General features: G+C 42.2%; 103 protein-coding genes and 1 riboswitch (1 of these 104 cut by a window edge). Of the genes, 40 read left to right on the top strand and 63 right to left on the bottom strand.

Annotation, left to right across the window (positions count from 1 at the left end; all coding sequences use genetic code 11):
* Positions 1-37: 37 nt before the first annotated feature.
* Entirely contained in the window at positions 38-637 is a 600-nt protein-coding gene (locus PSV17_RS04155) for a hypothetical protein (protein ID WP_300479956.1), read from the bottom strand.
* A 149-nt stretch (positions 638-786) separates the two neighbouring features.
* Between PSV17_RS04155 and PSV17_RS04150 the strand changes: the two genes are divergently transcribed.
* Both PSV17_RS04150 and hslO read left to right on the top strand, forming a co-directional pair.
* Positions 787-1,089: a DUF3301 domain-containing protein gene (locus PSV17_RS04150; protein ID WP_300479955.1), complete on the top strand. Its 303-nt coding sequence runs from the start codon at positions 787-789 to the stop codon at positions 1,087-1,089.
* A 28-nt stretch (positions 1,090-1,117) separates the two neighbouring features.
* Positions 1,118-2,023 carry an Hsp33 family molecular chaperone HslO gene (hslO, locus tag PSV17_RS04145; protein ID WP_300479953.1) on the top strand — a complete coding sequence of 302 codons (906 nt, stop codon included), beginning with the start codon at positions 1,118-1,120 and terminating at the stop codon, positions 2,021-2,023.
* Between the two features lie 27 nt (positions 2,024-2,050).
* On the opposite strand, the gene PSV17_RS04140 is transcribed toward hslO, so the two are convergent.
* Positions 2,051-2,539, bottom strand: a complete 489-nt coding sequence (locus PSV17_RS04140) for a pilin (RefSeq protein ID WP_300479952.1) — start codon at positions 2,537-2,539, stop codon at positions 2,051-2,053.
* Positions 2,536-3,321 (bottom strand): RNA methyltransferase, encoded by a 786-nt coding sequence (locus PSV17_RS04135; RefSeq protein WP_300479951.1) that lies wholly within the window; start codon positions 3,319-3,321, stop codon positions 2,536-2,538. Before PSV17_RS04135 ends, PSV17_RS04140 begins: the two co-directional genes overlap by 4 nt.
* A gap of 158 nt (positions 3,322-3,479) precedes the next feature.
* Between PSV17_RS04135 and PSV17_RS04130 the strand changes: the two genes are divergently transcribed.
* A complete protein-coding gene (locus PSV17_RS04130) occupies positions 3,480-4,217 on the top strand; it encodes a 16S rRNA pseudouridine(516) synthase (RefSeq protein WP_300479949.1) in 738 nt (245 codons plus the stop codon).
* 45 nt (positions 4,218-4,262) lie between these two features.
* Entirely contained in the window at positions 4,263-4,835 is a 573-nt protein-coding gene (locus tag PSV17_RS04125; protein WP_300479946.1) for a lipocalin family protein, read from the top strand.
* Between the two features lie 52 nt (positions 4,836-4,887).
* Here the strand turns inward: PSV17_RS04125 and PSV17_RS04120 are convergent, their stop codons facing one another.
* Positions 4,888-7,005 (bottom strand): bifunctional diguanylate cyclase/phosphodiesterase, encoded by a 2,118-nt coding sequence (locus tag PSV17_RS04120; RefSeq protein ID WP_300479945.1) that lies wholly within the window; start codon positions 7,003-7,005, stop codon positions 4,888-4,890.
* A gap of 360 nt (positions 7,006-7,365) precedes the next feature.
* Between PSV17_RS04120 and PSV17_RS04115 the strand changes: the two genes are divergently transcribed.
* The 4 genes from PSV17_RS04115 to PSV17_RS04100 all read left to right on the top strand — a co-directional run bounded on the left by PSV17_RS04115 (position 7,366) and on the right by PSV17_RS04100 (position 12,780).
* Positions 7,366-9,918: a chemotaxis protein CheW gene (locus tag PSV17_RS04115; protein WP_300479943.1), complete on the top strand. Its 2,553-nt coding sequence runs from the start codon at positions 7,366-7,368 to the stop codon at positions 9,916-9,918.
* A gap of 161 nt (positions 9,919-10,079) precedes the next feature.
* On the top strand, positions 10,080-10,817 hold the full coding sequence (locus PSV17_RS04110; RefSeq protein WP_300479941.1) for a hypothetical protein: 738 nt from the start codon (positions 10,080-10,082) through the stop codon (positions 10,815-10,817).
* 122 nt (positions 10,818-10,939) lie between these two features.
* Complete coding sequence (locus tag PSV17_RS04105; protein WP_300479939.1) at positions 10,940-12,418, top strand: ammonium transporter; 1,479 nt, start codon at positions 10,940-10,942, stop codon at positions 12,416-12,418.
* The gene (locus PSV17_RS04100) at positions 12,418-12,780 is read left to right on the top strand and encodes a hypothetical protein (RefSeq protein WP_300479937.1); all 363 of its coding nucleotides are present in this window, start codon (positions 12,418-12,420) and stop codon (positions 12,778-12,780) included. The genes PSV17_RS04105 and PSV17_RS04100 overlap by 1 nt, the downstream gene beginning before the upstream one ends.
* Before the next feature lie 195 nt (positions 12,781-12,975).
* On the opposite strand, the gene PSV17_RS04095 is transcribed toward PSV17_RS04100, so the two are convergent.
* The 6 genes from PSV17_RS04095 to PSV17_RS04070 all read right to left on the bottom strand — a co-directional run bounded on the left by PSV17_RS04095 (position 12,976) and on the right by PSV17_RS04070 (position 19,806).
* Positions 12,976-13,857 (bottom strand): TraB/GumN family protein, encoded by an 882-nt coding sequence (locus PSV17_RS04095; protein ID WP_300479936.1) that lies wholly within the window; start codon positions 13,855-13,857, stop codon positions 12,976-12,978.
* An 82-nt stretch (positions 13,858-13,939) separates the two neighbouring features.
* The gene (locus tag PSV17_RS04090; protein ID WP_300479982.1) at positions 13,940-16,078 is read right to left on the bottom strand and encodes a YgiQ family radical SAM protein; all 2,139 of its coding nucleotides are present in this window, start codon (positions 16,076-16,078) and stop codon (positions 13,940-13,942) included.
* Between the two features lie 114 nt (positions 16,079-16,192).
* Positions 16,193-16,543 (bottom strand): DUF3147 family protein, encoded by a 351-nt coding sequence (locus PSV17_RS04085; RefSeq protein ID WP_300479935.1) that lies wholly within the window; start codon positions 16,541-16,543, stop codon positions 16,193-16,195.
* Between the two features lie 12 nt (positions 16,544-16,555).
* The gene (locus tag PSV17_RS04080) at positions 16,556-17,956 is read right to left on the bottom strand and encodes a copper oxidase (protein ID WP_300479934.1); all 1,401 of its coding nucleotides are present in this window, start codon (positions 17,954-17,956) and stop codon (positions 16,556-16,558) included.
* A gap of 2 nt (positions 17,957-17,958) precedes the next feature.
* Positions 17,959-19,332, bottom strand: a complete 1,374-nt coding sequence (locus tag PSV17_RS04075) for a TolC family protein (protein ID WP_300479933.1) — start codon at positions 19,330-19,332, stop codon at positions 17,959-17,961.
* Positions 19,333-19,449: 117 nt separating this feature from the next.
* The gene (locus PSV17_RS04070) at positions 19,450-19,806 is read right to left on the bottom strand and encodes a hypothetical protein (protein WP_300479932.1); all 357 of its coding nucleotides are present in this window, start codon (positions 19,804-19,806) and stop codon (positions 19,450-19,452) included.
* 84 nt (positions 19,807-19,890) lie between these two features.
* On the opposite strand from PSV17_RS04070, the gene aat reads away from it, so the two are divergent.
* From aat to PSV17_RS04020, 10 genes are all read left to right on the top strand, one after another.
* Positions 19,891-20,592, top strand: a complete 702-nt coding sequence (aat, locus tag PSV17_RS04065) for a leucyl/phenylalanyl-tRNA--protein transferase (RefSeq protein WP_300479931.1) — start codon at positions 19,891-19,893, stop codon at positions 20,590-20,592.
* Between the two features lie 17 nt (positions 20,593-20,609).
* The gene (locus PSV17_RS04060) at positions 20,610-21,359 is read left to right on the top strand and encodes an arginyltransferase (RefSeq protein WP_300479929.1); all 750 of its coding nucleotides are present in this window, start codon (positions 20,610-20,612) and stop codon (positions 21,357-21,359) included.
* Positions 21,360-21,492: 133 nt separating this feature from the next.
* Positions 21,493-22,365 (top strand): prephenate dehydrogenase/arogenate dehydrogenase family protein, encoded by an 873-nt coding sequence (locus PSV17_RS04055; protein WP_300479927.1) that lies wholly within the window; start codon positions 21,493-21,495, stop codon positions 22,363-22,365.
* A 12-nt stretch (positions 22,366-22,377) separates the two neighbouring features.
* On the top strand, positions 22,378-23,700 hold the full coding sequence (gene aroA, locus PSV17_RS04050; RefSeq protein WP_300479925.1) for a 3-phosphoshikimate 1-carboxyvinyltransferase: 1,323 nt from the start codon (positions 22,378-22,380) through the stop codon (positions 23,698-23,700).
* Positions 23,687-24,361: a (d)CMP kinase gene (gene cmk, locus PSV17_RS04045; protein ID WP_300479924.1), complete on the top strand. Its 675-nt coding sequence runs from the start codon at positions 23,687-23,689 to the stop codon at positions 24,359-24,361. Before aroA ends, cmk begins: the two co-directional genes overlap by 14 nt.
* Before the next feature lie 188 nt (positions 24,362-24,549).
* Positions 24,550-26,061 (top strand): 30S ribosomal protein S1, encoded by a 1,512-nt coding sequence (gene rpsA, locus PSV17_RS04040; RefSeq protein ID WP_300479922.1) that lies wholly within the window; start codon positions 24,550-24,552, stop codon positions 26,059-26,061.
* Between the two features lie 31 nt (positions 26,062-26,092).
* Entirely contained in the window at positions 26,093-26,374 is a 282-nt protein-coding gene (locus PSV17_RS04035) for an integration host factor subunit beta (RefSeq protein WP_013148307.1), read from the top strand.
* A gap of 264 nt (positions 26,375-26,638) precedes the next feature.
* Complete coding sequence (gene lapB, locus PSV17_RS04030) at positions 26,639-27,820, top strand: lipopolysaccharide assembly protein LapB (RefSeq protein ID WP_300479921.1); 1,182 nt, start codon at positions 26,639-26,641, stop codon at positions 27,818-27,820.
* Between the two features lie 14 nt (positions 27,821-27,834).
* Positions 27,835-28,539, top strand: coding sequence for an orotidine-5'-phosphate decarboxylase (gene pyrF, locus PSV17_RS04025; protein ID WP_300479919.1), 705 nt, complete (start codon positions 27,835-27,837; stop codon positions 28,537-28,539).
* A 165-nt stretch (positions 28,540-28,704) separates the two neighbouring features.
* Positions 28,705-29,094 carry a helix-hairpin-helix domain-containing protein gene (locus PSV17_RS04020; protein WP_300479917.1) on the top strand — a complete coding sequence of 130 codons (390 nt, stop codon included), beginning with the start codon at positions 28,705-28,707 and terminating at the stop codon, positions 29,092-29,094.
* Positions 29,095-29,235: 141 nt separating this feature from the next.
* On the opposite strand, the gene PSV17_RS04015 is transcribed toward PSV17_RS04020, so the two are convergent.
* Entirely contained in the window at positions 29,236-29,718 is a 483-nt protein-coding gene (locus PSV17_RS04015; RefSeq protein WP_300479915.1) for a dihydrofolate reductase, read from the bottom strand.
* 48 nt (positions 29,719-29,766) lie between these two features.
* On the opposite strand from PSV17_RS04015, the gene PSV17_RS04010 reads away from it, so the two are divergent.
* Genes PSV17_RS04010 through PSV17_RS04000 form a run of 3 tightly spaced genes read left to right on the top strand, consistent with a single transcriptional unit; the run spans position 29,767 to position 33,202 of the window.
* Positions 29,767-31,200, top strand: a complete 1,434-nt coding sequence (locus tag PSV17_RS04010) for a HAMP domain-containing sensor histidine kinase (RefSeq protein ID WP_300479913.1) — start codon at positions 29,767-29,769, stop codon at positions 31,198-31,200.
* Entirely contained in the window at positions 31,197-31,817 is a 621-nt protein-coding gene (locus PSV17_RS04005; protein ID WP_300479911.1) for a hypothetical protein, read from the top strand. The genes PSV17_RS04010 and PSV17_RS04005 overlap by 4 nt, the downstream gene beginning before the upstream one ends.
* Positions 31,818-31,831: 14 nt before the next feature.
* Positions 31,832-33,202, top strand: a complete 1,371-nt coding sequence (locus PSV17_RS04000) for a sigma 54-interacting transcriptional regulator (protein WP_300479909.1) — start codon at positions 31,832-31,834, stop codon at positions 33,200-33,202.
* Positions 33,203-33,326: 124 nt separating this feature from the next.
* Here PSV17_RS04000 and arsA read toward each other — a convergent pair whose 3' ends face one another.
* From arsA to PSV17_RS03980, 4 genes are read right to left on the bottom strand one after another with little or no spacing between them, the layout of a single operon-like run.
* Positions 33,327-35,087 (bottom strand): arsenical pump-driving ATPase, encoded by a 1,761-nt coding sequence (arsA, locus tag PSV17_RS03995; RefSeq protein WP_300479896.1) that lies wholly within the window; start codon positions 35,085-35,087, stop codon positions 33,327-33,329.
* A 48-nt stretch (positions 35,088-35,135) separates the two neighbouring features.
* A complete protein-coding gene (gene arsD / locus PSV17_RS03990; RefSeq protein WP_300479894.1) occupies positions 35,136-35,492 on the bottom strand; it encodes an arsenite efflux transporter metallochaperone ArsD in 357 nt (118 codons plus the stop codon).
* A 16-nt stretch (positions 35,493-35,508) separates the two neighbouring features.
* The gene (locus tag PSV17_RS03985) at positions 35,509-36,009 is read right to left on the bottom strand and encodes an arsenate reductase ArsC (RefSeq protein ID WP_300479893.1); all 501 of its coding nucleotides are present in this window, start codon (positions 36,007-36,009) and stop codon (positions 35,509-35,511) included.
* Positions 36,002-36,346, bottom strand: coding sequence for a helix-turn-helix domain-containing protein (locus PSV17_RS03980; RefSeq protein WP_300479891.1), 345 nt, complete (start codon positions 36,344-36,346; stop codon positions 36,002-36,004). Before PSV17_RS03980 ends, PSV17_RS03985 begins: the two co-directional genes overlap by 8 nt.
* Positions 36,347-36,808: 462 nt before the next feature.
* Here PSV17_RS03980 and PSV17_RS03975 point away from each other — a divergent pair, with 462 nt between their 5' ends.
* A complete protein-coding gene (locus tag PSV17_RS03975; protein WP_300479890.1) occupies positions 36,809-37,207 on the top strand; it encodes an EF-hand domain-containing protein in 399 nt (132 codons plus the stop codon).
* Between the two features lie 193 nt (positions 37,208-37,400).
* Here the strand turns inward: PSV17_RS03975 and PSV17_RS03970 are convergent, their stop codons facing one another.
* Genes PSV17_RS03970 through PSV17_RS03955 form a run of 4 tightly spaced genes read right to left on the bottom strand, consistent with a single transcriptional unit; the run spans position 37,401 to position 42,342 of the window.
* Positions 37,401-38,195: a thymidylate synthase gene (locus PSV17_RS03970; protein WP_300479888.1), complete on the bottom strand. Its 795-nt coding sequence runs from the start codon at positions 38,193-38,195 to the stop codon at positions 37,401-37,403.
* Positions 38,196-38,246: 51 nt separating this feature from the next.
* Positions 38,247-39,674 (bottom strand): threonine synthase, encoded by a 1,428-nt coding sequence (thrC, locus tag PSV17_RS03965; RefSeq protein WP_300479886.1) that lies wholly within the window; start codon positions 39,672-39,674, stop codon positions 38,247-38,249.
* Between the two features lie 59 nt (positions 39,675-39,733).
* Positions 39,734-41,047 carry a homoserine dehydrogenase gene (locus PSV17_RS03960; RefSeq protein ID WP_300479885.1) on the bottom strand — a complete coding sequence of 438 codons (1,314 nt, stop codon included), beginning with the start codon at positions 41,045-41,047 and terminating at the stop codon, positions 39,734-39,736.
* A complete protein-coding gene (locus PSV17_RS03955) occupies positions 41,044-42,342 on the bottom strand; it encodes a pyridoxal phosphate-dependent aminotransferase (RefSeq protein ID WP_300479883.1) in 1,299 nt (432 codons plus the stop codon). The genes PSV17_RS03960 and PSV17_RS03955 overlap by 4 nt, the downstream gene beginning before the upstream one ends.
* A gap of 101 nt (positions 42,343-42,443) precedes the next feature.
* On the opposite strand from PSV17_RS03955, the gene PSV17_RS03950 reads away from it, so the two are divergent.
* Positions 42,444-42,812: an Mth938-like domain-containing protein gene (locus tag PSV17_RS03950; RefSeq protein WP_300479882.1), complete on the top strand. Its 369-nt coding sequence runs from the start codon at positions 42,444-42,446 to the stop codon at positions 42,810-42,812.
* Between the two features lie 17 nt (positions 42,813-42,829).
* Here the strand turns inward: PSV17_RS03950 and PSV17_RS03945 are convergent, their stop codons facing one another.
* Genes PSV17_RS03945 through fabA form a run of 3 tightly spaced genes read right to left on the bottom strand, consistent with a single transcriptional unit; the run spans position 42,830 to position 45,218 of the window.
* Positions 42,830-43,381: a DUF1439 domain-containing protein gene (locus PSV17_RS03945; RefSeq protein WP_300479880.1), complete on the bottom strand. Its 552-nt coding sequence runs from the start codon at positions 43,379-43,381 to the stop codon at positions 42,830-42,832.
* Positions 43,382-43,424: 43 nt separating this feature from the next.
* Positions 43,425-44,660, bottom strand: coding sequence for a beta-ketoacyl-ACP synthase I (fabB, locus tag PSV17_RS03940; RefSeq protein WP_300479878.1), 1,236 nt, complete (start codon positions 44,658-44,660; stop codon positions 43,425-43,427).
* 42 nt (positions 44,661-44,702) lie between these two features.
* Complete coding sequence (fabA, locus tag PSV17_RS03935) at positions 44,703-45,218, bottom strand: 3-hydroxyacyl-[acyl-carrier-protein] dehydratase FabA (protein WP_300479876.1); 516 nt, start codon at positions 45,216-45,218, stop codon at positions 44,703-44,705.
* 463 nt (positions 45,219-45,681) lie between these two features.
* Between fabA and PSV17_RS03930 the strand changes: the two genes are divergently transcribed.
* Genes PSV17_RS03930 through PSV17_RS03905 form a run of 6 tightly spaced genes read left to right on the top strand, consistent with a single transcriptional unit; the run spans position 45,682 to position 51,170 of the window.
* A complete protein-coding gene (locus tag PSV17_RS03930) occupies positions 45,682-46,698 on the top strand; it encodes a MoxR family ATPase (protein ID WP_300479875.1) in 1,017 nt (338 codons plus the stop codon).
* Positions 46,699-46,706: 8 nt separating this feature from the next.
* Entirely contained in the window at positions 46,707-47,588 is an 882-nt protein-coding gene (locus PSV17_RS03925) for a DUF58 domain-containing protein (protein WP_300479874.1), read from the top strand.
* A gap of 15 nt (positions 47,589-47,603) precedes the next feature.
* On the top strand, positions 47,604-48,587 hold the full coding sequence (locus tag PSV17_RS03920) for a hypothetical protein (RefSeq protein WP_300479873.1): 984 nt from the start codon (positions 47,604-47,606) through the stop codon (positions 48,585-48,587).
* On the top strand, positions 48,587-49,573 hold the full coding sequence (locus tag PSV17_RS03915; protein ID WP_300479981.1) for a vWA domain-containing protein: 987 nt from the start codon (positions 48,587-48,589) through the stop codon (positions 49,571-49,573). The genes PSV17_RS03920 and PSV17_RS03915 overlap by 1 nt, the downstream gene beginning before the upstream one ends.
* The gene (locus tag PSV17_RS03910; protein WP_300479871.1) at positions 49,555-50,124 is read left to right on the top strand and encodes a hypothetical protein; all 570 of its coding nucleotides are present in this window, start codon (positions 49,555-49,557) and stop codon (positions 50,122-50,124) included. The genes PSV17_RS03915 and PSV17_RS03910 overlap by 19 nt, the downstream gene beginning before the upstream one ends.
* Positions 50,125-50,135: 11 nt before the next feature.
* Positions 50,136-51,170, top strand: coding sequence for a VWA domain-containing protein (locus PSV17_RS03905; RefSeq protein WP_300479870.1), 1,035 nt, complete (start codon positions 50,136-50,138; stop codon positions 51,168-51,170).
* A gap of 17 nt (positions 51,171-51,187) precedes the next feature.
* Here the strand turns inward: PSV17_RS03905 and PSV17_RS13910 are convergent, their stop codons facing one another.
* Positions 51,188-51,655, bottom strand: coding sequence for a protein YgfX (locus PSV17_RS13910; RefSeq protein WP_366910330.1), 468 nt, complete (start codon positions 51,653-51,655; stop codon positions 51,188-51,190).
* A 53-nt stretch (positions 51,656-51,708) separates the two neighbouring features.
* On the opposite strand from PSV17_RS13910, the gene PSV17_RS03895 reads away from it, so the two are divergent.
* Entirely contained in the window at positions 51,709-52,746 is a 1,038-nt protein-coding gene (locus tag PSV17_RS03895; RefSeq protein WP_300479868.1) for a folate-binding protein, read from the top strand.
* Between the two features lie 90 nt (positions 52,747-52,836).
* Here the strand turns inward: PSV17_RS03895 and ftsB are convergent, their stop codons facing one another.
* The 10 genes from ftsB to glyA all read right to left on the bottom strand — a co-directional run bounded on the left by ftsB (position 52,837) and on the right by glyA (position 62,852).
* Positions 52,837-53,226, bottom strand: coding sequence for a cell division protein FtsB (gene ftsB, locus PSV17_RS03890; RefSeq protein WP_300479980.1), 390 nt, complete (start codon positions 53,224-53,226; stop codon positions 52,837-52,839).
* Between the two features lie 115 nt (positions 53,227-53,341).
* On the bottom strand, positions 53,342-54,628 hold the full coding sequence (gene eno, locus PSV17_RS03885) for a phosphopyruvate hydratase (RefSeq protein WP_300479866.1): 1,287 nt from the start codon (positions 54,626-54,628) through the stop codon (positions 53,342-53,344).
* A 115-nt stretch (positions 54,629-54,743) separates the two neighbouring features.
* The gene (locus tag PSV17_RS03880) at positions 54,744-56,375 is read right to left on the bottom strand and encodes a CTP synthase (protein ID WP_300479865.1); all 1,632 of its coding nucleotides are present in this window, start codon (positions 56,373-56,375) and stop codon (positions 54,744-54,746) included.
* 390 nt (positions 56,376-56,765) lie between these two features.
* The gene (locus PSV17_RS03875; RefSeq protein WP_300479864.1) at positions 56,766-57,434 is read right to left on the bottom strand and encodes a class II aldolase/adducin family protein; all 669 of its coding nucleotides are present in this window, start codon (positions 57,432-57,434) and stop codon (positions 56,766-56,768) included.
* A 22-nt stretch (positions 57,435-57,456) separates the two neighbouring features.
* Positions 57,457-58,554, bottom strand: coding sequence for an S-methyl-5-thioribose-1-phosphate isomerase (mtnA, locus tag PSV17_RS03870; protein ID WP_300479863.1), 1,098 nt, complete (start codon positions 58,552-58,554; stop codon positions 57,457-57,459).
* 220 nt (positions 58,555-58,774) lie between these two features.
* A complete protein-coding gene (locus PSV17_RS03865) occupies positions 58,775-59,572 on the bottom strand; it encodes a TatD family hydrolase (protein WP_300479861.1) in 798 nt (265 codons plus the stop codon).
* The gene (ribD, locus tag PSV17_RS03860) at positions 59,544-60,695 is read right to left on the bottom strand and encodes a bifunctional diaminohydroxyphosphoribosylaminopyrimidine deaminase/5-amino-6-(5-phosphoribosylamino)uracil reductase RibD (RefSeq protein ID WP_300479859.1); all 1,152 of its coding nucleotides are present in this window, start codon (positions 60,693-60,695) and stop codon (positions 59,544-59,546) included. Before ribD ends, PSV17_RS03865 begins: the two co-directional genes overlap by 29 nt.
* 19 nt (positions 60,696-60,714) lie before the next feature.
* Positions 60,715-61,092, bottom strand: coding sequence for a hypothetical protein (locus PSV17_RS03855; RefSeq protein WP_300479857.1), 378 nt, complete (start codon positions 61,090-61,092; stop codon positions 60,715-60,717).
* Between the two features lie 42 nt (positions 61,093-61,134).
* Positions 61,135-61,578: a transcriptional regulator NrdR gene (nrdR, locus tag PSV17_RS03850; RefSeq protein ID WP_300387610.1), complete on the bottom strand. Its 444-nt coding sequence runs from the start codon at positions 61,576-61,578 to the stop codon at positions 61,135-61,137.
* Positions 61,579-61,592: 14 nt separating this feature from the next.
* Positions 61,593-62,852 (bottom strand): serine hydroxymethyltransferase, encoded by a 1,260-nt coding sequence (gene glyA / locus PSV17_RS03845; protein ID WP_300479856.1) that lies wholly within the window; start codon positions 62,850-62,852, stop codon positions 61,593-61,595.
* Between the two features lie 155 nt (positions 62,853-63,007).
* Between glyA and iscX the strand changes: the two genes are divergently transcribed.
* Together iscX and PSV17_RS03835 are read left to right on the top strand one after the other, a co-directional pair.
* The gene (iscX, locus tag PSV17_RS03840; RefSeq protein ID WP_300479854.1) at positions 63,008-63,202 is read left to right on the top strand and encodes a Fe-S cluster assembly protein IscX; all 195 of its coding nucleotides are present in this window, start codon (positions 63,008-63,010) and stop codon (positions 63,200-63,202) included.
* A 73-nt stretch (positions 63,203-63,275) separates the two neighbouring features.
* Positions 63,276-63,752 (top strand): retropepsin-like aspartic protease, encoded by a 477-nt coding sequence (locus PSV17_RS03835; RefSeq protein WP_300479852.1) that lies wholly within the window; start codon positions 63,276-63,278, stop codon positions 63,750-63,752.
* Positions 63,753-63,877: 125 nt separating this feature from the next.
* Here the strand turns inward: PSV17_RS03835 and PSV17_RS03830 are convergent, their stop codons facing one another.
* The 11 genes from PSV17_RS03830 to PSV17_RS03780 all read right to left on the bottom strand — a co-directional run bounded on the left by PSV17_RS03830 (position 63,878) and on the right by PSV17_RS03780 (position 78,196).
* Positions 63,878-65,518 carry an alpha-D-glucose phosphate-specific phosphoglucomutase gene (locus PSV17_RS03830; protein WP_300479850.1) on the bottom strand — a complete coding sequence of 547 codons (1,641 nt, stop codon included), beginning with the start codon at positions 65,516-65,518 and terminating at the stop codon, positions 63,878-63,880.
* 106 nt (positions 65,519-65,624) lie between these two features.
* Positions 65,625-66,908, bottom strand: a complete 1,284-nt coding sequence (gene gabT / locus PSV17_RS03825; protein WP_300479849.1) for a 4-aminobutyrate--2-oxoglutarate transaminase — start codon at positions 66,906-66,908, stop codon at positions 65,625-65,627.
* Between the two features lie 41 nt (positions 66,909-66,949).
* A complete protein-coding gene (locus PSV17_RS03820) occupies positions 66,950-68,443 on the bottom strand; it encodes an aldehyde dehydrogenase (RefSeq protein ID WP_300479848.1) in 1,494 nt (497 codons plus the stop codon).
* 1 nt (position 68,444) lies between these two features.
* Entirely contained in the window at positions 68,445-69,905 is a 1,461-nt protein-coding gene (locus tag PSV17_RS03815) for an NAD-dependent succinate-semialdehyde dehydrogenase (protein ID WP_300479846.1), read from the bottom strand.
* A 115-nt stretch (positions 69,906-70,020) separates the two neighbouring features.
* Positions 70,021-70,866 carry an ABC transporter permease subunit gene (locus tag PSV17_RS03810; protein ID WP_300479844.1) on the bottom strand — a complete coding sequence of 282 codons (846 nt, stop codon included), beginning with the start codon at positions 70,864-70,866 and terminating at the stop codon, positions 70,021-70,023.
* Positions 70,866-71,768, bottom strand: a complete 903-nt coding sequence (locus PSV17_RS03805) for an ABC transporter permease subunit (protein WP_300479843.1) — start codon at positions 71,766-71,768, stop codon at positions 70,866-70,868. Before PSV17_RS03805 ends, PSV17_RS03810 begins: the two co-directional genes overlap by 1 nt.
* Before the next feature lie 59 nt (positions 71,769-71,827).
* The gene (potA, locus tag PSV17_RS03800; protein WP_300479842.1) at positions 71,828-72,949 is read right to left on the bottom strand and encodes a polyamine ABC transporter ATP-binding protein; all 1,122 of its coding nucleotides are present in this window, start codon (positions 72,947-72,949) and stop codon (positions 71,828-71,830) included.
* A 278-nt stretch (positions 72,950-73,227) separates the two neighbouring features.
* Complete coding sequence (locus PSV17_RS03795; protein WP_300479840.1) at positions 73,228-74,391, bottom strand: polyamine ABC transporter substrate-binding protein; 1,164 nt, start codon at positions 74,389-74,391, stop codon at positions 73,228-73,230.
* Between the two features lie 165 nt (positions 74,392-74,556).
* Positions 74,557-75,933 carry an aspartate aminotransferase family protein gene (locus PSV17_RS03790; RefSeq protein WP_300479839.1) on the bottom strand — a complete coding sequence of 459 codons (1,377 nt, stop codon included), beginning with the start codon at positions 75,931-75,933 and terminating at the stop codon, positions 74,557-74,559.
* Positions 75,934-75,975: 42 nt separating this feature from the next.
* A complete protein-coding gene (locus tag PSV17_RS03785) occupies positions 75,976-77,346 on the bottom strand; it encodes a glutamine synthetase family protein (RefSeq protein ID WP_300479838.1) in 1,371 nt (456 codons plus the stop codon).
* 79 nt (positions 77,347-77,425) lie between these two features.
* The gene (locus tag PSV17_RS03780) at positions 77,426-78,196 is read right to left on the bottom strand and encodes a gamma-glutamyl-gamma-aminobutyrate hydrolase family protein (RefSeq protein ID WP_300479836.1); all 771 of its coding nucleotides are present in this window, start codon (positions 78,194-78,196) and stop codon (positions 77,426-77,428) included.
* Between the two features lie 175 nt (positions 78,197-78,371).
* On the opposite strand from PSV17_RS03780, the gene PSV17_RS03775 reads away from it, so the two are divergent.
* Positions 78,372-79,925, top strand: a complete 1,554-nt coding sequence (locus tag PSV17_RS03775) for a PLP-dependent aminotransferase family protein (RefSeq protein ID WP_300479835.1) — start codon at positions 78,372-78,374, stop codon at positions 79,923-79,925.
* 216 nt (positions 79,926-80,141) lie between these two features.
* Positions 80,142-80,633, top strand: a complete 492-nt coding sequence (locus PSV17_RS03770) for a LapA family protein (protein WP_300479833.1) — start codon at positions 80,142-80,144, stop codon at positions 80,631-80,633.
* A 71-nt stretch (positions 80,634-80,704) separates the two neighbouring features.
* Here PSV17_RS03770 and PSV17_RS03765 read toward each other — a convergent pair whose 3' ends face one another.
* The 4 genes from PSV17_RS03765 to PSV17_RS03750 are packed head-to-tail and all read right to left on the bottom strand — an operon-like array spanning position 80,705 to position 85,545.
* Complete coding sequence (locus PSV17_RS03765; protein WP_300479831.1) at positions 80,705-81,922, bottom strand: ABC transporter permease; 1,218 nt, start codon at positions 81,920-81,922, stop codon at positions 80,705-80,707.
* A complete protein-coding gene (locus PSV17_RS03760; protein ID WP_300479829.1) occupies positions 81,922-82,689 on the bottom strand; it encodes an ABC transporter ATP-binding protein in 768 nt (255 codons plus the stop codon). The genes PSV17_RS03765 and PSV17_RS03760 overlap by 1 nt, the downstream gene beginning before the upstream one ends.
* Positions 82,686-84,023 carry an efflux RND transporter periplasmic adaptor subunit gene (locus PSV17_RS03755; protein ID WP_300479827.1) on the bottom strand — a complete coding sequence of 446 codons (1,338 nt, stop codon included), beginning with the start codon at positions 84,021-84,023 and terminating at the stop codon, positions 82,686-82,688. The genes PSV17_RS03760 and PSV17_RS03755 overlap by 4 nt, the downstream gene beginning before the upstream one ends.
* 10 nt (positions 84,024-84,033) lie before the next feature.
* The gene (locus PSV17_RS03750; RefSeq protein WP_300479825.1) at positions 84,034-85,545 is read right to left on the bottom strand and encodes an efflux transporter outer membrane subunit; all 1,512 of its coding nucleotides are present in this window, start codon (positions 85,543-85,545) and stop codon (positions 84,034-84,036) included.
* 455 nt (positions 85,546-86,000) lie between these two features.
* Here PSV17_RS03750 and PSV17_RS03745 point away from each other — a divergent pair, with 455 nt between their 5' ends.
* From PSV17_RS03745 to PSV17_RS03735, 3 genes are all read left to right on the top strand, one after another.
* Entirely contained in the window at positions 86,001-87,944 is a 1,944-nt protein-coding gene (locus tag PSV17_RS03745; RefSeq protein ID WP_300479823.1) for a diguanylate cyclase, read from the top strand.
* Between the two features lie 305 nt (positions 87,945-88,249).
* Positions 88,250-88,494: riboswitch (cobalamin riboswitch) on the top strand.
* 209 nt (positions 88,495-88,703) lie between these two features.
* A complete protein-coding gene (locus PSV17_RS03740; RefSeq protein ID WP_300479979.1) occupies positions 88,704-91,502 on the top strand; it encodes a ribonucleoside-diphosphate reductase subunit alpha in 2,799 nt (932 codons plus the stop codon).
* A gap of 115 nt (positions 91,503-91,617) precedes the next feature.
* Positions 91,618-92,766: a ribonucleotide-diphosphate reductase subunit beta gene (locus PSV17_RS03735; RefSeq protein WP_300479821.1), complete on the top strand. Its 1,149-nt coding sequence runs from the start codon at positions 91,618-91,620 to the stop codon at positions 92,764-92,766.
* A gap of 263 nt (positions 92,767-93,029) precedes the next feature.
* Here PSV17_RS03735 and PSV17_RS03730 read toward each other — a convergent pair whose 3' ends face one another.
* The 4 genes from PSV17_RS03730 to PSV17_RS03715 form a co-directional block, all read right to left on the bottom strand.
* Entirely contained in the window at positions 93,030-93,611 is a 582-nt protein-coding gene (locus tag PSV17_RS03730) for a TMEM175 family protein (RefSeq protein ID WP_300479819.1), read from the bottom strand.
* A 10-nt stretch (positions 93,612-93,621) separates the two neighbouring features.
* On the bottom strand, positions 93,622-93,996 hold the full coding sequence (locus tag PSV17_RS03725; protein WP_300479817.1) for a RidA family protein: 375 nt from the start codon (positions 93,994-93,996) through the stop codon (positions 93,622-93,624).
* Between the two features lie 88 nt (positions 93,997-94,084).
* Complete coding sequence (gene alr / locus PSV17_RS03720; protein ID WP_300479816.1) at positions 94,085-95,179, bottom strand: alanine racemase; 1,095 nt, start codon at positions 95,177-95,179, stop codon at positions 94,085-94,087.
* 106 nt (positions 95,180-95,285) lie between these two features.
* The gene (locus tag PSV17_RS03715) at positions 95,286-96,608 is read right to left on the bottom strand and encodes a D-amino acid dehydrogenase (RefSeq protein ID WP_300479977.1); all 1,323 of its coding nucleotides are present in this window, start codon (positions 96,606-96,608) and stop codon (positions 95,286-95,288) included.
* Between the two features lie 195 nt (positions 96,609-96,803).
* On the opposite strand from PSV17_RS03715, the gene PSV17_RS03710 reads away from it, so the two are divergent.
* The gene (locus tag PSV17_RS03710) at positions 96,804-97,301 is read left to right on the top strand and encodes an Lrp/AsnC ligand binding domain-containing protein (RefSeq protein ID WP_300479814.1); all 498 of its coding nucleotides are present in this window, start codon (positions 96,804-96,806) and stop codon (positions 97,299-97,301) included.
* 80 nt (positions 97,302-97,381) lie between these two features.
* Here the strand turns inward: PSV17_RS03710 and tpiA are convergent, their stop codons facing one another.
* The gene (gene tpiA, locus PSV17_RS03705) at positions 97,382-98,149 is read right to left on the bottom strand and encodes a triose-phosphate isomerase (protein ID WP_300479812.1); all 768 of its coding nucleotides are present in this window, start codon (positions 98,147-98,149) and stop codon (positions 97,382-97,384) included.
* A gap of 290 nt (positions 98,150-98,439) precedes the next feature.
* On the opposite strand from tpiA, the gene PSV17_RS03700 reads away from it, so the two are divergent.
* On the top strand, positions 98,440-98,718 hold the full coding sequence (locus PSV17_RS03700; protein ID WP_366910327.1) for an aldehyde dehydrogenase family protein: 279 nt from the start codon (positions 98,440-98,442) through the stop codon (positions 98,716-98,718).
* A gap of 172 nt (positions 98,719-98,890) precedes the next feature.
* Here PSV17_RS03700 and rlmF read toward each other — a convergent pair whose 3' ends face one another.
* Positions 98,891-99,850 carry a 23S rRNA (adenine(1618)-N(6))-methyltransferase RlmF gene (rlmF, locus tag PSV17_RS03695; RefSeq protein ID WP_300479810.1) on the bottom strand — a complete coding sequence of 320 codons (960 nt, stop codon included), beginning with the start codon at positions 99,848-99,850 and terminating at the stop codon, positions 98,891-98,893.
* Positions 99,851-100,072: 222 nt separating this feature from the next.
* On the opposite strand from rlmF, the gene PSV17_RS03690 reads away from it, so the two are divergent.
* The gene (locus PSV17_RS03690) at positions 100,073-101,287 is read left to right on the top strand and encodes an EAL domain-containing protein (RefSeq protein ID WP_300479809.1); all 1,215 of its coding nucleotides are present in this window, start codon (positions 100,073-100,075) and stop codon (positions 101,285-101,287) included.
* 164 nt (positions 101,288-101,451) lie between these two features.
* Here the strand turns inward: PSV17_RS03690 and PSV17_RS03685 are convergent, their stop codons facing one another.
* From PSV17_RS03685 to PSV17_RS03645, 9 genes are all read right to left on the bottom strand, one after another.
* Complete coding sequence (locus PSV17_RS03685; RefSeq protein WP_300479808.1) at positions 101,452-102,204, bottom strand: flagellar brake protein; 753 nt, start codon at positions 102,202-102,204, stop codon at positions 101,452-101,454.
* 84 nt (positions 102,205-102,288) lie between these two features.
* Positions 102,289-103,086 carry a flagellar biosynthetic protein FliR gene (gene fliR, locus PSV17_RS03680; RefSeq protein ID WP_300479806.1) on the bottom strand — a complete coding sequence of 266 codons (798 nt, stop codon included), beginning with the start codon at positions 103,084-103,086 and terminating at the stop codon, positions 102,289-102,291.
* A gap of 60 nt (positions 103,087-103,146) precedes the next feature.
* Positions 103,147-103,416 (bottom strand): flagellar biosynthesis protein FliQ, encoded by a 270-nt coding sequence (fliQ, locus tag PSV17_RS03675; protein WP_300479805.1) that lies wholly within the window; start codon positions 103,414-103,416, stop codon positions 103,147-103,149.
* A 45-nt stretch (positions 103,417-103,461) separates the two neighbouring features.
* Positions 103,462-104,169 carry a flagellar type III secretion system pore protein FliP gene (gene fliP / locus PSV17_RS03670; RefSeq protein WP_300479975.1) on the bottom strand — a complete coding sequence of 236 codons (708 nt, stop codon included), beginning with the start codon at positions 104,167-104,169 and terminating at the stop codon, positions 103,462-103,464.
* 76 nt (positions 104,170-104,245) lie between these two features.
* On the bottom strand, positions 104,246-104,743 hold the full coding sequence (gene fliO / locus PSV17_RS03665) for a flagellar biosynthetic protein FliO (RefSeq protein WP_300479804.1): 498 nt from the start codon (positions 104,741-104,743) through the stop codon (positions 104,246-104,248).
* A 12-nt stretch (positions 104,744-104,755) separates the two neighbouring features.
* Complete coding sequence (gene fliN, locus PSV17_RS03660; RefSeq protein ID WP_300479803.1) at positions 104,756-105,229, bottom strand: flagellar motor switch protein FliN; 474 nt, start codon at positions 105,227-105,229, stop codon at positions 104,756-104,758.
* A complete protein-coding gene (gene fliM / locus PSV17_RS03655; protein ID WP_300479801.1) occupies positions 105,219-106,223 on the bottom strand; it encodes a flagellar motor switch protein FliM in 1,005 nt (334 codons plus the stop codon). The genes fliN and fliM overlap by 11 nt, the downstream gene beginning before the upstream one ends.
* An 18-nt stretch (positions 106,224-106,241) precedes the next feature.
* The gene (gene fliL, locus PSV17_RS03650) at positions 106,242-106,742 is read right to left on the bottom strand and encodes a flagellar basal body-associated protein FliL (RefSeq protein ID WP_300479799.1); all 501 of its coding nucleotides are present in this window, start codon (positions 106,740-106,742) and stop codon (positions 106,242-106,244) included.
* 225 nt (positions 106,743-106,967) lie between these two features.
* On the bottom strand, positions 106,968-107,158 hold the 3' portion of the coding sequence (locus PSV17_RS03645) for a flagellar hook-length control protein FliK (protein ID WP_300479797.1). It continues 1,096 nt past the right edge of the window; 191 of the gene's 1,287 nt are visible here — the last part of the coding sequence; the start codon falls outside the window, past its right edge; the stop codon is at positions 106,968-106,970.

Genomic DNA, 107,158 nt, shown 5'->3' with positions numbered 1-107,158 from the left:
AATGACTTAGCTTCATTTATTTAGCATAACATTTATGCTAATCTACTACAGCCCCATTTTTAATGTTAAATAGTGGTAGCGTTAGGTCAACCGCTGTTCGATAAGATTTATGATTTTTCACTGGTGCATTTTTTAAACGTACCACTATGATTTTTGCCAACTTAACGCGCGTATCGACCAAAGATTGCTCTGAACCCTCTTGGCGAAGCGCTTGGGCATAGGCTTTTAATGGCCAATTTTCTGATGCCTCAAATTTCTCCGTGGTTAAGCTTTCCATTAACAACTTTAATGTCATTGGTAATGGCTTCCATTGTGTGGGGGTGATGTCAAAACCTGGATTGATATTTAATGCAGCAATCGCTTTAAAATCCTCTTTCCAAAATGGGAAGAACTCACGTGCGGCAGTCAAACAATCGTGCCAATCATCGGTTGGCATGGTTTCCATCAGCGGTTCCAACGCCTCGCGATATTCATTGCCATCTAACTCTTTTCCTGCAAGGCTCACAATCAGCTTCTCTAAAAACTGGGAACGCCTAAGTAACGCTGAGTTAACCGCACCCTTGGTCTGCAGTAGCTTTAAATAAGCCCTAACGGCTTCATCTTCACGCGTTTGATCCATTAGATTGCAATTCTTCATAATGACTTCATAAAACTATATCTGATATGCGGTAGCTTTAGCTTACAATTCGACATAATAATAGACTTTTTTTCAGTATAAATAATTTAAATCGCCAATGACGTCATAAAAGTTACTCATAAAAAATAAAACCTAGGAAAGAACACAGCATGGAAATTGCATTATTAGCCATACTCATTGGTATGGGTTGGTATTGGCTAGATAGTATGGACAAACGAGAACGCGCAATTTTATTAGGTCACGAGCTCGCCTCACGTTTTAATCTGCAACTACTTGATGAAACTGTAGCATGTAACAAATTATGGCTTGGGCGTAATAGTCGTGGGCATGTGCGGTTTTTACGCACTTATGAATTTGATGTTAGCGCCAATGGCGCGGATCGATTGCATTGCCATTTGATACTGCTTGGAAATGAGTTACTGAGCTGGGACATTCCACCTTATCAGCAATAACTTAACCGCCCTATGTTAAAATGGCGGCATGAAAACATATCAAGACACTCTGCAACGCTTCGTATTTGAAAACACGCCAGTACGTGGCAACCTAGTCAACTTAACGCAAACATTACAGCAAGCTCTGAATAAACAACATCTGCCTACAGGCTTACGAAAAGCGCTTGGCGAGTTAATGGCTGCCAGCGCCCTCCTCGCAGCTACACTTAAAATGAATGGCTCTTTGGTGATGCAAATTCAAAGCAAAGGTGCGTTAAAGCTTTTAGTGGTCGAATGTAATTCAGATATTGGCACCACAATAAAAATGCGCGCCACGGCTAAATGGAGTGGTGAAGTAGCCGATGATCAAAACTTGTTTGAGCTAATCGAACAAGGTCAATTCATGATTACGCTAGACCCAAAGGACGGGCAAGCCTATCAAGGAATCGTGCCAATAGAGGGAGATAGCATTAGCGCAGTGTTAGAAAACTACATGATGCGCTCAGAGCAAATTGACACCAAAATTTGGTTAAGTTGCGATGGTGACTCTGCTGCAGGCATGCTGATACAGAAATTACCAGAAACCATGAACCAAGAAACGCAAATACATGATGAAGATATTTGGAACCGTGTTGGTTATTTAGCTGGCACCGTGACGGATGATGAACTACTTAACTTGCCGACTGAAACACTGATTACCCGTTTATTTCACGAAGAAGATGTACGTCTATTTGAACCTAGCATCACGCAATTCTTTTGTAGTTGCACTCGTGAAAGCGTATCCAATATGTTACGCATGCTGGGGGATGAAGAAATCAATAGCATCATTGAAGAACAAGGCAAAATTGAGGTTAACTGCGACTTTTGTAATGCGCATTATGCTTTTGATAAGGTTGATGCCGCGCAATTAGTGGCGACTGAAGTAGCGCTGACCACTAGCCCTAAAATTCACTAAACAATTAGCAAATTATCCACATAGATTTTACCTACACATCATCGGTAAAAACTCAGGGGCAACATTCGTTCTGTTTTCGCCTTTTAGCGCCATTTTATCGGGTGCTTTAGCGTCACCACACACCCACGTCACTGGTACGATTTGAGACTCTTCAATGACCGCAGGTCGCAACGACAATACTTTACCTTTAAGTTTTGAATGTGCTTTATTGCCAAATGTCATGTGAATAGCGCCATTTTTCACTTCAACTGAACTTATAAAATTACTCACAATTTTATCTGCATCAGGCAGGCCTGCTTCTTTATTATCAGCAGGCAAGGTTTTGGTTAGCTTCCATGCAGCAGCTATAGGTTCTTTAACGATATCCGCCAATGGCAATGCTGCATTGACGTGCTCTTTAACTATGCGTCCCATGCTAGAAGGAATGGCAATCATCGCCAAGATTGCAATAATCGCAACGACCACCATCATTTCGATAGCAGAAAAACCTGTTTGTTTTAGTTTTACAGTAATCATAGTATTTGTCGTTTACGCTCAAATAAACAAATAGCCGCAGCTGCCCCTGCATTAAGTGACTCTACCGAACCGAATTGGCTTTCTGTCATTGGGATAGTAATACTTTTATCCGCAGCGGCTATGGTTTGCTTTCTCAACCCCGCGCCTTCATTACCAATCACAAACGCAGTTGCTTGCGTTAAATCTTGCGCATAGAGCGACTCGCCGTGCATAGCGGTTGCATAACTGTTGCCGTTAAAATTATCTAACTCTGCAATTAAATTAGCACGCTCAACAATAGGCAATACAAATTGGGCGCCCTGTCCGCCGCGTAAGGCTTTTGGCGACCATGCATCAGTACAACTTGTGCTCAGATAAACTGCTTCTACACCCGCCGCCGCCGCTGTGCGCAACATGCTGCCTAAATTACCAGGGTCTTGAATATCTTCTAACATCAATGCAAATTTCAGTTGCTCTGGCGCAGTTAATTGTGGAATCTTAACCAGCGCCAAAATACCAGTTGCACTTGCTACTGGCGTTAGTTCAGCAAACATCAATGTTGGCAGCATAATGGTTGAAATTTCCGTCAAGTTCTGAATCAAGCCAGTCGCTTCAACACTACTTTTACCTTCTGGAATTATAATCAGCACAGGCTCACCAAAAGTAGCCATATAAGCTTCTATTAAATGTACACCATCTAATAAAGTTTGCCCTTCACTACGGCGCTCACGCGAATTATCCGCTAATTTTTTAAGCTGTTTAAAAACTGGGTTGTCGCGTGAAATGATGTGTTTAAATGACATTGAACAATTATCTAACTATTAAAAATGACAGTTTAACCGAAACTCACCTTTGAACGTATTAGGATTTAAGTAAATCATCTAGATGTTAACAATCAAAATCAAGCACTTTAAAACTCACAATACGCTGGCTTTTTAATGGCTAACGTTATAATGAGCGTATGGCTAAAAAACTAAAATCAAAACTTCCGCTTGAACGCATTATTTGCAATCAAGGCTTTGGCGCACGTAAGTTGTGCCGCATTCTAATTCTCAATCAAGAGGTCACCGTCAATGGTGAAATTTGTGATGACCCTGACGCAGAGTTTGAAACTGAAAATCTGCAATACACGGTAAAAGGTGAAGCGTGGGATTACCGCGAAAAATCTTACTTAATGTTGCATAAACCGAGCAATTACGAATGCTCACACAAAACCCAGCACCACCCTACCATCTACAGTTTACTGCCTCACCCATTGGTGGTGCGTGATGTGCAATGTATTGGCAGGTTAGATGAGGACACCACGGGGTTAATTCTAATTTCAGATGATGGGCAATTTATACATCGCATGAGTTCGCCAAAACATAAGGTGCCAAAAGTCTATGAAGTGACTTGTAAACACCCAATGAACGATGAACAAATTGCTCACATTTTAAAAGGCGTGCAATTAATCGATGAAGATGCGCCGATTGCCGCACTCGCCTGTACACGCATCACTGAAAACATTATCCACATGACGCTAGCTGAAGGTAAATATCACCAAGTTAAGCGCATGGTGGCCGCCATTAGCAATCGTGTAGAAAGATTAAAGCGCATCCAAATTGGCGAAGTGAAGCTGCCTGATGACTTAGGCGTTGGCGAATGGCGTTGGTTAACAGAAGCGGAACTGACCTCCTTGAACAACGCTGAAAAAGCTTAAGCGATCACATAGTTAGCTTTAAAGAAAAAAATAGAGGTCTATTAAATGAAAAATATTTTTCCTTGGATTGCAGCTCTAGTACTCACGGCATGTATGGGAACACCTGAAAATGTGAAGGTGGTTGATAGCGTAGATGCAAGCCAATACCTGGGAACTTGGTACGAAATTGCTAGGCTAGACCATTCATTTGAACGTGATTTAGAAAAAGTAACGGCCACTTACAGCTTGCGTGAAGATGGCGGCATTAAAGTCATTAATCGCGGTTTTAATGCTAAAACTAATGAATGGAAAGAAGCCGAAGGCAAAGCTTATTTTGTCGACCCGCCCAATGCCGATAAAACCAATACGGGTAAGCTTAAAGTATCATTCTTTGGGCCATTCTACGGCGCTTATAACATAATGGTGTTAGACAAACCATACTATAACTATGTCATGATTTGTGGTCCGAATAAATCCTATTTATGGATTCTTTCCAGAACGCCACAACTCACCTACCCGATTAAACAACATTTGATTGCGCAAGCTAAAGAGCTCGGATTCGATACTGAGAAATTAATTCATGTGTCACAAAGCACTGAAATCATCAATTACAATGCTGGGCCACATGTGAATAAATAATGTGGAACGGCAGAGTATCTAAAATTATCTTGCTATGAATCTAATGAAGAATCTACTTTTGAAGTAATGCCTCAAAGTCAATCGCAAGTATTGGCTTACTGAAGTAATAGCCTTGCAGTTCATCACAACCTATCGACTGTAAATAATCGTGCTGGTAAAGAGTTTCAACGCCCTCAGCAATCACTTTCATGCCCAAGCTTTGCCCCAACACGATAATGGCTTTAAGTATGGCGGCATTCGCAGGGTCATTCTCAAGTTTGCAGACAAAGGCTTTATCTATTTTTAAACGATCTATCGGAAAATCCTTTAGATAAGCCAAGCTTGAATAACCTGTACCAAAGTCATCAATGGCTAACTTAACTCCTATCTTTTTTAGGGCATGAAGTGTTTTTATAAATTTCGGGGCATCATCAATTAATGTGCTCTCAGTGATTTCCAGCTCTAAACATTCTGGATCAAGATTAGAAAGTGCTAGAGCGTTCTCGATTATCTGCACAAGATTTGGCTGTTTAAATTGCCGTGGAGAAACATTGACTGCGATGGGGATGGATCGCCCCATTTTTTCTTTTAATTCTTTAGCCTTTTTACAAGCTTCAATAAGCACCCATTCGCCAATACTCTCAATCAGCCCAGTTTCTTCCGCAATATGAATGAACTTCATAGGCGGAATCAGTTCACCTTCTGGGGTTTGCCAACGAATTAAAGCCTCAGCGCCACTAATTTGACCTGTCGCAAAATTTACTTTAGGTTGGTAATGTAACAGGAACTCGCCGTTCTCTATCGCTAGCCTTAAGCGATACTCCATCATCACGCGTTCGGTTAATGCTTCGTTCAACTCCTGAGTGTAAATTTGATAGTTATTACGACCCGCTTTTTTTGCTTTATACATCGCTGTGTCAGCATTTTTAAGCAGTGTATTCGGCTCAATACCATCATCTGGATAGATACTTATGCCTATGCTAGAAGTGACAACGTAATCTAGCTCATTAATCACGCAAGGCGCAGCAATAGCGACCAATACACGCTGCATGCTAATTAAAACATCATTCACACTTTCGATATTGGTCAACAGTATGACAAACTCATCACCACCTAATCTCACCACAGTATCTACTTCACGAATACTGCTAGACAGTCGTTTAGCCATAATCAATAACAACTCATCACCTACCTCATGCCCCATGCTATCGTTGATGAGCTTGAACTGATCAAGATCGACGAAAGCCACGGCCATTTTATTTTGGTGACGGTCTGCAAAATTAATAGATTGTTGCAGTCTATCATTGAGCATATAGCGGTTAGGTAAGCCTGTCAGGCTGTCATGCTTGGCTTGGTGCTCAAGTGTATGGTCGTAGTTTTTACGTGCTGTTATATCCTCAACTGTACCTTCGTAATAGAGGAGATTTCCAGCTTTGTCATGCACCATGCGAGCATTTTCAGAAATCCAGATAGTGCTGTTATCTTTTTTATAAACTAATGATTCAAAGTTATGTACGCTTTGATTGGCTAACATGGCTTCCACAAACTCTTCACGGCGACCAGGCATGACATAAAGCTGTTGTTGAATATTATTAAGTACGCTTATTAACTCTTCTGGCGAGCTGTACCCATATATCTTGGCTAATGCAGGATTAACGATTAAATATTGTCCATTTGTCGATGTTTGAAAAATTCCTTCAATTGCATTCTCAAAAATAGATCTATAACGAAGTTCTGCATTATGTAATGACTGCTCAGCAATTTTCCGATTTGTAATGTTCTGAATAAAACCTTCTATCGCATGAACTTGACCTTTTGCATTATAAATCGGGTTACCGCGTTCACACACCCAGACAATATCTGTGTTGGCATGTCGAATGCGATATTCAACTTCAAAGCGTTTACCAAGCTTAACTGCTTCGTCAATAACAGCTCGTACTAACGGCCTATCATCTTTAAAGATTACTTCTTCATACGAAAGTAAATTATTGAACATTAAATCATCAGGAAAGTAACCTGTTAAATCTTTACATCCATCACTCACATAAATCATGGTCCAGTGCTGGTCATAAAGATTGCAATAAACCAAGCCTTCCAAATTATCTACCAACGTATCGAGCATGCGCTGGCGGTCATGCACAAATGCATCAATAGCAATAAGTGATTTAAAAGTTGGTGTGGGCGAATTCATGTAGTTTTTTTGCTTAGTAATTTCAGCACTTCAAAGTAGTTTAATTACACTAAGCAGAATTTATGCCATGTCTGAAAGAAGAAAGCTTAAGTACTCAAAGTGATTGGTGCGCCGTGTTAGTAGATTATCAGCATGAGCTCCAAGGTCAGCATTAGGAGCTAAGTTCACTTTAAAGGTGCGAGTGCTTCCTACCATGCACCAAAGTTAAGCTATTTCAAACATTTAACTTCTTCAAATGAGAGAGATCATTATAGAGAGCCTACTACATCCTTGGATTTTCTGCGCTGGCTTGCATTTTGCTTAACAGTAATTAAAAGTTCTACTTAACAATTGCTAGAGCAATAATTTTACGAGGTCTACATGAGCCAAATTACTACGATTGAACTTGATAACTTTCTCCCGTACATGAGAGATGTCATACGTTGTGAACAATCGTTACATGAGTTAAACCTAATGTGGCGCATGATCGAGTCTTCAGCAAAAATGAATTGCCCAACTGAGGCAAAAAGTATTTTACCTACGATGGCGGCAACTCGTGCGGGCTTTAACCGCTTAGAAAAAGAACTGGTATTAAGCCTAGTGCAAGAAAAGGTGGCTACTGTACTCAATGAAAATGGCACCAAAGCGCATTATGTCATCGACATTTTGGTACGTAATCTTTATGAACGCACCGCCGATGTTGGTTTTTTAGCCACTGATAATGAATTATGTGAATTTGTTGCGGGCTTATCAGGTAATGATGAAATCATTCGCGACCGTTTACTCGCTTATAGAAAAAAATATACGGTTTATGATGAAATTATTTTACTGGATGTACACGGCAATGTTTTAGTCCAAATTAACGAAGAAACACGCATTGAAGGCAGCTTAGATCCTCTAATTAAAGAAACCTTAAATTCAGATCAATACATCGAAACGTATCGTGCTTCGGACCTACGCCCTAACAAAAATAAAGCGCTCATTTATTCCAAGCGAATGCGACATCCCCACACAGACGAAGTGATTGGCGTGTTATGTCTATGCTTCGATTTTGTAGAGGAAATGGCGAGTATTTTTAAATCTCATGGCGATCCTACTGGGCGATCGGTAATGTTGCTACTAGATAGTGATAATTCCGTCATAGAGTCGAGCGATAAGACATGGGTTCCAGTAGGTTCTGTTGTACCCGTCAATGATGAAATGCATTCAAATTTAAAAGTGTTTAGTGGCCGAAAATATTTAGTAAGCACCTTTACTTCTGATGGTTATCAAGGTTACTTAGGGCCAAAAGGTTGGCAAGGCCAAGTGATGACTCCCATTGACATTGCTTTTACCAGCAAGGAAACCAATGCTTTAACAACATTAGATCCTGTAGTAGCTGAAGGCCTGTTGTCACATGCACAATCCTTTTGCCCTCCATTATTTGAAGTCATGAATGCTGCATCAACCATACGCCGAGTGGTGTGGAATGGACAGGTGATGACGGCTGGTCAAAGCGGTGAGTTACTGAAATTAAAAACCGTGTTAGACCAAATTAGTGAAACAGGTACCCGCAGTAACGAACTATTTGCTCAGTCAATTAATGATTTATACGAAACCGTGTTGGCTTCCAGATTACAAGACTCCGAATTCGTATCCCATTTATTAGTCGACTTACTTGATCGCAATTTATATGAACGTTCAGATGACTGCCGTTGGTGGGCAGTGACACCAGAACTAAGAGCGGCACTGGCCTCCCCCACAATCGACCATAAAACAGTCATGCTGATTACCGACATACTCGAATATATCAACTCTCTATATACCGTTTATAGCCGAATATTTGTGTATGACAAGACTGGCAGCATTATTGCCAGCACAAACCCCATGGAAGCTAATGCTTCTATCATCGGCACAAAAGTAGACGAGACTACACTTGCGCAAGTATTGTCACTACGTACAGAACAACAATATTATGTTTCGCCTTTTGCACAAGACAGGCTCTATGGCAATGCACCAACATACATCTACCACGCAGCCATTATGTCACCAAATGGCAACTCAGTAGTCGGCGGCATTGGCATTGTGTTTGACTCATCTACCGAGTTTTCTGCCATGCTGCAAGGTGGCATAACAGATAAAAAATCCGTTACAGCTTTTTATATCGATAGGCAAGGTCAAATCATTTCAAGCACCGACCCAACCCGTCCTGTTGGCACAATGCTAGAAATGGATGCTGATTTACTTGCTTTGCCTAATGGTAAAAGTACATCTCGTATTGTGATACACGATGGACATTATTCAATACTGGGATGCAGCAGCAGCAATGGTTATAGAGAATTTAAAGTGAGTGATGGCTACAAGGAGGATGTTATCGCTGTGGTTTATGACTCCTTTGGAGAAGTCCGTAATAATTACAGCTCTGGTAACAATTCAGCATCGATTATTAATGTATCGATGACTCAATCAACGGATCCTGAATTTGCTACTTTCTTTATTGATGGCGGGCTATTTGCAGTAGAAGCTGAATACATACTGGAGGCGTTACCAGCCTCTGAAGTCTCCCGTGTTTCTATAGGAAGCGGTTCAGAACGTGTTGGCATACTAGCCATACAACATGAGAGCGAAGGTAAGACTTTTGCTTGGGTATATGATCTTGGATACTTACTCAGCGGAAAACTGACAGTCGTTGATACCCATAGCCAAGTCATCGTGATTGAATACCAACAACACAAGATTGGCTTGCTGGTGGGTGCCTTACATTCCGTGGCGCAGTTTAATCAAAGCCAAGTGACCCAAACTCCGCTTGCAGTCAATAAAGGCGGAGTATTAGTCAAACAAATCATTAAAGCTAATAGTGGAAATCTTCTCATTCAAGGGATTGATATTAAATACCTGCTCAATATGCTCAGTAACCCCTTTGAGTTAGTCGGCGAGGATAAAAAAGCTGCTTAAGAGCTACGTTAATGCAATCCATAGAAGTATTGACGACAAGTGCAAAGTCTCGTGCACAAGTATTAATCTTTCGTTGTGCCCAAGTAATAAAAGAGAATGGCATAACGAGATTTGCAGACTTTGCTTAATAAAACCATTATCAGAATCTTAAGCGCATCTCAATGAAGATCAATCAAAACTCAGAACCAAACATTACAAAAAATTCGAAACAAAACTCTATATATTTAAGTTTACAAACTGTATTAAGTGAAGAAGAAGCAAATGAGGTCATTGAAAAATGGTCGACTTATTTCCAAGACACAGGCTCTGTATTTAATGGACTTAATAGTTTTGCAAAAGAAGTCTGTCAAACTTATGGAATCGCGGACCAACAACGCGACTTACTAAGAGCACTTCACCGTGCTTTATTGCTTGGTGATAGTGATTCAGCTGCCAAGGTGGTTAAAGACAATACGGGTAACAATCTGTCGATTGATCCCGCAATTGAGTCAATCAATGAAATAGACAATAACCAATACCAAGCGCTATTTACCAGCCAAGTAATTAGCACCCCAGAGTTTTTAACATTCCAATGCCTACTTCTTAAAATTTTAGATTTACTAGGTAAATTTGAAAATGGATTTAACCAAAAGCTAAATCCATTCTTAATAGAACTTACTCAGAGTATGCCTTGGTCTGTAGGTCAGCAAAATCAACTTCTCTCGTTAATCAACACAGGTAAAACTGTTCAGTTGCGCACCTATAAGCCAGATCAACTTAAATCATTTTTGAAACATTTGCGCGCATGGCTAGAGGGTGAAATAGGTGGCACTATAGCTACGCAAGTGATGGACGAAGCGATAGAAGCCATGAACAATGAACCCGAAAACCTCAACTACAATGTTAAAAAGTTTCAATAACATACGTTAAGGCATATTTTTTGCTTACATTAATTTAGATAACGGTATCTAAAACAGATTTTATAGTTCAGATTGTTAATTTTAATCCGTCAAAAATATTAAATACTTAGGAATTAAAACTTATGTACTCTAAAAAAAGCAATCTATGGATATGGCTTTTTGTTGTAGCAATTAACTTGTTGGCAATGCCAGCATACTCAGAGACATCTACTATTGAAAGTCCAAACGCAGAGCCTGTGGCTGCAAGCATAGATTCACCGACATCAACAATTGAATCAACTTATACACAAGAGCAAGTTGCTCCTCCTGTTACTCCCAAAATGGCTACTGTCGATGTAACACCAACCGCAGAATCCGTTTATACAAAACCTTACTTAGTTGGTTTTGATAAAATCAACTCGGGTGACACGGCATGGATGCTGTCTTCCACAGCATTGGTTTTGTTAATGACCATACCTGGACTAGTCTTGTTTTACGCAGGGATGGTGCGCAAGAAAAATGTACTTTCAACTGCTTTGCAAAGCTTTGCAATCTGTTGCTTGGTGAGTGTTATTTGGATACTTATTGGTTACAGCCTTGCATTTACACCTGGAACGCCCTATCTGGGTAGCTTAGACCGTCTAATGTTATCCGGTATTAGTTACATTAAAGCTACTAGCCAACTTTCTGTGAGTCACTTAGCACCAACCATTCCAGAATCAGTATTTGTGATGTTTCAAATGACGTTTGCGATTATTACACCGGCTTTAATTGTTGGCGCGTTTGCCGAACGCATGCGTTTTACAGCAATGCTAGTGTTTATGGGGCTTTGGTCAATATTAGTTTACGCACCTGTAGCACACTGGGTTTGGGAGCCAACAGGTTTGTTCGCATCGATGGGTGTATTAGATTTTGCTGGAGGAACCGTAGTTCACATTAACGCAGGTGCTGCTGGCCTCGTTTGCGCTTACGTATTAGGCCCTAGAGTAGGTTATGGCAAAGTACCCTTTATTCCATTTAACCTAGTGTATACACTGGTTGGGGCCTCTCTGTTATGGGTTGGTTGGTTTGGCTTTAATGCAGGCTCCGCATTAGCAGCCGATGGTCGTGCAGGCATGGCGATGCTAGTGACCCAAATAGCGGCTGCTATGGCAGCATTAACTTGGATACTAATTGAATGGTTAGTTAAATCAAGAATCACCATGCTGGGGTTCGCCTCGGGAGCTGTGGCTGGGCTTGTTGCTATCACGCCTGCATCTGGATTTGTCAATGTTAACGGTGCATTAGCGATTGGTATTGCTAGTGGTGCACTTTGTTACGTGGGTGCAACGAGCCTCAAGCGCTTATTAGGTGCTGATGATGCATTAGACGTGTTTGGTATTCATGGTGTGGGCGGTTTAGTTGGTGCAGTATTAACTGGCGTTTTTGCAGATAAGGCGTTAAGTGGTTTAGACGCGAATGTGACATTACAAGCCGTGGCGGCCTTTACTACCTTGGCTTACAGCGCAATAGTCACGCTTGTTATTTTAAAAGTTGTGGACTTATTAATTGGTCTACGTGTGGATGCCGAAGATGAACACGATGGTCTTGACATCACTCAGCACGCAGAGAGGATATTGTAATGGCTGAAACTTTGCATAGCACTGAAAAAGTCTCAGTAGCTGCGCTTATTAGCGTAATACTGAGACGTAAGATAAGTAGAACCATTGATATTAAATGGTTTGTTGAAAATGAAGCTTATGCCACACATATTATTGCGCTATGTCGTGAACAAGGATTAACCGACCTGAATGAATATGTCGATCGTTTTGAAATAATGATGTTTGGAAAATTATCTACGCCGATACCAATTCCAGAAAAATTCAGTGCAACTAAGAATGATACCAAGGAATTTCGGAATACTTTAGCACCCTCATTTGAAGAAGAAGTAGAAGATTTAAAAGAGGTAATAGATCCACATAAGTATGTGGGTGGTATTAGATAAATACTTACGGATTCAGCTTAGGCAGTTAATCGAGCTATATAGTGGTGCAACGGTGATATGTTGGTGCAATTGCCAACTATAAAGTTCTTCACTTTTTGCTACAAATTAGCGACTAAGCTTTAATTTTGATACCTTAATTACAGGATATCCAGCTGAATGTATTGAATCTGATTGATCGAATCTGATTGAATGAGCTTAGCGGATTGGGCTTAATCTATAACCCGCTTGTCTTAACCGAGCAATTAAACCTCCCTTACCAGCTAAGTGCGAGGCGCCAACAGCCACGAATACGCTCTTGCTATCAGCCACTTCTACAATACGTTGCGCCATCACCACATTGCGCTCATCTAATAACTTAGAGCGCATTTTTGCCCTCAAGGCTGGAGGAAGCATACCGCCTGTGATTTTTTCGTCTAGGGCAGCGACTTTATTACTATCTCCTGCTAAATAAGCCGCCATTAATGATTCAAAGTCACGCTCTTTCTGTTCTGGGCTACGTTTTAACACCGCGCGCAACATGGTAAGCTGTTCATCGCGACTAAAGCTATCCATTACGCCAAAATGTTCTTTTGCATCTTCAATGCCAATCACTTCTTTGCCGAAATCTTCAGACTTAGTCATGAGTAGATTATCTTGCGCGAATGGTGTGAGCGGTTTGGGTGAATCAAACACCACAGCAAGCAACCAAGGCTTCATTTGGGTTGTAGCACCACGGTGCATCACGTGAAATTCAGCTAGCGTATAAACTTTATCTAGCTCTGCTTCACTCAGCATATTTTTTAAATCACCATCTGGCATTTTGAATACACTTGGGTCATTAGCTGAGATTGTTTCCATCATAAACGCATCTACAGACTGCAAGGCTTTATCAACCGCTGGGGAAAAATTAGTCACACGATTGTCATCAGTATGCATAGTGCCAAATAGATAACTGGCTTTACCCGCAGGCGACTCCACTTTCCAGAACAAACCCTTTTCGGCACAAGCATTGGTGGTAGCAAGCGCTAAAAAAACAAATGTGAGAATAGCGCTGAATAGCCGTTTGAATTGCAAAATCCATTTACATCGAAAAATCATGGAGCCGCCTTAAAGTAGTAGAAATGTTAGCAATACAAACACACCTAATACTTTAGCTGGAACTTTTAGCTAGCAAGAGCGCTTAGGAATATTTGCGTTTGACTTCTGACACACGTCTAGGTCTAACAGTTCGTTCAAGTTTCTCACCACGCACCGTAGTAATTGGCTTGTTTGAAAGTGGCTGCCAGGCTGGTATCAAGTGCTGTTTGCCGTTACCAATTAAATCTGCACGACCCATTTTTGTTAATGCCTCACGGAGCATAGGCCAGTTGTTAGGGTCATGGTAGCGAATAAAGGCTTTATGCAGTTTACGCACATTACCCGCTTTGGGAATTGGCACATCATCAGAATCTGCCGTGACTTTACGGAGCGGGTTTTTGCCCGAATGGTACATCGCCGTTGCCATTGCCATTGGTGTTGGCGTAAATGTTTGTACTTGGTCTAACTTAAAGTCGTACTTTTTAAGCCAAAGCGCTAAATTAAGCATATCCAGTTCAGTAGTGCCAGGATGCGCGGCAATAAAGTACGGTATTAGATACTGCTTCTTACCCGCTTCAGCACTAAACTTTTCAAACATGGCTTTAAACTCATCGTAGGCATCCATGCCTGGCTTCATCATTTTGCTTAATACATTTTCTTCAGAATGCTCAGGGGCGATTTTCAAATAGCCGCCCACATGATGTTGCACCAGCTCTTTGACATATTCAGGTGATTTCACAGCGAGATCATAGCGAACGCCGCTGCCGATTAAAATCTTTTTAACACCTTTAATGGCACGCGCTTTACGGTATAGCTGGATTAAAGCTGTGTGGTCTGTGTTCAAGTTTTCACAAACTCCGGGATATACACAACTTAACTTGCGACAGTTTTTCTCGATGGTCTCTGACTTACAAGCGATTCGGTACATATTAGCCGTTGGGCCACCAAGGTCTGAAATCACACCAGTAAAGCCTTCAACTTTGTCGCGAATCTCTTCAACTTCTTTCAAAATTGAAGCTTCACTGCGGCTTTGAATGATGCGACCTTCATGTTCAGTAATACTGCAAAACGTACAGCCACCAAAACAGCCGCGCATGATATTCACACTAAAGCGTATCATTTCCCATGCAGGAATTTTTGCATCGCCATAAGCTGGATGCGGCTTACGCGCATACGGCATATCGTAAACGTAGTCCATCTCTTTGGTGGTGAGTGGAATCGGCGGTGGGTTTAACCACACTTCTCTATCGCCATGTTTTTGCACCAAAGCGCGCGCATTGCCAGGGTTGGCTTCTAAGTGCAACACGCGTGAAGCATGCGCATACAACACAGGGTCTTGCGCAACCGCTTCATAATCAGGCAAACGCACAAATTGTTTAGTACGGTCTGCTTTAGGCTTACGAACGATTTCAATGGCTTTTGTGCCTTCAGGTAACGCTGGTTTCGCATTATTCTCGTCTGTTGCACAACTGGCATCCGCTTTACCCATTTTCATTTCGTAAGGGTCAACATGCTTTTCAACAGTGCCTGGGCGGTCTAATTTAGTACTTTCAATTTCGCTCCAGCCTTCTGGTACCTTTTTACGCAAGAAAGCCGTACCTCGAATATCTTGAATATCCGTGATTTTTTCGCCTTTAGCAATGCGGTGACTTAACTCAATTAAAGCCCGCTCAGCATTGCCGTAAAGCAAAATATCCGCTTTCGAATCGATTAACACACTGCGGCGAACTTTATCACTCCAGTAGTCGTAATGCGCAATACGGCGCAAACTCGCTTCAATACTGCCAATCACCAAAGGCACATCTGAATATGCCTCGCGACAACGTTGCGAGTAAACCAGAACAGCTCTATCAGGACGTTTATTTGGCGCAGCATCTGGTGTGTAAGCATCGTCACTACGGATTTTTCTATCTGCAGTGTAACGATTTACCATGCTGTCCATATTGCCAGCAGTCACGCCGAAGTAAAGATTAGGCTTCCCTAACGATTTAAACGCATTGGCATTTTGCCAATCTGGCTGGGCGATAATGCCTACGCGAAAACCTTGCGCTTCTAATAAACGACCAACTAAAGCAATACCAAAGCTCGGGTGGTCAATATAAGCATCACCCGAAATCAAAATAATGTCGCAACTATCCCAGCCAAGTTCATCCATCTCAGCACGAGACATAGGTAAAATCGGCGCAGCACCAAACCGCTTCGCCCAGTAAGGGCGATAGCTATGAATGGGCTTTGCGAGCATTGTTGTATATTGTTCCAAGGTATTCGCTACAATTTTTTAAGTTCGCGCATTTTACGCGCTAATCGTATGATTAAGAAGCTTTTTTTATAAAAACATGTGTTAAATTAACCCTATCTAAATTAGGTCTATACCAAACTGTTTTACTAATAAGGCGAATAATAAAAAAGTAGCTATAGTAAATACCACACAGGCTGTCAAAGTAAGCACAAACCCCCATTTAGGCAGCAAGTAAGGGAAAAGTAAAAACATAGGCAACGTTGGCAATACATACCAAAAAGTGTAGTAGGCATGATTGGCAATTTTACTGGTGGGTTGATGCTCCACATATAGCCAAATTAGTGTAAGCACGGTCACCAAGGGCAATGCAGCAATCAAGCCGCCGAGCTTGTCACTGCGCTTAGCAAACTCTGAAACCATGACCACCACGCCCGCTGTGATTAAATATTTAAAAATAATATATTTCATGACAACTCCTGATTAATGTCCTTCATGGCCAGTAGGTTTGCGTACCTGCAACTCTACTACAGGCTTTTCAGACTTTATAGAATCCACAGCTTGCCTTGGCGGTTCTGGCGTATCACCTACAAACCCATAGGCCGTCGTACCTTTAGGAAACTTATAATTTCCTGGGTCTTTATAATCGCCTTTCGCTAAACCTTCACGCACTTTTAAAACAGAAAACATACCACCCATGTTCACATCGCCAAACTGTCCTTTGCCAGTCATCATCGGTAAGGTATTCTCTGGCAATGGCATCGGCATCATCGCCGCCATCTCGCTCATTTCAGCCATACCCGTTTCACCCATTGGCATATAATCTGGCACTAAGTTACTGATTTTATCGACCAAGTCGCCCTGCTTAACACCTATTAACGTTGGCACTTGATGCCCCATCGCATTCATGGTGTGATGACTTTTATGGCAATGTAATGCCCAATCACCGGGATTATTCGCCACAAATTCAATGGCGCGCATTTGTCCCACGCCAATATCCGTTGTTACTTCCGGCCACCTAGCCGTAGGTGGCACCCAGCCACCATCGGTACCGGTTACTTGAAACTCATGACCATGCAAATGCATAGGATGATTAGTCATGGTGAGATTACCCATACGAATACGCACTCGGTCATTCTTACGCACCACGAGTGGGTCAATCCCCGGGAATGCACGGCTATTCCATGTCCATAAATTAAAATCCAACATCGTGTTTATTTTTGGTGTGTAGCTTCCTGGGTCAATATCGTAGGCATTGAGCAAGAAAATAAAATCTCTATCGACTGGCATGAATTTAGGATTTTTAGGATGCGTCACCCAACTCCCCATCAGACCCATAGCCATCTGCGTCATTTCATCGGCATGCGGATGGTACATAAAACTACCTGCACGCTTTGCTTCAAACTCGTATACATAGGTTTTACCTGGCTCAATTGGCGCTTGTGTTAATCCACTAACGCCATCCATACCATTTGGCAATGGCTGTCCATGCCAATGTACGCTGGTTATCTCGGGCAATCTGTTGGTTACAAAAATACGTACCTTATCGCCCTCTACCACCTCAATGGTTGGGCCTGGGCTTTGACCGTTATAACCCCACAAATGCGCTTTCATACCAGGTGCGATTTCACGGACAACAGGCTCTGCAACCAAGTGAAACTCTTTCACGCCATTTTTCATACGCCAAGGCAGACTCCAACCATTCAATGTCACCACAGGGTTGTAGGGCCGACCAGTATTAGGTTGTAACTGCGATTGTGTATTTGCATTTTCTGCCGCAACAATTTCTGGCAAAGCTGCCATTGCGACTTTACTCACGGTAGAGGCTGCGATACCAGCACCCGCTAATTTAAAAAAATTGCGTCTACTTAATAAATTGTTCATTTTTATTTCCCCTCTTTGCTGGCGCGGCCAATCAACGACATTTCTAGTGTTGTTTGCTCCAACCAAAACTCATTTAAAGTTGCAATATAACTATTCACGCTTTGCACTTGTGCACGTGCATTGGCAAACAGCTCAAACGGGCTGATTAACATGCCGTTGTAGCGTAGCTGATTTTCTTGCAAAACTTTTTTGCGCAGCGGCACGATCTCATCGCGGTAGTGTTTAGCTAAGTCATAGTTGGTTTTATAGCGGCTATAAGCCTCACGAATTTCTGATTGGGCATTAATCGCCAATTGCGCAGTGCGATTAACTGCTTGCATATAGGTTGCCTCAGCATGTGCAACTTTCGCTCCACCCCAGTCAAACAAAGGTAATTCGAATGAAATATCTACGCCTTTTTTATAAGGATCACCACGTCGACCTTCTAGCACTCTTGCGGGGCCAATTTCTAGCACATTGATGAAACGAGTAGTTTTGGTTAACCCCAATTGTTTAGCTAAAGCTTGCGTTTCTAAACGCATTGCTTGCAAATCTAAGCGTTGTTCGAATGCGGTTTCTTCATAATCATTTAATTTGTCTATGGTTTGCGGTAAATCAGGCAGGCGTTTTTCCAAACTTAACTGCTCTACAGGCAGTGCAACTAAGCGCGATAAGGCTTCATGCGCACTAGTTTTTTGGTTTTTCGCGTTGAAATAATCAACAATGGCCTCAACATAGAAACTCTGCTCTGTCGCCCGCTCAAGCGCATTCCAATTACCGGCTTTCACCATACGTCTTGCCAACTCAGCACTTGCCTCCGCAGACTCTTTAACTTGTTCGCTATAGCTCAAGCGCTCATTGGCCGCCACCGCATTAAAGTAGGCAAGTCGCGTTTCATACGCTAAATTTAAAACATCAAGTGCGACGGATTGCTTAGTTCTTTCAAAATTGCTACGCTCAATTTCAAGCAATTTGGGGATGGTGATAAGCGAAAAAATATTAAACGTCAGCGCCTGCTCTATTTTGTAATCGCCATTATTTCTGGCATAAAACATAGAAAATTTAGGATTTGGCAAACGACCTGCTTGCACAACATCAGCTTCAGAAATACCAAGCTTATAAAATGAAGCCTGCAAATCTTTATTGTTAAGCAGAGCGAGTTGTACAGCACTATCCGCATTCAAAGGAGTTTTTAACAACTCAGACACTCTATCGTCTACAACTTTTTGCTCAGCCTCAGATTTTGTCCAAACAATTTCTTGCTTGATATGTGCTGTACTTACTTTTTTCACTCCCTCAAAGCCACCGTCTTGAGAAAATGTTGCACAGCCAACTAGAGTCAAGCTCGCTAATGCGCAAGTGAGCGTTTTAGTGAACTTGTTTTGGAAAAATTTCATATAAATCCCATCTAAAAAAGTCTGGTTTTACCGTGCATTCATCACAGTAAAACTAAAATTGATTGTCTGCTCGCCGTTTACAATGCATAAACAACGGGCAGCACAAAGCTTTGAGAGCTAAGCTATGGGTGGTTTTTGAGGTTGAATAGTGCTAGGAGAGTGATAAATTTCAACAAAAAGAGTTGTTGCAATCAATTGTTTTTTTAACGTAGGTGCAATCAAAGGCGCTTGTATCATCATTGAAAAACAAGCAAAACAATGACTGCAATCTTTACAGCTTGCATGCGCGTGCTGCTTTTCATGGGCCTGTTGTGCGTTAGGCACATCATGACAAAGTTCAGCGGACGCTTCTGTATGACTAGGGATAACTTGCACAGATGCCATCATGCCGCTTGCATAAACAGTTTCACTAATGAAAACTGTTAGCAATAGCAACACAAATAATCTTAAAAGTTTGCGCGATGACAAAGACATAGGATTCATTTAATCATAAAGGCTAAACAAGGTAAACTAACATTTACAGTCAATTGCATTGATTAATAAATTCACATAAAGTTTATGAGCTACGCCTATTATCAGCTACCCAATGGACGAGTCGCCAGCCTAGAAGAAGACTGCGACTTTCCGCCTTTAGCTAGGGCGCTAAAAGAGCCAAATGGCTTAATCGCAATTGGCGGTGATTTATCTGCAAAGCGCCTATTAAGCGCTTATCAACATGGTATATTTCCATGGTATAGCGAAGGCGAACCTGTGATGTGGTGGAGCCCAAGCCCGCGCATGGTGCTTTTCCCAGATGAATTAAAAATATCGAATTCACTTAAAAAAACGCTAAAAAAACAGCCCTTCGAAGTACGCTTTAATACAGACTTTCGTGCAGTCATGGCCGCCTGTAGCAACACACCTAGATTAGATAAAAACAACAATCCAGCAGGCACTTGGATTAGCCCGGAAATGATTGAAGCTTACTGTGAACTTAACCGCTTAGGCTATGCCATAAGTATGGAAAGCTGGCTTGACAATCAACTGGTCGGCGGTTGTTATGGAATTAAAATTGGGCGTATGTTTTATGGAGAAAGTATGTTTCATCATGTGACGGATGCTTCAAAAGTTGCCTTTGTACATCTAGTTAAATACTTACAAACGCAAAATGTTGGGCTGATTGATTGCCAGATGAAAACACCATTACTCGCCAGCTTTGGCGGTCGCGAGATTGAGCGAGACCAATTTATGCAACATCTTAAACTTTTAACACGGTCTTAATTGAATAAGCACGGAACATGACAACGCCATCTGAACCACCTTTAAACAAGCTGCAATTTTACGTGACCACTGGCTATACTTGCGGCTATTTACCCAATAAACTTGCACAAAGTTTAATAGCGACCCCACAACATTTAATCGATGCCCATATATATAGCGGCCTTATTCAACAAGGCTTTAGACGTAGTGGTAAGTTTGCCTACAGACCACATTGCGAAAACTGCCGAGAATGCATACCTGTAAGAATCAAGCTGAATGACTTTGTGCCAAATCGCAGCCAGAAGCGCGCTTTCAAACAACACCAGAACCTAACCACAACTATTCTGCCAATTGCTTACCACAAAGAGCACTACGCGCTATATGCAGCTTACCAAGATGCGCGGCATGCGGAATCTGAACTACACTCTGACCAAGATTCAGGCCGAAAAACCGAAATTGAAAAAATTGAACAATACCAAAGTTTTTTATGCCAAACCAATGTAGAAAGCGTAATGGTAGAGTTTAGAGAAAACAATCAACTTAAAATGGTTAGTGTGATTGATATTGTGCTCGATGGCATATCAGCCGTTTACACTTTTTACGACACCAGCGACGCACATGCAAGCTTAGGCACTTACAACGTACTATGGCAGGCGGAATGGGTGAAATCCCTAAATTTTCCTTATTTATACTTAGGCTATTGGATTAGAGAAAGCAAAAAAATGGCTTATAAACAAAATTATAAGCCACTTGAGATGCTGATCGATGGTGTGTGGAAGTGCCTCTAATGTTATGAAAATTAAATAAGCAGGGATATCTAAAAGTTAAATAGCAAAAATGCTACAATTTGGTTTTGCGATTGATCGCACTTTCTTTGTGTAGCATTTTTTGGTGTAGCATTTTCTGCTAAATATTTAACTTTTGAAAAAAATCGTCATTTTTGGTGTGGGTTTGATTGGTGGTTCTTTTGCGCTAGCGCTTAAGAAGGCCAGCGCAACACATATTATAGGCATTGGTCGCAGCCAAGAAAGTCTGCAAGAAGCGCTTAATCTAAGCGTGATTGATGCATTTTCTGATACGCAAGAAGTCAATATGCATGCAGCACTTAAAGATGCTGATTTAGTAATGATTGCTGCACCAGTTGCACAAACAGCAAGCATCTTATACAGCATAAAACCTCATATAAAAAGCAATACCATTATTACGGATGCAGGCAGCACAAAGTGTGACGTTTTGGCGTGTGCAAAAGAAGTATTAGGTGAACAATTCAACCAGTTTGTTGGCGGCCATCCAATCGCGGGCGCAGAAAAAAGTGGCGTAACCGCTGCAATGGCTGATTTATATATAGGTAAAAACGTTGTATTAACGCCTACCGCGGAAACCAACCAAGATGCCGTAGCCATAGTCGCTGAATTTTGGCGTGAATGTGGCGCTAATGTGAGCGAAATGCCAGCTGAAACGCATGACAGTATTTTTGCTGCAGTGAGTCATTTACCGCACTTATTAGCGTTTGCATTAGTCGATGACATCGCCTCACGCCCTAATGCCGCACAACTATTTAGCTTCGCAGCAAGTGGTTTTAGAGATTTCACCCGAATCGCAGGCAGTCACCCAGAAATGTGGCGCGACATCAGTTTAGCTAACAAAGACGCTCTTTTAAGTGAGATAAGAGCCTTTGAAAGTGAACTAAGCCAACTTAAAAACCTACTTGCAAACGAAGATGGTGCTGGAATACAAGCCCTTTTTGAGCGCGCCAGTGTTGCACGCAATGCTTGGGCAAAAAATAAACAATAAAGAAATGTAAAAATGGAACAACTATCACTACCCGCAAGACATAAAGCACAAGGCACTATTACGCTTCCTGGTTCAAAAAGCATCTCAAATCGCACTTTATTGCTGGCTGCTTTAGCTAGTGGCGTTACCGAGATTCGCGACCTACTAGCTTCTGACGACACATCACGTATGCTAGAAGCCCTGCAAACATTAGGAGTTAAACTAGAAAATTTTGCAGAAAATGCTTGGCGCGTAACAGGTTGTAACGGTAATTTTCCGAATAAAAACGCTGAAATTTTTCTTGGCAATGCGGGCACGGCTTTTAGACCGCTCACAGCTGCCCTTGCTTTAGCAGGCGGGGACTACACTCTTTCAGGTGTGCCACGCATGCATGAACGACCTATTGGTGATTTGGTGGATGCATTAAAACAAGCTGGTTCAGAAGTTCATTACTTAGCTAACAATGGCTTTCCACCATTAAAACTTTACCCACCTAAAATTGATTTATCTAAACCAATTAAGATTCGTGGTGATGTTTCAAGCCAGTTTTTAACTGCATTACTCATGGCTCTTCCACTCACAAAACAAAAAGCTACTATTGAGGTTGTTGGTGAATTAATTTCTAAACCTTACATTGAAATTACGCTTAATTTAATGGCTAAGTTTGGTATCGATGTAGTTCGAGATGGTTGGGAACGTTTTACAATTCCAGAAAACTGTAGCTATAAAAGCCCGGGCATATTTTTTGTTGAAGGTGATGCCTCTTCAGCTTCATATTTTTTGGCAGCGGGCGCGATTAGTGGTGGGCCAGTGCGCGTTATAGGCATAAGCAAAGATAGCATTCAGGGCGATGTAAAATTTACAGGACCTTTAGGTCAACCTGTATATACTACAGCCCCCTTAAGCTACATGAATGCCATAATTAGCTGGGGTGATAACTGGATTGAATCTCGCGCCCCTGTTGGAGGCAAACTTCTACCATTAAATATTGACTGCAACCACATCCCTGATGCCGCAATGACTTTAGCAATTGTAGCCTTGTTTGCAGAAGGCACTTCAACTTTGCGTAACATCGCCAGCTGGCGTGTGAAAGAAACAGACCGTATCGCAGCCATGGCAACTGAGTTACGCAAAGTTGGCGCGATTGTAGAAGAAGGTGCTGATTACATTAAAATCACCCCGCCTGCACAACTCACACCTAATGCAGTGATTGATACCTACGACGATCACCGCATGGCGATGTGCTTCTCACTTGTGTCACTCGGCGGCGTGCCTATTACGATTAACGACCCTGCTTGCGTTAATAAAACATTCCCTAACTATTTTAAAGAGTTTAAAAATATTGCCATTAGTTAACCCCACTCCAGTCATCGCCATTGATGGGCCTTCCGCATCAGGTAAAGGCACTGTTGCACAGCTTGTCGCGAGCAAGCTTGGTTTTCATTATTTAGATTCTGGCGCGTTATACCGCATCGTTGCTTTTGCCGCGCAGCAAAACAATATCGCTTGGAGTGACGCGTTAGCCGTTACCGCATGCTGCAAAACACTCAAAATTGAATTTATCAACGAGCAGGTTTTACTTAATAATAAAGATGTTTCCAACGAAATACGCACTGAAGAAATCGGCAAAGGCGCATCACAAGTAGCGGTACACGCGCCATTACGCGCAGCGCTAGTCGAGATACAACATAATTTTTGCAAAGCCCCTGGCTTAGTGGCGGATGGGCGCGACATGGGAACCGTAATATTTCCGAAAGCAGAATTGAAAGTATTTCTCACTGCAAGTACTGAAACGCGCGCACTACGCCGCTACAAACAACTGCTAGGCAAGAACGAACCCGCTAATTATGAGAGCATCCTGCAAGACTTAACTGAACGTGACGCTAGGGATAAAGGACGCGCAAGCGCACCATTAGTCATGGCTGATGATGCCATTTTACTAGAAACTGACAATGTAGGTATTTCGGCAGCCGTTGACTATATTTTGCAAAAATACCAAATTCTGCCAATTAGTTAAGTTTTTATACGGTTTTTAGTAGAAAATTACTAATAAATTTAGCGAATAGTCTTTTATTTTTCAATGTTTTAGTTATAATTCTATCTTTAGTAATTTTAAGAATTTTTCGTCTGCGTTTTACATTGATTCGCAGGTTTTTTTAATCACCCCACTGCTAGGTGGGATTATTTTTTAGGTAATTTTATTTAATGGCTTCTACTTCTACATCTACTGCTTCACCCATGGAATCATTTGCTGCGCTTTTTGAAGAAAGCTTAGCTCACCAAGAAATGCGTTCTGGTGAAGTGATTACAGCTGAGGTTATCTCAGTTGACCAAGATCACGTAATTGTTAATGCTGGTCTAAAATCAGAAAGCGTTATCGCTGCTGAAGAATTCAAAAACGCTCAAGGCGAAATCGAAGTGCAAGTTGGTGACTTCGTTAAAGTGTTAATCGAAAAACTAGAAGATGGTTTCGGTTCAACATTGCTTTCACGCGAAAAAGCTAAACGCATGGAAACATGGTTAGATTTAGAAGATGCAATGAACGAAGGTCGCATCATTAAAGGTTTCGTAAGCGGTAAAGTTAAAGGTGGTTTACGCGTTTCTGTAAATGGCATCATGGCTTTCTTGCCAGGTTCATTGGTTGATGTACGTCCAGTAAAAGACACTACTCCATTCGAAAATAAAGAATGTGACCTAAAAGTAATCAAAATCGACCGCAAACGTAACAACATCGTTGTTTCACGTCGTGCAGTAATGGAAGTTAGTGCTGGTGCAGATCGCGAAGCATTAATGGGCACATTGGCTGAAGGCGCAGTGGTTAAAGGTATCGTTAAAAATATTACAGACTACGGTGCATTCGTTGATTTGGGCGGCATTGATGGTTTGCTACACATTACTGACTTAGCATGGCGTCGTGTAAAACACCCATCTGAAGTATTAACAGTAGGTGAAGAAGTTGAAGCAAAAATCTTGAAATTTGATCAAGAGAAAAACCGTGTTTCACTAGGTATCAAACAATTGGGCGACGATCCATGGGTTGCATTAACTCGTCGTTACCCAGTTTCAACACGTCTATTCGGTAAAGTTTCAAACTTGACTGATTACGGTGCATTCGTTGAAATCGAACCAGGTATCGAAGGTTTAGTTCACGTTTCTGAAATGGATTGGACTAACAAAAACATTCACCCAGGCAAAATCGCTCAATTAGGCGACGAAGTTGAAGTGATGATTCTTGAAATCGACGAAGCTCGTCGTCGTCTATCATTGGGTATGAAACAATGTAAAGCTAACCCATGGGACGATTTCTCTGCAACACATCACAAAGGTGATATCGTTTCAGGTCAAATCAAATCAATCACTGACTTTGGCGTGTTCATTGGCTTGCCAGGCGGTATCGATGGTTTAGTTCACTTGTCAGATCTATCATGGTCACAAACTGGCGAAGAAGCTATCCGCAACTTCAAAAAAGGCGACGAATTACAAGCAGTTATCTTGGCTATTGATGTAGAAAAAGAGCGTATTTCATTAGGTGTTAAACAACTTTCTGCTGACCCTTCAGGCGCAACTGCTTCAACTGAAGAAAAATCAGATGCTAAACCTAAAGCTAAATCTGCAAAAGCTAAAGATGCTGCACCACAAGTACCAAATGACGCAGCTTCTGCTGGTACAACAAACCTTGGTGCTTTATTAAAAGCTAAATTAGACAGCAAAAAATAAACTAAATAGTTAAGATAAAGGCACATAAAGCATGACTAAATCTGAACTAATCACCTTGCTTGCTGAGCGTTTTCCACAGTTAGTAGTTAAAGATGCGGAACTCTCAGTCAAGGCGATTTTAGATGCAATGTCCGATAACCTCGCTACTGGTGAGCGAATCGAGATACGTGGCTTTGGTAGCTTTAGCTTAAATTATCGTCCACCACGTTTAGGTCGCAACCCTAAAACTGGCAGTAAAGTTCAAGTACCTGAAAAACATGTACCTCACTTTAAAGCTGGTAAAGAGTTACGTGAACGTGTGGACTTAGGTTAAATATCTGAGTTAACTATCTTGGTTAATATCTAAATTAACTTTTAGTTTTAAGTATTAATGTTTAAATAAAAAACGGCAGCCATAAGCTGCCGTTTTTTATTGTTCATCAATTTTATTGTCTAGCCAATAAACAGCTTTAGTAAAGCGAACTATATTGAATTATTTGAGCTAAAATTATACGTATGCAATATATATGCAAATCAACTGGTATAACGCAATTGAATATCCTCCTATATAAACTAGCATCAGTAAAAGCGAAACCTCATGGAATTTGAATTTTGGTGGTTATTAGCCCTGCCCCTATTTTTTAGCTTAGGTTGGCTCGCTGCTCGCGTAGACCTTAAACAACTACTAGCTGAATCTACTGCCCTACCTGCGGCTTATTTTAAAGGATTAAATTTCCTTATAACGAATCAACATGACAAAGCCATAGAGGCTTTTTCTGAGGCCGTACAAGCGAATACAGACTCATTAGAACTGCATTTTGCATTAGGCAGCTTGTTTAGAAAACGCGGTGAAGTAGACCGCGCTATTCATTTGCATTTAAGCCTGTTAAATAAAAAAGATTTAGAACCTCAACAAAAATTAGCTGTGACTGCTGAGCTTGCCCAAGATTATCTAAAAGCTGGCTTGTTAGACCGCGCGGAAGAACTCTTTGAATCGCTAGATGATGATAGGTACCGTCAACCAGCCCTGCGTGCTTTACTAGAAATTTATGTAAGAGAGCGCGAATGGGAGCGCGCGATTAAAGCTGCCACAGAGTTAGAGCGCTTATCTGGCGTACCCTTCCGTGTGGAGGTTGCGCATTATTATTGCGAAATGGCAGTTAAATCCAAATTAGCAAATGATTTACACACTGCAAGATTCGAACTAGAACAAGCACTCAATGCGAATAAAAACTGTGTGCGAGCTAATGTACTATTAGGCGATATGGAAGCCGAAGCCGATGCTCACAAAGAAGCCATTTCCACTTGGCGCAGAATAGAGTTTCAACAACCAGAATACTTAGGCTTAATCGCCCCCAAGTTACTGACAAGCTATAGAGCACTTAACCAAACCTCGGAAGGCTTAGCGCTACTACAAACCTATTTGCAAAACTACAAATTAGCCTCCCTGATTAATGTACTGTACGAAGCGACTTTAGCAGAGAAAGGCCCTGAAAGCGCAGCTATATTGGCGCGTACAGAGCTCATTAAAATGCCAAGCTTAAGCGTGCTAGATCAACTATTACAAGCTAGAACTATTGCCCTCAAGCAGCACAGCAACCATTCAGAAAATACTACATTTAATGATATTCAGCTTATGCAACAGACCGTGCGTCATGCTGTAGGCAATAAAACCGCTTATCACTGTGGGCAATGTGGGTTTAAAGCCAAATATCATCATTGGCAATGCCCCGCATGTAACGCATGGGAAGCGCTGCCCGCAGAACCAACTACCATTTAAAGCATACCTCACCTATGAATAACGACCCTAAAATTATCGTTGCACTTGATTACCAAGACACAGCAAGCGCACTCAAACTAGTTGAACAGCTAGATCCAGCACTTTGCCGATTAAAAGTTGGTAAGGAGCTATTTACTGCGACAGGTCCGCAATTTGTAGAACAACTCACTCGCTCAAATTTCGGAGTGTTTTTAGACCTAAAATTTCATGATATTCCAAATACTGTAGCAAAAGCATGTTCTGCAGCAAGCAATTTAGGTGTTTGGATGCTCAATGTGCATGCCAGTGGCGGGTTAGAAATGATGCAAGCGGCACAACAAGCCGTTCAAGAAAGTGAATCCAAACCATTACTCATAGCAGTTACCGTACTGACTAGCATGAACCAAGCTTGTTTGAATCAAGTAGGCGTGCAAACTGACTTAGCCACACATGTCCTAAATTTAGCTACGCTTACTCAGCAGGCTGGATTAGACGGCGTAGTTTGCTCAGCGCTGGAGGCAAAAATGTTACGTGCCAAATTAGGTGCTAAATTCTGCCTAGTAACCCCTGGCATACGCCCTGCTGATACAAGCCAAGACGATCAATCCCGCGTTGTTACGCCAGCAGATGCATTAAAGAATGGCTCTAGCTACCTAGTCATAGGTCGCCCAATTACTAAAGCAGAAAATCCTAGTAAGGCATTAGAAGCAATTTACCAAGAATGTAACTTGGCTTTGTAAACCTAGCTTAAGTAAGACCGTGAAGGATATTATTTATTTGTAACTATTTGTAACTATTTGTATCATTGTTATCTTTAAGTTATGATAGGAAAACTAATTCAATTTTTTTGAGTAAGAATTTTAATTATTAGTTTAAAACTGCTTTTTAACTTTGGAGAATCAAAAATGACAAAAATATTATTAGCATTATTTACCTTCTTAAGCTTCAACATTAGCGCGATGGCTGGAGTCAATCTAAATACAGCCACTCAAGCGGAACTCGAGAGCCTGAACGGGATTGGCCCAGTGAAAGCTCAAGCCATTATAGATTATCGCAAAAAAAATGGTGGCTTCAAATCAGTTGATGAACTGGAAAAAGTTGAAGGCGTAGGTCCAGCAATTACCCAAAGTGTTCGTAAAGATATTTCTGTAAGCGGCCCTACTACTATTGCAAAACTAGCTAAAACAAAAGCTACGCCAGTTAAATATGCAACACCAAAGAAAGAAGTGGCAAAAGCAACCCCTGCTGCGCCTTCAAAAATAGTTAAAGTGGATGAAAAAGCAAAAACTAAATAACATTCCGACACTCAATTAAGCAAGCAACTTTTGTTTACTTATTAAGTATAGCTTTCCTAAAATAGGTTATTTTCAACCTATTTTAGGTTTTTTAAAGAATAACTGAGAAATAACTTTAGGCGTTTTGTACTACTGTTAATTTTATTCTCGAGTGTAAGTAATATAATTAAACGGTAAATCTTGCGCAGATATATGCGATTCTCGCGAGGTTTCTTGCCATAAATTCAAATTAAATTCGGGGAAAAATGCATCCCCATCAACCGTTAAATTCACCTCAGTAATATATAGCTTATCCGCAAGTTTTAAACCATCTTGATATAACTCAGCACCACCAATCAAAAACACCTCATCATCATCTTGGCATAAAGCGATTGCGGCTTCTAATGAATGGGCAATTAATGCACCGTCTAATTGATAGTCTTTATTACGGGTAACAATCACCGTGGTACGCCCTGGTAACAAGCGTCCTAGCGACTCATAAGTTTTGCGCCCCATGATAATGTGATGCCCTGTAGTTAAGGCGCGAAAACGCTTGAGATCCTCTGGCAGGTGCCATGGTAAGGTGTTATTAACACCAATGACTTGGTTATTGGCAATAGCTACAATGATAGAAAGTTGAGTCATGCCTCTATTATACTAGATGTTTTGAAGGAAACCTTTTAGACTAAGAGCATGCGATTTCAATACCCAAGCTCATTTTTAAAGTTATTATTAATAGGCTTTGCGTTTGCAATTGTGCCGTTGTTATGGGTATTTGCGAATGCCAATATTGCTTTTGATAACCTTGCCAAACAAAGTCAAATTACTATTTCAAACGCTGTTGTCACCACGCGCTCTGGGCGCGTCTTACAAGAACAATTAAACCTGATGGAACGCAGTAGTAAGCAGTATTTTGTGCTGCAAGATAATGTACTGTTTAACAACTATACTCAAGCTCATATTAAATTTAATGACGCAATTTCTCAGCTGGAAACTTTGGCTAACACCCCTTCTCAGCATAAAAATCTGCAATTATTGAGCGTAAAAACATCTCAATTACATGATGCTATTTTAAGCAGCAAGCAAATCAACGGAGCAGATTTAGGCTTTCTGCATAACTATAGTGAAATCACCCAATTGGTAGAAACCATTGTGCAGGAAAACAATTTGGCAATAGATGCTGCCTCTAGCCAATTGACGCTCACGGTACAACACACACAGAAAAAATTGTTTCTGCAAAGCTTAGTACTTATCCCGCTAGCATTACTAGTAGCTGGAGCCATTACCTACTTATTAGCTAGACCTATTAAGCGTATGGATGCGGCCATAAGGCATTTAGGCAAAGGAGAATATGACCAACCCATTGCCATTGATGGGCCTGGTGACTTGCGTATTCTAGGACAGCGCTTAGATTGGTTGCGAAACGAACTTAAAGAAGTGGATGAGCAAAAACAGCAGTTTTTAAGGCATGTATCTCACGAACTTAAAACCCCACTTACCGCAATAAGAGAGGCCACTGAGCTATTATATGACGGCATTGGTGGAGCGCTTTCAGCCCAGCAATCTGAGATTACTTTGATTCTCCGTGAAAATAGCATCCGCTTGCAAAGAATGATAGAAAACCTACTTAATTACACGCGGATGGAGTCAATTGAAGCCAAGCTAACATTAGAAAAAGTTGACTTGTTTTTAGTCATTAATAAGGTGATTCATGCACATGCACTAAGTATTAGAAATAAAGAGCTGATAGTAGAAACCAACTACAATGTTAAGACTGTCGTAGCTGATGAGGAGAAATTGACCATTATTTTGGACAACCTTATTTCAAACGCAGTTAAGTACACGCCGCAACAAGGCTTAATTTCAGTGCAGACTAGATTGGAAAAGGATAGTTGGTTGATTGAGGTCCAAGATAATGGTCCCGGTCTAGCTGAGCTTGATCAAGCTCAATTATTTGACCCGTTTTATCGCGGTAATACATTGCATCAAAGTCTAATCGGCAGCAGTGGTTTAGGACTTACCATCGCAAAAGATTTAGTGAATGCCCATCAAGGAGTTATTAAACTTACTGAGTCAGATCAAGGCGCACATTTTATTGTGAGCATCCCTCAATTGGAGATTAAATGAAAATAAAAGTAATAATGTGGTTAAGTGTTTTAATACTTTCGCTAAGCGCATGCGCAAGTAAAAGTTTGTCGAATATACCTGCAAATACAAATAAAGAGTACAACGAGAATAAAACGTTACAGATTAAAAGATTAGATGCCTCAACTTTCAAACAAGATCGCGTGAATAACTTACTTATGTTTATTGACCGTTTTTCAAACGGCACTTTAGAAGCACAAAAAAAATTGCTCAACGAAACGAATCGTGCGCTCATAGAAAATAAAGCAGACCTAACAGAGCGTATCAAGCTAGCTATTATGTTTTCATTACCAAGCAGTCGCGTACGTGACCCAGCAAAAGCTCAAGTCTTGTTGCAAGATTTATTACAAGAAAATGGTCTGAATCCTACTGAGTCAGCTTTAACCAGTTTGTTTTACGAACATGTTTTAGACGATATTAAAGTTGCTCAAAAAAATAAAGAAGATTTAAAAAGACTCGAGTTATATCAACAAAAGTTAGAATCCTTACAGCAAAAATATGACGCTTTAGATAAGAAATTAAATGATTTAAAGAATATCGAAAAAACCATTAGTGACCGTGATAGCAAAGCATCTCTCAAGCCAGTCATTAAACCTTAAAATATGATAAGACCATGCAAATTCCAAACATTCTAATCGTTGACGATGACAAAGACATACTCAAGCTTATAAGCATTCGCTTAAATGCTGCTGGCTATAATACAGTTACTGCAAACAACGGTGCTGAGGCTATGTCTGCCATCATACTTCAACGGCCTGATTTGGTGATTAGCGACTTACGCATGCCAGCGATGGATGGCATGGCTTTGCTAGATGCGATTCAACAATCCCACCCTAGCCTACCTGTCATCATGCTAACGGCGCATGGCTCTATTCCAGACGCCGTTAATGCAACACAAAGAGGTGTGTTCAGCTTTCTAACGAAGCCCTTTGATAGCCAAGCCCTATTGCAACAAGTTGCGTCTGCACTACGCTTGAATGGTACACATACGCAAACAATCTCAAATGAAGATCATACCTGGCGTGCCGATATCTTAACGCGCAGTTCGACCATGGAAAGCTTGCTTGGCCAAGCTAAACTAGTTGCAAACACGGATGCGAGTGTATTTATTCAAGGTGAAAGTGGTTCTGGTAAAGAGCTGTTGGCACGCGCCATTCATCGTTATAGCGCAAGAAATGCAAAACCATTTGTAGCAATCAACTGTGGCGCAATTCCTGAAAATCTACTCGAATCAGAACTGTTTGGCCACAACAAAGGTGCGTTTACTGGTGCTATCAATAACCATGTAGGTCTTTTTCAAAGTGCTGAAGGTGGAACGCTATTTTTGGACGAGATAGGTGACATGCCACAAGCCTTGCAGGTTAAAGTATTACGTGCCTTGCAAGAACGCGTGATACGCCCTGTGGGGAGCACAACTAACATACCGATAGACTTACGATTAATTTCTGCAACGCACCGCAACTTAGTCAATGAAATGAAAGAAGGTCGCTTTCGTGAAGACTTGTTTTACCGCATTAATGTAGTTAGCTTAGAAATTCCATCTCTGGCTAATCGCCGTGAAGATGTAAGCCTATTAGCCAATCATTTTCTGCAAGTATTTAGTCAAAAATATAAGAAAAAGCTACATAGCTTTGCACCAGATGCCCTAGAAACACTGATTACAGCCCCTTGGCCTGGCAATGTGCGGCAGCTACAAAACATTGTAGAGCAAACCGTGGTACTTGCGACCACCCAAGTTATTCCAGTCAATTTGGTACAAAAGGCATTACAAGAAGGCAGTAACTCAGTGGTGCCACTAGATGTTGCGCGCCAACAGTTTGAGTTTAATTATTTGATTAACATCCTTAAAACAACACAGGGCAATGTTACCCAAGCTGCAAGACTTGCTCAACGCAACCGTACCGAATTTTATCGCTTGTTAGACCGTCACAATATTCAAGCCAGCACATTCAAAAACTCAAGCGAAGACGAATCCACCGATTAAGCGCATATAAGCACCTAAAAGAGCCACTAGTTATGATGCAAAGACTAACTATAATTAGCCAAGGTTATTCGATACTTGCAAAATGTAAAGTGGCTAAGTTGAGCTCCATGCAGACAGCTTCACCTTAATTTTGTAGCTCTGAAAGCGCTAACAATCGCTTAACGCCGATAGGTTCTTCACTTAAAAGAGGCACGACAGCATAGCGTTTGGCATACTTATTTTTTACAGCTTCAATTTCATGCAGCTCGTTAGTTGCTCTTCTTCTTAAGAATGGTGAGTTTGTAGAAGTCGCTGCGATACTATTGTTTACAACCCATGCCCATGGCTCAATGCCGGCACGCCTTAAATCCTCTTGAAGATTGGCAGCTTCTAGTACAGGTGTCGTTTCTGCGAGGGTTATGATTAATACCTTGGTTCGTTTGCTATCCTGAAGTTGCATCATCGGCGTGGTGTAGTGCATACCAGTTTTGCCCATTTGGCGAGTAACCTCGCGATGATAAGCACCAGTAGCATCCAACAACAATAGAGTATGACCTGTCGGAGCGGTATCCATGACCACAAACTTCTTGCCAGCTTCTTTAATAATTCGCGAGAACGCTTGAAACACAGCAATCTCTTCAGTGCAAGGCGAACGTAAGTCTTCTTCTAGCAATGCTCGACCTTGTGCGTCTAACTTAGTACCTTTGGTTGCTAAAACATGTTGACGATAACGCTCTGTTTCCTCATGTGGGTCAATTTTGCTAACAGTTAAGTTTTCTAATGAGCCATGTAATGTTTCGCTTAAATGCGCCGCTGGGTCAGATGTGGTGAGATGTACCGCCAAACCTCGATGCGCTAACTCTACGGCCACTGCCGCTGCTATCGTAGTCTTGCCTACCCCACCTTTGCCCATCAACATAATTAAGCCATGCTCATCCTCCGCAATGCTTTCAACCAATTGAGATAGCGTTGGTTCGTTGAGCTTAACTGCTTCATCTATATGAACATTGCCAATGAAAGGGTTATCAACAAGCAATTGACGTAGTGCATCCAAACCGACCAGATTGAAGGATTTTAGCGACACCTCATCGTAGGGAAGCGACTTCAATACTTCAGGAATGGCTTTGATGGCTTGTTGCTCTCTTTGATAGATGGCTGCTGCTAACGAGTCATCTAAAACATCTTTAGACTGTAAAACACCATTGATCACCAGATATTGTTGTTTTAAACCAATACCTGCAAGCTCATCATGCGTGCGTGCAACTTCACGTAATGTGGATAGTTGTGCACGTGCCACTAGAATTAACCTTGTGCGATTGCTGTCAGCAAGCGCATCTACGGCATCTTTATATTGTTCACGCTGTTTTTCTAAACCCGCGAGAGGTCCAAGGCATGATGCATCCCCTTTGCCCTCCTCAAGAAATCCACTCCAAGCACCTGGTAGTTGTAATAAACGTATCGTGTGCCCTGTAGGCGCTGTATCGAAAATCACATGATCATAATCTTTGGTAAGTGCGGTATCTGTTAACAAGGCAGTAAATTCATCAAACGCGGCTATTTCAGTGGTGCAGGCACCTGATAATTGCTCTTCAATGCCTTTAACCACTGCTTCTGGCAAAATACCACGCACAGGACCAACAATGCGGTCTCGGTAAACTTGAGCGGCGGCTTGTGGGTCAATCTCTAATGCAGCTAAGTTTGGTACGGCAGGTATGGCGGTAATGTGGTTACCAATACTGATGCCAAATACTTGCCCAACATTAGAGGCGGGGTCAGTGCTAACCAATAGCACGCGTTTTCCTACGGAGGCTAAATGAATGGCTGTAGCGCATGCAATTGAAGTCTTACCTACGCCACCTTTACCAGTAAAAAAAAGAAAACGCGGAGGCTGTTCGAGAAATTTCATGGGCATAGTTCCTAATTCAGATTTTATTGATGTTGCCAGATGGCTTGCTTAACAACACTTGCCACCACTACAACAGCCACTTGATGCGGGAATAGCAGCTTGTTCAATGCCTGCCCATCGTGCAAGTTCAGAACGGCTTGGGTAGCGACCAGCCAGAGCAACTTCACCATCCACTAAAATCAACGGCAGAGCCTCCTGGCCAGAGCGTTCTAGAAAATTTCTTACCACTTGATTGTTAGCAAACTCCATTGGTTGCTGCGCAAGATTAAAGCGCTCAAGCTTTGCACCGTTTTGCTTTGCCCAATCAACATCAGCAGAAAAACTAACCAACTGCTGGTCTACTTCTGTTCCACAAACGCCACTACTGCAGCACATTGCTGGGTCAAACACATGTATCGTTTTCATATAAATCCTTTATTGACTATGGTTTTGTTAAACCGATTTTATCCATCTCGTTTTTGATGGCCAACATGTCAAGGCTGGCAAATGGCAACGCAGAAAACACTCGAACGCGGTTATAGATTTGATTAAATATTTGCTTAAAGGAATCTCGTTTTTGCTTATCTGTTCCTTCAACCGCAGCGGGGTCTTCAAATCCCCAATGGGCTGTTACAGGCTGCCCCGGCCATATTGGACAAACTTCACCAGCCGCATTGTCACAAACAGTAATAATAAAATCCATTTGCGGAGCATTAAGTTGTGCGAATTCATCCCAGCTTTTACTACGCAAATTTTCTGTTGGATATCCAGTTGATTTAACTTGCTCAATCGCGAATGGATTTACTTTGCCGTTTGGAAAGCTACCAGCACTGTAGGCTTTGAATTTGCCTTTTCCAATGGTATTAAACAAGGCTTCAGCCATGATGCTACGCGCAGAATTACCCGTGCATAAAATTAGTACATTGTAGATTTTTTCAGACATCACTTTTTTCCTTACTATTTAATCTGTTTGAATTTAGCGTTGATGAACATGACTTGCCACCACAACAATTCTCCAACAAGAAATCCATCAATTGCTGAACGGCTAATGGATTAGGGCGGTAAATCAAATTACGACTTTGCCGCTCCATGACAATTAAGTCAGCGGACATGAGTTGTTTGATATGAAATGAAATCGTTGCTGCCGGAATACCAAGCATCTCTTTGACTTGTGTGGGCGTTACACCAACATCGCCTTTTTGCACGATGAGTCTAAATACATTTAATCTAGACTCCTGGCCAAGGGCGATAAAAGCGTTTACGAAATCTTTAGTTTTCATAATTCCATTATAATGGAATTAATTTACAGAAATATGACATACATCAATTAAGGTTTAAAAAAGCTAACTATTTAAAACTTAAGAGAGTTTTAAATAGTTGATAAGCGGATATGCATTATGTATTTTCTTGGGAGCATTTAGCCAAAGGTACGGGCAAAGTATTGGATGTATATTCGTGATCATATTTATATTATTCAAGGTGGTTGTTTTGAATTATTTAATCACTCATTAGCACGTTTAAATTCAAGTCAAAAATTTGTCGTTAAAAAGCGACAAAAAAATTTAAGTAAATTCAATTGCTTAGCTAAACCGACAGACATATGTCGGGCTTAGGCGACACATGAAATTTCTCAGAAATCCAATAAAAGTCATAACCCATTGATTTAACTATAAAAAATAAGTTGGCACGATAATCGCTAATACTATAGGGCAATCTCTTTAAATTAGTATAGGAGTATTAATATGAAATTAAATCCGAACTCTATCATTCGTCCAGTTTCTGCAAGTCTTGCCGCTTTGTTACTTACAGTAGGCCTAAATAATTTAGCGATGGCTGATAACTCAGCTGCATTGAAAGATGCAATCAAAACAGATATTAATGTAGCAGGAGCTCAAGTTGCTGCTACTAACGAAACAGAAGTGTCAGCAACAAATTCTGGCGAAGCAGATTTTAAAAAGCTTGATGCTAATAAAGACGGAAAAATTTCTTTAAAAGAAGCTGTTAAAGATAAATCACTGACGACATATTTTGACGCTGCAGATATAAATCATGATGGCATGGTATCAGCTGATGAATACGTTAGCTACAAAACAGCAGCGTCAGCTACTGGTATTGAACCCCCAGCTTCGACTACTAACTGATAGCCGTTTGCCATGTTAGTTAGCCTTTATGGCTAACTAACCGAGTAATACCATGTTTTTGTTTTGATTTAGTAAGCGTTTGAGCGCTTGTGATTCACTCCCCTAGAATCACAAGTTTTTACGGTTGCCCTATTAGTTAGGGCAACCTTTTTTTTGTTTTAAAAAAAATGAATTGTTAATTACTCAGAAATTTCTAAACAGCCACTAAGCCTTTAATGGCTGGGTGTGGGTCGTAATTTTCAAGGGTGAAATCTTCAAATTTGAAATCAAAGATATTGTGCACTTCTGGATTGATATTCATTAGAGGCTGTGTCCGAACATCTCGCGAAAGCTGTTCGTGTACTTGCTCCATATGATTGGTGTAAATATGCGCATCACCCAAGGTATGTACAAAATCACCTAACTTTAAGCCACAAACTTGCGCCACCATCATAGTAAGTAAGGCGTAGGACGCAATATTAAACGGCACGCCGAGGAATATATCCGCGCTTCGCTGATAAAGCTGACAGCTTAGCTTACCGTCTGCTACATAGAACTGAAAAAAAGCATGGCAAGGTGGCAGTTTCATTTGATCAACATCAGCTACATTCCAAGCTGAAACAATCAAGCGACGTGAGTCTGGATTGTTTTTAATGGCATTCACGACCTGCGTGATTTGGTCGATATGTGTTCCATCTGGCTTAGGCCAATTACGCCATTGATAGCCATACACAGGGCCTAAATTTCCATTCTCATCTGCCCACTCATCCCAAATGCGTACACCATTTTCTTTAAGGTAAGCAATATTAGTACTACCTTGCAAAAACCAAAGCAGCTCATGGATAATGGATTTGAGATGAACTTTTTTAGTGGTAAGAAGTGGAAAACCTTCCGCTAAATTAAAGCGCATTTGATAACCAAAAACTGAAAGCGTACCAGTGCCAGTTCGGTCTTCTTTTTTGTTGCCATGCTGTAAGACATGGCGCATTAAGTCAGTATATTGTTTCATTTAAAACCTATTTTCACTTTCTTCATTCTTCGCGAGAATCAGAATGGCAGCCTAAGTGTTTTTAATAATAAAATCTTTAATCGCCACAACACTTGCATCCATTACCGTAAACTTTTGTGGCAAACTTTCTATGCCTTGCAAGCTAGCTGGGCGCTCTGGGGCTTTACCTAAAGCTTCTATAATGGAATCTTCAAACTTAACTGGCAAAGCCGTTTCTAATACCACCATAGGCACATTAGCGTCACGAAGCTCAAAAGCCACCTTAAGGCCGTCAGCTGTATGCGTATCAATAGTCACTTGGTATTTATCAGCGGTTTCACGAATGGTTTTCATGCGGTCTGCATGTGAACTGCTACCAGATTGAAAGCCGTAATCAGCAATTTTGGCAAAGTAGCCATCAGCATTTAAGTCAAAGCTATTACCTGCATCCACCTTACTCCAAAGCGCACGCGTTTTAGCGCCATCGCGACCGACTAAATCATAGACAAAACGCTCAAAATTTGAAGCCTTGCTGATGTCCATTGACGGACTAGAGGTATGGTAAGTTTTGGCTGAACCACGTGGGCTATACACGCCAGTTTTAAAGAACTCATCAAGCACATCATTTTCATTAGTCGCAACCACTAGCTTATCAATTGGCAAGCCCATCATGCGCGCAATATGCCCTGCACAAACATTACCAAAATTGCCACTAGGCACTGAAAAACTTACCTTTTGTGCGTTATTACTTGTCACGGCAAAATAGCCTTTAAAGTAATAAACAACTTGCGCAATAATGCGACCCCAGTTAATTGAATTCACCGCGCCAATTTTGTATTGGGCTTTAAACTCTGCGTCATTTGAAACGGCTTTTACCATATCTTGGCAATCGTCAAATACGCCATTTACGGCAATGTTGTAAATGTTGTCATCCTGCAAACTGAACATTTGTGCAGTTTGAAATCGGCTCATTTTTTTATGTGGAGAAAGCATAAATACGCGGATGCCTTTTTTGCCACGCATTGCATATTCCGCCGCAGAGCCAGTATCACCAGAAGTCGCACCTAAAATATTAGTGGTTTTACCTTCTTTAGTAAGCACGTACTCAAATAGATTTCCGAGCAGTTGCATCGCTATATCTTTAAATGCTAACGTAGGGCCATTTGAAAGACTCAAAAGATACAAGTTATCTTCTAATTTAACTGTTGGGGTAATATCTGAAGCATTTTGCTCTGCACGAGTGTTTGCATACACATCCGCCCGATAAGTTTTATCGATAATTGCTTTTAAATCAGCCGCTGGAACATCATCAACCAAACGACTTAAAATGGCAAATGCCAAATCTGGATAACTTAAGCCTCGCATGGCCGTAAGGTCTGCATCAGTAAATTGCGGATAAGTTTCTGGCAAGTACAGACCACCATCTGGTGCTAAGCCACCTAATAGAATTTCTGTAAAACTTAGAGCAGGCGACTGCCCACGAGTAGAGATATATTTCATTATTAACTAACCTAAAGTGACTTACCTATTGATACTAAGCTCAAGTTACTTGCCTAAAGTTACCTGCCTAATTCTTCCATGCGCAATTTGACTACTTTGCCAACAATCGCAGGCAAAGCTTCTATTTCTGCAATACCTGCGTCCATGTTTTTTTCTACCGTGATATGCGTCAAAATCACAATGTCTGCTTCGGTTTCGTTATCAGCAGGCTCTTTTTGCAACATAGCATCTATCGAAATATTGCGGTCTGCCAATATTTTAGTCACGCCAGCTAAAACACCAGGTTTGTCTGAAACGCGTAAACGTAGATAGTAAGCACTGTTCACTTCACTAATAGGCAAGATTGGCAAATCATTCAGTTGACCAGCTTGAAAGCCCAAATACGGCACACGTTGCTCAACAGAGGCGCTGCTTAAACGTGCAACATCCATTAAGTCTGCAACAACAGAGCTAGCAGTTGGTTCAGCACCTGCACCCGCACCGTAGTAAAGCGTTGGCCCTACGGCATCACCTTTCACAACTACCGCATTCATCGCGCCGTTTACGTTAGCGACTAAGCGCTTTTCTGAAATCAATGTTGGGTGCACACGCAACTCAACACCTGACGCTGTACGCTTAGTAATACCAAGTAATTTAACGCGGTAGCCTAACTCTTCAGCATATTTAATATCAGTTTGTTGAAGCTTGGTAATACCTTCAGTGTAAGCTTGCTCAAATTTCATTGGCATGCCAAAGGCAATGGCCGACATGATAGTTAACTTATGTGCTGCATCAATCCCTTCTACGTCAAACGTAGGGTCTGCTTCTGCGTAGCCTAAGCGTTGTGCTTCGCCAATTACGTCTTGGTAAGTTAAACCCTTTTCGCGCATTTCTGTAAGAATAAAATTGGTAGTGCCGTTAATGATGCCCGCAACCCATTCAATTTTATTAGCACCTAAGCCTTCACGTAAGGCCTTGATAATTGGAATACCACCCGCCACTGCCGCTTCATAGGCAACAATCACCCCTTTAGCATGCGCTGCAGTAAAAATTTCATTGCCATGCAAAGCGAGTAAAGCTTTATTAGCTGTAACAATGTGTTTGCCATTTTCAATTGCTTTAAGAACGAGCTCTTTACTTAAGCCATAGCCGCCAATCAGCTCAACCACAACATCCACCGCTGGGTTATTCACCACTGCAAATGCATCATTGGTGACATCAACATTTCCACCTGTAACGGCTTTAGCATGGTCAATATTTCGATCTGCCACTTGCACAACATTAATCGCCACGCCTGTGCGACGGCTAATTTCTTCTGCATTACGTGTTAAAACTGTATAAGTACCGCCACCTACGGTACCGATGCCTAAAAGGCCTACATTAAGTTGCTTCAAACTTTAGCTCCATGCTTTTTTCTATAATTTTCTAAAAATCTTGCGATACGATGAATGGCTTCCGTTAAATCATCTACATTCGGTAAAAATACCACGCGGAAATGATCTGGAGTATGCCAGTTGAAACCAGTACCTTGTACAAGTAATACTTTTTCTTCTAATAACAAATCTAAAATGAACTGTTGGTCATCTTTAATCGGGTAAATTTCTGGGTCAAGTTTTGGAAACAAATACATCGCCGCAGCTGGCTTAGTACATGTCACTCCAGGAATGGCAGTTAGCATTTCATAAGCTACATCACGCTGCTTGCATAAACGGCCTTCTGGTGCGACTAGATCATCAATACTTTGATAGCCACCTAATGCCGTTTGAATTGCCAATTGACCAGGTACGTTTGCACATAAGCGCATAGAGGCCAACATGTTAAGGCCTTCTATATAATCCTTAGCATGCTTTTTCTCACCACTAAGAATCATCCACCCTGCACGATAACCACACGCACGATAGTTTTTTGACAAGCCGTTAAAGGTTACAAATAAAACATCATCAGCTAATGAAGCAATAGAAGTATGAGTATTACCATCAAACAACACTTTGTCATAAATCTCATCAGCAAAGATTACCAAGCCATGATGACGTGCGATTTCAATAATGCCTTCTAAGGTTTCACGTGGGTACAAAGCGCCTGTTGGGTTATTTGGGTTAATCACCACAATGCCACGTGTATTGGCAGTGATTTTTGCTTCCATATCTTTTAAATCTGGCAACCAGCCAGTAGCTTCATCACACAAGTAATGGCGCGCGGTGCCGCCTGCTAAAGTCACGGCTGCAGTCCAAAGTGGATAATCAGGCATTGGCACTAACACTTGATCGCCATTATTCAGCAAACCTTGCATCGCCATGACAATCAGCTCAGAAACTCCGTTACCGATAATAATGTCATCCACCGTGACACCAGCAATATGCTTGCTTTGTGTGTAATGCATAATAGACTTACGCGGCTCAAACAAACCTTTGCTATCTGTATAAATGCCAGCTTTGCTCATGTTACGCATCACGTCTTGCATCATCTCTTCAGGCACATCTAAGCCAAACACGCCTGGATTACCAATATTCAACTTAATGATTCGTTGGCCCTCGTCTTCCATTTGGCGCGCGCGCTGTAATACAGGCCCACGAATGTCATAACAGACGTTGGCGAGCTTATTTGATTTAGCTAACGCTTTCTGTTGACCTGGATTGATAGGCTGAACGATATCTTGCTGTGTCGAAGAGATTGATTTAATTGGCTGCATAGCGCGCTTATTTTTTGCCTTAAAAGCACAATAGTTAAAGGCGTTAGTTTACATTAGAATAGCAGTGTCTATCAATTAAACCCAGTAATGAAACTCGCGCGATGAAACTACATTTAACTACAGCTGATAACAACAATTTGATTACTGGATATAGCGAGAGCTATATTGAAGTGAATAAGCGACGCCACGCTGGCAGCTTAATCGTCATGCCTCAAGAACTTATTCTTGATTGGGGAGTATTAAGCTTTTCTGATTTATCCGAACAACACTTATCAAAAATTGCTGAATTTAATTCAGAGGTAGTATTGTTAGGGACTGGTGAGAAACACCAGTTCTTGCATCCAAAAATCTACCAATCCTTAGCTGTTAAAGGCATTCCGATTGAATGTATGACCACTGCAGCCGCTTGCAGAACCTATAACATTTTGATGAGCGAGGGTCGCAATGTGCTGGCTGCCTTAATCTTATAGGGCTATTAACTACAACCTTACCTAACTGGGCTTAATGTAATTTGCAAACCTTTGTCAGTGATTTGCATATCTTTAGGATTATATTGCGTTGAACCAACAATTAAATCTTCTGGCTTTACAGTATATAAGGGTAAGCCATTAAGCATTTCACCGCCAAGCTTTTGTGCAATCAAATTAAAAAATTCGCCATATTGACTACCTAAGCCATCTAAATTCAGACTTTCCACTTTTGGGTCGTCTAATACAATGGAGCTTGTCGCCGCATCAAAGCGTAGCTTGCCAGAGATATCTAATTTTCCAGCTAGCACTTTATTACTTAAAATACTGGTCAAAGTGGTATCTAGACTAGTCATCATGCGTCCAGTCTTACTATCAAACTTTACGGTTGAGTTGCTTAAATTGACGTCAAAAATCTTTAGCAGCGATATAGGAATGGCTAAACGTTCATTTAGTTTTTTCTGTAATTGCGCTTCAGTTATGCTCACTGTACGGTCGCCCATGATGGCGCAACCGTTCAGAAGCATAGTAGTCAAGCATGCAATCAGCAATAAGAACGATTTAAATTTCACTGCTTACCTTTAGATTGGATTAGTCTTGATCTAGCAATGCAGACTAAAGGTTTTTTGTTGACAAGGTTAATGTTGCGTTCGTACCGCCAAAACCAAAGCTATTAGATAAAGCTGTTTCTATCTTCACATTTTCAATGGCTTTGCGAACGATATTCAAACCCTCAGCAGCAGGATCTAAAGTGTCTATATTTGCCGAGGCGGCAATAAAGTTATTTTCCATCATTAGCAAAGTATAAATTGCTTCATTCACGCCAGCTGCGCCTAGCGCATGGCCAGATAGTGATTTGGTTGAAGCAATTGCAACTGGGTTATTTGCACCAAATACTTCACGAATAGCCTCAAGCTCTTTAGTATCGCCAACTGGCGTACTTGTACCATGCGTATTGATGTAATCTACTTTATCAATCGCCTTACCATCATGGCCTTGAAGCGCTAATCGCATACAACGAACGGCACCTTCACCACTTGGTGCCACCATGTCGTAACCATCAGACGTAGCCCCATAACCGACCACTTCAGCGTATATTTTTGCGCCGCGTGCTTTAGCGTGCTCGTATTCTTCTAGCACCACAATACCGCCGCCGCCTGAAATTACAAAGCCATCACGGTTTGCATCATAGGTACGGCTGGCTTTATCTGGCGTTTCGTTATATTTGCTACTTAATGCGCCCATGGCATCAAACATAAATGACAGTGTCCAGTGTTCTTCCTCTGCCCCACCTGCAAAGATAATATCTTGTTTACCTAGCTGAATTTGCTCAACGCCTGCACCGAGACAATGCGCACTAGTAGAACAAGCCGAGCTAATGCCGTAATTGATACCCTTAATTTTAGCGCCGGTTGCCAAACAAGCTGAAACGCCGCTCGCCATGGCTTTGGTCACCATATATGGGCCAACACGACGAACGCCTTTTTCACGTAAGGTATCAATACCCTCTAAAATACTTTCGTGCGATGCTCCGCCAGCACCCACAATCAAACCTGAACGAACATTGGAAACTTGCTCTTCTGGCAAACTAGCATCTGCAATTGCTTCTTGCATGGCAAGCCAAGCATAGGCATGCCCTTTTGCCATGAAGCGCATTAGTTTACGGTCGATTAGTTCTTCAACATTAAGGTTTTTAATTGATCCAGCTACATGCGAACGCAAACCACGTTCAGCATATTCAGGTTGATAAGTAATACCTGATTTACCAGCTTGTAAACTCGCCAGCACCTCAGCTTTGTTATTACCCAGACTGGATACGATTCCCATTCCAGTAATCACTACACGACGCATTTCGTGCTCCTCAAATTATTTTTTATTGTATTAAGATAATGATTAAAAATTGTCCGTTTGTGTGAACAAACCCACACGCAAATCATTAGCCGCATATATTTCACGACCATCTAAACTCATGGTGGCATCGGCCACACCCATCACTAATTTACGCATAATCACACGTTTCAAATCAATAGTATAGGTTGCCATTTTAGCGCTTGGTAACACTTGCCCAGTAAATTTAACTTCACCCGCACCTAATGCACGTCCGCGACCAGGTCCACCTGCCCAACCTAAATAAAATCCAACCAACTGCCACATAGCATCTAAGCCTAAGCAACCTGGCATTACAGGGTCACCAGTGAAATGGCATTGAAAAAACCATAGATCTGGGTTGATATCTAACTCAGCAATAATTTGGCCATTGCCATACTTACCACCATCTTCTGTAATAGAAACAATGCGATCAAACATCAACATTGGAGGCAATGGTAATTGTGCATTGCCCTCACCAAACATTTCACCCCTGCCACACTTAAGTAACTCTTCTTTTGTAAAGCTGCTTTGTTTTTGCATGTTTTTTTATTCTAAATATAATTATCTAAGTTGCTATTTTCGCTGGAAATCCGATTTAGCGAAAGTCTTATTCACGCTTAATTAGCATTTTTTATCACAAGTTTGATTATTAGCTCAACATAATATGGGGTTATATGTGAGTTTTACAAGCATGCGTCGAATTTTTTCATGTGTGGTAATTCATAAGCAATAGGATTTACACTTACTTAATAATCTATTGAATAAATGATAGGTTATTTCAAGCAGAAGCACTTAATTAAAGCTTGATGAGCAATAAACTTTAAAACTTCAGCTTGTCACCTTTCCATATCTGCTTTTCTGGAGTTATTACTTAAGATTAATAAATTGTAGCCAGGTGTATACAGATCTGTTTACACCTTTAAATAAAACAATTACACTAGCTACATTCTGTTACAAATTCCTACAAATCAATTACCACTAATACTTAGTTAGGGCACATTAAATGAGCGATATACAACTAGCCGACTGGCGCAACCATGCACTTACCTTGGAGTCTGAAGTCAACAAAGTGATTGTGGGTCAGCATATTCCAGTTCGCTTGATTACTACGTCAATATTCGCACGCGGACATGTATTGCTTGAAGGTGATGTCGGCGTTGGTAAAACCACACTACTACGTGCGTTTACACGCGGTATCGGTGGCGGCTATCAACGTATCGAGGGCACCATCGACTTGATGCCTAATGATTTGGTGTATCACACTTATCTTGGTGAAGATGGTAAACCTCACGTAAGTCCTGGCCCTATTTTGATGTCTGGTGAAAATCTATCCGTATTTTTCTTTAACGAGATTAACCGCGCGCGTCCTCAAGTTCACTCTTTGTTATTGCGTGTAATGGCAGAACGTACTTTAACCGCGTTTAATAAAGAGCATCATTTCCCGCATATGTTGGTATTTGCTGACCGTAACCAAGTGGAAAAAGAAGAGACTTTCGATATTCCATCAGCTGCGCGTGACCGTTTTATGATGGAAATTCCAATTGTTGTGCCAAATGACGACAGCATTATGGAGTCATTAGTATTTGACACACGTTTCCATGACGCAGATGCGCTAGTTTCAAACGTACCTGAAAATATTTTGCAATTTGATCAGTTAAATAAGTTTGCCAGTATTTTACAAAACAGCATTTCTGCAAGCCCAACTCTACGCAGTTATGTTCTTAACTTGTGGCGCGCGACTAAAACGCCAACTGAATTTGGCGTAAAAGTTTCTGGTGTGGATATGAACCGCTTGGTGTTATCTGGCGCAAGCCCACGAGGGATGGCGATGGTGTTGCGCGCCGCGCGTGTAAATGCATGGCTGAATGAACGTACTGCCGTCTTACCAGAAGATATTCATGATGTATTTCATGCCACTGTTGCTCACCGTTTGGTATTCAGCCCAGTATATGAAATGCGCCGTACGGAGATTGCACGCGATATGTTGAGCGGCATCATTCATGCGATTGCAGCGCCTTAGTAATTCAAATGTCACAAGCCCATATAAAAGAATTCAGTTATCACATTGCGTGGCGCTCACGCTCACGCAGACCTGGCAGACACAAAAGCAACCAGCGCGGCATGGGCATGGAGTTTCGTGGGCATACCACCCTACTCGCCTACCCAGATCCGCGCCGCATAGACATACGCCAAACCATACGTGATCCGCTTGAACAGGTTCATGTACGCATTTTCAACCAAAAAAGTGTCACGCCTGTGTTTGTGCTGTGTGATATGTCTGGCTCTATGCAGTATGCCAGCACTAAGCTAGATGGCAGCTCCAAGAAAAAAATTGAAATTGCGGCAGATATTGCACAATCGGTTGCGCAATCTGCCACCCGTAATCGCGATTTGGTTGGCTTTATCGGTTTTGATGACGTAGTGCGTGAGGACTGGTTATGCACCCTCTCGGCTAGGCCACATACCACCTTAGAAATGGCCGAAAGTTTAAGGACATATGAAGCAGAGGAAGTTGGCAGCCGTGGCGTTACAGAAATCGTAAGATTACTGCCAAGAGAGCGCTCACTTATTTTTATGGTGTCAGATTTTCATATGCCGATTGCCGATTTAGAGGAGTCACTGGTGTTAATGCAGCGCCATCATATTGTGCCTATTGTGTTATGGGACTCCTCTGAATATAGCGACTTGCCAGAATTTGGCATCACCAATGTCACCGATCCTGAAACAGGCGCTAAACGCACCTTATTCTTACGCAAATCCTATCGTGACCGCATTCTAAAAAGTTTTTCCGATAGACGTATCGCCATAGAGAATTTGTTTTTACGTTACGACATGCAGCCATTTTTCGTGGAGAACAGCTTCGATGCTGACCAACTGTCAGAATACTTCCACCAATATGTGGCAGCTTAATTAATGAGTATATTTATGCAAACAAGTATCCATACAAAATTTTTATTAGCGGCAAGCGTATTATTATCTCTCATAAGTCAGCCAGTTCTAGCTGATGTCGTGTTGCCAGATATTAATACCAAACATGTCACCATTAAACAAGAAAATCCAACGCGAGACGCAGGTTATGTTGTAGGTGATATATTGGAAAGAACCATTACTATTACCGTTAAAAAACCTTATGAACTAGTGAAAGAATCTATCCCTATTGTTGGCTATGAACATCGCTGGAAAGGCCAAATCTCAGGCATCGAGCTTTCTAAAGTCAGTGCAGAAGAAATGCAACATAGTGATAGCGTAACCCATGTCATTCATCTAACTTACCAAGTGTTTACCACTGGCAAGTTAGCCAAACCAGCCGCGCTAAGAGCTGAAATCCTTAAAATGAGAAACACTGAGAATAAAGAAGTATTGCAATATCGTGTGCCTTCTTTCAGTTTTCGCGTTTCGCCACTATCTGTATTTGGCTCGGTGAAGCTCAAGGAAGAGCTGAGTCCATTCACGCCACCTTTTCTCATCGACTCAAGCAAACAAAGACTAACGCTAAAAGTGCTCTTTGGCATATTAAGTTTATCCTTGCTAGGGCTGCTATATATACTCGGTATGCATGCTTGGTTACCTAGAATGGGTGCACCTTTCGCAAAAGCGTATCGTGATATTCGTAAGATGCCTGAAACTGCGGCAGGTTTACAGCAGGCTACAGCGCGCATTCATGAGTCACTTAACAAGACAGCTGGCACAAGTTTGTTTGGTAACAATATCGACAGTTTTATTCAAGATAAGCCAGCTTTTTCACCAGTGAAGAAAGATATTGAAAAGTTCTTTGCGCTGTCACGGAAAGTGTTTTTTGAAGCAGAGTCTGCACAAAACTTAAACGAATATTCGAAAGTTTGGTTAATGAAGTTTTGCCGCCACATGCGCGATTGTGAAAGTGGCTTGAGACCAGAAGCGAGCGCATGATGGGATTTCTGCATCCATTAGTGTTATGGCTATTGCCACTTGCACTGCTGCCGATTTTACTTGAGCGTTCTAATAGCCGCAGTTACTCTTGGGTAGATATGCTGCCAAGTGACCCACTCTCAAATTTGATTGGTTTATTACTTAAAATCTTAGCTACAATCAGCCTAATCAGCATCATTATTGGCTTATCAGCGCCACATAGCTTAGAACAAAAAGTGGAGCGTGTTGGTGTCGGCGCTCAGATTGGCATGGTAATCGACAGAAGCGCCAGCATGGACGATCCGTTTTCAGGAGGTACTGCTGAAGGTCGCGTCGGCGAAACTAAATCCGTAGCTGCTGCAAGATTAATGACTGAATTTGTAAACTCTCGTCAAAATGACATGATTGGTGTGATTACTTTCAGCAACTCCGCCATGTATGTATTACCACTTACAGAAAGCCGCGAAGCTATTCAAGCTGCAATCAAGGCAACGGCGGGAAACTCCTTGTTCCAAACAAATATTGGTGGTGGATTAACCAGCGCCGTGAGTTTATTTGAAAATGTGCCTGATTCAGGTTCACGCGCCATTATTCTTCTTTCTGACGGTGGCGGTCGCATGGGTGGTGATGTACAACAAAAACTACGCGAATGGTTGCAAAGATACAATATTACGCTGTATTGGATTGTATTAAGACAGCCGGGAGGCATTAGTATTTTTAACGAATACCTACCCAAAGAAGAAGGCCCTCTGCCCTCAGAGATTGAGCTTTTTGAGTATTTTAAAACACTGCGTACACCTTTTAGTGCCTACGAGGCTGAGGATCCTAAATCATTGGCAGCAGCAATAGCCGATATTAATCAAAAAGAAAGAAAACCGATTAAGTATATGGAAAAAATTCCAGGCCATGACTATACAAAACTCTGTTACATCATTGCAGCACTTATGATTGCTCTATTACTTAGCGTTAAATATCTGGAGCATAGAACATGGAAAGTAACTATATGAGCCTTAGCTTAAAATCTATTACCGTCAAACAACTGACAATTACACTTATTTTAATTGCTGTCGCTTCAACAGCGGGCATTGTTGCAGAACTTAATCGGATACGTCAGATTAATGCTTTTAATCATGCGGTTAGCACTGGTAAAAATCCACAGACCGACAGGCTAAGTTATGAAGCGAAGTTTGCAACAGCGTATTGGTTGGCTAATAACGATAGGCATAAAGAAGCTACTTTACTGTTTTCTCAGCTCACCGAAAAAGGGTCACCTAGCCAACGGGCTGCGGTACATCACAACATAGGCAATATGTTTTTCTTAAAAAGCTTACAAGTCAGCGGTGGTAATGACCCAAAAGTGAGAGATGAAGTTGAATATCTATTAACGCAAGCTCATAGCTCATACAAACAGGCACTCAAGTTAGATAATAGCAACTGGGGCACACGCCGAAACTTAGACCGTGTGATTACTTTGCTACCAGAAACTCCCACGCCTGGCGTTGGTGAATCCGACTCACCAGGACTGATTATGGGTAATATTCCTGTTGGCCTTCCATAGAGAAATAGTGAATGAAAAAGCTTATCGTCTATTTTAAAACGCATCGTGACTCTGCATTACTGGGTGGCGCTTTGCTGATGCTTGTGTTGTCCATGTTTCATATTACCGTCCCAGTAAGACATAATATCTATACCTATTTACTAGTCGCGGATATTACACAAAGCATGAACACTGTTGACACGACTATTAATGGTAAACCAGCATCACGTATGGCACATACCCAAAAAATGTTACATGAAGTTGTTTCTTCACTACCTTGTGGTACAAAAGTCAGTGTGGGCTTATTTGCAGGCGGTAGCGTTGCGGCTTTGTATAACCCAATTGAGGTGTGCAATAACTTCGCAGCAATTCAAGACACTATTGACCATCTTGACTGGAGAACCGCTTGGTCAGGTAATAGCCGCCTTCGTGAAGGTATGTTCAGCATTACAAGAGCTATTCGTAGCTTCCCCGAAACTGCCCAAGTAGTATTCTTTACTGATGGCGAAGAAGCGCCTAAATTACACGCGTTCAATACCAAAGACCTCACAAACTTTCAGGGTGCAGACGGCTGGTTATTAGTCGGCGTAGGTTCGGAAAAAGGCGCATCAATTCCAAAACTCAGTGAAAAAAATCAATTGATTGGATATTGGTCAAATGAAAGCTTTGCACTACAACCTGGTATTGCGCAAATTTCCGAATCAAATCTTGGTGTTAGAGATGACAACGTGGCAAGTGGCGAACAAGATCGCTTTATTTCAAAACTTAACGCAGAGTATATGAAAAGTATCGCTAAAGAAATTGGCTCAACTTATGTTGATGGTGACAACGTACATAACATTTTAGATGCGATGAAAAAACAAAAACCTGCGCGTCGGGACGTTGCCCCATTTGATTTAAGCTGGGTGTTAGCCTCTTTGGCTGGTTTACTGCTTCTAGCCGCGTACTTTAGCAAACATCCAATTAAGCAAATTGGCGAAGCGCTTAGCTTGTATAGAAAAAATGCAATAAGAAAACAACATACTAAAAACGAACTAGCGATTGCGCACGACAATCACATCAATTAATCAATTTATGAACGCTGTTAATCTATTGAATTTGAACGATGATTAACAGCGTTTTTATGCCAACGTAAATACACTCTAAGCTGGCGAAATGATTCCGCATCAGTATTATCTTGCAGTAGCAGGATGTAACGATTTTGCCAAAATTTAAACCATTTAAATTCCTCTGGCACCACATGTAAGATAGTTAAATAAGCACTGACAAAGCTATCAGGCATGATCTGCACACCAAAACCCTCGTCATTCTTTTGTATCATATGACACTCACCTGCTTTATTTATCTTAAGCGACTTCCATGATTTAGGCAGACTTAAAGTCCCATCCAGCATGACGAAATAGCTAGTCGAAATTATTATTAGTAGCAGCAACACACTTAAACTAAGCGGAATGGGTGTCAATAAAAGCATAGCGCTAAAAAACACTCCAGCTGATATGAGCAATGCTATTAACTTAGTCGAGGGCTTGAAAATAAGGGTGATAGGCTTCAAGATAGAATATACTTGGTTCAATTTACAAAATTCATTAAACAAAAGAGTACCACATGGCAAACAATGACTGGCAAGAATATCAATTCATTCAAGGCGCAGTATTTAATAACGAAACCGTCACCTCATTCGGCAATATAGAAAACGAGCTAGTATGTACGCAAAGTCAGAACATTATTTGCGATTTGTCGCATTTAGGCTTGCTAGAAATCAGTGGCGATGATGCTGTTACGTTTTTGCAAGGTCAAGTCACTAATGACGTTAAGTTGCTCGATGACACCCATGCGCATTACACAGGCTACTGCAGCCCTAAAGGGCGTTTACTTGCACTATTTTTTGCTTTCTCACACAATCAAAAACTACATTTAGAATTCAACCAAAAGCTGCTCGAACCCATCGCCAAGCGCTTGAAAATGTTCGTGATGCGCTCAAAAGTAACGATTAATGATGTATCTGATGCTAACGTCAGAATCGGTTTAAGTGGCAATAACATCCTCGATTTACTTGCTCCGTTTTTTGCAACAGTGCCTAAACTTGCTTATGAAAGCATAAGTACTGAAAATGGCACTATCATTTGCCTACCTAATGCAGGGCTGCCACGCTATCAGGTAATTTGCAATACTGAACAGGCAAAGAGCTTATGGCAAGCTCTGAAAAAAGACTGTAAACCAGTTGGTAAATCCTGTTGGGAGTGGCTAGAAATTCAAGCAGGCATCCCAGATGTTTACCTGAGCACCCAAGAGGAGTTCGTGCCGCAGATGCTAAATTTAGATGCGCTTAACGCCATTAACTATAAAAAAGGCTGCTACACAGGGCAAGAAATCGTGGCGCGTACGCATTACTTAGGTAAAGTAAAACGCCGTACACAACTAGCGCATATTGCCAGTGACGTTTGTCCAGCAGTTGGTGATGATGTCATGGATGCGAATCAACAAGCCATTGGTAAGATTGTACGCAGTGCGCCAGCGGTCGATACAGGGTTTGTGGTGTTAGCAGAATGCAGATTAGAGAACTTGGCTCAGTCTGATATTTATTGGAATAGTATAGCCTTGAGCATCAAGCAACTACCCTACTCATTAGAAACTGTTGATTAAAACGTTTGAGGTGTTTATTAAGTGGCCGTATGAGAACAGTTAGTGATGCTTGCTAATTAGCGCTTATCACGTAAAATTTTACTAAGAAAATTATGGCAAAGCCTTAGCATTAGTAGTGCGTTGCATTACCGTATCTTTACTAGGTGTTTGGTTTGAAGCTTCACTAGGATTAGAGTTTTGAATAGGTTGAACTGACTGAGCATGCGCTGAGTTATCAAGCACTTGATAGAAAACCTCATCTTGCTTAATCATGCCTAACTCGCTTCTAGCGCGTTCTTCAATAGCCGCACTACCACTTTTTAAATCACGCACTTCAGCATCTAATGTTTCATTACGTGCTTTTAAAGCGCTATTTTTCTCTTGCTGAGTGGCAAGCTGACGACTTAAATCCCATACTCGCAACCAACTCCCCTTACCTAGCCACAACGGATACTGCAGCAAGGCAATGAGGATAACGAATATGAGCGTTAAGGCTTTCAAATCAGATAAACTCAACTCTAATTGCATTCAAGCTGAGACTAGGCGAACCTTCAAAGATAGTACAAAAAGTACTCCTAGATGGCTCAACGACGTAACGGCTTGAATGCATTTGGAATTACTTGAACAATTGGTAGAACGCGCCAATACCAGCATAGCTAGATGAATCGCCCAACTCTTCTTCAATACGCAACAATTGGTTATATTTGGCAATGCGCTCAGAGCGGCACAATGAACCTGTTTTAATTTGCAATGCATTAGTTGCTACAGAAATATCCGCAATTGTCGTGTCTTCTGTTTCACCTGAACGATGCGAAACAACCGCTGTGTAGCCCGCGCGTTTAGCCATTTCAATGGTTTGGAAAGTTTCAGTCAAGGTACCAATTTGGTTTACTTTGATTAACACTGAGTTGGCCACGCCACGTTGTATGCCTTCACGCAAGATTTTAGAGTTAGTCACAAACAAATCATCGCCCACTAATTGCGTTGTTTTACCTAAGCGATCTGTGAGTAATTTCCAGCCATCCCAGTCAAACTCTCCCATGCCATCTTCAATACTGATGATTGGATATTTATCCACCCAAGTCGCTAGATAATCAGTAAATTGTGCTGAGGTTAGAGATAAACCTTCTGACTCTAAATGATACTTACCGTCTTTATAAAACTCAGTACTTGCGCAATCTAAACCTAAGTAAACATCTTTACCTGGCTCGTAACCTGCGGCTGAAATAGCTTCTAAAATCAATTGAATAGCCGCTTCGTTAGATGGTAAATTAGGTGCAAAACCACCTTCATCACCCACTGTTGTTGCTAAACCTTTTTTATGCAAAGTTTTTTTCAATTGGTGGAATACTTCCGCACCGCAACGCATCGCTTCACGGAATGAAGGCAAGCCAGCTGGAATAATCATAAACTCTTGCATATCCACGCTGTTATCAGCATGCGCACCGCCATTGATGATGTTCATCATCGGAGTAGGCAATTGCATCGCACCAGAACCGCCTAAATAGCGATACAAAGGTAGGCCGCTTTCTTCAGCAGCGGCACGCGCGCAAGCCATAGAAACAGCAAGAATAGAGTTAGCACCCAAACGGTCTTTGTTTTCAGTGCCATCAAGCTCAATCAATGTTTTATCGATAAAGCTTTGTTCTTCAGCATCTAAACCGATAATCGCTTCTGTGATTTCTGTATTCACGTTCTCTACTGCTTGAAGAACACCTTTACCTAAATAGCGACTTTTATCACCATCACGTAACTCCATTGCCTCTTTAGCGCCTGTAGACGCACCTGATGGCACTGCGGCACGGCCAATCACGCCGCTTTCAAGCAATACATCACACTCTACTGTTGGGTTGCCACGAGAATCTAAAATTTCGCGGGCGATAATATCTACAATTGCGCTCATAACTACTCCTCAATATACAAATTAGTTTTTTAACTTAGCGAATTAATACTTGGTGACTCTAAATAGAGAATCCGCAATGATTTATACGTGCTAATTAATAGGTTTTAATAAAGCTTTACTTAACGCCTTTGTGAGCCAATGCTGCATTTACATAAGCAGTAAATAGCGGATGACCTGAACGTGGGTTAGAAGTAAATTCTGGGTGAAACTGCACCGCAACAAACCAAGGATGTGTTGCTTTTGGTAGTTCAATCATCTCGCATAATTGCTCAGTTGGCGTTCTGGCAGAAATCACCAAACCAGCAGCTTTTAACTGCTCAACGTAATTGTTATTCACTTCATAACGGTGGCGATGACGCTCATTCACTTGGGTGCCATAAATGCTTGCAGCCATCGTGTTTGGTTCTATTGGGCAAACTTGCGCACCTAAACGCATGGTTCCACCAAGATCAGAATTTTCATCACGTTTTTCAATTTTGCCGCTGGCGTCTTTCCACTCGTCAATCAAGCCAATCAGCTTGTACGGTGCATCAGCATTAAACTCAGTACTATTTGCACCTTTTAAACCAGCTACGTTACGAGCAAACTCAATCACTGCTAATTGCATACCTAAACAAATGCCAAGGTACGGTAGTTTGTTTTCGCGCGCATATTGAATTGCGGCAATTTTACCTTCTGTACCACGCACACCAAAACCACCCGGAATTAAAATTGCATCCATCGATTTTAAGCAATCTGTGCCAGAATTTTCAATCTCTTCACTATCCATAAAGTGGATTTTGACTTTAGATTCGGTATGAATACCTGCGTGAATTAAAGCTTCGGTGAGAGATTTATAGCTCTCTGTTAAATCTACATATTTACCGACAAAGGCAATATTAACCGTATTTTTTGGGTTTTCTATGCGCGTAACAATATTTTTCCACGCCGTTAAATCAGCTGCTTTAGCCAAAATATTAAGCTTGTGACAAACAATCTCATCCATCATTTGCTCATGCAAAAGCCCTGGAATTTTATAAATAGAGTCTGAGTCAATCGCGCTAATGACAGCCTCAAACGCAACGTTGGTAAATAAAGCAATTTTGCGTTTTTCATCTTCTGGAATTTCGCGCTCAGCGCGGCATAACAAAATATCTGGCTGAATACCAATTTGACGTAATTCTTTAACTGAATGCTGTGTAGGCTTGGTTTTAAGCTCGCCAGCGGTAGGAATCCAAGGCAATAAAGTCAAATGCACATAACAGGCATTGTTACGACCCTCTTCAAAACCCATTTGGCGAATGGCCTCTAAAAACGGTAGTGACTCAATATCACCTACCGTACCGCCCACTTCAACAATCGCCACATCAGCGCCTTCTGCGCCACGTTTAATATGATTTTTAATTTCATTGGTAATGTGTGGAATCACCTGCACGGTCTTGCCCAGGTATTCACCACGACGTTCTTTTTTAATCACTGTTTCGTAAATTTGACCAGTGGTAAAGCTATTACGCCTTGCCATGCGCTGTGAAATAAAGCGCTCGTAATGGCCTAAATCCAAGTCGGTTTCAGCACCATCGTCAGTGACAAACACTTCACCATGTTGAAATGGCGACATTGTTCCCGGGTCAACATTGATATAAGGGTCGAGTTTGAGCATGGTCACTTTAATGCCACGCGATTCAAGAATAGCACCAAGGCTAGCGGCAGCGATGCCTTTACCAAGAGAAGAAACTACACCGCCGGTTACGAATACATATTTGGTCATGGAAAGGCACTTATTATTTGTTGCAGACGGGATAAGATTTTACCGCAAAACAGATGCCTCACAAAACGTTATCCAAAATAAAAGTGTATTAATTTGCTTGATTTTTTCAATCATTCATAAAATAGGTTTATGTAGAAGCGACGCCTCGTCGCGATTTGCAGTATAACTTCGCGACGAGACGTCGCTCCTACAAAGATTTTCATAATATCGAGACGTTGATTAATGGTTGGTTTTAATCACGCAAACAAAGCATTTACCTTCAATGCGGAATGAAACAAAATTTTTACGTTTGGGCAAACAAACAACCACTACTATCCTTGAAACTGCAGAGATACAGCCTAAAAACTACGCTTTGTGAGTATCGGCTTCGCCTCCCCCCACACTACGCCACTATTTATTATCTGCGCGAGTCTCAGTCCACGCGCCATAGCTTTTGAATTTTTCTAGCACATCCAACATTTCTTGCTGACTTAAAATATGTGGCTCACCTGCTTGCAGGGCAAGTAAATACTGCTCGCACAACGTTTCCACTTCTTGGGTAATGTCGAGCGCTTTTTCTAAAGTTTCACCCACTGCAATCATGCCGTGATTGGCTAACAAGCAAGCTTTGCGGTCTTTTAGTGCTTCTATGGCGTTATCTGAAAGCTGCTGACTGCCAAACAAAGCATAGGGCGCACAGCGGATACTATCGCCGCCAGCTAGGGCAATCATATAGTGAAATGGGGGCATATCCATGCGAAAGGTGCTGAAAGTGCTGGCATAGATACTGTGCGTATGAATCACTGCATTGACTTGTGGTTTATTTTGCAAAATATCCAAATGAAATCGCCATTCGCTGGATGGCGGGCGCGTACCAGTTGCATTGCCTGCAAAATCTATCCACACCATGTCGGATGGTGTCATTTTATTTGCTGCCAGACCTGAAGGCGTGATTAGAAAACCTGTCTGTCCCTCAGCATTATCCGCACGCACGCTGGCATTGCCCGCCGTGCCACGATTTAGTCCCATTCTCACCAACTGCTGGCTAATATTTAATAATTGCTCACGTTTGTTTTGCATAGTTAATGTATATTTTAATTAATTAAAGAATGCTTTTTAGCTGACTTGGCGCAAATACACCATGTTCGGTGATGATGCCTGTGACCAAACGTGCAGGCGTAACGTCAAACGCAGGATTAGCCACCCGAGTATTTTCTGGCAAAATATTGACTTCTGCCACTTCGCCAGTGGCTAGCATCCCAGTTATCCAAGTAACTTCACGGCCATCTCGCTCTTCTATCTCTATTTCCCGCAGCCCATTTAACATAGTCCAATCGATGGTGGGCGATGGTACTGCAGCGTAAAATGGCACATGATTATCAAACGCCGCCAGCGCCTTTAAATAGGTGCCAATTTTATTGCATACATCTCCTGTACTGGTCACACGATCAGCCCCGACGATAACCATATCCACTTGACCATGTTGCATTAAGTGTCCGCCAGCGTTATCGCTAATCACGGTGTGTGGCACGCCATGTTGCGCCAACTCCCAAGCTGTTAAACTTGCGCCTTGGTTGCGTGGGCGCGTTTCATCCACCCACACATGCACCTTAACCCCCGCATCGTGCGCGGCATAGATGGGCGCAAGCGCTGTGCCGAAATCCACAGTGGCTAGCCAACCAGCATTGCAATGTGTAAGGATATTTAATTGGCGTGCAGGATGATTACTTAGGTGATTAGCATGCAAACTTTGGATTAATCTCAAGCCGTGCTGACCGATGGCTTGGTTAAGTAAAACATCTTCCTCGCAAATCTTTGCAGCCTCTTCCCAAGCTGCTTGCAAACGAAGCTCTACCTCTATTGGTAATAACAATTGTTTCATGCGCTCTACCGCCCAACGCAAGTTAACTGCTGTCGGGCGACTTTGTATTAACTGCGTTGCGGCAAGGTGCAAATGTTCGTCGCAACAATCATCTTGCATGGCCAACGCAACCCCATAAGCGGCGGCGGCACCTATTAATGGCGCACCACGAACTTGCATGGTTTTAATCGCAACAATCATTTGCGACACGCTGTAAATTTCAACAATCTCAAATGCATGAGGTAATTTTGTTTGGTCAATTATCGATACGAATCGACCATCAATCGCCATAGCATCATTAGGCCAAATTGTGCGAAATTTTTCATTGTTTATTATCATAAATGCTTAATTCAAAAGTTGACATTTAAAAAGTTCCCTGAAACTAAAAATATACTCCACATTATCTGTGGATAACTTTGTGAATAACTGTGACTTGAAAATGTAACATACCAATTTATAAGGCTTTTTTCAAATCGCTTAAATTTTAACCTAATATTTAACCTATACAAATCAATAACTTAAATTAATCACATTGTTTTATAAGGGTTTTTAGCAATAGTTAAAGTAGCACATGAGGTGGTGTGTATAAGTCAGCTAATTTTGGCAAAACTTTTAGGGCGTTTGCGCTAGTAATATCAAGCACTTGAGCCACATTTACCCCTCTTAAATCAGCTAAAACTTGGGCGATTCTATTCAGTTCTAGCGGGCTATTTCTACCTTTCGATCCTACCCATTCGGGTGGTATATCTGGTGAATCTGTTTCTAAGACGATAGATTCTAATGGTAATTTTCTTGCGAGCTCTCTAATTTTTAAAGCACGGCTATAAGTCATTGCGCCGCCAAATCCCAATTTAAAACCAAGCGCTATCAATTGCTCCGCTTGTTGAAAACTGCCATTAAACGCATGGGCAATACCGCCCTTCAATTGATATCTGCGTAAACTTTTCAAAACATCGTCAATTGCATTTCTTACGTGCAGAATGACGGGTAAATCATACTGTTTAGCTAACTTTAATTGCTCTGTAAAAAAGTAAGTTTGTTGCTGTAAATTACTTTTAGTGACAAAGTAGTCCAAACCAATTTCACCTATCGCCACAGGATTATTTTTTTCAATGAAGGTTTTTAAAGTGTCAATATCGCTCAACTGGGCTTTATCAACAAACAGGGGGTGAATTCCAAGCGCGTAGGCGCAATGTTGATGCTTAATGCATATCCGAATCACAGCGTCGAAGTGTTCGCGCGCTACAGCAGGTATAACAATGATTGAAATCCCTTGTTTCAAAGCCTGTATGGCAATATTGTCTCGATCCTCATCAAACTCAGGGGCATCAAGATGGCAATGGGTATCTATCAGCATATGGCCAACTTAAGTTTTTAACAGGTTTTGCGCGCAAACGAATATCGCGCCCAATTTGGCGTACATCAAGTATCTGTAGTTCCGTGGCTTGCTGCATTTCAACTAACGCAGAAATTGCAAACATCGCCTTGGCATCTGCGCCCATCAATTTGGGAGCGTAATAGAAAATAAACTCATCAACCAAACCTGCCTGCAAGAATGCGCCATTCAAGCCCTGCCCTGCTTCGATTAACACTTCATTGACGCCACGTGAGCCTAAATTCGTAAGTAAAGCCTGTAAATCTACACGGCCATTTTCGTGAGGCAAATACAATAATTGCGCGCCAACAGCTGTTAATAAATCGGCTTTATGATTTGTATCTTGCGAATAAGCGATTAATACGGGGCTCATAGAAAGTAATTCAGGAATAAGCATTTTACAATCTGTTGGCGTTTGCAGATTGCTATCGACAATAACTCGTAAGGGCTGGCGACTTGTTTTTGCCAAGCGAACATTCATGCTGGGGTTATCTGTGAGTACAGTACCAATGCCAGTCACGATTGCACATGATTGCGCACGCCAATATTGAACATCCAACCTTGCTGGCTCACCAGTAATCCACAGGCTTTTGCCATTATTTAGTGCCGTGCGACCATCTAAACTCGCCGCGACTTTACAGCGCACATAAGGCATGCCAGAAGTCATGCGTGAAATAAAGCCAAGGTTTAATGACTTAGATTCAGCTTCCATCAACCCAACATCAACCTCGATGCCATTTTCCTGCAAACGTTTTATACCATTTCCAGCAACCAATGGATTGGGGTCTTGCATTGCCACGACTACGCGCTTCACGCCAGCATTAATCAATGCATCGACACAAGGCGGCGTGCGGCCATGATGATTACATGGTTCCAACGTAACATAAGCAACAGCATCTTTTGCATTTGCACCAGCCTCGCGCAAAGCAAACACTTCCGCATGCGGCTCACCTGCTTTTAGATGCGCGCCTTGGCCTACAATTTGATTATTTTTGACGATGACACAGCCAACACGAGGATTAGGCTGAGTAGTATAAAAGCCTTGCTCTGCTAGGCGCAGAGCAAGCGTCATGTAAGTGTGGTCGGCTACTGTAAACGAGGTCATTTAATAGCCATGCTTGAATTTAATGTGATGAAATACGACTATTAATTAAGCGATTATTTTCATCGAAGAAGAGTAATAGACCATGATAAACATGCATACACTTGCCTAAATCATACTCCACCGCATTGCCGTCTTCGTAGCTTGGGCGACCTAGCAACACGCCAATAGCGTCTTTGCTGGTGCCTTTTGATAGAATATGCTGTTGCAAATCATAAGCCATATCGCCACGCTTACAATCTTGCTCAATCGTCGCCGCGCTTTGCATCCACTTTACTTGATCAAATTTTTCATCACCAAAAACGATGCTATCTTTCATCATCCACCATCCGAAAAATACAACCGTTACCAACACCGTAAATGCGGTAAATACAATGGTAGCCCAGTTAATAAATTTCATGTTTTACATCCTAATGGTGATAATTACTGAAAATAAAACGGCTTACAAATCACGAATTGCATCATTAAAATCACCCACATCCGAAAAGCTACGATACACCGAAGCAAAGCGAATATAAGCGACTTTGTCCATCAACTTAAGCTCATGCATCACGCTTTCACCTAAATCTCTGGCTGGAATTTCACGTTCGCCTAAACTCAGCAATTTTTGTGAGATTCTATCTAATGCACGGTCTACATACTCTGTTGGCACTGGTCGTTTATGCAATGCTCGCGTGAATGACAAGCGCAGTTTTTCGCGGTTAAATTCCTCACGTGTACCATTGGTTTTAACCACTTGCGGCATATGTAACTCTGCCGTTTCGTAAGTCGTAAAACGCTTATCACAAACACCACATTTGCGGCGACGGCGTATAGAGTCGCCTTCGTCATTGACGCGCGAATCGATTACCTGTGTGTCTGCATCACCGCAAAAAGGACATTTCATTGATTAACTATTACCTAGTTTTGGTAAACAGGAAAGCGCGCAGTTAAAGCATGTACTTTTGCTTTAGTCGCCGCAATCACCGCTTCATCTATTGGATTATCTAACACGTCAGCAATCAAGTTGGCTACTTGACGCGCTTCATCTTCTTTAAAGCCGCGTGTTGTAATTGCTGGCGCACCGATACGAATGCCAGAAGTTACAAATGGGCTTTCTGGGTCATTAGGAATCGCATTTTTGTTCACAGTGATATGCGCTAAGCCTAGTGCTGCATCAGCGGCTTTACCTGTTAAGCCTTTTGTACGTAAATCTACCAAGAACATATGTGATTCAGTGCGACCTGAAATAATGCGTAAACCACGGGCAGTTAAGGCTTCAGCCATTGCTTGTGCATTTTTAATGACTTGCGCTTGATAGGTTTTGAATTCTGGTTGAGAAGCCTCTAAGAACGCTGTCGCTTTTGCAGCAATCACGTGCATCAATGGGCCGCCTTGTAAAGCTGGGAACACGCTTGAATTCAATGATTTTTCAAATTCAGCTTTAGCTAAAATAATACCGCCGCGAGGACCACGCAAAGTTTTATGTGTAGTTGAGGTCACAAAATCCGCATGCGGCACTGGGTTTGGATATACACCAGCGGCAATCAAACCTGAATAGTGCGCCATATCAACCATGAAATAAGCACCTACTTTTTTAGCAATTTCAGCCATACGCGCCCAGTCAAAACGCAAAGCATAAGCAGACGCACCGCCGATTAACAATTTTGGTTTGCATTCAATGGCAATGCGTTCCATCTCGTCGTAATCGATTTCTTCTTTATCATTTAAGCCGTATGGCACGATGTTAAATAGTTTGCCTGATAAATTAGCTGGCGAACCATGCGTTAAGTGACCGCCGTGACCAAGATTCATACCCATGATGGTATCGCCTGGTTTTAGAATAGAGAAATACACCGCTTGGTTAGCTTGTGAGCCTGAATGCGGTTGCACGTTGGCATACTCTGCGCCGTACAAAGCTTTCAAGCGGTCAATGGCCAACTGTTCAACTTGGTCTACATATTCACAACCACCATAAAAACGTTTTCCTGGATAACCTTCTGCATACTTATTAGTTAGCTGAGAACCTTGCGCCTGCATCACAGCGGGGCTAGTGTAGTTTTCAGAAGCAATTAGCTCGATATGCTCATGTTGGCGAACAACTTCGCTATTAATCATAGCATCTAAGGCTGGATCTGCTTTGTTAAGGGTATTGGTATAGTTAAATGGTGCTTGCGACATGGTTTTAGTTTTCCAAATGCTAGATTATTTTAATGAAAAAAATGTTTGCGCATTTTAACACGCTCAAGCACTAAGATTAAAGGCAAAAGATTTAGTTGCGTAACTGTAGCAAGCTATAATATAAATTAACTTAAATATCTATTTGGAGTAACACCATGAAATGGACAGACAGCCTAAGAATTGCTGAAGAGCTTTACGACAAACATCCAGATATTGACCCAAAAACGGTGCGCTTTACCGATTTAATGGATTGGGTAATGGCACTTGATGGCTTTAATGATTTACCAGAACATTGCGGTGAGAAAATATTAGAGGCGATACAACTGGCTTGGATTGATGAAGCTGAGTAATTTTTAGTTTAAAACCTTCTATTGTAACTACTCAAGCTATTGCAACTAATCAAGTAGCCCCAATAAAAATAGCATGTCTAAAAATACTATTTTAGTTGCTGCCATTTGGATTGCTCTTGCAAGCGTCATTTATTACCTTTCAGATAACATTCAAAACCCGAATAAAATCAATCGATTGGGTGAAAGTAGCACCGTTGTATTAAAACGTGGGATGGATGGGCATTATCGAGCGGAAGCGCTTATCAACGGTGTAAAAGTGAATGTGCTGGTTGATACTGGCGCAACGGGTGTCGCCATTTCACAAGGTGTTGCGGACAGACTTAATCTAAAAAGCATAGACGCTATTCGTACAAATACCGCTAATGGTGTTAGCGTAGGTTATATGGTGCGACTGCGCTCAGTAAAACTGGGTGGCGTTGATGCCAATAATGTATCGGCAATGATTGCACCTGGCTTAGACGGCGATGTGTTACTCGGCATGTCCTTCCTAAGCCGCATGGATGTTAGGCTTTATAAAGGCGAGATGACAATCAAGCAGATAGAAAACTAATACAAGTATTCTCGCGAACCAATGGTTGTGTAGGAGCGGCTTGCAGCCGCGAAGTTTTGCGCGACATTTAGCATAGTTTTCGATTAACCATGGTTTCGCGGCTGCAAGCCGCTCCTACAGTAAGGTTAGGTAATCACAGTTGGTGTATCGCGACCCGTTTTTTCTTTAAGTTGCGAAATCTGCAATGCAATGTTAATCATCTCGGCTAAAGCCACTTGCGCATCTAAATGATGATTTTTTTCATCAGGATCAAAGGCTTCTAAATAAATACGAATTGTTGCCCCTTCTGTGCCTGTACCAGATAGTCTGAACACAATTCGCGAGCCATCTTCAAACAAAATACGAATACCCTGATTGTTACTGATAGAGCCATCAATTGAATCATGGTAGCTAAAATCATCACAGGTTTTTACTTTATATGCGCCAAATGACTGACTGGGCAAGCTAGTAAATTGCGATTTAATAAACGCGATGACGCTATTGGCAGCCTCGGTTGGAATCGACTCGTAATCATGACGTGAATAGACATTGCGACCAAATTCCGCCCAGTGCGACATCAAAATCTGTTCAACAGACACAGCTTTTTTCGCCAAAATATTCAACCAAAACAATACCGCCCATAAACCATCTTTTTCACGCACATGGCTAGAGCTAGTACCAAAGCTTTCTTCACCACATAAAGTGACTTTGCCTGCATCCATTAAATTACCAAAAAACTTCCAACCTGTTGGTGTTTCATAACATGGAATATTGAATTTAGCCGCAACGCGATCCACTGCGCAGCTCGTAGGCATAGAACGTGCCACGCCAGCAATGCCATTCGCATAAGCTGGCACTAAGGTTGCATTAGCGGCAAGAACCGCGAGACTATCAGAAGGTGTTACAAAAAAGTTTTTACCCAAAATCATATTGCGGTCGCCATCACCATCAGAAGCAGCACCAAAGTCTGGGGAGCTTTCACCGGCAAACATGATTTTTACTAAATCTTCAGCATAGGTTAAATTGGGGTCTGGATGACCGCCACCAAAGTCTTCTGAAGGAATGCAATTCATTAAGCTAGATTCTGATGCACCTAATCGATTAACGAAAATCTCTTGTGCATAAGGGCCTGTAACCGCATGCATAGCGTCAAATTGCATTTTAAAGCCGCTTGCCAAGAATGCTTTAATCGCGGGAAAATCAAATAGTTTTTGCATTAAATCTGCGTAGTCTTCTACTGCATCAATGACCTCGACAGTAAATTTTCCATCATTGAATAGGGTTTTACCTAAGGCATCAACATCCACTTCGGGCAAGTCTGCGATTTTATATTCTGTGATTTTTTTACTTAAATCAAAAATTGAATCAGTGATTTTTTCAGGCGCAGGGCCGCCGTTGCTGATGTTGTATTTAATGCCAAAGTCACCATTGATGCCGCCTTGATTGTGACTAGCTGACAGCACAATGCCACCAAACGTTTTGTATTGCCGAATAATGTGTGAACACGCTGGTGTAGATAAAATCCCCGCTTGACCAATCAGCACGCGAGCAAAGCCATTAGCTGCCGCCATTCGAATGATAGTTTGAATCGCTTGGCGATTAAAATATCGGCCATCGCCACCCAGCGCCAATGTCGCGTCATTGGGCACATCAAGCGTATCAAAAATACTCTGTACAAAATTTTCTAAATAACCTACTTGCTGAAAGATTTTTACCTTTTTGCGCAAACCTGAAGTTCCAGGTTTTTGGTCGTTAAAAGCGGTAGTTTTAATTGTTTGAATTTGCATAGAGTTACCCATAGAATATAGCTGAATTTAGTACCATTATAGCGAGCAATATGCCGCATGGCGGCGGCACGTGAGAGATTTATAAAATTAAATTAAAAAAATGGGTTTAGGCTGTCGCTAAGGCTCTATCAATAATATCTAGTGCTTCATCAAATACTTCATCTTGAATAGTCAATGGATACAAGAAACGAATCACATTACCGTAAACACCGCATGTAAGCAGAATCAATCCCTCTGCTAATGCCGCCTGTTGTACGCGTTTTACTACATCCATAGATGGTTCATTGGTGGCGGGATCAAAAAACTCAGCGGCAATCATAGAGCCCAAGCCGCGCACATCTTTTATCGCAGGCACTTTTGCCTGTGCCGCTTTGAGGCGCGCCGTGAGCTTGGCTCCCAATATATTAGCGCGCTCAACTAACTTCTCTTCTTCAATAATATCTAGCACGGCGTGAGAAGCCGCGATTGCTAATGGGTTACCTGCATAGGTGCCACCTAAGCCACCCGGCGCTGGTCCATCCATCACTTCAGCTTTACCGCAAACCGCTGATAGCGTAGTACCGCCTGCTAAGCTTTTTGCCATAGTGATAATGTCAGGAATCACGTCATAATGTTCTGCCGCAAATAATTTACCTGTACGACCAAAGCCCGTTTGTACTTCATCGTAAATCAGCAGAATGCCATGTTCATCGCATTCGCGGCGTAGCGCTTGCATCAAGGCTGGTGGCGCTACATAAAAACCGCCTTCACCCTGTACAGGTTCAATCACAATCGCGGCGATGCGCTTAGGATCAATATCAGCTTTAAATAACAAGTGCAGCGCATTGATAGAGTCTTCAACACTCACGCCATGCAAATCAATCGGAAATGGAATGTGATATATCTCAGCTGGGAATGGCCCAAACCCAATTTTGTAAGGGGAAACTTTACCGGTCATGGCGCTGGTCATAATAGTCCGCCCATGAAATGCACCTGCAAAAGCTACAATACCTGGGCGCCCAGTACTTGCGCGTGCAATTTTAATAGCATTTTCTAAGGCTTCTGCGCCGCTCGAAAAAAAGCAAGTTTTCTTAGCATGCGTGCCGGGCGTAAGCTTATTAATACGTTCCGCTAATGTGACATAGCTTTCATAAGGGAGGACTTGATAACAAGTATGCGTAAACTGCTGCAACTGCGCTTCAATTGCCGCGACTATTTTCGGGTGCCTGTGCCCCGTATTAAGCACAGCAATACCGCCTGCAAAGTCAATATAACGCTTACCTTCTACATCCCACACTTCTGAGTTAAGCGCGCGTTCTATAAAGAAATTAGCCATTACACCTATGCCGCGTGGCGTGGCTGCTAAGCGTCTGTTGTGTAAATCTTGATTGGTCAATGGTGTGCTACTCATATTCTCTTCCTCACATCTAATTTTTAGATGCTCTTGTTTTTTTAAATTAATCTTATCCAAGTCGTTTTAAGCTCTGTGTACTTTTCCAAAGCATGTAGGGATTTATCGCGACCATTACCAGACTGCTTATAACCACCAAAAGGCACGGTAATATCATCTTCATCATAGCTATTCACATGGACTGTGCCTGCTCGCAAGGCACGTGACACCATATGTGCGCGAGTTAGATCTTGCGTCCAAATCGCAGCGGCAAGGCCGTATTCTGTGTCATTAGCAATCGCGATAGCCTCTTCTTCTGTATCAAATGTAATGATAGATAGCACCGGTCCAAAAATCTCTTCAGCAGCGATTTTCATATCATTGGTCACATCATCAAATATAGTTGGGCTGATATAAAAGCCACCTGTTTCAGTTAATACGCGCTCACCGCCAGCGCACAATTTTGCACCCTGCGTTTTACCGCTTTCAATGTATTTCAGTACATTTTCCATTTGGCCGCGGTCTACAATTGCGCCCATCGTAGTATTGACATCTAATGGGTCACCTGGCTGATATTCAGGTAAATGTGTCAAAAGTTTTTTAACAAACTCATCTTTGATTGAGCGCTCAACGAGTAAACGCGAAGGCGCATTGCAACTTTCACCCTGATTATAAAAAATTGAGCCAACAGAAGCAGCGGCAGCTTTATCCAAATCTTTGCAATCGGCAAATACAATGTTGGGTGATTTGCCACCTAGCTCGCACCAAGCGCGTTTGAGGTTGCTCTGCCCTGCCATGATTTGAATTTTTTTACCCACTCCAGTTGAACCTGTAAAGGCGATGCAATCTACGTCCATGTGCATAGCCAGTGGCGTGCCTGCCTCTGAGCCAAAGCCTGGAACCACATTCAACACGCCTTTTGGTATACCCGCTTCGATTGCTAGATCACCCAATCTCAATGCAGTCAGCGGTGATTTTTCAGAAGGTTTAAGAACGATACTATTGCCTGAAGCTAAGGCCGGTGCAATTTTCCAGCAAGCCATTAAAATAGGATAGTTCCACGGCACGATTGCACCGACTACGCCAATTGGCTCACGTGTAATCATGGCAAGTGTATGGTCTGCCGTTGGTGCAATTTCATCGTAAACCTTGTCAATCGCCTCACCAAACCAGCGCAAACTATTGGCGGCTGAATTGACGTCTACACTCAAGCTGGCCGAGATAGGTTTACCCATATCTAGCGTTTCTAACAGGGCCAATTCAGCTTTATGTGCAGTCACTAAATCTGCAAAACGAATCATAGTTTGTTTGCGTTCGCGCGGTGATAAACCCGCCCAGCGTCTATCTTTAAAAGCCGCGCGTGCGGCCACTACAGCACGGTCTACATCTGCGGCTTTACTATTGGCGACATCGGCCAATTTACGGCCATCAATCGGTGAAAAGCACTCAAAAATAGTGCCATCAAGCGCATCCACCCGCTGTCCGTCAATAAAAGCGCGTCCGTCGATTTTTAAATCTCTTGCGCGTTCATGCCAATCAATTTTAATCTCTATCATTTTATAACCCCGCCATACAAACGTATTTCAATTCTAAATATTCATCAATACCATGATGCGAGCCCTCGCGGCCTAGTCCTGATTGCTTAACGCCACCAAATGGCGCCACCTCATTGGAAATCATGCCCGTATTCACGCCCACCATGCCGTATTCCAGCGCCTCTGCCACGCGCCAGATTCGACCTATATCTCGGCTGTAAAAATATGAGGCTAAACCAAATTCGGTGCGGTTTGCTAATTCAATCACTTCTAAATCTGTTTTAAAGCGGAATAATGGCGCCACAGGGCCAAAGGTTTCTTCACTAAAAATGAGCGCATCATCACTCACATTGGCTAGTACGGTAGGCTCAAAGAATGTGCCACCTAATGTATGGCGCTTGCCGCCTTGTAACACCGTTGCACCTTTGGCAACTGCATCTGCCACATGGCTTTCAACTTTCTCAATCGCTGCTGCATCAATCAATGGGCCTTGCGTAACGCCCTCCTCATTACCAGCACCTACTTTAAGTTGCGCTACTTTGACCGCTAGTTTTTTGGCAAATTCATCGTACACGCCATCTTGCACAAATAAGCGATTTGAACATACACAGGTCTGCCCAGCATTACGGTATTTACTCATCATCGCGCCTTCAACTGCTGCGTCTAAGTCTGCATCATTAAACACGATAAATGGCGCATTACCGCCCAATTCAAGTGATAGCTTTTTAATGGTATCGGCACATTGGCGCATTAAGATACGTCCAACTTCGGTTGATCCTGTGAACGAAAGTTTGGCGACGACTGGGCTCGCACACAAAGCTGCGCCGATTTGACGTGCATCGCCTGTAATCACTTGCAATACGCCACTCGGCACGCCAGCTTCCTCGGCCAATACAGCTAAAGCAATGGCGCATAATGGTGTTTGTTCGGCAGGTTTAATAATCATGCTGCAACCAGCAGCAAGCGCAGGCGCCGCTTTACGGGTAATCATCGCGATTGGGAAATTCCAGGGTGTGATAGCCGCAGTGACACCTATTGGCTGTTTTAGCACCAATAATCGACGGTCACTCATAGACGCTGGAATTGTTTCCCCATAGACACGTTTAGCTTCTTCAGCAAACCATTCGATAAAACTTGCGCCATAATTCACCTCACCACGTGCTTCGGCTAATGGCTTGCCTTGTTCGGCAGTCAGTAATTGCGCCAAATCTTCTCGGTGCAGAATAATCAGGTCAAACCAACGCTTAAGTATTGCAGCACGTGCCGCAGCCGTGAGGGTTTTCCATGATTTTTGCGCAGTTTCAGCGGCCACAATCGCACGCTCAGTTTCGGCGTGACCCATTAACGGCACTGACGCGACAATTGAACCTGTAGCAGGATTAGTGACGCTTATCGTTCCACCTGAATCTGCGCTCACCCATTGCCCAGCCAGCAAGGTAAGATTGGTTTTAAGTAATGCGGAGTGCTTTAATTGAATGGACATAATTTTCTGCTTGATTTGGTTTAATTTTTTTGTTTGGTAGGCGCGGTCTGTGACCGCGAAAACGTTGGCAATAATTGCACCATGGTTTCGGGGCTACAAGCCCCTCCTACAGATTCTACTTATTGCTATTGCTGTAAGCTTGCGCCTCTTCGCGCTTACGTTTGCGCTCTTGTTGCGAGGTGTAAAAACTTGAAGCAATCACCGCAATGGTGACCACGGCAATTGTCACCGTTGCCACTGCATTAATGGTTGGGTTTAAGCCTAATCGAGCACGCGAGAAAATCACCATGGGCATTGTTGAATAGCCAGGACCAGAGAGGAATGAAGACAGCACAACATCATCAAACGACAGGGTAAATGTTAGTAAAAATGCCGAAACTAGCGCAGGCACTAACAAAGGGAAAGTGACCAAAGTAAACACCTGCATTGGCTTACAACCTAAGTCCATCGACGCTTCATCCAACTTACTATCCATTTCACGTAAGCGTGAAGTAACGACCACTGCAGCATAAGCCGTGCCTAATAATGCGTGACCTAACAAAATGGTGAACAAGCCTCGTTCTGGAAAACCTAGCCAATTTTGCACAGAAACAATCATTAATAAAAGCGACAAACCCACAATCACATCTGGCATCACCAACGGCATGCTAGACATAGAAGTGAGCAGAGTACGCCCATGAAAACGCTTATAACGATTTAATGCAAATGCAGTAAACGTACCAAAAAATACTGACATTAACGCAGACAATCCTGCAATTTCTAGTGATAACAATACGGCTGAAATTAAATCAGAGTCTTTTGCCAGTGCGGCATACCAACGAAAGCTGGCATGAGACCAAACGGTGACCAATTTTGAATCATTAAAAGAAAATACAACCAGTGTGATGATTGGCAAATATAAAAACAAATAAACGATAGCCATCCAAGCTTTAGCAAATATTTTATTTGAAGCGCTGTTCATTATTTACCCTCCATTTGCTCTGCTTGGGCTTTATTGTAAACACCCATTGGTACTAAGATTAGCAATATCATGACTACTGCCACGGCTGATGCCATTGGCCAGTCATTATTACTAAAGAACTCATCCCACAATACGCGACCTATCATTAAGGTGCTTGAGCCGCCTAGTAATTCAGGAATTACATATTCACCTACCGCTGGGATAAATACCAACATTGACCCTGCGATAATGCCCGCTTTTGAAAGTGGTACGGTAATGAGCCAAAATGCTTTAAATGGGCTGGTGCCAAGGTCTGCGGCAGCTTCTAAATAACGCATATCCATCTTAGATAAATTGGCGTATAGCGGCAAAATCATAAACGGCAAATATGAATACACCATACCTAATAACAATGAAAAAGAGTTATTCATCATCTCGATAGGTGTATCAATCACATGCAAGCTGATGAGTATATTATTGATGACGCCATTACTCACCAACAAGGTTTTCCAGGCATAGATGCGTAATAAAAATGATGTCCAAAACGGCAACATAATCAGCATTAACAGGGTTGGCTGCATATGTTTTGGTGAGCGCGCCATGTAGTAGGCAAATGGATAGCCAATAACTAAACATAACAATGTAGTAATGGCGGCGTATTTAATAGAGGATAAATACGTTTTAAAGTAAAGCGAGTCAGTGGCAAGAAACTGATAACTGCCAAAGTTTAAAGTCAATCTAGGCCAGCCATGACTCCAATCTATCATGTGCGAAATGCTAGTTGACTCCATTTCAGACAAGCTAATTTTAAGCACAATGAGAAGCGGGATAGCTGCGAGCAACAAAAACCAGAAATATGGAACACCAATAACCACAAGGCGCCCAGCTGAAAGACTGGTGAAGAAACTTTGTTTTTTAGCCACAGCAATTTTCCTTATGAATTCTTAATGAATTTCTTAATGAATTAAAAGTTTAGTTAACCTTATTGAGTTAACACCACCATGGCTAAATCGCTCCAACTTGCATAAGCGCGATCACCCCAAGTTAAACCGCAACTTAAATCGCGCGTATTGTTAAGCTCTTGAGCCTTAATTACCTTGCCACTATCAAGTTTCAAGTGATAAGTTGTATGGGCGCCAAAGTACACTATTTCAATGACTTCTCCCGCGCACCAGTTGTATTCACTATTCGGCTTATCTTTAGATAACATGATTTTTTCAGGTCGCAAGGCCACGCCTACATCCATCCCTGAATGACCACTCACGCCATGCCCCACATAATGCACGCACTCTGGGCAACGCACAGTCACATGGTCAGGCTCATCTTCTTCAATCTTACCTTCAAAAATATTTACATTACCAATGAAGTCAGCCACTTTGCGACTATTTGGCATTTCATACACTGTATCAGGCTCACCGACCTGCAAGAAGTAACCCTCAGACATCACGGCAATACGCGATGCCATGGTCATGGCTTCTTCTTGGTCATGCGTCACCAACACACAAGTCACGCCGACTTCTTCAATAATATTCACCAGTTCAAGCTGAGTACTTTCACGTAATTTTTTATCTAGTGCACCTAGAGGTTCATCCAATAGCAATAATTGTGGACGTTTTGCTAGGCTGCGAACCAAGGCAACCCGTTGTTGCTGACCACCTGACAATTGATGCGGCTTACGTTTTGCATATTGATTAAGTTGCGCCAAACTCAACATTTTTTCAACCCGCTCGGCAATTTCATCTTTAGGCATGCCATCGCGCTTTAAACCGAAAGCTACATTTTCCCAAACGCTTAAATGCGGAAATAGCGCATAAGATTGAAACATCATATTGATTGGACGTTGAAACGGCGGCAGATTAGTAATATCTTGATTTGCTAAAAAAATCTTACCTTTAGTAGGCGTTTCAAAGCCAGCCATCATGCGCAGTAAGGTAGACTTCCCGCAACCTGAACCGCCTAGTAGCGCGAATATCTCACCTTTCATTACCGTGAGAGAAACATCATCGACAGCTTTGACCGTACCATCGTAGACTTTGGTGACATTTTCAACACGTAGTAAAATTTCCTGCGCAGCTTTATTAGCTTCTTTAGGAGCTGTTGCCATAAAAACCCTTATCTATGATATTGAAAACTGTTGCGTATTAAACGCAGATAATCCATTAGAACATTTAATTTTGTAGAATTTTCCACTCAAACTGTTGCGGATGGCTGTAGGAGGGGCTTGTAGCCCCGAACAAAATATCACTTCGAATCGCCATCGCCATTCGGGGCTACAAGCCCCTCCTACATTGGATTTATGTTAATTTTATTATTTCTAATGGACAATCGGGGTTAAACTTTGTAGAGACGTAGTCAACAACGCCCCTACAAATAAAACAACAATTAAATGCCTGTTTTAAACTTGGTATAGAGGCGAGTCATGTTGCGTTTAGTTTGTGCGCTTTCAACACCCGGTGACACCAACTTTGCAATATCTTCATCAGATAAGAAAATAGATTTGTTGTTTTTAATTTCAGGGTCAACAAACTCAGTGGCGGCCTTATTCGGGTTCGCATAAGTCACTTCATTCGTAATGGCCGCTGTTACTTGTGGACGCATAATATAGTCCATCCATAAATGCGCATTATTAGGGTGTTTGGCATCAGCGGGAATCGCCATGGTATCCATAAACATGATGCCACCCGTTTTTGGCACTAGCGCTTCGATGTTTTGCTCGGCTTTATTCTCGATTGAACGTTTATGCGCTAAGTTAAAGTCGCCAGCCCAGCCATAAGCCACACAAACATTACCACTCGCTAAGTCATCAATCTGACCACCAGAATTGAACTTTTTAATGTCTGGACGTACTTTCATCAACATATCAAAAGCTGCTTGGTAATCATCTTGTGTGCCTGTGAAAACAGGTTTACCCAAATAATGCAATGCAGCCTGGAATACATCGGCTGGAGTATCTAAAAAGGTAATCCCGCATGACTTTAATTTGTGAGTGTATGTCGGGTTAAACACTAAATCCCATGCATTATCTGGCATAGGCGTGTCGCCAAGCGCTGCTTTTACTTTATCTACATTAATGCCAACGGTGTTATAGCTCCACATCCAGTCAATTAAATAATTGTTACCAGGATCTAGCGCTGCCATTTGTTTCAAGATGCCCGGATCAAGATTTTTCCAATTAGGTAATTTAGATTTATCTAACTTTTGTAACAAACCACCCTCAATTTGCAATTTTGCCCAATTTGAACCTGGCACAACGATGTCGTAACCAGTATTTTTAGCAATTAGTTTTGCATGCAAAATTTCGTTACTGTCAAACACATCATAACGAACTTTAATGCCCGTTTCTTTCTCAAAATTTGCGATCGTATCTGGTGCAATATAGTCTGACCAGTTATAAATATTGAGGATTTTTTCTTCTTGTTCGCTCGCCGTTGCCATTGTTGATTTGGCTGCCTCAGCTGTAGTGTTGTCAGATTTGCTACAAGAAACCGTAGCTAACCCAGTAATAATCGCCATACCGAGCAAGTATTTACTATAAGAAAAATTCATATTTATTAACCCATTTAAAAAGTATTTGACAGAGAAAGTATTGCTAAAAATGTTTACTAACTTTTTGCGCTATAGAATCGCACATGCTGACCAAATAGATTCGAAGCAATCTTACAATAGGCGGCCCTAAAAACCAACTACAACCCTATTAATAGCCTCGTAAAATCACGTATTATCATAAAGCCCTTGCGCTTTCAAATCAGCCAATGTTGCATCTAGACATTTCTGAATTAACGCCACCATTTCATCAATCTGCACCTTAGTTATCACTAGCGGTGGCGCAATAATCATACGGTCGCCGACCGCTCGCATAATCAATCCGTTGCCAAAGCAATGTCCACGACAAATCATGCCTACACCAACGTCTTCATCAAAGGCTACATGATTTGCTTTATCTTTCATCAACATGAAGCCAGCCACTAATCCCAGTGTTTCTGCGCCACCTACCAATGGATGTTTGGCTAGCTCGGCGTATTTTTTCGCTAAGTATGGGCCAGTTTCATTGAGCACTTTATCCACTAAGCCTTCACGCTCCATAATCTCAATATTCGCTAAAGCCACTGCACAAGCGGTTGGATGCCCTGAATAGGTATAGCCATGATTGAATTCACCACCCTGCTCAATTAAGACTTTAGCGACACGCTTGCCAACAACTACGCCGCCTAAAGGAATGTAGCCAGAAGTCACACCTTTAGCAAAAGTCATTAAATCGGGTTTACAACCTAATAATTGTGAACCAAACCATTTACCAAGACGACCAAAACCGCAAATCACTTCATCACAAATCAGCAAAATGCCGTATTTATCGCAGATGCGTTGAATTTCAGGCCAATAAGTTTGGGGGGGAATGATCACTCCGCCCGCGCCTTGCACAGGCTCACCTATGAATGCGGCTACTTTACCTGCGCCAACCTCTAAAATCTTCTTCTCTAACCAACTTGCAGCTTCTATGCCAAATGCATCACTATCTTGATTTGGCGCTAGTCCATAATGGTATGGCTGTTCGATGTGTTCTATGCCAGGAATCATGCCGCCTTGCATATGCATGCCTTCCATACCGCCTAAGGATGACCCAACTAGCGTTGAGCCATGATAGGCGTTATTACGGCTGATTATAACCGTACGCTCTGGCTGACCTAGCGTTGCCCAATAATGGCGCACCATGCGAACATTAGTATCATTAGACTCAGAGCCTGAGCTACTAAAAAACACATGGCTATAATCATCACCAGCCAACTGAATGATTTTTTCTGCGAGTTTAACCGCAGGGACATTAGTCGTTTGAAAAAAACTATTGTAGTAAGGAAGCTCTAGCATTTGTTTAGCTGCGGCATCGACTAGCTCTTTACGCCCATAGCCCACATTGACGCACCATAAACCAGACATCGCATCTAGGATTTTTTCACCAACCGAATCCCAAATATAAATGCCATCAGCCTTAACAATAATACGTGAGCCTTTATCCGACAAGCTTTTATGATCGGTAAAAGGGTGCAGATAGTGCGCTGAATCTATTGCTTGTATTTCTTTAGTATTAATCATTTTTTTACTCTATTTTTTAATTTTTAATCGCGTGAGTATTTATTAAACATGCATTAAAAGATGTTCACGCTCCCAAGGGCTAATCACGCGCATAAACTCGTCGTGCTCGGCATCTTTCACAGCTAAATATACATCCACGAAATCTTTGCCTAACACCTCCTGTAAGACTTGTGAGTGTTCTAGTTCACGTATCGCTTCAGACAAACCACGTGGCAATTGATAATCAGAAGCGTAAGCGCTACCAGTGGTGACCTCAGTTGGTTTAAGTTTTTCTTTAATGCCTAAGTAACCACAAGCCAAGGTAACGGCCATGGCTAGGTAAGGATTAGCATCTGCACCGACTACGCGATTTTCAATGCGGCGACCTGATGGTTCAGAAATCGGCACGCGGATACCCACAGTGCGGTTATCGTAGCCCCACTCAATATTAATTGGCGCGGCACCATTTCGTACAATGCGACGATAGGAGTTAACATAAGGCGCCAGCAACACCATTGCCGCAGGTAAGTATTTTTGCAAACCAGCAATGTAATGGAAAAATATTGGTGAAGCTGTGCCATCAGCGTTACTAAAAATATTCTGTTTAGTTTGGCTGTCAATCACGCTTTGATGAATATGCATGGCGGAACCTGGCTCATGTTGCATGGGTTTTGCCATAAAAGTTGCATACATGCCGTGTCGCATCGCAGCCTCACGCAATAAACGTTTAAAGAAAAAAGATTTATCAGCCAAAATCAAGGGCTCATCATGCAAAAAGTTAATCTCCATTTGCCCGGCGCCAAACTCATGAATAAGCGTATCAAGCTCTAAACCCATGAGTGCTGAATAATCGTAAATATCTTCAAATAAGGGATCGAACTCGTTCACCGCATCAATACTGTATAACTGGCGACTAGTTTCTTTACGTCCGCTACGTCCAACTGGTGGGCTTAAAGCAATATCAGGGTCAGGATTACGCTCAAGCAAATAAAATTCTAACTCTGGCGCCACGATTGGCGTCCAACCTAAGTCTTTGTATAAGTTAGTCACACGGCGAAGCACATTTCGGGGCGCAAAATCAATGGGTTTACCGTGATGATCTACACAATCCATAATGACCTGTGCTGTTGGGTCTACCGCCCAAGGCACTAATCTAAGTGTGGTGGGGTCTGGAATAAGCACCATGTCTTTATCGGTGAAGCCAAATACACGATCATAGCCTTCATTTCCATCAGGCGATTCGCCCGTTACTGTCATGCCAAACACAGCTTCTGGTAGACGCATAGCGCGGTCTGTTGAAAATTTCTCGCGAGGTAGAATCTTGCCACGTGCTACCCCTGTTAAATCAGGCACCAAGCACTCAATCTCAGTAATGTTGTTTTCCGTTAACCACTTATCCATGTCCATATGGTTCATTGCTACTTGTTCTGTCATTTTTATTCTCCTGTACTGCTTTTTTAACCACTTGTTATTAACCGCCTAAAATGAGTTCTTAGGTTTTGCATCTTTTGCGTTAATCTGGTGGCTCGTGCCTTTTCAATCTAAATCTACAAGCATCACCAAATGCTTGGAAAATAGCCAAATACTGTGGGTTTTCCATGACTTTCCACTCGGGGTGCCACTGCACAGCCAAAGTAAAAGCTTGGGCCTTTTCGACACGTATAGCTTCTACCAAACCATCTGGCGCGTATGCCTCTGCTACCAATCCTGTGCCAAGCCTATCTACGCCCTGACCGTGTAAAGAGTTCACCATCATCTGCGATGCGCCGATTATTTTAGCCAATTGACCATTCGGTACTAAGTCAATGTGATGAGCATGCGCATATTGAATCTCGCTAGAAACATCTTTAATTTCCCTGTGATCTTTCAAACCAGATACTTCTTGAACGGCTTGGTGCAAACTTCCACCAAATGCAACGTTTACTTCTTGAAAGCCTCGACAGATAGCCAATAAAGGCACTTCTGCTTTAACGGCTGCTTGCACGAGTTTTAAAGTGAGCGCATCACGTGCACGGTCTAAGGGTAAAGCTGGATTGTGCACTTCTTGATCGAAATGGGAGGGATGGACATTTGAAACGGAGCCGGTGAGCAGAATACCATCAGCAATGTTGATTAAAGCTGCTATATCTAATAAATCTCCGATGGCTGGAACCACTAAAGGTATTGCGTCTGCTGCCTCTGCCACCGCTACTAAATACTTATGACCCACCATATGAAATGGATGCTCACCGAGCGGCTTAACATCCGCTGGGATTAATACGACTGGTTTTCGTTTTGTTGTCATCGTTTTCAGATTGAGTTTATAGACTTACGTTTTTGCTATTCAGCAATTGCGTTGCCTTATAGCTAAGTATACTATTCCTATAATTGGTAATGCAACAAGAGCCATTTAGATTATTTAGATAGAACCACTTTAACACGCTTAAACCGCGCAGCTTCATTTGGAATTTTCTAATAATATGAAACAAGATGTGCTTTCAGAATGGTTATTAACTCAGCTTAACCATTCAGATTTTCCTGCTCGCATGCCAAACCACAGGCGCATTTACGAGGTGATCCGCCGCGCTATTACTACACAACTTTTAGCAGCTGGAGAACGCCTTCCATCTACAAGAAGTTTGGCAGAAGATTTAACCGTATCGCGCAACACCATTCTAGCGGCTTTTGAACAACTGTTGGATGAAGGATATGTCGCATCACAAACGGGTAGTGGCACCTATGTCACCTACAATCAGCACGATGGCTTTACAAAAAGCATTTCACAAAAAAACATTACAGAAATCCAATCAGCCAATGCAAGCGGTGAATTTGAATCAGAAAATATTGCTTTAACTGTTAACAATCCCATTGGCCTATCAAAGCGCGGCCTAGCTGCATGTAGCTCACGCAAAGACAGTAATATTAAAATAGGTAACGAAGTTCAACCTTTTACCCCAGGTGAGGATGATTACGCAGGCTTTCCTTATGCGCTATGGCGTCGATTACTCAATCGGCAATGGCGCACGCCAGACCCTGCCCTGCTCGACTCCAGTCACGATGGCGGTTATTTACCTTTACGAAAAGCCATTGCCGATTATTTACGTGTTTCTCGCGCGGTCAACCTCACATTCGACCAAGTACTGATTATCTCAGGCACACAACAATCCATTGATTTATGCGCACGCTTACTCACAGACCACGGTGATTGTGCATGGGTAGAAAACCCAGGCTACTGGGCGGCAAGGCGTGTATTGGAAGTGAATGGCCTACAACTACACCCAGTAAATGTAGACAAAGAAGGCATGGCACCAAGCATTAAAGATTACCGAACTATACCGCGATTAATTTATACTACGCCCTCGCACCAATACCCCAAAGGCATGGTCATGAGTTATGGCCGCCGCCGCTTATTGTTAGATTATGCGCAAAACTGCAAAGCATGGATTATTGAAGATGACTACGATAGCGAATTTCGTTTTGAAGGCCGTCCTATTTCATCCTTACAAGGCATGGATCAAAATGGTCGTGTACTTTATTTAGGCACCTTTTCTAAAGTCATGTACCCAGGCATACGCTTAGGTTATCTAGTGGTGCCACCCAATTTGGTAGAAAGCTTTAAAAGTGGCTTATACGAACTACAACGCCCTGGACAAGTCGTTATTCAAGCCGCACTGGCAGAGTTCATAGAAGAAGGCCACTTCGCAAGCCATATTAGAAGACTACGACAAATATACGGTGAACGCAGACGGCTACTACAAGCAGCACTAGCACCAATCGCCACAGTAGGCGCAAGGCTTTCCAGCGTAGATTCTGGCCTGCACTTAGTGGTGGAGTTTGATGCAATATGCGACGACGTGCGCGTCGCTGAACTAGCCTCAGTTCATGGCCTACGCGTATACCCGCTGTCGCACTACTGCATGGGCAAAAGCACAGAAAAAGGCTTAATTATCGGCTATGCGTATTCCGCCACGGAGCATATTACGGAGTATGGAAGTAAGCTGGCAGAGGTTATACAAACTGCGTTAAGGCAATGAATTAACTGAATCCGAATGAGCTAAACATTTTAAATTGCATACGCACTCGAGATTAATTACTATACAAACTGGCAGTGTTTAATTATAAGATTTAAAAAAAGAAAAGCGCGCGTAAAAAAACAAGTACTCACAACATTAATAATCGGACGGACGCACTCGCCCACATAGCAATCGTTAACCTTAATATACTTTGATTAATCACTGGAGTTGCTCCTCATGAAGTTTTCTACCCTGCTGTTAATTCTGACTCTAACTCTTATCGCCGCCTTTTCGGCGCTTAATTGGAGTGTTTTTGTTACACCAACTGAGTTGTCATTAGGTTTCACTACGACCAAAATCCCGTTAGGGCTAACCATGCTTGGACTGTTGGTACTTCTTACGATTTTATTTCTAGGCTTTGTGTTCTATCTTCAAGCGTCATCCCTTCTGGAAACTCGCCGACACACAAAAGAACTACAATCCAGCCGCGAGCTTGCAGATCAAGCAGAAGCATCGCGATTTAATGAGTTACAATTTTTTTTAAAAGCAGAGCTTGTGAAATTAACAAACTTACATGCGGAATCAAAATCCGAAATTAATACCAAAATTGAATTGATTGAGCACAATCTTCGAACCACAATTGAGCATTCAGGTAATTCGCTTGCAGCGTACATAGGGGAATTGGAAGATCGTCTTGAATCGATTAGAACTTCATCTACAAAAAGTTAACCACTCATTCAATGCGTCTACGCGAAAAAAGTGTCTACGCGAAAAGCCGTTCAGACCCTTTGAAACAAATGCTACTCATGCCTTAACGCTTCAATCGGATCCATTTGCGCAGCGCGTCTAGCTGGAAAGTAACCAAACAACACGCCAATACCTGCAGAAAATAGAAAGGACATTACGTTAGTGGTGACATCAAAAATAAACGGCACATTCATCAAAATAGAAAGTCCGTAAGAGGCAATGGATGCAATGATGATGCCTATCAGCCCACCAAGCGCTGACAGCACAACGGCCTCAATCAAGAACTGCAACAAGACTTCTCTCTCTAACGCGCCAATCGCAAGGCGCAGCCCAATCTCTCGTGTGCGTTCTGTAACGCTCACTAGCATGATATTCATAATACCAATGCCGCCTACCAGCAAGCTTACCGCGGCAACCGCACCGAGCAGCGTGGTCATTACCTTGGTCGTGCTAGAGAGTGTTTCGGCGAGTTGTTGCGTATCGAAAATATTAAAATTATCGTCATCATTCTCGGCAAGTTTACGACGCTCACGCAGCAAATCGCGCAGGCTAGCTTTTAATGGGCCGCTATCTCGGCCATCTTGCATTGAAACTAGCAGCGTACTCACTTTTAAACTACCCGTCACACGGCGTTGAAGGGTATGAAGTGGCACCAGCACTACATCATCTTGATCGCCCATACCGCCTTGACCTTTAGCATTCAGAATCCCTACAACAGTGCATGAAAACTGCTTGATACGTAATTGTTCGCCAAGGCCAGTCTGCCCTATTGTGCCCGCATAAAGTTCTCGGCGTACCGTTTCACCAATGACGCAAACGGCTGCACCAGCGGTTTGTTCGTCTGGGTCAAAAACACGGCCGCTCGCCAACTTCCAGTTTCCAGTCAGAAACCATGCGTTAGTACTGCCGTAAACAGTGCTAGACCAATTTCGCCCATTGGCGATCACCGTTACACTAGTGCGACCTTGGGGCGCAACTGCAGCTACGCCTCCAATTTCTGACTGTATGGCAACAGCATCTGCCTCGGTGAATTGCGGTACGCCGCCACCACCCCCTCCACCGCCAGGTTGACGTTGACCAGGATTAACCATTAACAAATTAGTGCCGAGGCTAGAAATTTGCTTCTTGATTGCTTGGGTGGCGCCGTTACCTAATGTCACCATAGTAATCACCGCAGCAACACCAATCACAATGCCGAGTATGGTCAAAAACGACCTAAGCAGATTGCGCCTAACCGACCGCAACGCCAACATAAAAACACTGAATAACATTAAATAACCTCAGTCGTATCTGTAGACATGGTTGTAGGCATGGTGGGATGTTCATTCAGCTCATCTTTTGCAATTTTGCCATCGACAAAAGTCACTATTCGATGTGCATATGCCGCCATATCCAACTCGTGTGTCACCATTAACACGGTTATGCCTTGGTCTCTATTAAGTGCCACTAAAAGCGCCATAATTTCATGGCTGCGCTGCGTGTCTAAATTCCCAGTAGGTTCATCAGCAAGTAACACCGCTGGCTCAGTCACAATGGCGCGGGCAATTGCGACACGTTGTTGCTGACCACCTGAAAGTTCTGCTGGTGTGTGATGCTCCCAACCAGTCAGTCCTACTGCCGCTAAGGCCTTGCTAGCGGCTATCTGCCGCTTTTTAGCATCATCACCGCGATAGAGTAAAGGCAGTTCTACATTTTCCTGCGCGGTGGTACGTGCGAGTAAATTAAAACCTTGAAAAACAAAACCAAGGTAGCGTCTGCGCAGTCTTGCACGCTGGTCGCGAGTTAAGTCTTCTACATGCGCACCTTTAAATAGGTATTGTCCATGTTTAGGGCTATCTAGGCAGCCTAGAATATTCATGGCGGTAGATTTTCCTGAACCACTTGGACCCATAATAGCGACGAACTCACCTGCATAAATACTTAAGTCAATGCCTTTTAAGGCAAGGAATTCAGTTGCGCCTGAGCCGTAGGTTTTCTTAACATCAATTAACTGTATAAATGGCAACTGCTGGGGCTGATTGATTAGTGGCTCACTCACGGTGCTACGACTTTCTGATCGGTTATTACTTGCATGCCTACTTTCAACTCACCACCGATTATTTGTGTCATGTGACCGTCGCTTATACCAGGTTTCACTGCGACGGCGATTGCCGCTGTGCCATCTTTAGGCAATACCCACACTTGTTTAGCTAAGGCTATATTTGCTCTTTCAGCACCAGATTTACGGTTACTTTTATTGCGCGGCATACTTGGCATTAAGCTCGTGGCGAGTCCCTTTTTAGCTACTGGCGATTTATCAGAATCGGCAGATGCGGGCGTGAATCGTAGCGCGGTGTTAGGCACTAACACCGCATCACTCACCTGCTGGGCTTTAATCGCGGCAGTCGCGGTCATACCTGGGCGTAGACTAAGGTCTGAATTATCAACATCTAAATAAGTCAGGTAAGTCACGACATTATCAGTAATGGTTGAGCCAAAACCTACGCGTGTAATATTTGCTGGAAACTTGCGTGTTGGATAAGCACTCACGGTAAAAGTAGCATCTTGGCCTAACTTAACCGAGCCAACATCCGCTTCATCTACATACACCCAAAGACGTAACTTTGTTAAGTCTTCCGCCATCGTAAACAAAGTCACCGCTTGCAGCGAAGCAGCCACAGCATTGCCTGGGTCAACTGCCCGCGTGAGCACCACACCATCTGAGGGCGCAACTATTGAGGCTCTACTTAAGTTAATTTGGTCTGTTGATAGCGCAGCACGTGCATCATTAACACCCGCCTTCGCACTCAGGTCATCCGCTACGGCTCTGTCATAGGTAGCGCGACCCGTATCAAGCTCAGATTTAGATGGCACTTTTCCACCTGATAAACGCGACACTTCTTCGAGTCTTTGCAAAGAAGCGGAAGTTTCTTTGATGGTCGCTTCGGTCTGTGCAACCTTAGCAATCGCGGCAGCCAAAGATGCTTTTGAACGCAACACCTGATCACTTAATTTTGAAGTATCAAGCTCCACCAACACCTGACCCTTTTTAATCACATCATTCACATCAACATTCACCTTGCGTACAGTACCTGAAAGTTCACTACCAATATTGATAGAACGTGTCGGCTGAATGGTGCCGTTGGCCGTCACGGTTAGAGTCAAATCACCACGCGTCACTTCTTGCGTTGTATATTTAGGTAATGCTTCTTTCGCACGTTCCGCCTGCCAGTATAAGTAAGCCGCAACAATGATAATAAGCAACACCAATCCACCCCACAAAGTCGAGCGGCGATACCAAGCAGCTTTTGCGGGCTCATCTAGTAAGGTCGCAATATCAATGGCTGCGTCTTTAGAGGTCATAGTTTCAGTTGAAGCTTTATTGGTGTTCATAAAGGGAAATTCATTTCGATTTTTCAGTAATTGATGTTGTTTTTTCAGCTTCGCTTGCCTGCCAGCCACCGCCTAACGCCTTATACAGGCGCACATGGTCTGAGCTTACAGCGGCATTTGCACTAGCTACGCTGTCTTGCGTACTTAATAATGAACGTTGCGTTTCAAGCACCGTTTGAAAATCAACTAGCCCACTATCGTAGCGTTGACGCGCCATAATCGCGGCATTGCTAGCTGCTTCAGAGGCTAAGTTCAGACGAGATACACGCTGAATATCCCCACGCAAGGCAACCAAAGCATCCTCAACTTCTTGCAGCGCAGTGAGCACAGTAGCTTTATAAGTTAAATGTGTTTGCGCCAATACCGCTTCTTGAGCGCGCACTTTAGCCCGCCTAGAGCCTCCATCGAATAATGGCATAGCCACGTTCGCCAGTAATGAACTCACCACAGAAGAACCGCTAGTTAAAGAGCCCAAAGTAAGCGCACTTAAACCAAGCGAGCCACTCAAAGAAAAATTGGGCAATCGCGCCGCATCCGCTTGCGCCAACTTGGCTAAATCAGCCGTCACCCGATACTCGGCAGCACGCACATCGGCACGTTGACGCAAAGTTTCAGCAGGAAAATTCAAAGCCAAGTCATTCGCTGCTTGGGGCACTGGGTTGGCTACTGACAATTGCTGCAACAAAGCGGCTGGTGGCTGACCAGTGAGTACCGCAAGCGCATGGCTCATCTGTGCAATGGAGGTCTGTAATGGAGGAATAATAGCGCGTGTTTGCTCGGCTGAAACCCTCGCTTGTTCAGCATCTAAAGCGGAAACTAGCCCTGCTTGAGTACGCCACCCGGTAATTTGCAAGGTTTCTAGCTGGCTAGTTAAGTTGCTATTAGCAATCACCAAGCGAGCCTGTGCATTGCGTAGAGAAATATAAGCCAGCGCGACTTCAGCTGCAATTGACACCTGAACATCACCTAAATTAGCCTCACTTGCCTGAGCAGTGGCTTCAATTGCGTTGAGTCCGCTTCGATTAGCGCCGAAAATATCCAACTCCCAGCTTGCATCCAAACGTGCTGAAAAGTTATTCACTGCACTTTTTTGACCCGATTTATTTCGTCCAGCCGATGCTGAAGTATCAAGCGTTGGCAACAAGGTAGCCGCGGCAACATCGCGCAAGGCTCGCGCCTCTTGCAGTGCTGACTTTGCGCTATTGATGTTGGTATTACTTTGCAAAGACTGCTGTACAAGGTTCACCAAAAGCGGATCATTAAACCGCTGCCACCAATGATTGAGCGAGCTTGAACTTGAAATCGCCACCGCTTCATCCACTGACCACTTCGCTGACACCTCAATTTTTTCGGATTCAGGATGGCTGGGGTTAATCAGCGCACAGCCATTGAGTGTCAGTAGCAAGCTGATTAAACTTATTAAGTTTAAACTGTAATTATTTTGATAATTACTTTTAACTTGATGATTGCCTGAGTGACTTTTTTGGTAAGGATTTTTGAGATCACCTAATAGTACATTCATAGGGTTAAAACATTCATAGTTTAGCTTTAAAACTCGTTAAAAACGTTGAATCTATTATGACGACATGCAGAAAAAATAGAATAGGCTGAATAGTAAATCCGTGTAAATCTGGGTAAAACCTTATTAACTATGACAGATAGGCTAAATTGGAGTAAGTTCGCGACTAGGTTCTTAAGTTAGCAACAAGCGAAATCTACATAAGTCAGCTCAATCACTATATGAGTCATTAGGCCGGGTGTACCATGATGTTTTTTATACCTACAGCAAACCAATTACATCGACTAAAAATATCATCTAAATATCTTGAATATAAATCATTGCCCGATTGAAAGCTTTCTAGCAGTTTTATCTTTAAAATCAATGCATCAGGCCATGCTTAAGCGCCCGTTGTGTTACTTAACAAGTAGTCAATATGCTAAAATGTAGACTACAACCATTATGAAACATAAACACCTATGGCTCGCAACGTTACCGATAAAACCCAATATCGCTTCGCTGACTTAGTTGATCTTTCAGCATTTGCAAGCATGCTGGAAAGCTTCGCTAAGGCAACTGGCATTTCCAATGGGCTGGTGGATGTAAATGGCGAGTTGCTTAGTCAGGCTGGCTGGGAAAATGCCTGTACGCGCTATCATCGCGCCCACCCAGAAACTGCCCAGCGTTGTCGCGAAAGCAATTTAGCTATCATGCATGACTTGCGTGACGGCCACGTTGCTAACAGCCTATGCCACAACGGATTGATGGATTATGCCACGCCAGTGGTAGTAGAAGGCCAGCAACTAGCCACCTTGTTTTTGGGACAGGTTCTGCACACAGCACCTGATTTGGAGTTCTTTAGAAATCAGGCAGAGAAGTTCGGGTTTGACGAAATAGAATATATGAAATCAATTGAGTCTGTTCCGATCATTGATAAGTCTCACGCTGAAGCTCTCATGACCGTCATGGTGGGAATGGCTCAAACGCTCGCTGCAAGCGGACTCGCTAGGCTCAGGCAAGCTACGCTGGAGCATGAGATTAGTGTTAACACCGAAAAACGAATCCAGCTTGAGGATATTCTAAATTTTTCTCCAATTGCAATCGGCTGGTCTGATGACGATGGGCGGATAGAATACATCAACCTTCAATTCACCCAATTGTTTGGGTATGAACTCAGTGACTTGCCTAATTTAGAAACATGGTACCGTCTAGCCTACCCAGACGAGAACTATCGAGAGAGTGTTATCCGTCCATGGTTAAGGGATGTAGCGCGTTCACACCAAAGTGGCTTGGAAGCCGATATTGTCTGCAAAGATGGTAGTGTCCGACGTGTTATCATTAGAGCATCACGGGTCGCGCAGCGCCGACTGGTCAATTTTACCGACATTACTGAACATTGGAAAAGCGAGCAACGCGAGCAGGCGCATGATGCAATGCTGGGAATGGTGGCCAGAGGAGCTAAATTAAATGACATTCTTATTGCTATCGTTCAAGAGATTGAGCGGGAGGATAAAACCGCCCTTTGTAGCATTATGCTATTAGATTTTGAAGGAAAGTGCCTTCATACTGGCGCCGCGCCCAGTCTGCCAGAATCCTACAACAATGCCCTCGAGGGAGTAGAAATCGGCCCAAATGTGGGTTGCTGTGGTACAGCAGCCTATCTTGGTCAGCGCGTAATTGCTGAAGATATTCAGACAAATGAGCTTTGGAAGCCGTACGCTCATTTAGCGCAAAAGGCTGGATTGCGTGCATGTTGGTCGGAACCTATTATTTCTTCTCGCGACAAAGTGCTGGGAACATTTGCTATTTATCATACCGAGCCAAAAATTCCAAAACCTTGGGATATTGAACGCATAGGCTACGCTGCAAATCTTTCTGCTATTGCTATTGAAAACCGCTATGCGCTGGAAGAGTTGGAACGCCGTGCATATACAGACTATTTGACGGGCCTGGCCAACCGCCGCTACTTTTTTGAAAAAGCAGAAAATGAATTGGCACGCGCCCTGCGTTATAGTAAAAAATTGTCTATTTTGATGCTGGACATAGATCATTTTAAACAGGTTAACGATAACTACGGCCACGAGGCAGGCGACGTAGTCTTAAAAAAATTGGCGGAAATCTGCCTTGCCTCGCTACGCGCCATTGATATTATCGGACGAATTGGTGGCGAAGAATTTGCTATTTTACTGCCAGAAACATCGATAGAAACCGCCATGGAAACTGCTGAACGCTTGCGAATTGCGCTTTCTTCTACAGCAGTGCAACTAGACAACGGATTGTCACTGCATTTCACGGCTTCATTTGGCGTGGTGACACTTGAGGAAAAAAATGACACTGTGGATATGCTGTTGAATCGAGCCGACCAAGCGCTTTATAAAGCCAAGGGCGATGGACGCAATCGGGTCTGTAAGTATCAACAATAACCTTTAGTTTCGTGAAGCAAAAAACTCTAAGATGAAGTCAATAAGTGTCATTAGAAGATAGTTCGTTAAAAATTTCAATAATGGTGTACTTGTCTACAAACAGATAAACCAGTTTATCTCGAACTCATACCCCAACAAGCCCACACTGGATGAAAGCTTGCTATTAAACAATTGCTTTTACGCAATATTGCTAGTGCGCATTTTAGTTAAGCTAAAATTCCATTATTTATTCAATCGCATTAAATAACCTTCTAAAATTTAATCAACATATAGTGATTTTATATTGTAACTTTCCGCTATATTGCGTTATAGTCTTATCACACGGTTCTTAAGTTTTAGTCAAAACCTAAGATAAAAGGGAATACGGTGCGATGTTTGAGTCATATTTTCAAACACTTATGCCCTAGCTGCCCCCGCAACTGTAATCAGCGAGTAATTTGTTACGCTTAGTTAAAAGCACTTGCCACTGAATTGGATTGTCAATTTGGGAAGGCCAACAAATCATGATGACCTGAAAGCCAGGAGACCTGCCGTGTGCGTTTTTGTGTATTTTGCGATGATTAAATTTAATCATGGTTGGAATGCGCAAAAATATTTTTATAACGTTTGAGGCGGGGTGTCCTCGGCAGATGACTAGTGCATTCACTATTGGTGCATTCACTATTCGCCATGCTGTTTTTAATATTTGCGCAGACTCCATGTCAGCTAGTCGCGCCAATTTTAAAGCTACCTGCCCTTTTTGAAAAAGGGAATATCCAAATGGATGATGTCAGACCTTCTGTTAACTCAGATTTATCTTTACCCACAATGCAAGTCATTCGTCGCAACGGCGCTGCAGTTCAATTTACACTCGATAAAATTACTATCGCAATCACCAAAGCATTTTTAGCGGTTGAAGGTAACCAAAGCGGCGCCTCGCAACGTGTGCGCGATCAAGTCGCCACATTAAGTCAATTAGTTAACCATGCTTTAATGCGTCGCTTGCCTACTGGCGGTTCGATCCATATTGAAGATATTCAAGACCAAGTTGAATTAGCACTCATGCGCAGTGGCAACCACGATGTGGCACGTGCCTATGTTCTTTACCGTGAAAAACGCAATGCTGAACGCGCTGCAGAAAAAGCGACCCATACATCTACAGAGCCTATGCATTTGCTTAGTGTGAATATGGATGGAAAACTGATTCCTCTGGATATTAATCAACTCAATGAAATGGTGAGTGAGGCTTGCTTAAACTTAGAAAGCGTTCAACCAAGCCTAGTGGTAGAGCAAGCAGTTCGCGATTTGTACAACGGCATTCCATTTACAGAAGTCTATAAAGCGCTGATTCTGTCTGCTCGTAGCCTGATTGAAACTGAGCCGGCCTACAATTACGTGACCGCCCGTTTGCAATTAGATTTAGTACGAGCTGAAGTGCTCGGCGAACGTGTGAGCCATGCTGAAATGGATGCTCATTACGCGGAGTATTTTCCTCGTTATATCAAATTAGGCATAGCTGCAGAATTGCTAGATTCAAGATTAGCCCAATTTGACTTAACTAAACTAGCGGCTGCTTTGATCAAAGAACGTGATTTTCAATTTGGTTATTTAGGCATACAAACCTTATATGACCGTTACTTTTTACATATTGAAGAACGCCGAATTGAGTTACCGCAAATTTTCTTTATGCGCGTAGCGATGGGTTTAGCGATTAATGAGATAGACCGCGAAAGCCGTGCAATAGAGTTCTACAATGTTTTGAGTAAGTTCGATTTTATGAGCTCGACCCCTACTTTATTTAACGCTGGCACCCTTCACTCTCAGCTTTCTTCTTGCTACTTAACGACCGTCAGTGATGATTTAGACGGAATTTATCAAGGCATTAAAGAGAATGCCATGCTGCAAAAATACGCAGGCGGCTTAGGCAATGACTGGACGCCAGTGCGTTCTTTGGGCGCGCGCATTAAAGGTACAAACGGCAAGAGTCAAGGTGTAATTCCATTTTTAAAAGTCGTAAATGATACGGCTGTTGCCGTGAATCAAGGCGGCAAACGCAAAGGTGCAGTCTGTGGATATTTGGAAACTTGGCACTTAGACATTGAAGAGTTTTTAGATTTACGCAAAAACACAGGCGATGACCGTCGCCGCACGCATGACATGAATACCGCGCATTGGATTCCCGATTTATTCATGCGCCGTGTGACTGAAGCTGGTGATTGGACATTATTCTCACCTTCTGATGTGCCAGATTTACATGATAAATACGGCAAAGCCTTTGAAACCGCTTATGTGGAATATGAGCGCCGTGCTGAAAATGGTGAAATCAAACTGTTTAAGAAAATTCCTGCTCTGCAAATGTGGCGCAAGATGCTTTCTATGTTATTTGAAACAGGCCATCCTTGGATTACATTCAAAGATCCATGCAATATTCGTTCACCACAGCAACATGTGGGCGTGGTGCATAGCTCAAACCTGTGTACAGAGATCACGCTAAACACATCAGAAACTGAAATTGCCGTGTGTAATTTGGGTTCTGTGAATTTATTGCAACATTTAACCGAAGTTAAAGGCAAGTTAGTGCTTGATACCGAAAAATTACAAGCCACTATTAAAATTGGCATGCGCATGTTAGACAACGTGGTGGACATTAATTTTTACCCAGTTGGTAAAGCCAGAAATGCCAATACCCGTCACAGACCAGTAGGCATGGGCATTATGGGCTTTCAAAATTGCTTGCATGCTATGCGGATTCCTTACGCCAGTATGGAAGCTGTGGGATTTGCTGACCATGCAATGGAAATGGTGTGCTACAACGCTTATTACGCTTCAACCGTGTTAGCAGAAGAGCGTGGCGCCTATTCAAGTTTTAAAGGCAGCTTGTGGGATCAAGGTATTTTGCCGCTAGACACATTAGATTTATTACTTAATGAACGTGGCGGCAATGTAGAAGTTGATAGAAGCAAAACGCTAGATTGGGATGCTTTGCGCACCCGCATTCAAAAGGTTGGTATGCGCAACTCTAACTGCGTGGCCATTGCACCCACGGCAACCATTTCTAACATTGTTGGTGTTTCTGCGAGCATTGAGCCTGAATACCAAAACCTATACGTTAAATCTAACTTATCTGGCGAATTCACTATTGTGAATGAGCAGTTGGTGATTGACCTAAAAGCGCGTGGACTTTGGGATGCCGTCATGGTGTCTGATTTAAAATACTTTGATGGCTCATTACAAAAAATAGACCGCGTACCAGCTGATTTAAAACAGCTATACGCAACTGCGTTTGATGTTGATCCAACTTGGTTAATTGAAGCCGCAGCGCGTCGCCAAAAATGGATTGACCAAGCGCAATCACTCAATTTGTATTTTGCTGTGCCATCTGGCAAAAAACTGAATGACACCTACTTGTTGGCATGGCAACGCGGTTTGAAAACTACTTACTACTTACGGTCATTAGGTGCAACAGCGGCGGAGAAATCGACAGGCTCGGGTGGCGAGTTGAATGCAGTTTCGGCGGGCGTAGAAGAAGCCCCGAAGTTGTGTTCGATAGACAATCCAGAATGTGAATCTTGCCAATAATTTTTTTGTAGGAGGGGCTTGTAGCCCCGAATAGCAATTCTGAGCGAGGAGTCAATTGCTTTCGCGACTACAAGTCGCTCCTACAAAAACAACCAACAAAAATTAAGGAAAAATCATGCTTTCATTTGAAGATGATGTGGTACTCGAAGAAACACCAATAACAACGCCAGCATTAAAAGTAGTGAAAAATAATGCTTTAACTTCACAATTAGCCGCACCAGTCGCCGCCAATCAACCCGCATTCAGCGGCCGTGTTAACGCCTCTGATAAACGCATGATTAACGGCCAAACTGACGTTAACCAACTCGTGCCGTTTAAATACCATTGGGCATGGGACAAGTATTTAGCGGGCTGTGCTAACCATTGGATGCCGCAAGAGGTGAGTATGAGCCGAGACATTGCACAATGGAAAGATAGCACCGCTCTCACGGATGACGAGCGCTTAATCGTTAAACGTAATTTAGGCTTTTTTACTACCGCTGACTCACTCGCAGCGAACAATATCGTGCTCGGTACTTACCGCCATATTACCGCGCCTGAATGTCGCCAATACTTGCTACGTCAAGGTTTTGAGGAGGCAATTCACACGCATGCTTATCAATATATCGTAGAAAGTTTGGGTTTAGACGAGTCAGAGGTTTTTAACGCCTACCAAGAAGTGGCGAGTATCAAAGATAAAGATGATTTTTTAATTCCGTTCATCAACATTTTAACTGACCCTACATTTAAAACTGGTACGCCCGAGGCGGATCAAAAGCTGCTTCGCTCATTAATTGTGTTTGCTTGCATTATGGAAGGCTTATTTTTCTATGTAGGCTTTGTGCAGATTCTTGCACTCGGTCGTCAAAATAAAATGCAAGGGGCCGCTGAGCAATACCAATACATTTTACGTGATGAATCAATGCACTGTAATTTTGGCATAGATGTAATTAACACGATAAAACTTGAGAACCCGCATTTATGGACAGCTGAATTCCGCGAAGAAATCAAAAGCTTGATGCAGCAAGGTGTAGAACTAGAATATCGTTACGCAGAATCGACTATGCCGCGCGGCGTACTAGGGCTAAATGCCACGATGTTTAAAGAATATTTACGTTTTATTGCCAATCGTCGTTGCACGCAGATTGGCTTAGACATTCTTTATCCTGGGGCGACAAATCCATTCCCATGGATGAGTGAAATGATGGATTTAAAGAAAGAGAAAAACTTCTTTGAAACCCGCGTGACCGAGTATCAAACTGGCGGTGCTTTAAGCTGGGATTAGCTTAAAACAAATCATTAATGAGCAGTTTACTAATTAAATAATTCGTCATACCAGCGAAAGCTGGTATACCGTCAGGGTAAATATTCAGGCTGTTGCTATAAATTATCATTCTTGATTAACAACCGTGCCAGCCTGTTAAGCCTGACCTGCCATCACTGAAGCAAAAACTGCAAAATTAGTACGAGTATTTAACGAGCTCTTAACCCATTTATACTCGGTTAAGTTCTAATAATGCAGTTTCTAGTGAGGCATATAGGCTGAACTTAAAAACTTCTACTTTTTAAGCGTTCTATGCGTTTATCTGGTACCAGCCAGATACAAGCCACTACTGCATAAATCAAACCAGAGATTATAGGCCAGAAGAATGCAGCTACGATACCCACAACATATAGAAAGGAAGTTAACTTACCTTTGATATCTCGCCCAACTACTTTGGCTAATAAGGAATTTTCACCTTGGCTAACAATAATAGTGTGTTGCAATATTGCATAAGCAAACGCGGCCATTAACAATACAAGCCCATAAAGTGCAGATGGAATGGCGGTGAAGTGATTCTCCCCCACCCAGCCAGACACAAACGGGAATAGTGATAGCCAAAACAATAAGTGTAAATTAGCCCACAATATGCTTCCGTTCACCTTCTCCACTGTCTGCAACATATGGTGGTGATTGATCCAGTAAATGCCCACGTATATAAAGCTCAACACATAGCTTAGAAATACAGGAACCAATGGTTTGATTGACGCAAAATCATTACCATGCGGCACTTTCATCTCCAGCACCATAATCGTAATGACAATGGCAAGCACGCCATCGCTAAAAGCTTCTAGACGGTTCTTTTCCATTAAGTCTTACTCAAGCCAAAGAAACAATCGCTTCAATTTCTACTAATACATCACGCGGCAATTTAGCTACTTGCACTGTTGAGCGTGCTGGAGTGTGGGTGCCAAAAGCTTCGGCATACACTTTATTCATGGCGACAAAATCATCAAGATTCTTTAAAAATACAGTCGTTTTAACTACTTTATCTAAACTTGATCCAGCCGCTTCAATCACAGCTTTTAAATTAGCCAAGACTTGCGTGGTTTGCACCGTAATATCGCCTTCATGCAAAGTACCATCCGCACGTAATGGAATTTGCCCTGACGTAAATAATAAGTCGCCTACTACCATAGCTTGTGAATATGGGCCGATTGCGGCTGGTGCGTTTGGTGTTTGGATAACGTGCATATGAAGTCCTTTTTTGAAAAAGTTAATGTAGCGAGATTATAATATAGCGTGATATGAAGTGTAGGAAGTTATGCTAGAGATAACGCGCTTATATATTAGCCGCATCAAAATATTGAAAATGTGCGCGTTTTACATTGCAAAACAGCTCATAAGCAATGGTGCCAGCGCTTATAGCTACTGCATTGGCAGACACGTTATTACCCCATAACTCTACAGAACTACCAATACTTGCATTAGGAATGTCAGTTAAATCGACAAATAGCATATCCATAGAAACGCGACCGATTAAGCGTGTCATTTTACCTTCAACTGCCATAGGCGTTCCAGTCACAGCTGATCGTGGATAACCATCAGCATAACCGCATGCAACCACGCCCACCACTGTGTCACGTTCGGCGGTGAATATGCTGCCGTAGCCTATAGGCTCACCCTGCTTAATAGTCCGAATCGAGATGATTTGCGAATTAAGCTGCATCACAGGTTTCAGCTTGGTGTCCGTATTCATTAATGGATCTGCGCCGTATAACATGATGCCGGGTCGCGTCCACTGGTTTTTTGTATCACCTATGCATATAGCCTTCTTCCAACCTAAAATTGCGGCTGAGTTCTCCAAGCTAGTTTCTGAGCCCAATCCGTGAGTAGCGTTGTGAAAAATCTCGATTTGCTGCAAGGTATGGTTCGAACTAAGATTATCCGCATTGGCAAAATGCGTCATCATTACTATATTTGCCACGTTTTTATGGTTTTTTAAACGCTCATAAGCTTGACCATATTCACTTGGCGATAAACCAACTCGATGCATGCCGCTATCCATTTTCAGCCACACATGCAAAGGTTTGGCGAGTTTAGCCGCTAACAAAATTTCTATTTGCCATTGAGCATGCACTACAATCCACAAATCATTCGCGACTATTTCTGGCAGTTCTATCGCCTCAAAAAAGCCTTCTAGTAACAGAATCGGCTCAGGTAGACCTGCTTCCCGAAGTTGCAAGGCCTCTTCTAAACAGGCAACAGCAAAGCCATCAGCTTCACCTTCAATGGCTTTAGCACAATGCACAGCACCATGCCCATAAGCATTGGCTTTAATCACGGCCAAGGCTTTACCACCATGCGATTGTTTGGCAACACGGTAATTATGCCTAAATGCATCTAAACGAATATGAGCGATTATTGGGCGTGACATGACTATTAATTTTGCTTTGAGTTAAGTTAATTTATTTGGGATTATCGATTGCTATTAAGCACCACTATTGAACTTTAAATTATTTAAACCTAGAGATTATTTAAACCTAAATATTATTCATTGCAAGGCTTATTTGTGCGTATTTATTGTAGCGACTTCCAGCATATCGACCAAGCGACAAATCATCTGTAAGAATAGTTGGTTGAAGATTGGCAATTAAATCTGCGAGCACTTGCCCAGAACCACACGCCATTGTCCAACCCAGCGTGCCGTGACCAGTGTTGAGCCAAACATTGCTATGTAAAGCAGATGCTTTGCCTATGATAGGTGTGCCATCTGGCGTCATTGGACGTAACCCTGTCCAAAACAGCGCTTGCGAAGTATCACCAGCATTAGGAAATAACCCATTTAACACCATCTCTAAGGTTTCACGTCGGCGTGGATTTAAGCTTAAATCAAACCCAGCTAACTCTGCCATGCCACCCACGCGAATGCGATTATCAAAGCGGGTAATAGCAACTTTGTAAGTTTCATCCATCACGGTAGAAATAGGTGCGGCATCACTATTAATGATGGGCACGGTAAGTGAATATCCTTTTACCGGGTAAACTGGAATATCTAAGCCCAAACCTTGCATTAATTGCCGCGAATAACTGCCTAGCGCAACTACATATTGATCTGCATCTAATATTTCACTGCCACTTTGAGTGCTAATTTCCACACCAGTCAGCTTTCCCTGAGCAGTTAGCAAGCGATTAATAGTGACATCTTGCCTAAATTTTACCCCTAGTTTTTGCGCTTCTTTCGCCAAATTAATAGTAAACATCTGGCAATCTCCAGTTTCATCGTGTATCAGACGTAATCCACCTAATAAATTATCTTTTACCGAGGCCAACCCCGGCTCAACTTTGACGCAAGCTGCTGGGTCTAAATGTTCAAACGGCACGCCCATGCGTTTTAGTACAGCGATGTCTTTTGCTTCGGCATCTAATTGTTTTTGCGTGCGAAATACCTGCAAAGTCCCTTGGGTACGCGCCTCATATGCAATGCCAGCATTCACACGAAGTTCACCTAAGCAATCTCGGCTATATTCAGCTAAACGTATCATGCGCTCCTTGTTAAGGTCGTAACTTTTAGCATTGCAGTTTTGCAATAACTTAAGCGTCCATTGAAGCTGCCATAATGACCAATCTGGTTTTAATGCAAGTGGTGAATGACGCTGAAATATCCACTTAAGCGCCTTCATTGGTACGCCTGGCGCCGCCCAAGGTGCAGAGTAACCCGGTGATATTTGTCCAGCATTGGCATAACTGGTTTCTAAACCTACCGCTGGTTGCCGATCTATCACAGTGACATCAAATCCCTTTTTTGCCAAATAATAAGCGCTTGTTACACCTACTACACCAGAACCCAATACCAGCACTCGCATCATGACTCTCCACTAAATCATTCACACGGCATTCAGAATTTATTCTATGTTAGTTTATTAAGTTACATAGATAACAGTTAACTAATTATTACAAATTATTTAGATAAGTATGCTTAATATCATCATTAAATTGATATTAATCTCCAAATTTCTGACTTATGATAGTTTTTACCTGAATTAATTAAGGATTGCATCATGAGAATTCGTACCCATGCTGTTCGTGAGCTTGACCGTATAGACTTAAAAATTCTATCCGTGTTGCAAGAAAGTGCCCGCATTCCTATTACAGAACTTGCCGAACGCGTTGGGCTTTCGGTGACACCATGCGGAGAGCGAGTTAAGACTTTAGAAAAAGAAGGTGTGATTTTAGGTTATCACGCCCGCCTCGACCCGCACTCACTAGGTTTGGGTTTATTAGTCTTTGTTGAACTAAAACTTTCAACAAAGTCTGGCGCCATATTCGGCAAGTTCAAACAAGAAATTCTCAAGCTGCCCAGCGTGCTGGAATGCCACTTAGTGTCTGGTGATTTTGATTATTTAATCAAAGCACGAATCGCGCAAATGGCAGATTACCGAACCTTACTAGGCGACATATTACTCACGCTGCCGGGCGCACAAGAGTCTAGAAGTTATATTGTGATGGAAGAAGTTAAAGAAGGCTTAGCTTTGCCGTTACTGGAAAACAAAGATTAACTTAATAGAAAGATAAAGCTATAAGAAAGCCAACTCGCCAACAAAATGCTTAAAAAACTATGATGATTAAACCCTAAGTATTAACTCTCATAAACATTGCTGGCAGCTTGGCATATAGCAACAAACTCATCGGTATTAAGCGAGGCGCCGCCCACCAAACCACCATCGATATCAGGCATTGAGAAAAGCTTGGCGGCATTATCGGCTTTCACGCTTCCACCATACAGAATGCGAATATTTTCAGCTATATCAGCATCTAATAACTCGATATGCCCACGTAAAAAACTTAGAATATTTTGCGCATGCTCTGGCGAAGCGGCTTTCCCAGTGCCAATTGCCCATACAGGCTCATAAGCGAGTACTCCACCAGCTAAACCTTTGACACCAATCTCTTCAATTACCGCATTAAGTTGCCGTATCGTCACCACATCGGTAATGCCGTCTTCATATTCTTCTAAGGTTTCGCCCATGCAGAAAATAGGCTTCAAGCCTGCTTTTATTGCCACTTCAAACCGCTCGCCTATCGCGTGGTCGGTATCGTGACCTCGCTGACGACGCTCAGAATGGCCGATAATGACATATTCGCAGCCAAACTCTTTTATCATGCCAGGCGAAACCGAGCCCGTATAAGCACCAGATTCATAGCGACTCATATTCTGTCCGCCCCAAGTAATTGGGCTATTCTTTAATATAGCTTCAGCTTGAAACAAATACGGATGCGGCATACAGACCGAGTAATCTGCATTTGGAAAATCTTGAGTGCCTATTAACAAGCCCTCTAAAAAAGCTTTGTTGCTGGATAAAGAGCCGTTCATTTTTCGGTTTGCAACCACTAGCTTACGTCTCATTTAAAATCCCTAGCCAATATTAAAGCAACTTCAAAGTAAGTTTGACCCGATTTCTTAGCAGGGCAAGTTTGATAATTATGTAGCAATTTTCTCTGTATTTTGTATGTAAGTTTTGGCAAATCAGTCGGAATTTTATTCCTAATTTTTGCATGTCTGCAAATGCGTTGTAAAACACCTCAATATATATTCAAACGTCAGGCGCTTAGCTTTATCTCTAGTTTTAAATTTTGTAAGGATGTAAACATTCAGTCCTCAATGTTCCGAAGAAACCTCCATAGGCACATTATCCCATTAAAGAGGAAATTTTTGGCCCTGTATTATGTGTAGTACGTGCGGAAACATTTGAAGAAGCACTAAAACTAGTCAACGACCACGAATTTGATAATGGCACAGCCTTTTTCACGCGTGATGGCGAAGTTGCGCGTGAATTCACTGCCCGTGTTCAAGCGGGGATAATCGGCGTGAATGTCGCGACTCCTGTACCAATTACTTTTGATAGCTTTGGCGGCTGGAAACGATCATTATTTGAGGATCACTTTATCTACGGCACTGAAGGCATACGTTCTTAATACATGCTTGAAAACTACACCCTCTCACTGGGCTTCTGCTGTTAAAAGTACGGGGGCTGAATTTGTCATGCGACGATGAATTAATACGCGTCAATTCATCTAAAAAAATGACCTCCTTAAAAATGAGGTACTTAATTAAGGAAGCTAATAGCAATGCTGGGGCTTGATTAACCTAAGAAGAATACCAAGCTCGTTGCTGCTTAGCATTCAAAAATGTCCAAGCAACAATACGGCTTTGTTTTTGCCCTTGCGTCATTTCTATGGTTTTCACTTCTAAAGCATTTGCATTTTTAAGCGCACGGTAAACACTAGGCAAGTTTGCTGCTTTTGAGATGAGCGTACTAAACCAAAGGCATTGCGTTGCAAACTGTTTGCTTTCATTAATCATGCCAGTGACAAAAGCCTCTTCGCCACCTTCACAATATAATTCAGTGGCTTGACCTCCAAAATTCAGCAATGAACATTGGGGGTTCTTCTTTGCTTTACCTAAGCCGCGCCATTTGCGCTGTGTACCTGCTTGCGCATCAGCTAATGAGGCGTGAAAAGGTGGATTGCACATTGTAAAATCAAAGGTTTCACTTAAGCCTTCGCCCTGCTTAATAATGCCTTTAAAAATAGTCTTAGGTGAAGTTTGCAGGCGCAACTCAATCATGCTCGACAGCATATTCGCATCGACAATATGCTGTGCATTTTTTAAGGCATTACCATCAATATCTGCCCCTACAAAATGCCAGCCGTATTCGTAATTACCAATCAGCGGGTAAATGGCATTTGCACCTACGCCAATATCTAAACCCCTTATAAATTCACCTTGGGGTATGACCCCGCCATTCACCGAGCTAAGTAAATCTGCCATGTAGTGCAGATAATCTGCTCTCCCAGGGATAGGTGGACAAAGGTATTGCTTGGGAATATCCCAAGTAGCAACTGCATAAAATTGCTTGAGTAGCGCCTGATTCAATGCCTTAACGGCTTGTGCGTTAGAAAAATCAATGGAAGCTTCGCCATATTCATTTAATTTAACAAACGGCGCTAATGTAGCATTGATTTGAATTAGCTGATCGAAATCGTATCGGCCTCGATGATTATTTCGCGGGTGCAAGCCTGTTTTTGGGAGATCGGAGCTAGCCATCGTAATGATTGTTTTATTCTAATGGAGGTAATGTTTTAAGGTGCAAGTAGGATAACATTTATTTTGAATTTGATAGCCCTTGAAAAGCGCAGAGAAAGTAGTGAAATGCTTTAGAAACTTAGTAATCCACCTCAGTTTTGAGGTAAAATTTGTATAAGAATTAGTTATTTATTTACCTAAGTTAGAACATTGTTTAATAGTTTGAATTTGAGAGTCGAAGATATGGAAGATCAAGCATTTATCGGGCGTCAGCCCATTATGGATGAGAAGCAACAAATCATTGGCTATGAGCTTTTCTTTAGGCATAGTGCAGAGGCAGATAGCGCCATATTTGAAGATGAATTTAAAGCCTATTCCAGCGTGCTAATGAACACCATAGGAGGCATTGATATGCAGTGGCTGTTAGGTGACAAACTCGCATTTATAAACGTGAATGAAGAAATGCTTAACAGCGAGTTTTTGGAGTTAATGCCACCAAAACGTACTGTGCTTGAGATTTTACGTACAGTATCACACAGTGCAGAAACGACGGAGCGTTGCAAAAGTCTAAGCGAACAAGGCTTTAAAATTGCATTAGATAATCCCAATTTAAACACGGAAAAATCTCCCTTATTGCCATTTGCCAATTATATTAAAATAGATATTCAACTTCTTAGTTCTGCAGAATTGCAAAACGCTTACAATCAACTCCACGGATCTTCAGTAAAAATGATTGCTGAAAAAGTTGAAACCGATGCGCAGTTTGATGAGTGTAAAAGAATTGGTTTCCGTTTATTTCAAGGGTTTCATTTTGCACGCCCTGAGACATTTACCTCTAAAGTCATTAATGCTTCATTTGACAGTGTATTGAATATTCTCAATACAGTCAGTAAAGATGGTGAAAATAGTGAAATTGAAGCAGGGTTTAAAAAAGATACTGCTTTATCATTCAAGCTATTGCGCTATATTAACTCTGTTGGATTTGGGCTTTCATGCGAAATACAATCCATCAATCACGCGTTAACTATTCTAGGCAGAAAGCAACTTTACCGTTGGTTAACCTTATTAATGGTGACGGCGGGTGAAAACTCTACGCCACCAGCTTTAATGAAAACATCTATCACCCGCGGACGACTGACCGAACTATTAGGTGAAAGCTACTTTGAGAAACATGACCGCGATAATCTATTCATCGTTGGTGTTTTCTCCTTATTAGACGCCATTCTAAAAATGCCGATGGAAACAGTGCTGGAGAAAATTCAACTGCCAGAAACTGTCAGTGAAGCACTTCTCACACGCACAGGAATTTATGGTCCTTTCTTGCAATTGACAGAAGCATGCGAAGACTCTGACGATAAGCGCATTCTGGAAATCGCCGAATTGTTGCAGTATGACGCCTCTAAAGTGAATGAATGCCATATTGCCGCACTGGCTTGGGTTGAAACACTAGGAATTTAGGTCAAATTATTATACAAAAGCCCCAGTCATTTTTATTGATTGGGGCTTTTTTTATGATTAAGCGATGTTTTATATAAGGACTATTTATTCCTTACAAAAGAATAGGCTAGGTTTTAAAAAAAGCCGCTTTGTATAATTTTTTTACTGAACACTATTCTAATACATTACAACTTACTTGCCAGCGCCATCGCTTGGCGTTCTAAATTAAAGGTATATCGATTGATTAAACCTTCGTTACCGCGTGATGGTGATATAAACTGTAGCCCTACTCTGTGTTTGACTGTGCCATCTTTCATGGTAATTGGCCTGATATTACGCACTTGTAACGTAAGATTAGTCTCCCCTATCTCGGGGAAGTTGATTCTACATTGATCGAAATTAGCACCAATGACAAATACTTCATTTAACGGATTAGCTACTATCACGCCAATGCCACCTAAACTAACATCGACCAATGTTAACTCAAGCACTCGATTTGCATCAGGACTTTCTGCATCTGGAATGGGAATAATGCATGGTACTGGGTTAACAATAGGGGTAGTTAATCGAAAAAATTCTCTACGTTGTAAACGCATTAACTTATGAGGCAAAGCAATCTTAATGGCCTTACCGTCTTTCAGTGTTGCTAAAGTGAGTTGATCACTTATCCATTTAATTCTAACACCATCTTCTTTAGAAAAAACCACATGATGGCTTGCCAATAATCGATTGTTAAATGCATCGTCAATACCAATATCAAGATAAACCACATTATTATGGGCATCGACAGAAATCACATTAGTCAGACAGGTGTCATGACTGAATGATATTTTAATCATCTCGTGATGCTTAGCCAGTTCGTTTAATATCTGAATGATTTCTTTTTGATTTTGAACAATAAACTGCTCTTCATCATATGCATGTGTAACGTCTTCCATGATCTTCCTATAAACTTTCTACTGTCAATATTAACTACAAATAATTAATCACTGCATTTTCCGTGTGAATACAGCTAATTTAAATTAGTTGTTTAAATTTGATTTGTTTGTGGGCACTGCTACCTGCATCATATTGCTAACACCTTTCTCTATAAAATTCTCAATCGGTTTTAGCATTCCTGGTAATGAAAGCGCTATAACAACCAGCCCAAGACTTAATGTAACAGGGAAGCCAATACCAAACAAATTGAGTTGTGGAGCCGTTTTTGTGAGTATGCCCAATGCCATGTTAGTGATCAACAAAGCTGCCACCGCAGGCAATGCTAATAATAAACCTACACTAAATATGGCTTCGCCCCACATAGCGATTTTTAAGGGCTCGATACCACTACCTCCGAGTGCAATTGGCATGGTCACAAAGCTATTAGCTACGGCTGTTATTATTAATAGATGGCCATCTAAACTTAAGAAAATAAGCATCGCTAGTAGCACCAAAAATTGATTAATTGCCGTACTTTGTCCTTGAGTTTGTGGATCGAAGAAACTAGCAAAACCAAGGCCCATCGACATACCAATTAATTGCCCTGCTAGCTCAACCGCAGAAAAAACCATGCGCATACTAAACCCAATGGCCAAGCCAATGACCAACTGTTGCACTAGAATCAGTAAACCTTGAAATGAAAATATCTCGAACTGTGGCATCGCTGGCAAAGTTGGCACTATGATTAAAGTCAGCATGATGCCTAGGCCAAGTTTGACTTGATTGGGAATGGCTGTATGGTTAAATATAGGTGCTGCCGCTATCACGCCTAATATTCGTGTCAACGGCCAAAGCAGGTTCACAATCCAAGTTTGTAGAAGATCGCTGCTGATTGAAATCATTGTATAACCTGACGACTTTACGTTGGCTTAAGCTTGTTAATCTACCGAGTTAACTATAGCTTAGTTAGCCATAGCGGGAATACTCGTAAAGACTAAATGCATATAATCGACCAATGTAGTTAACATCCATTGACCTGCAAACATCAAAGTGCCAAATACGCCGACCAGTTTAGGAATAAAAGATAAAGTAGCCTCGTTTATTTGGGTTGCCGCTTGAAAAATACTGACCAAAAGACCAATTGTAAGCACGACCAGTAGAATAGGCGCGGCAACTAGCAAAGTGATTTCCATTGCATCTCGACCTAATGTCATCACGCTTTCTGGGGTCATTGTAGGTTTCCTTTAGAAAATATCGTCTTAGAAATAGATGGAGTGTTAGTAAAAACTTTGCACCAGCGAACCTAGCAATAATTGCCAACCATCGACTAGTACAAACAACATCAATTTGAATGGTAATGACACAATAGCAGGCGAGACCATCATCATCCCCATCGCCATCAACACACTCGCAACCACCATATCAATAATCAAAAATGGAATGAAAATGGCAAAACCAATTTGAAACGCAGTTTTTAATTCACTTGTCATAAACGCGGGGACCAACACTAATAAAGGTACTTGATCTGGGGTGTCAATTTTTTCCATTTTTGCCATATTCACAAATAGTGCCAAATCACCTTCACGCGTTTGCTTCATCATAAATGCTTTAAGTGGAGCTGCGCCCTTCTCCATAGCCTCTTGCATAGTGATTTTATTTTCTGAAAGCGGTTGATAAGCATCTACATAAATTTTATCTAGCACAGGGCTCATAACGAAAAATGTTAGAAACAGCGCCAAACCAACCATCACCTGATTTGGTGGTGCAGATTGTGTGCCTAAGGCTTGGCGCAACAATGACAACACGATAATGATGCGTGTAAAACCTGTCATCATTAATAAAGCGGCTGGTAAGAAGGTAAGTGAAGTCAGTAAAATGAGCGTTTGCAAGCTCAAGGTGTAATTCTGACCACCGCCCGCTGCCGGCAATGCATTCACTAAAGGCATACCATTTTCAGCGAATGCCATGCCAGGCAATATCAGCATGCTGGCTAAAATCAGTGCAGCGAATGCAACGGTTTTATTGAGTATAGATTTTAGTAATGATGTAGTCATGGCTAACTTAAATTGAATTGTCTGTTTTACTATCTGTATCTTTTTTTTCTAAAATCTTACCTGTTGATTTTAGTAACCATGATGCAAAGGTATTACTAAAGCCATCGTTGCCTGAATCGGTCATACTTCCACCCATCGGCATACTTTCAGCAAGGTTGTTAGTACCACTTTCTAAATTCGCAAGACTGCTGACTTGTCCTGAAGCGACGCCAACCACAATCCAGCGACCCGCAACTTCTAACACCACCACACGCTCGCGAGAACCTACACTTACGCCACCAACAATGCGAATCACTGATTGCTTGTTGCCTACACCTGGCACCATACGTTTCAAAACCCAAGTTATCAGCGCCATCACAGCTAATACCACAGCAAGACCAATCACCATTTTTAACACGCCACCTGTGGGCGATACAGCAACCGCTTCTGCAGAAAATGCTAAACTTGGTGCAAAGCTAAGTATTGCTAAAATATTCAGAGCGAAATGTTTATGATGTTTTGTCATAGCAAGCACTTTTTAGCGATTGATTTTACGTATGCGCTCAGCAGGCGTAATAATGTCCGTTAAACGAATACCAAACTTATCATTCACCACCACCACTTCACCTTGTGCAATCAAGCAGCCATTAACCAATACATCCATCGGCTCACCAGCCATGCCATCAAGCTCAACCACTGAACCTTGTGCTAGTTGTAGTAAGTTTTTAATCGCAATTTTAGTGCGGCCAAGTTCAACAGTAAGCTGTACTGGAATATCCAAAATGAAATCAATATCATTTTGCGTATCTTGTAATTTATTTTTAGCGGTAAATTCTGTAAACACTTGAGTTTGCTCAACATTCTTGGCTTGTAAAACTGAAGCATCTGTAGCCTCTTGCTCGGCCATCGCCGCGCCCCAATCATCTGCGGCTTCGGCTGTACTTTGTTCTGCCATCGCGGCACCCCAATCATCTTCCGCAACGGCAGTATCATCTATAGCATCATTCGCCATAAGGTTCTCCTTTTATATATTCGGTGGAATTGGATCTCAATAATTTTTCTACACGTAGCGCGTATTGACCATTAAACATCCCATATTTGCAAAGCATCACAGGTACACCATCTACCTGCGCTTCAATAGACTCTTCAATATTAAGTGGTATCACATCACCGACCTTCATATTAAGCACTTGGCCAATCATCATATTGGTTTTGGCAAGGTCAGCCACTATCTCAACTTCAGCCGCTTGCACCTGTTGAGTCATGAGTTTTACCCAACGTTTATCAGTGCCTAACACCTCACCTTGCAATGGTGAACTGAGCATGTCACGAAGCGGCTCTAACATAGAGTATGGGAAACAAAAATGAATCTCGCCACTAGCTGGGCCTAATTCAACATTAAACGTAACTGCGATCACCACTTCATTCGGCGTAGCGATATTGGCAAACTGAGTATTCATTTCAGAACGCATATATTCAAATTGAACGGGGTAAACTGGTTCCCATGATTTTGCGTAAGTTTCAAATACAATATTGAGAATGCGCTGAATAATGCGTTGTTCAGTCTGAGTAAAGTCACGACCTTCTACCCGTGTATGAAAACGGCCATCGCCGCCAAACATATTATCAACCACCAAAAACACCAATGTAGGGTCGAACACCATGAGTGCTGTGCCACGTAATGGCTTCATTTGTATTAGGTTTAAATTGGTGGGAACCACTAAGTTACGCACAAAATCACTGTATTTAGTAATGCGCACAGGCCCAACTGATACTTCCACGGTACGACGTAAAAAGTTAAACAATTCAATACGCACCAAGCGAGCAAATCTCTCATTAATGATCTCAAGCGTAGGCATCCGCCCACGAACGATGCGCTCTTGCGTGGCAAGATTGTAATCTCGCACATCTCCCGCATTTGCAGCAGGTTGTTCGTCGTCTTGATCGCCGTCGACACCTTTTAATAAGGCATCAACTTCGTCTTGTGATAAAAATTTATCGGCCATGGCTTAGTATCGAACGCATTATTGAATGACGAAGGATGTAAAAAAGACACCTAACACTTCTTGAGGTTTAGCATTTTTAGAAAATGGCTTAACAATCTCAGCGACAATCTCATCACTCAATTTCTGTTTACCTTCAGAGGTTGAAATATCAGACGCGGTTTTGCTAGTCAACAACATCAATAGACGGCTTCTAACTGCGGGCATTTGCGCCTTCAATAGCTCAGCCTGTTCAGCATTAGCCACTTGTAATGAAATCTCCGTTTGCAAGAATTTATCGTCAGGATCAGGTTGAAGGTTAACCGTAAAGACATCAAGCGATACAAATACTGGCACCTGCGCTGGCTCTTCATGCTTAACTTCTTTTTTATGATCTGACTTTTGGTGTGTTAAAAACCAACCTGCGCCAGCGCCACCAGCCAACAATACAGCTACGGCAATCATAACAATCAATTTCTTTTTGGATTTTGGCGCTGTTTCTGCTGGTTCTTCAGCGCCTTTTGGTTTGGGATCTGCTGCCATTTTATTGCCTTTCCATATGTATTAAACCTGTACTGCCTGTTTGGCAGTCACTGGTGTTATTGATGCTTACATTATGGAAAAAAACAGCTTAGTAACATGCTTAGATAAGAGAGGGAAAAAGGTGTTAAATTGAAGATTGTGATTGTGATTGTGATTGTAAAATATGAATGCCTAGCATTTTTTATGCTTACAAAATTAATCGAAAAGAACCATGCTGACTTTCACTTATACAAAGGTATCGACTAAACCATTGGAGGTATGCACTAAGGTTTTATTAGAGCTGTTAACCTGTTCAGTGGAAGATATAGTTGAATCTTTAACTGATGCTTCTGCTCTTGATTGCTGGGCAGCTTGCTGAAACTGTTGTTGCATTTGCCCGCCAGAATTCACGTTTGCCTGACCCAGTTGAATACCGG

This window comes from Methylotenera sp., assembly GCF_029946165.1.
In the GTDB taxonomy this organism is placed as follows: Bacteria; Pseudomonadota; Gammaproteobacteria; order Burkholderiales; family Methylophilaceae; genus Methylotenera.
Note: the sequence above shows the minus strand (reverse complement) of the source record. Positions and strands in the feature narration are given on the sequence as shown.

Bases quoted from the DNA above. Each gene is read 5' to 3' on its own strand.
- mtnA (WP_300479863.1), bottom strand. From the start codon at position 58,554: ATGATAATAAACAATGAAAAATTTCGCACAATTTGGCCTAATGATGCT.
- fabB (WP_300479878.1), bottom strand. From the start codon at position 44,660: ATGCGTCGTGTAGTGATTACTGGAATGGGAATCGTATCCAGTCTGGGT.
- hslO (WP_300479953.1), top strand. From the start codon at position 1,118: ATGAAAACATATCAAGACACTCTGCAACGCTTCGTATTTGAAAACACG.
- rpsA (WP_300479922.1), top strand. From the start codon at position 24,550: ATGGCTTCTACTTCTACATCTACTGCTTCACCCATGGAATCATTTGCT.
- PSV17_RS03910 (WP_300479871.1), top strand. From the start codon at position 49,555: ATGGAAAGTAACTATATGAGCCTTAGCTTAAAATCTATTACCGTCAAA.
- PSV17_RS03750 (WP_300479825.1), bottom strand. From the start codon at position 85,545: ATGAATGTACTATTAGGTGATCTCAAAAATCCTTACCAAAAAAGTCAC.
- PSV17_RS03810 (WP_300479844.1), bottom strand. From the start codon at position 70,866: ATGAACAGCGCTTCAAATAAAATATTTGCTAAAGCTTGGATGGCTATC.
- PSV17_RS03875 (WP_300479864.1), bottom strand. From the start codon at position 57,434: ATGCAAAACAAACGTGAGCAATTATTAAATATTAGCCAGCAGTTGGTG.
- PSV17_RS03865 (WP_300479861.1), bottom strand. From the start codon at position 59,572: ATGCTGATAGATACCCATTGCCATCTTGATGCCCCTGAGTTTGATGAG.
- PSV17_RS03755 (WP_300479827.1), bottom strand. From the start codon at position 84,023: ATGAACACCAATAAAGCTTCAACTGAAACTATGACCTCTAAAGACGCA.
- PSV17_RS04105 (WP_300479939.1), top strand. From the start codon at position 10,940: ATGTACTCTAAAAAAAGCAATCTATGGATATGGCTTTTTGTTGTAGCA.
- potA (WP_300479842.1), bottom strand. From the start codon at position 72,949: ATGGCAACAGCTCCTAAAGAAGCTAATAAAGCTGCGCAGGAAATTTTA.
- PSV17_RS03785 (WP_300479838.1), bottom strand. From the start codon at position 77,346: ATGACAGAACAAGTAGCAATGAACCATATGGACATGGATAAGTGGTTA.
- PSV17_RS04080 (WP_300479934.1), bottom strand. From the start codon at position 17,956: ATGAACAATTTATTAAGTAGACGCAATTTTTTTAAATTAGCGGGTGCT.
- PSV17_RS03820 (WP_300479848.1), bottom strand. From the start codon at position 68,443: ATGATAGAGATTAAAATTGATTGGCATGAACGCGCAAGAGATTTAAAA.
- PSV17_RS04060 (WP_300479929.1), top strand. From the start codon at position 20,610: ATGACAACGCCATCTGAACCACCTTTAAACAAGCTGCAATTTTACGTG.
- PSV17_RS04130 (WP_300479949.1), top strand. From the start codon at position 3,480: ATGGCTAAAAAACTAAAATCAAAACTTCCGCTTGAACGCATTATTTGC.
- PSV17_RS03740 (WP_300479979.1), top strand. From the start codon at position 88,704: ATGGATGATGTCAGACCTTCTGTTAACTCAGATTTATCTTTACCCACA.
- PSV17_RS03980 (WP_300479891.1), bottom strand. From the start codon at position 36,346: ATGAAAACTAAAGATTTCGTAAACGCTTTTATCGCCCTTGGCCAGGAG.
- PSV17_RS03685 (WP_300479808.1), bottom strand. From the start codon at position 102,204: ATGGAAGACGTTACACATGCATATGATGAAGAGCAGTTTATTGTTCAA.
- fliN (WP_300479803.1), bottom strand. From the start codon at position 105,229: ATGGCGAATGATGCTATAGATGATACTGCCGTTGCGGAAGATGATTGG.
- PSV17_RS04150 (WP_300479955.1), top strand. From the start codon at position 787: ATGGAAATTGCATTATTAGCCATACTCATTGGTATGGGTTGGTATTGG.
- PSV17_RS03895 (WP_300479868.1), top strand. From the start codon at position 51,709: ATGGCAAACAATGACTGGCAAGAATATCAATTCATTCAAGGCGCAGTA.
- PSV17_RS03950 (WP_300479882.1), top strand. From the start codon at position 42,444: ATGAAACTACATTTAACTACAGCTGATAACAACAATTTGATTACTGGA.
- gabT (WP_300479849.1), bottom strand. From the start codon at position 66,908: ATGAGTAGCACACCATTGACCAATCAAGATTTACACAACAGACGCTTA.
- arsD (WP_300479894.1), bottom strand. From the start codon at position 35,492: ATGAAAACGATACATGTGTTTGACCCAGCAATGTGCTGCAGTAGTGGC.
- lapB (WP_300479921.1), top strand. From the start codon at position 26,639: ATGGAATTTGAATTTTGGTGGTTATTAGCCCTGCCCCTATTTTTTAGC.
- nrdR (WP_300387610.1), bottom strand. From the start codon at position 61,578: ATGAAATGTCCTTTTTGCGGTGATGCAGACACACAGGTAATCGATTCG.
- fabA (WP_300479876.1), bottom strand. From the start codon at position 45,218: ATGCAAAAACAAAGCAGCTTTACAAAAGAAGAGTTACTTAAGTGTGGC.
- PSV17_RS03920 (WP_300479873.1), top strand. From the start codon at position 47,604: ATGCAAACAAGTATCCATACAAAATTTTTATTAGCGGCAAGCGTATTA.
- fliR (WP_300479806.1), bottom strand. From the start codon at position 103,086: ATGATTTCAATCAGCAGCGATCTTCTACAAACTTGGATTGTGAACCTG.
- fliO (WP_300479804.1), bottom strand. From the start codon at position 104,743: ATGACAAAACATCATAAACATTTCGCTCTGAATATTTTAGCAATACTT.
- PSV17_RS04035 (WP_013148307.1), top strand. From the start codon at position 26,093: ATGACTAAATCTGAACTAATCACCTTGCTTGCTGAGCGTTTTCCACAG.
- PSV17_RS03915 (WP_300479981.1), top strand. From the start codon at position 48,587: ATGGGATTTCTGCATCCATTAGTGTTATGGCTATTGCCACTTGCACTG.
- PSV17_RS04140 (WP_300479952.1), bottom strand. From the start codon at position 2,539: ATGATTACTGTAAAACTAAAACAAACAGGTTTTTCTGCTATCGAAATG.
- PSV17_RS03770 (WP_300479833.1), top strand. From the start codon at position 80,142: ATGAAGTTTTCTACCCTGCTGTTAATTCTGACTCTAACTCTTATCGCC.
- PSV17_RS04000 (WP_300479909.1), top strand. From the start codon at position 31,832: ATGCAAATTCCAAACATTCTAATCGTTGACGATGACAAAGACATACTC.
- PSV17_RS03735 (WP_300479821.1), top strand. From the start codon at position 91,618: ATGCTTTCATTTGAAGATGATGTGGTACTCGAAGAAACACCAATAACA.
- PSV17_RS04070 (WP_300479932.1), bottom strand. From the start codon at position 19,806: ATGTCTTTGTCATCGCGCAAACTTTTAAGATTATTTGTGTTGCTATTG.
- PSV17_RS03790 (WP_300479839.1), bottom strand. From the start codon at position 75,933: ATGATTAATACTAAAGAAATACAAGCAATAGATTCAGCGCACTATCTG.
- rlmF (WP_300479810.1), bottom strand. From the start codon at position 99,850: ATGGCTAGCTCCGATCTCCCAAAAACAGGCTTGCACCCGCGAAATAAT.
- iscX (WP_300479854.1), top strand. From the start codon at position 63,008: ATGAAATGGACAGACAGCCTAAGAATTGCTGAAGAGCTTTACGACAAA.
- aroA (WP_300479925.1), top strand. From the start codon at position 22,378: ATGGAACAACTATCACTACCCGCAAGACATAAAGCACAAGGCACTATT.
- PSV17_RS03815 (WP_300479846.1), bottom strand. From the start codon at position 69,905: ATGTCCATTCAATTAAAGCACTCCGCATTACTTAAAACCAATCTTACC.
- PSV17_RS04090 (WP_300479982.1), bottom strand. From the start codon at position 16,078: ATGCTCGCAAAGCCCATTCATAGCTATCGCCCTTACTGGGCGAAGCGG.
- PSV17_RS03725 (WP_300479817.1), bottom strand. From the start codon at position 93,996: ATGCACGTTATCCAAACACCAAACGCACCAGCCGCAATCGGCCCATAT.
- PSV17_RS04010 (WP_300479913.1), top strand. From the start codon at position 29,767: ATGCGATTTCAATACCCAAGCTCATTTTTAAAGTTATTATTAATAGGC.
- PSV17_RS03775 (WP_300479835.1), top strand. From the start codon at position 78,372: ATGAAACAAGATGTGCTTTCAGAATGGTTATTAACTCAGCTTAACCAT.
- PSV17_RS04020 (WP_300479917.1), top strand. From the start codon at position 28,705: ATGACAAAAATATTATTAGCATTATTTACCTTCTTAAGCTTCAACATT.
- PSV17_RS03985 (WP_300479893.1), bottom strand. From the start codon at position 36,009: ATGTCTGAAAAAATCTACAATGTACTAATTTTATGCACGGGTAATTCT.
- PSV17_RS04075 (WP_300479933.1), bottom strand. From the start codon at position 19,332: ATGAAATTTTTCCAAAACAAGTTCACTAAAACGCTCACTTGCGCATTA.
- glyA (WP_300479856.1), bottom strand. From the start codon at position 62,852: ATGTCGCAAGCACCATTTAACTATACCAATACCCTTAACAAAGCAGAT.
- fliM (WP_300479801.1), bottom strand. From the start codon at position 106,223: ATGGCCGATAAATTTTTATCACAAGACGAAGTTGATGCCTTATTAAAA.
- PSV17_RS03835 (WP_300479852.1), top strand. From the start codon at position 63,276: ATGTCTAAAAATACTATTTTAGTTGCTGCCATTTGGATTGCTCTTGCA.
- PSV17_RS03955 (WP_300479883.1), bottom strand. From the start codon at position 42,342: ATGCAGCCAATTAAATCAATCTCTTCGACACAGCAAGATATCGTTCAG.
- PSV17_RS03730 (WP_300479819.1), bottom strand. From the start codon at position 93,611: ATGGAAAAGAACCGTCTAGAAGCTTTTAGCGATGGCGTGCTTGCCATT.
- thrC (WP_300479886.1), bottom strand. From the start codon at position 39,674: ATGAAATATATCTCTACTCGTGGGCAGTCGCCTGCTCTAAGTTTTACA.
- PSV17_RS03925 (WP_300479874.1), top strand. From the start codon at position 46,707: ATGTCACAAGCCCATATAAAAGAATTCAGTTATCACATTGCGTGGCGC.
- PSV17_RS03715 (WP_300479977.1), bottom strand. From the start codon at position 96,608: ATGCGAGTGCTGGTATTGGGTTCTGGTGTAGTAGGTGTAACAAGCGCT.
- PSV17_RS03855 (WP_300479857.1), bottom strand. From the start codon at position 61,092: ATGAAATTTATTAACTGGGCTACCATTGTATTTACCGCATTTACGGTG.
- PSV17_RS03880 (WP_300479865.1), bottom strand. From the start codon at position 56,375: ATGACCAAATATGTATTCGTAACCGGCGGTGTAGTTTCTTCTCTTGGT.
- fliL (WP_300479799.1), bottom strand. From the start codon at position 106,742: ATGGCAGCAGATCCCAAACCAAAAGGCGCTGAAGAACCAGCAGAAACA.
- PSV17_RS04015 (WP_300479915.1), bottom strand. From the start codon at position 29,718: ATGACTCAACTTTCTATCATTGTAGCTATTGCCAATAACCAAGTCATT.
- tpiA (WP_300479812.1), bottom strand. From the start codon at position 98,149: ATGAGACGTAAGCTAGTGGTTGCAAACCGAAAAATGAACGGCTCTTTA.
- PSV17_RS03795 (WP_300479840.1), bottom strand. From the start codon at position 74,391: ATGAATTTTTCTTATAGTAAATACTTGCTCGGTATGGCGATTATTACT.
- PSV17_RS04120 (WP_300479945.1), bottom strand. From the start codon at position 7,005: ATGAATTCGCCCACACCAACTTTTAAATCACTTATTGCTATTGATGCA.
- PSV17_RS04005 (WP_300479911.1), top strand. From the start codon at position 31,197: ATGAAAATAAAAGTAATAATGTGGTTAAGTGTTTTAATACTTTCGCTA.
- fliP (WP_300479975.1), bottom strand. From the start codon at position 104,169: ATGCTGATATTGCCTGGCATGGCATTCGCTGAAAATGGTATGCCTTTA.
- PSV17_RS03710 (WP_300479814.1), top strand. From the start codon at position 96,804: ATGAGAATTCGTACCCATGCTGTTCGTGAGCTTGACCGTATAGACTTA.
- PSV17_RS04125 (WP_300479946.1), top strand. From the start codon at position 4,263: ATGAAAAATATTTTTCCTTGGATTGCAGCTCTAGTACTCACGGCATGT.
- PSV17_RS04100 (WP_300479937.1), top strand. From the start codon at position 12,418: ATGGCTGAAACTTTGCATAGCACTGAAAAAGTCTCAGTAGCTGCGCTT.
- PSV17_RS03975 (WP_300479890.1), top strand. From the start codon at position 36,809: ATGAAATTAAATCCGAACTCTATCATTCGTCCAGTTTCTGCAAGTCTT.
- PSV17_RS04115 (WP_300479943.1), top strand. From the start codon at position 7,366: ATGAGCCAAATTACTACGATTGAACTTGATAACTTTCTCCCGTACATG.
- PSV17_RS03765 (WP_300479831.1), bottom strand. From the start codon at position 81,922: ATGTTATTCAGTGTTTTTATGTTGGCGTTGCGGTCGGTTAGGCGCAAT.
- PSV17_RS03745 (WP_300479823.1), top strand. From the start codon at position 86,001: ATGGCTCGCAACGTTACCGATAAAACCCAATATCGCTTCGCTGACTTA.
- PSV17_RS03930 (WP_300479875.1), top strand. From the start codon at position 45,682: ATGAGCGATATACAACTAGCCGACTGGCGCAACCATGCACTTACCTTG.
- PSV17_RS03780 (WP_300479836.1), bottom strand. From the start codon at position 78,196: ATGACAACAAAACGAAAACCAGTCGTATTAATCCCAGCGGATGTTAAG.
- PSV17_RS04155 (WP_300479956.1), bottom strand. From the start codon at position 637: ATGAAGAATTGCAATCTAATGGATCAAACGCGTGAAGATGAAGCCGTT.
- PSV17_RS04110 (WP_300479941.1), top strand. From the start codon at position 10,080: ATGAAGATCAATCAAAACTCAGAACCAAACATTACAAAAAATTCGAAA.
- PSV17_RS03690 (WP_300479809.1), top strand. From the start codon at position 100,073: ATGGAAGATCAAGCATTTATCGGGCGTCAGCCCATTATGGATGAGAAG.
- PSV17_RS03905 (WP_300479870.1), top strand. From the start codon at position 50,136: ATGAAAAAGCTTATCGTCTATTTTAAAACGCATCGTGACTCTGCATTA.
- ribD (WP_300479859.1), bottom strand. From the start codon at position 60,695: ATGACCTCGTTTACAGTAGCCGACCACACTTACATGACGCTTGCTCTG.
- PSV17_RS04085 (WP_300479935.1), bottom strand. From the start codon at position 16,543: ATGAAATATATTATTTTTAAATATTTAATCACAGCGGGCGTGGTGGTC.
- aat (WP_300479931.1), top strand. From the start codon at position 19,891: ATGAGCTACGCCTATTATCAGCTACCCAATGGACGAGTCGCCAGCCTA.
- eno (WP_300479866.1), bottom strand. From the start codon at position 54,628: ATGAGCGCAATTGTAGATATTATCGCCCGCGAAATTTTAGATTCTCGT.
- PSV17_RS04095 (WP_300479936.1), bottom strand. From the start codon at position 13,857: ATGATTTTTCGATGTAAATGGATTTTGCAATTCAAACGGCTATTCAGC.
- PSV17_RS04135 (WP_300479951.1), bottom strand. From the start codon at position 3,321: ATGTCATTTAAACACATCATTTCACGCGACAACCCAGTTTTTAAACAG.
- fliQ (WP_300479805.1), bottom strand. From the start codon at position 103,416: ATGACCCCAGAAAGCGTGATGACATTAGGTCGAGATGCAATGGAAATC.
- PSV17_RS03830 (WP_300479850.1), bottom strand. From the start codon at position 65,518: ATGCAAATTCAAACAATTAAAACTACCGCTTTTAACGACCAAAAACCT.
- pyrF (WP_300479919.1), top strand. From the start codon at position 27,835: ATGAATAACGACCCTAAAATTATCGTTGCACTTGATTACCAAGACACA.
- PSV17_RS03970 (WP_300479888.1), bottom strand. From the start codon at position 38,195: ATGAAACAATATACTGACTTAATGCGCCATGTCTTACAGCATGGCAAC.
- arsA (WP_300479896.1), bottom strand. From the start codon at position 35,087: ATGAAATTTCTCGAACAGCCTCCGCGTTTTCTTTTTTTTACTGGTAAA.
- alr (WP_300479816.1), bottom strand. From the start codon at position 95,179: ATGTCACGCCCAATAATCGCTCATATTCGTTTAGATGCATTTAGGCAT.